Genomic DNA, 115,343 nt, shown 5'->3' with positions numbered 1-115,343 from the left:
TATTCATAACGCTGAATTTATTCGAAAGACCACCGGTAGAATCAAAGGTTGCACGAACTTATAAAACCGTCTGATTTTTTTGCAAGTGTATCAAAACATTGTAATTTTAGCTATATTTCAACGATTTTATAAAAACAAACCTATGTCATTTAACACGAAAGCAGAACTTAATACCCTTATCAATCTAGCTGCCAGCGACAGTAAAATTGAAGAGCGGGAGGCTAAGTTAATACACATGGTTGGCAAAGCTAACGGATTGACTGCCGAAGAGGTTCAGGAAATGATCAATAAACCGAAGCCCATTTCGGACCTTTCTGCAATGACCAACGATGAAAAATTTGAACACCTGTACTACCTCATTCAAATGATGAAAATGGACGGCCAGGTTTTCAGGAGTGAAATTGTTTTTTGTGAAACGATTGCCGAAAAACTCGGCTACAAGAAAGCCGTTGTTGGTGAGCTCTCACAACACATTTACAGTGACCCCTCCATTACCGCTGACCGGGAAATGCTCAGGAAAAAAGCTGAGAAATACATCCGCGACTAATTCAACCAAACCTATAACCCAAAATCCTGGCAACTTCCGCCAGGATTTTTTTATTTCCTTCAGTTTTTCTTTTCGTATACCACCTTGCCTCCAAAAATGGTCATGCTTACCTCTGACTTAAGGATATCCTGCTCTGAACACTGCATAATATCTTTTGATAAGATCACAAAATCAGCAAGTTTACCCTTTTCAATCGAGCCCTTTATTTTCTCCTCAAAAGCACCATACGCAGCATCCAGGGTATAGGAGCGCAACGCCTGCGCACGGGTCATCTTCTCCTCAGGTTCATAACCTCCTTCAGGTTCGCCTTTAAGCGTTTTACGCGATACCGAAGCATAAAAGCTAGGTATGGGGTTGAGGGGTTCCACGGGGGCATCTGTTCCGTTAACAATTATGGCCCCCGACTGCAACAGCGACTGCCACATGTAAGCACCCTCTTTAATCCGCTTTTCACCTAAGCGCTCAATTGCCCAAGGTCTATCGCTTGACATATGAATGGCCTGCATAGCAGGTATTACTCCCAGTTTTCCGAAACGGGGAATATCATTGGGGTGTAGATGTTGTGCGTGTTCAATCCGGAAACGGTGATCTTTTACCGATGGGTTTTCTTTCAACGCTATTTCGTAACGATCAAGGATTTCCTGGTTGGCGCGATCCCCGATAGCATGTGAACAAACCTGAAAACCGGATTTCAATGCCTGGCGGGAGATAACCAGTACAGTATCCATCGGGTATGTAGCCATGCCAAAAAAATCCGGCCGATCTGTATATGGTTCAAGCAACCATGCACCACGTGAACCGAGGGCACCATCGCAGTTGAGTTTGACCGAACGTATGGTTAACAGGTTAGCGGCATCAATTTCCGGACCTTTCCTGAACCACTCATACACCAGATCACGATCCCAGCCGGTTAGCATGGCATATAAACGCACACCAAGCTTGCCTTCCTCCTTGAACTTTTTGAACAAGGTTATATTCTCACGTGTTACACCAGCATCGTGAAAACTGGTGATGCCGTTTCGCCAACATGCTTTCACGGCCAGTTCCAACGCCTGCGCATCCCTACCCTCCTCATCGTCAGGTATAAATCGGGAAATCAAACCCATGGCCCGCTCGTTGAATATGCCTGTTGGATTTCCCCATTCATCACGGATTATTTCACCACCATCTTCCGCTATATCCTGAATAATCTCTTTGGATAATTGGTTAACACCGGCAACCTCCATGGCTTTTGCATTGGCCATGGCAGCATGGCCGCTGGCGTGGCGTAAAAACACCGGGTTGTTTGGCGAAACCTCGCTAAGCTTATGGTGCGTTTGAAATCCTTTGATCATTTTCTCAGGCTTCACATCCCACTTATCCTGGTGCCAGCCTCGGCCCAAAATCCATTGACCGGGTTGCGCCTTCCCGGCAGCCTCCTTCACTTTTTCAATCAGCTCATCATAACTTTTTACATACATCAGGTCCAGGTTCAGTTCATTGTAACCCACGCCCATAAAATGCCCATGGCCTTCTATAAAACCCGGGAACATTGTTTTCCCTTCCAGGTTAACGACTCTGGTGTTCTTTCCAATGTACTTCTGCACATCCTGCTCACTTCCCGCAAATGCAATTTTGTCACCATTAACTGCAACAGCCTCTACTTCGGGTTGCGCTTCATTTACCGTGTATATCTTTCCCCCCAACACCACCATGTCGGCTGGACCTACACCCGATCCGCAGTTACTGACCAACAGCATTGTTAGCATAGCCCAAGTGTACAGCGTTACTTTTTTCATTGCGATTACATTTTCGTGAGCTTAATGTTAAGTATATTTTAATTGAAAACTAAGCCAACTTATCTTTGGGCACCCGTTTAAGGATAAACGGGTTACCAGGCATGCGGGCACGACTCAAAATATTGTTTCTGATTATCCTTTATTGGATGGCATTTTTTTCTGTCGCCCGGCTTCTGTTCCTGGTATACAACTACAACTATAGCGCACAACTTACCGTTAGCGAAATAATCAAAGCCCTTGCTTATGGATTAAAAATGGACCTGAGCACTACGGGATACATTGCCATGCTTTGCGGATTGCTATTAACAACTTCGGTTTTTACTCAAAAACGGTGGATTGCTGGTGCAATGCACAGCGTTACCTTTGGTTTTCTGGTCTTTTCCGGTCTGATAATATTGATTGACCTGGAGTTATACCGGCACTGGGGCTTTCGTATGAACATTACTCCATTTTTTTACATGGGCTCCGAAGCAGCCGGTATGGCCAGCCTGTGGGTAACCATTAAACTGCTGATGATTTTCAGTGCATTGGTATTCATTTTTATCCGGCTGTACTTTAAAACCATTGCCCTCTCACTGGCAGATCTCAGGCCCGGCAAACCCCAGAGTGCACTTGTTATTTTTCTAACAACCGGTCTTTTGTTTTTTCCTATTCGTGGAAGTTTAAGTACGGCCACCATGAATGTTGGCATGGTTTATTTCCATAAAACAAAAATGTTTGCCAATCATGCCGGCATAAATGTGGTGTGGAATTTTTTATACAGCCTGAAAAATGACAATGCCATTAAGTACCCGGAAGATTTTTTTGACAAACAACAAACGGAAGAATATTTTTCAAGGCTCTATCCCAGACAGGATTCAACGTACCATGTACTTACACTAGCTCAGCCGAATATCCTGTTGATAATACTGGAAAGTTTCACCGCAGACGTTATTGAGCCACTCGGAGGAATGCCCGGGGTTGCACCAAGGTTAAACGAACTTTGCCGGGAAGGAATACTATTTGACCAGCTTTATGCCAACGGTGACCGTACCGATAAGGGATTGGTTAGTATTTTAAGTGCCTTTCCAGCCCAACCAAAAGGTTCTATAATCAAGTACCCGCAAAAAACACAACGCCTTCCGTACCTAAGCGTGAAACTGGAAGAACTGGGCTACAAAAACTCATTTGTTTACGGGGGCGATGCTGACTTTGCCAACTACAACTCCTTTTTAACCGCTGGGCGCTATCGTCACATTACATCGGTAGACGATTTTGATGACGATTTATACACAACCAAATGGGGCGTACATGACGAATATGTATTTAAACAAACGTTGCATGAAATAGATACAACGCAATCCACGCCATTTTTTAAAACCGTACTTACGCTAAGCAGCCATGAACCCTTTGATGTGCCCATGGAACCGGTTTTTGAAGGCGCAGATGATGAAGCGCGCTTTTTAAATTCATGCCACTACACCGACAAATGGCTGGGTAACTTTATTGCCAATGCCAAACAAAAACCATGGTGGAAAAATACGCTTATCATCATCACGGCTGACCATGGACATCGGTTTCCTGGAAATAAACGTTATGAAACCAAAGAAAAATTCAGGATACCCATGCTTTGGATAGGCGGAGTTGTTCAAAAAGATACCGTTGTTCATACCATGGGTAATCAATCCGATATTGCCAACACCCTTCTGGCACAACTTGGCAAACCTTCGCCCGATTTTATTTTCAGTAAAAACTTGCTCGGCTCACCTGTAAAAGATTTTGCTGTTTACATTTTCAATGATGGTTATGGCTACCTGGACCATGAGCGGTACATCATTTTTGATAACCCGGGAAAGCAGTACATACGAAAGGAAGGAATTGCACAAGAAGAGGAATTATTTTTCGCAAAAGCTTACCTTCAGAAATTATACAGTGAGTACAACGCTAAAAAATAAAGCCATGAATCGAATCTTCTGCACCGTTACAGTCCTGTTGTTCTCGTTGACATTGAAGGCGCAGGATTTCGGACTCTCATTTTCCTATTTCATTCCAAAAAACGGATACTTCTCTACGCCCATCAGTCCGTTTTCAATTCGTGGTATTGGTTTTAATCTTAACAACTTCATAGCTGTTGAAACGGGGGCATCACTTTACAGAATGTCAGGCTTAAATGTTAAAGACCTTCCCTTCGAAACAAAACACCCATTAGTGGGCCCTAACTTTACGATTTTTATCCCTGCCGAAATTGTTTTTGAGCTAAAAGGGAATGCTGTTCAATTTGACATTAAGGGGGGAGGATTTTTTTTCTATGGCTTTGACCAAAAAATATTGTACGGGAATATGGATCGGGCCATGCGTGAATTTTACGGATTGGAAGTTGTTAATGCCAATTTGCAGTATACCAACAAACCGGGCTTTGGTTACCATGCCGGTGCCGAACTAACGCTTTACGTGAACAGCCAGGTTGGCGTATCGTTAGAATGTAACTACCTGGTGGGGCAGTCTGCTTTTCCACTTACAGGAAACTACACCGGGGGTACAGGAAATACCATAGCCACCACACCGGTTGATTATCCGGATGCCAAAATTGACCTCACAGGCCTTGAGTTTTCAATTGGATTGATATTTAGTTCAGGAGGCGGCCCTGGCCCAAAAAAGAAAAGAAGGCGATAACCTATTCGACAGGTAATCCATTCACACACTTTACAACGCTGCAGTTCGGCCACACTGCCTCCAGGGTTTGACGATACCGCATGGCTTTTTCCCACGATGAAAATTTACCGGTATAAAAAACCGTAAGCCCCATTTCATTTATTTCACTATGCAAACCATGCGGAAATGAACCTGCCTTTTCTAAAATAGAATAGACTTCACCGGTATTCGCAGCTTCAAATACACGAAGGGTATAGGATGTAACCGTATCCGCAGGAATTGTACGCAATTCAACAACTCCCTTGTTATACTGTGTTAAAAGTTTTCTGGAATCATCGATAAATGTTTTAAAGGCGAGTTTTGACGATTCATCTTTAATAAAATTAGTCGGATCACTTTCAAACGTAGCTACCGGTAAAACATAGAATTTCCGTTGTGCATCAGTGGTGCGGTAAACCCATTGCAAGCGGTAATACGCTGTATCGATTACTGTAGTGGACAAATTTGTGTTTATTATTTTTTTTAATTCAACTTGCAACATGGCTCCCCCATCGCGGTAACGCGGCCGCTGACCGGAAACAAAGTTTCCGAGTGAGTAAGCTACTAGTTTATTTTCATCTCCTCGCCACTCCATAGGCTGCAGTACATGCGGGTGTGCACCAATTACCAACTGCGCTCCGTGCGTAAAGCAAAATTCAGCCAACTGCCGCTGTTGTTTGGTGGGCTGGCGTTCATATTCATTGCCCCAATGCATAAAAACAATACTGGCATCGGGTTGAAGTTCGCGGGCACGAGCCAGGTCTTTCTTTATCAGCACAGTATCAATGAGGTTTACAATATTCGGTTTTGATACGGGTATACCATTGGTGCCATAGGTATAGTTGAGAAGTGCCAGCCTGAAACCATTCTTATGGATCAACAATGGATAATCGTTCATCCGCTCTACGGTATCGGCAAACGTTCCGGTGTGCATAAATTGAAGGCTATCCAAAACACGAATTGTTCGCTCAAGTCCTCTTTTCCTGCGGTCAACGCTATGGTTATTGGCTGTTACCAGTACATCAATACCAATCTCTTTTAACGCTACCGCCAGTTCATCAGGAGCGCTGAATTGAGGATAGCCTGTATACGGTTTACCTGCAAGGGTAAGTTCAAGATTGCCTATGGTAAGGTCAACCGATTGAAAGTAAGGTTTAAGGAATTGAAAGCACGCTGCATACTCATGCTTACCGGTTTTTGAATTAAGTGCTGCGTTGATTTGTGTTTCGTGTTGCATAATATCTCCAAGAAACAGCAACGAGATGCGTGCAGTGTCTTGTCCGTTTACAAGCTTAGCGCAACACGCTACCAACAGAAAGAAAAAATATCGTAAAGCCTTTTCTAGCATGGATTAAATCTTTATCACGGTATTGTCAGCAATGGCAAATATCCGGTCCTCCATTTTGGGTTGAATGCGCGAAAGCCCCGTAAACATCCCAAAGGCAGGCAAGTAACCCTGATGTTCGCCAAAGTAATAACAAGGCAGCATAATTCTTTGCTTTCCACGGCCTAATAGCTGTACGCCCGGGTGGATATGACCTGAAATAACATAAACACCAGGTAGCGGTTCGGCCAATGGGAAATGTGAAAACAAAAACCGATCGACCCGTAAACCCTCACCGTGGAGGACTATGTTGCACCGGTTATATTGCTGGTGGGTTAGTACATCATGATTGCCGGTAACCAATTCAAACGAAACGTGGTGAAAAGCCCTTGTAAATTCACCAACCAATTCCCAATCATAATTATAGTGGCTGTGAAAAAGATCACCAATGCATACAACCCGTTGAGGTTTCAGGGTTTGCACCAGATCAATCAATACCTCCCAGTTTTTTTCGTTGGCCTTTACAGGCACAGGGATGCCGGCCTTTCGGAAATGATTAACTTTTCCCAAATGCATATCGGCCAGCAATATCATATTGTGTTTTTTCCACCATACAGCACGCTGTGGAAGAAGTTCAAACGTTTCGTTAAAAATGGTAATGTCCATAACCTATCATGCAAAAATAAAAGCATTAACTTAACCTTTCATTTACCTGATCTATGACACGATTGTTCACACTTATTTTTGTCTTCGTTGCGTGCCCAGCCTTTACGCAGGATTTATCCGAATTCAAAAAATATGAATTTCAAACGGAGCAAGATACACTTCCTTACCGTTTATTGTTTCCGGAAAATGCTGCCCGTGATAAAAAGTATCCATTGGTGATTTTCCTTCATGGCTCAGGTGAGCGCGGAAACGATAATGAGCAAAACCTGAAATACATTACCGAACTTTTTCTAAACGCTGCAAACCGAACTAAGTTCCCTGCTTATGTAGCGGTGCCCCAATGCCCAGTAGGTAAGCGTTGGGCACCGCAAGACTGGTATGGCAAAGTAGAAGAACCAGCCGCATTAGTGATGGCCCTGATTGATTCGCTGGTCAAACATGAACCGATTGATGCTTCACGGATTTACCTCATGGGCTTATCCATGGGTGGGTTTGGCACCTGGTACCTGGTTACCCGTTTCCCGGATACATTTGCTGCGGCCGTCCCCATTTGCGGGGGAGGTGACTGGAACCAGGCCCAAAAGATCAGCCACATACCGTTTTGGGTTTTTCATGGACAAAAAGATGAAATCGTATTGCCCGAACAAAGCCGCACCATGGTTGCTGCGTTGAAAAAGGCTGGTGCAAAACCGCGCTATACCGAGTACAAAAAAGTTGGCCACGATAGCTGGGTGCCAGCCTTTAAAGAACCCCAATTGCTCCCCTGGCTTTTTAGCAAATCCACTACAACTAAATGAGCAACCCAGCCAAATAATTAAGGTGCTTGGAGTATACCGCCCTAATAAAATATTTAACATTGCCGTAATATTGGAGAATGTTTTTCAGGACAACTTTACCCCCTTACAACCGTGGCTAAACACCCCATGCTTAAACCTGAAGCGACACTAAAAAGAAGGAAGAATGTCAGTGACGTTCCATACCTTAACCTTCTGGAGTGGGCCACTAAAGAGCGTACCTTTCTTATTTTTATCGGGTTGGCCTTTCTTGTTGCCGCATTTGCCACTTTCAATGGCAAAACAGCTATGTGGTTTGGTTTTTTGTTTGCGGCCTACGCAGCGGTAGCTAACGATAGCATACAATCTTTAGGTACTTTCATAGAAAGTAACAAGGATAAAAAGTGGTATATCCTCTGGCTTTTCACCGGGTTAATCCTGCTGGCCACGCTTACCTTCAGCTTTGTTTACTTTAAGGGCGATGTAACCTACCAACGCTTACTGGACAGTGAGGGCAATACGAAATATCCGTTTGACGAACAATTCTCCTACTTCCAGATAATTGCCCCGGTAGTGCTGCTAATACTCACCCGCCTGCGCATGCCGGTTTCTACTACGTTTCTATTGCTCAGTGTTTTCAGTGCCGATACCAGCGGCATTACTTCAGTAGTTTGGAAAAGTGTTTCGGGTTACATACTTGCATTTGTCGTATCGTTCCTGATCTGGTACCTGGGTTTTGATTATATCCGTAAAAATTTCAAAAAGCGAAAAGCCCATTTCGGATGGACCATTACCCAATGGGTGGTGAGCGGTTCGCTGTGGTCGGTCTGGCTGATGCAGGATGGCGCCAACATTGCCGTGTTTTTACCCCGACAGTTGGAACTTTGGCAGTTCATAATTTTTGTTGGAACTATATTTTTTGGCTTAGGTGTCCTGTTCTATTTGCGGGGCGATAAAATACAGGAAGTGGTTAGCGAAAAAGTTCGTATTTCGGATGTTCGCGCAGCCACCCTCATCGATTTTACCTATGTACTGCTACTGATCTATAAGCTGTTTGTAAGTACCATACCCATGAGTACAACATGGGTGTTTTTAGGTACGATTGGCGGGCGCGAGATGGCCGTTAGCTTAGCGCGTAAGAAGAAAGGTTTTAAACATAAAAATAAAGCATTAAAAGTTATTGGGCGTGACTTCCTTTACGCCACCATAGGATTGATTATTTCGGTAGCCCTTGCCTCAGGCGCAAATCCAACCATCCGAAATAACATCATTGAATATTTCCGTAACCTGTTTTAGTCACGAATCAGCAAAACAGGTACTTCAACTTGCGTGGCAATTAAGCTTGTTGATGGCGTACTGAACAGTTTATCAAGCAAGCCCGGGTTACGGTTAATTGTACAGAGCAGGTCGATATTGTTGGTGTTTACACATTTCACCATGCTTTTCACCACGTCATCATCTTGTGGGTTTAATACCTTTGCCTCCATAGCGTAAACAGTATTAAACTTATTCACCCATTCTGCAATATCTTTATCGCTTGAATACCCTCCCCGTATGTTCAATACGGATAATCCTTGTGCGCTTTTCTTAATTACCTCGATAAATGGCTCAAACTCGCGAAGGTTGAACGACTTCATATCCGTTGCCAACACGGCCCGGTTAGGGATTTTTGGGTTATGCGACCGTGGAACAACCAGGATTGGCACCTTGGTGCTTTGGGTTAGGCTTGTCAATAAACTTTCTCTTCCGGGTTGCCGGTCCGTATTTCGGCCAAGCACAATAAGCGTAGGTTTAAGCTTTTCAATTTGCTTCAATAAACATTCTTTTACGTCACCCTCTTCTATTATTTCCTCTACATCAATTCCTTCCAGCGAAATAATTTCATGTAGGGATTTCATTTTTTCCTGAACACGCTTGCTTAACCGATGAGCACCCCAGCCCGAAGTCGGGTTTGCCGATCCAGGTATTTCAGGGGGATTAACAACGTGGCCAAGCACAACTTTTCCTTCGGCATGACTGGCCAGCATAATCGCATATTGAAGTGTAAGCTCCCCATTTTTAGGACAACTCTAAATTAGGAAATTTATTCATTGTTATTGTTGTAACCGGTTGTGGGTTTGTGGGAAACTCGTTTCGAGTTTCCCATAAATCCACGGCCAGCATGTCCGCAGGACTGCGCCCTTCGAGCGCATCATGTGGACGGTCATAGTTGTAATCATTCATCCACTCATCAGCTAGGATTCTTACCTGGATAAGGGATTCAAATAAGTACGCATCGAGAACATCTCTTCGGAAGCTTCCATTGAAACGCTCGATGTATGCATTCTGTGAAGGCTTGCCCGGTTGAATAAACTGAAGCTGGATGTTGCGTTCTTCGCACCATAGGCCGAGTTTGCTTGAGATGAATTCGGGGCCATTATCAACCCTGATTCGCTGTGGTTTTCCTCTCCATTGAATGACTTGTTCAAGTACCCGTATCACTCGCTCAGCCCGTAGCGAAGTATCAACTTCAATAGCAAGGGCCTCACGGTTAAAGTCGTCCAGCAAGTTGAGTACTCTGAACTTGCGACCCGATAGAAGGGAATCACTCATAAAGTCCATCGACCAGCTTGCATTGATGTGGCTAACAGCCTCCAGGGGCTGAAGAACGCGTGCTGGTAATCTCCTTTTTCCTTTTCGTTTCATATTCAACTTCAATAATTTATACACCCGATGGATGCGTTTGTGGTTCCACAACAATCCTTCTTTCCTTATCCTGAAATACATTTTCCAAAATCCTTCGGTAGGCCGTTTCTCAGCTAAGTTCTGGAGTTTATCAATCACCGCATGATCGTCCGTCTTACTTCGATAGTAGTAAACCGAACGTGAGAGATCCATCACTTCACAGGCCCGACCGAGGCTGACTTGAAAAGTCGTTCTCAGATAATCTACACGGGTTCGCTTCTCAGCGGGCCTTAGAACTTTTTTCCCAAAACGTCTTTGAGCATCTTGTTGTCCAGCGCCAGGTCACCATACATCTGCTTGAGCTTCCGATTTTCTTCCTCAAGCTCCTTAACGCGCTTAAGTTCGTTCATCTCCATACCTCCGTACTTAGCCTTCCAATTATAAATAGTGGCTTTGGACACTCCGTGCGAACGGGCAATGTCCTGGATGTTTTTGCCAGCATCAAACTCCTTGAGAATAGTGAAAATCTGGGCTTCGGTAAATCGTGTTCTTTTCATTTTTAACAGTTTAAAGTTAGACCTTTTGTCTAATTCAAAACTGTCCTATTTTCGGGGGAGCTTACAGAAGTGCATTATACGAACACTCCGAAAAATCAACAGGAATAAAATAGGTAACTTTTTTCATAGCGGAAATCAGTGACTGTCCAACTCGAATTCTTTTACCATTTCTTTACCATGGCCACCGTTTTTTGCTACAGGCTTATGAATATTAGTAATTACTTCAACATTAATGTTCTTGGATTTTGCCTGGCTCTTGAAGTCTTCAATAATTTCCATCACATCATAGTCAATATGCACGGAGCGGCTCATATCGATAGTTACTTTTGTGCCCTCCTTAACACGGCTCAATTCCTTTCTTATGCTTCCCTTATTCAGGAAAACCACTTCCTCGGCCAACGTCATTCTTATTTCATCTCCATCATCAGTTTTTCTTTTATGGATAAAATGCGAATTCTTATAGCTGTTTCTAAGGATGATAATCACGGCCACTACCATACCAATTCCAATGCCCTTCAATAAATCGGTAAATACCACACCTAAAACAGTAGCGATGAATGGAAGAAACTGGCTCCATCCTAACCGGGCCACATCTTTAAAAACAGACGGCTTAGCCAGTTTATAGCCCACCACCAGCAACACGGCTGCCAATACCGATAATGGTATCAGGTTGAGTATACGCGGAATGGCCACAACACATAGCAAAAGCAAAAAACCGTGCATAATGGCCGACATTTTTGTTTTACCACCCGATTGAATGTTGGCCGAACTACGGAGAATAACCTGCGTCACAGGCAGCCCTCCAATGAGGCCTGAAATCATATTACCGCTGCCTTGTGCAATTAATTCACGGTTTGTGTTTGTTGTGCGTTTGTAAGGATCCAACTTATCGGTAGCTTCAACAGAAAGCAACGATTCAATACTGGCCACAACAGCAAGGGTGAATGCAACCACCCACACCTCTTGATTAACCACTGCTGAAAAGTCAGGCAATGAAAACTGTCCTAAAAAACTTTTAATATTGGTGGCCACCGGTACAGAAACCAGGTGATCATTACTTAATGACCATGCCGGCAGAAATGCCTGAGTGATCGACTGATAAAGAATACCAACCACTACAGCTACCAACGGGCCCGGAACAAGTTTAAAAAACTGGTGCCTCTTTGTCAGGTACAAATCCCACAACAGGATAATGGAAAGACTAATGGTGCTGATCAATATTGCCGCAGGCGTTACGGCATCTGCCATATAAAGCAACTCTGAAAATGTATTGTGGCCATCGGTTTGTTCAAAAGCAAAATCGCCTTCGTAGTCTGCATCGTAGCCAAACGCATGCGGTATTTGTTTAAGGATGATAATAATACCGATAGCTGTTAGCATACCCTTAATGACGGAGGTTGGAAAGTAGTAGCCGATGATACCAGCCCGCGCAAAACCTAAACCAATTTGGATAAGGCCGGCCAGTACCACCGCTACCAGGAATACCTCGAAAGAGCCAAGTTGTTGAATAGCCGTTAAAACAATTACAGTTAGTCCGGCAGCCGGGCCGCTAACACCCAATTGCGAATTGCTGATGGAGGCAACCACAATACCACCAACAACACCAGCAATTACCCCGGCAAAAAGTGGCGCCCCACTGGCCAAGGCAATGCCCAGGCATAATGGTAAAGCCACAAAAAAAACTACCAGGCTTGCCGGAAAATCATAACGCAGTGACGAAAAAAGTCCCCTCCTGTCATAACCATTTAAATTCATCGTCTATAAAATTTTTGTACCCTGTAAGGTCGCAGAAATTCATTAAGCTAAGATTAGAATGACATTAAAATCAGATTAAAATCCAATTAGATATGCATATAGTCCGGGTGTAATGCAAGGCTATTTATCTGTAGATGAGCACTTTAATGATCACCAATTGGAGATCGTAACCTTTAGGATTTTTGAATTACCGGCAGAACGATCCGAACAACAGTGCCCTTATTCAATTCAGACTCAACCTCGAATCTACCGCTGTGCAGTTCAATGATTTTTACCGTGAGCGGAATACCGATACCTGTTCCCCGTATTTTGCGCACATTCTCAGCCCGGAAAAACGGCTGCCTTATTTTAGGTATGTCAGCAGGGGCAATACCAACACCTTGATCGCGAACAGAAATAATTACATGATCATCCTGGTATAAAATATCTACCGTAACGGGGGCATTGCCCGAAAATTTACTGGCATTGTCCAAAATATTTATGAATGCCGTTTGCAACAAGTTCATGTTGCCGCTTAAGCCCAGGTTTACCAAATCGGCATGAATGTCAAAGTTGAACCGAACCTGGTTTTCTGGGTTCAGTAAATCAAATTTCTTTTTTGATTCCAGTAACAACCTGGAGAGCGGAATGATCTCAAGTTTAAAGTCGGCTGCATTATAGCTTACTGTTGAAAGTTGCAGCAGGTTATTGACCAACAGGTTCAACCGGTCGGCTTCAGATTGAATGGTTTTCAGTGACTCCTGATACTCCTGTACCGGCCGGTCCTTATCCAGGGCAAGGTCTGCTTCCCCAATTATTACCGTAAGCGGATTACGGATTTCATGGGATGCATTGGCCACAAACAATTTCTGCGAATGGAACGCTTCATCCAACCGGTCGAGCAAACGGTTAAATGCCAGGGCCAACTGTCCGATCTCATCTTCGGGATTGAACACACGTAACCGCTCGTGCAGGTTGCTTACACTAATGGTATTGGCCTTTTTTATTTTGGCCGAAATAGGTGCCAATATCCTGTTCGACAGGTAATAGCTTGTGAGTATCATAATCACAACCCCAATAATGAGTCCGGTAATCAAAATCGTTCGTAAGTTTTTTAATACATTAATCCCAACCAGGTCAACCGCAACAATCAGCACGGCATAACTCCCGCCTGAAAGTTGGAATATGCGCCCCGCGCCTTGCCGGTTTTCATTGGAATAATACGCAACTCCTTCACTTTCTAATTGATCAATGAATTCTTGTGGGTAGGGATATCTCAATGAGTCACGCCAACCTGCTTTTACCTGAACAACTTCCTCGGTTTCTTCCGGAAGTATATTCAAAAACTGTTCGCGTATGAGTTCATACGATTCTTCCGTAAAGCTTTCGCGTTCCAGGAACATTTTTTCGGTAATATCAACACGCTTCATCAGGCGTATGTTAAATTCCTTTTGCCGGTATTGTGCTGAGAAATAGTAAACGGAAATACCAAACGCCAGCAGCACCAATGAAGATGTGATGCCAAAAAATATCGAAAACCTATGCCTGATTTTCACGGTCTGCGTCTTTAATCGTATAGCCCATGCCTACAATGGTTTTGATGAGGGGTGGTGAAAATTCATGGTCGATTTTTTTTCTTAGGTAGTTAATATAAACGTCCACCACGTTTGTACCCAGATCGTGGTTAATATCCCACACATTCTCGAGGATATCCGTACGGGAAACAACCCTGTTTTTGTTAAGCAACAGGTATTCCAACAACCGGAATTCACGTGCTGTAAGGTCAATTAGTTTGCCCGCGCGAAAAACTTCTTTGGCATCTGAATCAAGTTTCAAGTCGCTAACCGAAAGGATTTTATTCACCACGGTTTTCCTACGGACCAGGGCCTGCACACGGGCCATTAACTCCTTAAACTTGAAAGGCTTGGTCAGGTAATCATCGGCACCAATGGTCAGTCCATCCACAATATCATCGGTAGTGCCCAATGCGGTTAGCATCAATACGGGAGTTTGGTTGCCGTGTTCATTGCGCAGTTTCTTGCAAACTTCAAGGCCATTCATGCCGGGCATTACAATATCCAGGATAATAACATCATAAGTATCGCTTAGCGCCATGGTTAAACCGGTAGCACCATCAAATGCCTGTGCAACCTGGTAGCCATTTTCTTCTAATCCTTTTCGGATAAAAGAGGCTACATATTGTTCGTCCTCAACAAGTAAAATTTTCAAAGGCAGTTTTTTTACTGCTCAAGTTACGAAATTGAAAATAGATAAAACCGCGTTAACTCAACTATTGGCGGCCAAGTTGATAGGATATACCGGTCTTGAACCATCGGCCCGGCATGGTAACCAGGTTGGTTTCACGATAGGTAACATCAAAAATATTGGTCACATCAACAAAGGCTCCCCACTGCTTCCTCTCCCATGACAAGCGCGAATCCACCAGCGAATAATCGTCCATGGTAACGCGGTCGCAGAATCGGTACTGAACCGTGTGTTTTATTTGGGGGCCATAGTTCAGCACGAAAGAGGCAATAACCTGGTGCCTTAGGTTTTCGAGCGCATAGCGAGAGAAAGAACCATCATCAACTTTATCGGCATTTATTTTTGTGTATGCTAAATCCAGTTTATTAATTAAACGCAATTGGCGCGCAGGGCGAATTGTAAAGTTTATATCCCAGCCATTCATGTTTACACCAATCAGGTTATCGGGGCGCCACGGATCAGTTTCAGCTTCCTTTGTCCAATCGATTATGCGTTTGCCTTGTCGCTCAAAGTATGATACCTGCCCACTAAGCCAGTGAAGTTCAATAAATTTTAAGCCGGCCTCATAGCTAAATGCATACTCGGGTTTTAAATCCGGATTGCCCATATTCACCGGATCGGAATAATATAGATCAGTATAGGTTGGCACCCGGTAAGTATATCCAAAATTACCATATGCTTTTACGTGCCGGTTAAGCAGAAAGCCTGCATCGACACCGGGAAAAATATTGGAACCAAAATCAGAATAATAGTTGTACTGCACCCCGGGTGTTATGTCGAAACGGCCAGCCTCAAAGCGATGCTCGGCAAACACGGTCAATACTGAACGTTCACGGTCACCCAGGTTATTACTGCTCAGGCTCAGGTGGTTGGCATCAATGCCTAATCCTGTACTACCCGCTTTGCTTTTAATTACTGCATTTGCTTCATAACCAACTGTACTGTTTACATGAAGGTTGCGATATAATGAAGGATTGCTGCGCACAAAAATGTACTCATCCTCATTCCTCCGCCAATATAGGCGGTGGTTAAGCGAAACATTTTCGCGTGGTTGGGTTTGCAATGAAACGGCCATCAGGCTGGTTTGTACCGACTCAAACTGATCCTGAAAAGCCGGGCTGGCATAAAAACCGTTGGCGCCAAAGCTCCGGTCGCTAAGGCCTGCCAAAACATTCCAACTGCCCAGGGTATTGCTCCAAGAGCCCTGGTAAAAGTAATTGGCGATCACATAGTCGGTATTGTATTTATACCCATCGGAAAAATCGCGGCTTGTTGAAAAGTAATGTGATACACCGTTGCTTTTTAATGAAGCTCCCAACCGAAAGCCGCCCAGTCCGAAATCGCCTGCAGTCGCTTGAATCTTGATAAAGTTTTCTTCAGGGTTTTTAGTAACAATGTTAATGGCACCGGCAAATGCATTTTGGCCGAACACTCGGGCGGCAGGCCCTTTTAAAATTTCAATTCGCTCTACGTTGTCAATATCCACCGGCAGGTTAAGGGAATGGTGGCCGGTTTGCGGATCGCTGATTTTTATGCCGTTTACTAGAATCAAAACCTGGTCGAACGTACTGCCCCGGATGCCGGCATCAGCCTGCACACCGTGCGCCCCCCGTTGCCGGATGTCAACCCCGGCCACATAATGCAACACATCGCTTACACTAAGGGAAGGCGTCTGGCGGATATCGTTTGCGGTTACAATAAAAACGTTGGCCGATGTTTCATTGAAACCGGTTTGAATACGGTTTGCCCGGATAGGTACTTCATCCAACACACGTACACTATCTTGTACCTGAAAGCCATGGGAAAGGGATGGGAAAACAATGAGTATACAAAGCCAATAACGCATATGGGGTAACGATTAAATCAGCGCGAATATAATGTAATGTGGTAGTTTGCAAAGCCTGTGGCCGTATTGATACTAACCCTATACATTTGTTGGTACTATGCATTGCCCGTTATGTAACCAAGCCCAAAACCACGTGCCTGTAGCAGAAGCTGACAAGCGGACTTATTTTCGTTGTACCCATTGCCACATGGTTTTTACAAAACAATATCCCACCGAAACGGAAGAACGAGAACGTTACCGCTTCCACAACAACACGATTGAAAACCATGGCTATGTTACCTTTCTTTACCAGGCCATTACACCTGCTTTGCCTTACCTAAAAGGCCAACAACACGGACTTGATTATGGGTGCGGCCCTGAACCTGTATTATCAAAATTATTGGAGCAAAACCATTCGCTTTACTGCAAAAACTATGACCCGTTATTTTTTCGGGAACTGCCCAGTGGAAAATTTGATTTTATTTTTAGTACCGAATGCTTTGAACATTTCCACAACCCGGCCAAAGAAATAGTACACATCAAAAAGCTGCTTGAACCAGGTGGCGTGCTGGTGGTGATGACAGCCCTATGGAACGAAACCCTGAACCTCTCAACCTGGCACTACCTTAGGGATATAACCCATGTTTGTGTTTTCCATTCCACAACCTTTGATTATGTATGTCAACAGTTTGGTTTTGTTCAGCTTTACAATGACAGCCGAAGGGTTGTTATCCTCAGAAGTATTTGAGTGAGTGCGTCCGGTACTTTCTTTCAGCTCAGCAGAAATAAAAAAATCAACGGAAAAATTATTCCCACCAATGCTAACTTCCAGCCCCTACGCCTGAAACTGTTTTCACCCTTCACAATAAACATCCCGGTGCCGGCAATCACGAGCATGGCCACACCAAAAACATCGGAATAGTATATCCACCACTTGCTGGTATCCACATGCAGAATAGTCATCTGCCCCAGCACGGGGGTAATCCTATAATGAACAATAGACCCTGCCCCTGTAGTAATGTCCACATCCACATCGCGATTAACATAAGAGATGCGTAAGTTATTTCCATTGAGGGTAAACCTGCGCAGGTTATCTGCAATGTTTTGTTGCTGCGTGAACGAAGCAATGAAGGAATCGTTAACAGAATCCTTGTGAACTGGAGCTATGGTAATTTCCTTGATTTCTGCTTTGTACCTTCTGGGGTGCCAAGCCTGGCGATGGTTTAGAAATATTCCAGAAAAAGAAAAGGCAATGATCAGGCCCAGGTAGAAGTATGCAATATCGCGGTGCGTGTTGCGGGCAGTAAGTTTCATGGGGTTGGAGATTTAAAGGGGCGAAAGTAGATCAAAAAAGATTAATCCAACGAAGTCAACTCAAGCTTTCTGAACTCCACCTCGGATCCTTCGGCCTGCAAGGCAATCTGTCCTTTACTGGCGGTGCAATTTGTACCGTGGTTTACCAAATCCCCATTCACCCACACTTTTATTTCATTTCCCGTGCACTCAATGATCATGGTGTTCCACTCGCCTAGCGGGCGCTCCGATCCATCGGTTAGGTTAACTATGCGCCTTGCCTTTCCTTCTATAATGCCCCAAGTCTCCTTTGGGCCGCGCCTGGCTTCCATATCCGGCACGGTGATATCCTCCACAATAACCCAAAAATCACCAGCGTTCTCGTGCATCATCTGCACTTCTACAGACTGCGGAAACATGCTGTACAATGCGCGTGGTTTTGAAACATGCACCAGCACACCGCAATTACCAGGCTCTCCTGAAAAACGGTATTCAACTTCCAACCTGTAATTTTCAAACACACTATCAGTGATCAAATGCCCACGGGGTTCGCCTAAGCTTACCAACATGCCCTCACGTACAACAAACGGAGATTGGATATCACTGGTGTCCATAGCCGGAACATCAACGTGCCAGCCGGTAAGATCTGTGCCGTTGAAAAGCTGAATGGTCTTGTTGTTGCCTTCTTTGGTCGGCTGACAAGCGAAAACTAAAAGCATCACTACCGCAGTAGCAAATGACTTAGTAAATAAGTTATTACTCATGTTGTTGAACGTATATGACTATTGGAATTAACAGATTATAAAAATAATAAATCTGTTGGCAAATGGAAGGAGATCTCTAATTCCACCAACTCAGTGGCAGTGTTAACTCGCCAATGTTATTAATCACCAGGTCGGGCTTAAAGGCATAGTTGTTAAGGTCTTCCTTCTTTGAAATACCTGATAATACAAGAATGGTTTTGTAACCCATCTGTACGCCTCCGCGGATATCGGTTTCCATAGTATCACCGATCACGGTAGTATTCGCAGTCTCCAATCCAATAAACTTGCGCGCAGACCGCATCATTACCGGGCTGGGCTTGCCGGTAACAAAGGCTTTTTTCCCTGTGGCTTCTTCTATCATGGCGGCCGTAGCCGCTATGCCCAAATTGTTCCAGCCCTTTTGTTTAGGTGAGGGGTCGCGGTTGGTGGCAATCAGTTTTGCGCCTTCCAGTATCATATCCACCGCACGTTGCACCATCTCGAGGGTGAAATTTCTTCCCTCACCCAGCACCACAAAGTCAGGTTCGGTATCTACCATCACCAAACCCTGATCATGCAAACTGGATAACAATCCACCCTCACCCAATACATACACAGTTCCTTTTGGCGCCTGACTTGCAATAAATGAGGCCGTGGCCATAGCGCTGGTATAGATGTGCTTTTCAGATACTACAATACCGAGGCGTTTCAGTTTGCGAACCACTTCCAGGCTGGTACGCTGACTGTTGTTGGTCATAAAGGCAAAAGGTATATCTTGTTTGACCAGATTGTTGATAAACGTATCGGCACCCGGCAACAATTTATCTCCACCATAGATCACACCATCCATGTCGATTAAAAGTCCTTTCATACACTACTTTCTAATATGATGTAAGGTAATTAATTATTGTAAGGAGTGGTGAATAGAATCACTAGCAAAATTGGAATTGCCAGAAAGGCCTCTCTGGAAGATCAATTCAATCGATTGAGAAGCGGTAGCTTAACCAAAAAGTAAAATAAAATTATCCATCCTTTCGGGTCAACTTCTTCTGAGATGGTGCACGGTTAAAAAGGAAACGATCAAAAACGGGATGGTTGAGAATAATATCCGATAGTTAAATCCGATTATCCCGATCACAAACATAAAAATCAATAACACGCCAATGCCAGCCATACCGGTATAGGTCAATACTTTACCCGGACGCTTTTGAAATAACGTAATGAGTAGTAGTGCTTGCCCCACTAAGGGAAGTATAGTAAATGGATGGGCTGCAGAAACCGGATCTGAAAATAACTTTGAAATCACTTCGACCTCAGCCTGAAATAAAAAAACCGAGTTGTCTTTACCCCATTCCAGGTAACCGAAAAGGGAGGTGAGTATGAGCAGGCCATTGAGTATTTTGCCTTTCATAATTTGCTGGGCATTCAGGTTAGTGCCTTATACTTCTTTTGTATATCCCGGATGGTCTCCTTCATCAGCTTTGTTAACTTCTGCTCATCAATATCTGAAAGCTTATTAATGTAAATACAGGCCTTTCCCATTTTGTATTTGCCCAAGTCTGTTAATAGATGTTCGTGTTCCTTTAGCCCGGTGAATACATACAGTGAAATAGCCGCCTTTCTGGGTGAGAATCCGATCAGCGGAGCTTCACCCTCATGTCCACTCTCATATTTGTAATGATACTTTCCAAATCCAATAATACTTGGCCCCCACATTTTTGGTCTATGGCCGGAGATGTTTTGCATCAATTTTAACAACTCCAGGCTATCCTTTTTCTTTTGCTCGGTGTTGGTAAATTCATGAATAAAGTCAATGACATTTATAGTTGTTTCGGTGGTTTTGTTGGTGGCCATTTCTTTAACGTTTAACTGCTCTTCATACCGAATGTACTCAATAATCTATTCTTTATAAGCTACCGACATCTTTTGGATCCTGTCCTTCAACTGCTCACTGGTTAACTTATCACGGCTCAGCCTATCCACCATGATGGGGAAAGCAAATGGTGTGGGTTTATCGGGTTGGGTGATGATTATTTTCTGATGATTGATCCGGTCGAGGGCTTTGCGCAACCGTGCTTCTTCCAGCTGAAAATCCATTACCTCTTCATAGGCTTGCCGGAATAATAAATTATGAGCTTCATACTCGTGAAACACTTCAAAGAAAAGTTGGGAGGAAGATTGCAGGTGGCGGTCTTTTATCGGTTTACCCGGATAACCTTTAAACACCAATCCGGCAATGGCGGCAATATCGCGGAATTTTCTGCGCGCCATTTCCGTGGAATTGATGCTGGCCTGAATGTCCTTCATCAATTCTTCGGTACCCAGCACGTTGGTTTCCACGGCTTCTTCAATCGGAATTTCCTGGTCGCTTAAAAGTTCAAAACCATAATCGTTCATGGCAATAGAAAAGGTGATGGGCTTGATCTTCGCGATGCGAAACGCCACTAATGCGGCCATGCCTTCATGCACGGCCCGACCTTCAAACGGATACATCACCACATGATGCCCTTCACCAGTTTCAAAATACTCAATAAGAAAATCACGTTTGCCCGGCAGGTGTGATCGTGATTTTTGTAAATCAAACAAAGGTTTTAAAAACATTAGCTCTTCATCGTGTTCGTTTCCTTCCACTACTTCGTTAAGCTTATTACGAATGAGTTCACTCAGTTGCGAGGACAGCGGCATCCTTCCACCCTGCCACGAAGGAACCAATCCCGATTTGCGCTTGCTCTTGCGCACCTGCGCTTCCATGTCTTTGATGCGCACCAGTTCAAGCACCTGGCCGGCAAACCAAAACGTATCCCCCGGATTTAACCGCGAGATAAAATACTCTTCAATGGTGCCAAGGTATTTTCCGGTAACATACTTTACATGAAGTGATGTGTCGCCCACAATGGTGCCAATGGAGAGCCGGTGGCGTTGGGCAATCCTTCGGTCTTCTACTTTGTAGCGTCCATCCTTTTCAATAATCACTTTGCGGTATTCATCATAAGCCTGCAACGAGTCGCCACCGGTGGTAATAAAGTTGAGCATCCACTCCCACTCTTCATCACTGATACTGCTATAACTAAAAGTCGATCGTATCTCTTTTAAAATTTCATCGGGATAAAAACCATCCGACACAGCCAGAGTAACCAAATATTGCATCAGCACATCAAACGAGCGAATGTAGGGAATGCGCTCTTCCACAATTCCTTTGTCGATTGCTTCGCGCAACGCAGCGGCTTCCATCAACTCCAATGAATGTGTAGGAACAAAATAAATCCGGCTCACTGCACCCGGCTGGTGACCGCTTCTTCCAGCACGCTGCAGGAAACGAGCAACACCTTTCGGACTGCCCACTTGTATTACCCTTTCCACCGGACGGAAGTCAACCCCCAAATCCAAACTGGAAGTGCACACCACAGCTTTTAACTTACCATCGTACAACTGATCTTCCACCCAGTTGCGCATTTCCTTACTGATGGACCCGTGATGCATGGCGATAAGCCCGGAAAGCTCAGGCGCTTTGTCCAGCATTTTCTGATACCAAATCTCCGCGAAGGAACGTGTGTTGGTGAAGATGAGTGTGCTGGTGCTGCCCTTTACAATTTCTATCACCTTGTTAAGTAATTGAATACCCAGGTGCCCGGCCCAGGGCATGGTTTCTACGGAGTCGGGCAAAACAGAAATGACTTCAACCCGCTTTTTGATGTCCGCCCGAATATAGCCCCCCTTGCTCCCCCCAATTGCAAGGGGGGAATTAGCGTGAGGGATTAATATCTCCAGGGCCTGCTCCATATTGCCGATGGTTGCTGAAATGCCCCATACCTTTAATGATGGTGATATCGTTCGTAAACGGGAAAGTGCCAGCTCTACCTGCACCCCACGTTTAGAGCCCATCAACTCGTGCCACTCATCAGCTACTACTACTTTTAAATCTTTAAAAAAATCAACGTAGTTTTTTTGAGCCAGCAGCAGGTGCAGACTTTCTGGCGTGATGATGAGAAACTCCGGAGGTTTTGATTTCTGTCGCTCGCGTTCCTTACCCGAAGTATCGCCCGAGCGTACCGCTACTTTCCATTTCATGCCCAATCCCGCTATGGCACGGGTAGCTGACAGTTCAATTTCCTTTGCCAACGCACGAATGGGTGTTATCCAAACGGCCTGCAATCCATTTTCCCCTTTTGTTTGGTGTGGATGCTTCGTCAGGAACTCAAGCAGTATGGGCACCAAAAGCGAATAGGTTTTACCACTACCGGTTGGTGCATTTACTAACCCGCTTTTACCTCTTAAATAAGCTTGCCAGGCCTCATACTGAAATGAAAATGGCTTCCAGCCTTGTTGGCTGAACCAAAAATCGGCCGGTGCAAATTGAGACGGGGTCATTTCCGCAAAGAAAGACAATCCGTAACCCTTAAAAAACGAGCCGTGCTAAACATTATACTCATTTGTGTGTTTACCTTTGAAATTGAACTACATGGGCCAATACTCTATTAAAGAACTCGAAAAGCTTTCTGGCATAAAAGCCCATACCATACGCATTTGGGAAAAACGGCACCATATTGTTGAGCCGCAGCGTACCGGTACCAACATCAGGCTCTACTCCGATGATGACTTGAAGAAGATCATCAATGTATCGCTACTCAATACCAACGGTATTAAAATCTCCCACATTGCCGACATGACCACGGACGAAATAAACGGCAAAATCCTGGAGTTAAGTGAACAAAAATCCGATACTGTAATTTTCATCGATCAACTTATTGTTGCCATGGTTGATCTGGATGAGGAAAAATTCGAAAAGCTTTTGTCGGGATTTATTTTACGATTTGGTTTTGAGCGCACCGTTACCGAAATCATTTACCCCTTTATGGAAAAGATAGGGGTGCTTTGGCAAACCGAAAACGTAACGCCTGCCCAAGAGCATTTTATTTCACACTTAATCCGGCAAAAATTAATTGTTGCCTTGGATGGGCTGCCGCTAACCCCAACCATTCCCAAACGGGTATTGCTTTATTTGCCCGAAAATGAATGGCACGAGTTGGGGCTTTTATTCTATCATTATGTTGTTCGCAAAGCTGGCTTTAAAACCATTTACCTTGGCCAAAGCGTTCCGTTTAAAGACATACTTAGTGTTACAGAAACGCACCAACCCGACATCATAATCACCAGCATCATTAGTTCACCCTTCGGAACAAAGGTGGAAGAATACCTCAGACAACTGGCTACTGCTTTCCCAGGCAAGAAAGTTCTCGTTTCTGGGTATCAAACCAGGCATTTAGAAAGAAATAATTTCAAAAACATTGAAATCTTCCGAAACGTGCTGGATCTCAAGCAATTGCTATCTATCTCCTGAAGTAATAATGTTTAATATTTTATAATATTAGTTAAACATTTTTATATGAATTAGCGTATATATCTTGTTTTTGTTCAACTTTTACTTAAATTTGTTAAACAAACAGCAAGAGCCATGACAGCACTAGAATTCGATTACCAGATTGCCAGCCTACGCCCCACATTAAAATCGTTCACCCGCAGGTTCACAAACGATAAAGAAGAGTCGCACGACCTGGTGCAGGACACCATTCTCAAGGCGCTCACGTACCGCACCAAGTTTCGTGAAAACACTAACCTGAAAGGATGGCTGTTCACCATCATGCGTAACACGTTCATTAATAACTACCGGAAAAATCAGCGTGCCAGAACATCGCATGATGATACAAAAGAGTTGTACTTCCTGAACGTAGAAGACACACACACCTTCAACTCTCCGGGCTCAAACTTCGAGTATAAAGACATCTGGAACAAGGTTAACAGTTTACGCGATGAATTGCTTGTTCCGTTTAAGATGCACACCTCCGGTTACAAGTACCATGAGATTGCCGATCACCTTAACATACCGATTGGTACCGTGAAGAATCGGATTTTTCATGCGCGTAAAGAAATTCAAAACAAGTTGGCCGGATATTGATTATCTTGAGTAGTTGGAATAAAGATTTGTCCGGTAAAAACACATGAAAAAAGTTGCTGTCATAGGTTCAGGTTTTGCCGGATTATCCTCTGCGTGTCATCTTGCCAAAGCCGGTTACTCAGTAACAGTTTTTGAAAAAAACAGTACCCCGGGCGGGCGCGCCAGGAAATTTGAAGCCCAGGGATTTACTTTTGATATGGGACCCAGTTGGTACTGGATGCCCGATGTATTTGAAAAGTTCTTTGCGTCCTTCGGCAAAAAACCTTCCGACTATTATACCCTAGAAAGGTTGGATCCATCCTATCGGATTTATTATTCGGCCGAGGAACAACTCGATATTCCTTCCGGCATTGATGCACTTTGCAAGATGTTCGACCGGCTTGAACCCGGCAGCAGTAAAAACCTCTTGAAATTCCTGGAGGAAGGAAAATACAAATATGAAATCGGGATAAATGAACTGGTCTATAAGCCTGGTCTGTCACTTTTAGAATTGGCCGATCCCAAATTAATGACCGGAGTTTTTAAACTCCATGTCTTTCAATCCATATCCACATACGTCAGAAAATATTTTAAAGAAAAGAAGTTAATCCAGTTACTGGAGTTCCCCGTATTGTTTCTGGGAGCAACCCCTGAAAAAACTCCCGCGCTATACAGCTTAATGAACTATGCGGATATGGCCTTAGGTACCTGGTATCCGCAAGGTGGCATGCATAAAATTATTGAAGGCATGGTACAACTGGCTACTGAGCTTGGGGTAACATTTGAATTCAACAGTGCTGTTCAACAATTGGAATTAAATGCTGTGAAGGCAAAAGGTGTAATGGTTAATAACCAATTAAGACCATTCGACTACATTATTGCCGGTGCGGATTATCATCACGTAGAACAAACCCTGATCCCGGAATCCTTCAGACGTTACGATGCCTCATATTGGGATAACAGAGTAATGGCACCTTCAAGTCTTATCTTCTACCTGGGGCTCAACAAAAAACTTGATGGTGTACTTCATCACACCTTATTCTTCGATCAGGATTTCGGCAAACATTCAGAAGAGATTTACGAAAATCCGCAGTGGCCCAGCAGTCCTCAGTTTTATATCAGTTGTCCATCCAAAACAGATGCGACCGTTGCACCTGCCGGTCATGAAAATGTTTTCATTCTTATACCGGTAGCACCGGGCCTTAAAGATGATGATACTACACGCGAGCACTACTTTAACATGGTGATGGATCGGTTTGAGAAAATGACCGGACAATCCATTCGCGACAGTATTGTATTTAAGCGTAGCTATGCCCATAATGATTTTATGGCTGATTATAATTCCTTTAAAGGAAATGCCTATGGATTAGCCAACACCTTGCTCCAAACGGCAAATCTTAAACCCAGCATCGTAAACAAAAAAATAAATAACCTGTTTTATACAGGACAATTAACCGTTCCGGGCCCGGGTGTGCCACCCTCCCTGATTTCAGGACAAGTGGTGGCTGGAGAGTTGATTAAACGGGATAAAAAAGTATAAACCTTTAGTATTGAGTAACTTTACCACGGGATGAAAGAACTTTACGACAAAGTCGCTATTCGATGCAGCCGGTTAACCACCCGGGCTTACAGTACCTCTTTTTCGCTTGGTATACTCTGCTTGAAGAAAGAATTACGCGATCCCATTTATGCTATATATGGGTTTGTAAGATTTGCTGATGAGATTGTAGACACCTTTCACGAATACAATAAGCAGGAACTGTTCATTCGCTTTAAAGAAGAAACCTATAAAGCCATTGAAGAAGGTATCAGCCTGAATCCCATCCTTCACAGTTTTCAGGAAACGGTACGAAAATATTCCATCGATCGTTCATCCATCGATTTGTTTTTGCGCAGCATGGAAATGGACCTGAGCTTAAAAACCTACGACCAACAGGGCTTGAAGGAATACATTCTGGGTTCGGCTGAGGTAGTGGGGTTAATGTGTTTGCGTGTTTTTGTAAAAGGTGATCAAGAACAATACAAAAAACTCAAACCCATGGCTATGAGCCTGGGCTCTGCATTTCAAAAAATAAATTTCCTCCGCGACCTGAATGCCGACTACCTGCATATGGGGCGTACCTATTTTCCAGGATTAGATTTTGATAAATTTGATGATGCCAAAAAAACTGAAATTGAAGAAAGCATCAAGATAGATTTTGAAGAAGGCTTAAAAGGCATTAAGCTCCTGCCCCGCTCCTCTCGCTTCGGGGTGTATGTGGCCTACGTTTATTATACAGCCCTTTTCAATAAAATAAAAAACACCCCCTGCGAGCGTGTATTGGAGAGCAGGATACGCATTCGTAACCGGCACAAGGCAAGGCTACTGGCTTATTCGTATGTTAAGCATCAACTGAATCTGATCTGATGGAAGAGTACGTTATTTTGGTTGACGAGCATGACAATGAATTGGGTGCCATGGAAAAAATGGAAGCCCATATAAAAGGTGTTTTACATCGTGCTTTTTCTGTACTCGTATTCAACACGAAAGGTGAAATGCTGATTCAAAGAAGGGCCGATTGTAAATACCACAGCGCAGGTTTATGGACGAATACGTGTTGCAGTCATCCCCGGGCTGGCGAGGAGATTGAAGAAGCAGCCCAACGCAGGCTCAGGGAAGAAATGGGCCTTAATCTTCAACCTGAAAAAGCCTATTCCTTTATTTATAGAATTGAACTGGATGGCGGACTGATAGAGAATGAGTTGGATCATGTGTTAATCGCCACATACGATGGCGAGCCCGTGCTTAACCCTGAAGAAGCACAAGACTGGAAGTATATCAGTCTTTCTGCGTTAAAAGCCCGAATGAAATCCCATCCGCAAGAATTCACGCATTGGTTCAAACTGATTGTCAATCACCCTGAACTGAATGCGCTGGTAACAGCCTTGCCATTTTGAACATCCACACGGTCTGCTTGTTATAATTCAAATTGAAGTACCCATGTTCTCCTTTTTAAAAAAAGATCCTATCAGTAATCTAGAAAATAAGCGTAAAAAATTACTGGAAGAGGCGATGCACATTCAACGCTCAGGCGACCTGAAATTATACGCGGTTAAGATGGAAGCTATTGATAAACTGGAAAAGGAAATTGAAGCGCTTCGTAAATGATGCCGGTATTCAGGCTGTTGATGCAAATACTTGCCTTTTCTGGATGCGCAGGGATTTGCGGCTTCACGACAATGCCGGTCTATACCATGCCTTAAAAGAAAACAGCTCCATACTGCCTGTTTTTATTTTTGATACTACCATCCTTTATAAACTGGATGATGAAGTCGATGCACGGGTGGAGTTTATTCATCAATCGCTTCACCTGATCAAGGAAGAACTGGAGGCAATCGGTTCTTCCCTGCTGGTGCTTCATGGTATACCCGAAGAAATTTTTAAGTCACTCAAACCCAAATCGGTTTACACCAACAACGATTACGAGCCCTATGCCCGCCATCGTGATGATGGCGTGAAGAAAATCCTCGGGTTAAAGAACATCGAATTTAAAACATTCAAAGACCAGGTTATCTTCGAAAAAGCTGAAATCATTAAAGATGATGGCAAGCCTTATACAGTCTATACACCATACAGTAAAAAATGGAAGGCCACATTAAAGCCAGAACACTACCGCAGCTATAAAAACGAAGACTATTTTGATCATTTTAAAAAAATCAAAACGCTTCCGTTCCCGACACTTAAAGACATTGGATTTAAGCCATCCGGGCTGACTTTTCCGGAACGAAAAATCCGGCAAAGCATCATTGAGAAATACCACCTGCAGCGTGATTTGCCTGCTATTGAAAGTACCTCACGCCTGAGTGTTCATCTTCGATTTGGTACCATAAGCATTCGCAAACTGGTTCAGGTAGCCCTGAAGAAAAATGAAAAATGGTTAAATGAATTGATCTGGCGCGATTTCTACCATATGATACTATGGCACTTTCCAACTGTTGAAAAAGCATTTAAGCCGGCCTATGATAGAATTGAGTGGCGCAACAATCCTGAAGAATTTAAAGCCTGGTGTGAGGGCAAAACGGGTTACCCCATTGTTGATGCCGGCATGCGTGAACTTAACGCCACAGGTTTTATGCACAACCGTGTACGCATGATTGTAGCCAGCTTTCTCACTAAACATTTACTGATCGACTGGCGATGGGGGGAAGCGTACTTTGCCAAAAAACTTCTCGACTTTGATTTGGCAGCCAACAATGGCGGCTGGCAATGGGCTGCGGGCTCAGGCTGTGATGCTGCGCCTTACTTTCGCGTTTTCAACCCTTACATCCAGACAGAAAAATTCGATCCGGAAAACAAGTATATCAAAAAATGGGTACCGGAATTTGGCACAAAGGATTATCCTAAACCGATAGTAGAGCATGCCTTCGCACGCGATCGGGTATTAACCGTATACAAAGAGGCGCTTAACACATAGTTCATGCGAGGAGTAAAAAAATATGACCTGCCGGAAAAAATTTGTGTTGTGTGCAACCGTCCTTTTACCTGGCGCAAAAAATGGGAGAAGGTATGGAGTGAAGTAAAATACTGCAGTGACCGTTGCCGGAATTCAAAAACCCCAACAAAATACTGAATCTGAGCCATCGCGCATAACCTTACAGCGTCTGGCGTGTTTGATCTATCATGGATGTTTCCTTGATTTTCCCCCATCAATTGTTTAAAACAAATCCTGCCCTGAAAAAAGGATGGAACGCCATACTTATTGAAGAAGATCTGTTCTTTACGCACTATCCGTTTCATAAACAAAAGCTGGTTCTTCAACGGGCCTCCATGAAAAGCTATGAAAAGCAGTTGGAGAAGAAGGGTATCAACATCTCGTACATCGAAAACGAAAAAGGAAAAACACTTTTAAAGTTATTCAACAAACTGAGCAAAACAGGTGTCACCTCTATTCACTACACCGATACCGTTGATTACTTATTGGAGCGCAGGTTAAAACGTTTCGCAGGGAAGTGCGGAATAAAATTGATTCAATACCCCTCTCCTAACTTTATTTGCTCCGAAGATTTTATTCATACCTTCTTTAGCAAAAAGAAACGCTACTTTCAAACCGATTTTTACATTGAATTAAGAAAACAAAACAACACTTTAATTGATAAAGGTACTCCCGAAGGTGGATCATGGACCTACGATGTATTGAATCGAAAGCGATTACCATCGGCTATATCAATCCCTGCCCGACATAAGTTACTCGAAAATTCATTTGTTGTTGAAGCCAAAAACTATGTCCAAAAGAATTTTTCTGAACACTATGGATCAGTTGAGGATTTCAACTACCCCATAAACTTTGAGCAAGCCGAGCAAACGCTCGATAAATTTATTGCTGATTACTTTAGCCAGTTCGGTGATTACCAGGATGCCATCGATAAAGAAGACTCCTTTCTCTTCCATTCTGTGTTGACCCCCAGTTTGAATATTGGTTTACTTCAGCCTGAAGACATTTTAGATAAGGCAATAAAAGCTTACACCAGAAAAGGAATTCCGCTTAATTCGGTTGAAGGATTTGTCCGACAAATATTAGGTTGGCGGGAATTCATCCGGTCAGTCTACATCCGTGAAGGCGTTCGTGAACGAACCACCAACTACTTTAACCATCATCGAAAAATTCCAACATCATTCTACACCGGTACAACGGGCATTGAGCCGGTTGATGCTGTAATTAAGCGCATACTTAAAACCGGGTATGCCAATCACATTGAGCGATTAATGATTCTAGGAAATTTTATGTTACTCTGCGGATTTCACCCGGATGATATTTATAAATGGTTTATGGAACTGTTTATCGATGCTTACGACTGGGTTATGGTACCCAATGTATATGGCATGAGTCAATTTGCGGATGGCGGGTTGATGGCCACCAAACCTTACATCAGCGGATCAAATTACATCCTGAAGATGAGTCATTATAAAAAAGGAGAATGGTGCAACGTATGGGATGGTCTATACTGGAAATTTATTGATACCCATAAAGAATTATTCGCTAAAAACCCAAGGATGAGCATGATGGTAAAGCTTTTGGAAAAAATGGATTCATCCAAGCGAAAAAAACTTTTCCATGCGGCCGACAACTTTCTTAAATCAGTATAGTGAAAAGCCTTCGCAAAAAACCCTGGAACCGCGTAGATCAACCCGTGTACAGCATCGCGAGCAAGGCCGGTGATCAGGCGAATATGAACATCTGTTCGTATGTTACACCTGTATCGATGAAACCCAAGCGGTTTATCGTTGCCCTCTACAAAAATACCTTAACACTGGAACTGGTCAGAAAAAACCCTGAATTCATATTGCAATATCTGACCCGCGATCAACACCGATTAATTAATCTGTTAGGGAAAAAGTCTGGTCACGCTATAGATAAAATTTCGCGATTGAAAAACCAGGTAACAGTTTACAACGATTTTGTAGTCTTAAAAGATTGCCTGGCGTATGCTCACCTGAAGGCCGTGGCCTGGCTGGATGGAGGAGACCATTGGTGTACCCTCTGCGATGTTGTTGCTTATAAAAATATACAGGAAGCCGTACCGTTAACGCTTAATTACCTTCGGGATAAAAAAATTATTTCAACATGATTACGCCCGCAAAATCTCTGGAGGAATTAAACAACGACATTGACCGGCTCGATCTGGTGGCGTATGGTCAAACCCGAAACTACCTCGATGGTGCTGTCAGCAAGCTATCGCCTTACATTAGTCGTGGTTTTATTACACTACCCTACCTGAAAGACCGGATACTATCACGTATTTCCTTACCCGATGCCAAATCATTTATTTATGAATTATGCTGGCGGGAATATTTTCAACGCATCTGGTTTGCGCAGGGCGATAAAATATTCACCGACTTTAAGAATAAACAAACACCTATTGCGCATTACCTCTTGCCAAAGGCACTGGTGGAAGCAACCACAGGAATTCACGTAATCGATGAGCAGCTTAAATCACTTTATTCTTCCGGCTATATGCATAACCATGCGCGCATGTACATCGCATCGTTGGCGTGTAATATAGCTAGGGCACATTGGTTGGTCCCTTCACGCTGGTTATATTATCATTTATTGGATGGCGATCTGGCCAGCAATGCGCTTAGCTGGCAGTGGGTGGCTGGTACATTCAGCTCAAAAAAATATTACTTTGACCAAAACAACGTGAATACCTACAGCCGGACGGAACAGCAGCATACCTTCATGGATTTTTCATACGAAGAAATAATGCAAATGAACACCCCAGCTGCTTTACAAGAAACAGCTGAACTTACACTTAAAACTATCCTGCCAAAACCGACATCCGTATCGCTTGATTATACAAAACCACTTTTCCTGTACACTTCGTATACCCTCGATCCACAGTGGCGCACCCATACAAATGCTAACCGGCTACTAGTGCTTGAACCCTCTCATTTTAATTCATTTCCTGTATCGGATAACGTTTTAAACTTTATCCTTTCCTTGAAAGAAAAAACAAATGACCTTCAGGTTTATGTTGGCGAAGTGACCAACCTGCCCGGCTTAGAGGGATTTCCGGAAATTATCAGTAAACAGCACCCGACAACCCAACACTTTCCTGGTCATAAAGATGAGCCAGCGTGGATGTTTCCGGAAGTTCCGGAGCCTCGCGGATCCTTCACAGGGTTTTGGAAAGGTTGTGAAAAAGTATTGATAAGGAGCACACCCCTATGAAATCGTTAACCATCTTACTTACCGGGTCAACCGGTTATATCGGCAGGCGTTTACTGCCTGTATTGCTCGAACAAGGGCATCATATCATTTGCCTCGTTCGCGATAAGCGCAGGTTCGATTTCGAAGATTTTTCGGAAGAGCATCAGCAACATCTAACGGTAGTGGAAGCTGACCTGAATAATCCGGATACGTTAAAGCAGCTGCCCAAAGAGATTGACCTGGCCTACTACCTTGTTCATTCCATGAGTACGTCCGAAGATTTTCTGGCACTCGAACAGAAATCAGCGGAAACATTTGTGGGCTACATCAACCAAACCACAGCCAAACAAATTATTTACCTCAGCGGAATTGTAAACGATCCCTCTCTCTCTAAACACCTGAGCTCCAGAAAAAATGTAGAAGATATTTTAAGTCAGTCGACTGCCCGTTTAACCGTATTGCGTGCTGCGATTATTATTGGTTCCGGAAGTGCCTCATTCGAAATCATCCGCGACCTGGTGGAGAAGCTACCAGTAATGATTGCACCCAAGTGGTTGAAAAGTCGTTGCCAGCCGATTGGTATTCGCAATGTTATTGAGTACCTGATTGGTGTGATTTTAAAAGAAGAAACATTCGGACAGTCATTTGATATTGGCGGACCAGACATAGTTACCTACAAAGAAATGCTGATGGGCTATGCGCGTGTACGCGGATTGAAACGTTGGATCATTCCGGTGCCGGTGTTATCACCGCAGCTCTCTTCCCACTGGCTTTATTTTGTTACATCAACATCCTTCACGCTGGCCAAAAGCCTCGTGAGTAGTTTGAAAAATGAAGTTATCTGTTCCGACAATCGCATCCAGGCAATTGTTCCTGTAAAATTGCTTAACTACGAAGAAACGTTACGCTTAACACTCGATCGCATTCAGCAACGGCTGGTCATTTCAAGTTGGAAAGATGCGGTACCTACCGATGCCATCGATCAAAACTTTCTGAACTACATTGAAGTACCCACTTTCGGTTGCTTTAGTGATAAGCGAACCATAACGTTTAACCGGCCTAAAGAAGAGGTTATAGAGAACATCTGGAAAATCGGAGGAGATCAGGGGTGGTATTATGGTAACTGGATGTGGGGCATACGCGGATTTGTTGATAAACTTTTTGGAGGCGTGGGGTTAAGGCGGGGACGAAGAAATGCCACCGATTTAAAAGCTGGTGATGCCCTTGACTTTTGGCGGGTATTGCTGACCGATAAGAAAAACGGAAGGCTACTGCTCTATGCCGAAATGAAATTGCCCGGAGAAGCCTGGCTGGAGTTCAAAATTCAGGAAAATACTTTAGTTCAAACGGCAACATTTCGACCGCTCGGCCTTTGGGGACGCATTTACTGGTACGCTGTTCTTCCCTTTCATGGCCTTATTTTTCCCGGCATGATCAGAAACATTGTACGGGTTTAGGTGTTCCTGTAGTGATGAAAATTTACAATCTGAAACGAACTCAGTTTTTACCCATTTCTTTACAAGAGGCATGGGATTTCTTTTCCAGCCCGGCCAACCTTTCCAAAATCACCCCGGACCACATGGGTTTTAAGATCCTGTACATGTCGGGCGGACCCAAAATGTATCCCGGTCAGGTAATCCGATACATTGTTTACGGCCTGCCCGGAATACCCATGAACTGGATGACTGAAATCACCCATGTTCAGGAGCCTTATTATTTTGTAGATGAGCAGCGTTTCGGTCCGTATGCTCTGTGGCATCACCAGCATCATTTTAAGGAAGTTGATGGCGGAGTGGAAATGACGGATGAGGTTAATTACGCCATACCACTTGGTCTCTTGGGCCGACTGGCCAATTGGTTATTTGTAGGGCGCGAGGTAAATCGTATTTTTGAGCACCGTTATCAGGTATTAGAGAAATATTTTAACGATACGCTAGCAGAGCCGGCATGAGTGTTTCATTAATTATTATTTGTTCCCTTATTGTCATTGCCACTTTTTTGTTCTGGGAGTTTGTGGCATGGTTCACCCATAAATACATCATGCATGGTGTATTGTGGATTTGGCACAAATCACATCACACGGTACATGATCATGCTCTTGAAAAAAATGATTGGTTTGCCGTAGTGTTCAGTTTACCATCCATTGCTTTATTCTGGTATTCATCAACTACCTCAAACCCGTATCTGTTTTCCGTGGCGTTGGGCATTTTATGTTACGGAATATTTTACCTCATCTTTCACGATATTATTGTTCATCAACGTATACGCTGGCGCCCGGCCAAGCGCAGCAAATACTTGCAACGGATGATCAATGCACACTACGTTCACCATGCCAAACACACCAAAGAAGGTTGCGAAGCTTTTGGATTTCTTTATGCTCCGAAAAAATACGAGCCTAAAAAATTTGTATTAAAAACAGAAAGGCAAGAAACCCAATAAAGGTGTTCAACGAGCGCTACCTCTATTTGTCGTTAGATTTGCTTTCTATAAGCTTACCATTTATTTATAGCTTCTATTCTCACGCACCTTTTTATAAAAAATGGAAACATCTGTGGATTGCTATTCTGATTCCGGCTCTGTTTTTTATTGTGTGGGATGAGTGGTTTACACAAATGGGAGTTTGGGGATTTAACCCACGGTATCTTACCGGAATCTATATTGGAAGTTTACCGCTGGAAGAAGTTCTGTTCTTTATTTGCATTCCCTATGCCTGTGTGTTCACCTACCATGCATTGAACTACCTGATAAAGAAAGATTACTTCGGACCGTATCAAACAAAAATAACCTGGATACTGGTGGCCGCTTTAGTTATTCTTGGAGCTATCCATTACGACAAATGGTATACAGCCGTGACCTTTTTTCTGTTGGCAGCCTATCTGATCATACTGACCGTTTTCATTAAGCCCGATTATCTCGGACGCTTTTATTTTGCCTACTTGTTTATACTTATACCTTTCTTTATCGTGAACGGAATACTAACCGGTAGTTTTATTGAAGAACAGGTTGTATGGTATAACCCAGCTGAACAGATTGATTTTCGCATGGGTACAATTCCGTTTGAAGATACCTTTTACGGCATGCTGTTGATACTGATGAATGTTTCGATTTTAGAATACCTGCAAAAAAGAAAAATCCCAAAGGCATAGCCTGTGGGATTCAAAATTTTAAGTTTCTTTTAGGGTTATCCAATAACCTCAACTTCCTTGGCTTTCTTTTCCTTTTTGGATTTTATACCGTTGATGGATTTTGAAGCCTCTTTCGCTGCCTTAGCTGCTTTCTTTTCTGCCTTAAGGGCCTTCTTTTTCGCTTCCTTAGTATCTTTTACCACGGCTGAGGCAAGTTTTTTAGAGGATTTGCTGATCAACTTTTTAACCTTCTTGGAAGGTTGGGGGTCTTCAACGGTTACCACTTCATTAAGGGTACCCGCAAACTTATTCTTCAAATCCTTTTTCAATGCTTTCGTCTTGTTCATAAAAATTATCGATTGTGCTTTGAAGGTAGCGAATGTTGCCAACAGGTTAACCGTCTTAACAATAATTTAATATTGGAATTGGTAAACCATTCATAATAAATAGGTTACGATTCTCAATACTAATGTTGCTATTCGTACCGCAATGATGTGGCTGCATTGGCATGGGCGGCCTTTAGGGCCTGGAAACCGATGGTTAGAGAAGCCACAACAAACGCTATAAAACCAGCCAGCACAAATACCAAAACGTTCAGGTCAATCCGGTAAGCGAAACCGGCCAGCCACTGCCCCATAAAATACCAGGCCGGAACAACAGCCAGTACAAAAGAAATGGCAACCAGCACCATAAACTCTTTTGATAACGTAAGCACCAAACGCGAAACCGAAGCACCCATGGCCTTGCGGATACCGATTTCTTTAGTGCGCTGTTCAGTAAGAAAAGCAGCCAGGGCAAACAATCCCAAACAAGCTATGAATATGGCCAGGGAAGAGAACACGGTAAACAGATCGCGCATGCGCATCTCTGCCCTGAAAAGTGCATCAAAATCCTGATCGAGAAAACTGTATTCCAAAGGAATACCCGGTGCAAATTCTTTCCAAAGTGTTTCAATTTTTGCTGTTGCCTCTGCCGGGCTTCCTTCATACCGAACCATTAGTTGACGGGAGATGTCGGTTAGTTGAATTACCAATGGGCGCACATGGCTTTTTAAAGATTCATAGTTAAAATCTTCAATAACGCCAATCACTTTTATCTGTTTTGGCTTATCACCGGTGAAATCGAGGATCTCCGAACCAATAGCATTGTCCAAAGTCCAACCCAACTCACGAACGGCCGATTCATTTATGAGGCAAGCCGATGAATCCGAAGCCAGGTCGCGTGAAAAAAACCTGCCGTCTTTTATCGTGAATCGCATTACCTCCTGATGATCCCAATCGGCAAAATACGAAGCAAGCAAACGATCTTGTTCGGAGCCGGCTATCCTGAATACATTTATATTATTTATTCCCGGAAAAAGATTGTTGGTGTACGATGAGGCTGTAATACCTGAAAGTTGATCCAACCTGTCTTTAAATGCTTTACGGGACTCACCGATGTTACGCAAATTTTGTATAGTGATCACCCGGTTTTTGTCAATGCCCAGGTTTCGCTCCTGCATAAAATCAAGTTGTTGAAAAACCACCAGTGTTGCAGCGATTAAAAAAATGGAAACACTAAACTGCACAACTACCAATAAACTGCGAACCCCCTTGGTTTTCATGCCTGATCGCAACTTACCTTTTAAAACTTCTACCGGATTGAAGGAGGTAAGATAAAGTGCCGGGTAACTGCCCGCCAGTAAACCCACAACAACCATCAAGGCCAACGCCATCAGAAAAAAATCAGCTCCCAAAAAGGATGCAAAAGTCAAGGACTTACCCGCCAAGGTATTGAAAGAGGGCAACAGCAGCCAGGCCAGTGCACAGGCAAGTGCCATGGCAATAAAACTATACACAAACGATTCAGCTAAAAACTGACCGATTAATTGATTACGGACAGAACCTAATGTTTTACGCAAGCCCACTTCCTTGGCCCTTCCGGCCGAACGTGCGGTGGATAAATTCATAAAATTGATGCACGCGATAATTAAAATAAACAAACCAACAGCAGCAAAAATGTACACATACTTCATATCTCCGGCAGGTTCCGGGTCACCTTCCAATTTGCTGCGTAAATGTGTATCAACCAGAGGGTACACAAAGTAACTATACTCACCACCCTGCGCTTTGAATTGATCATACGTGAGACCGAGTTGCTCAATTTCAGGTCCTACATGCTTGATAACTATCTCTTCCAACCGGGTATCGACCGTTGCAGGATTGGTGTTCTGATCGAGCATTACATAGGTGAACATTGAGTTCCCTGTCCATCCTTTATAAATCTGATTTTCCACCGTGCTCAACGACAGCAGTGCACTAAACTGAAAATGGGAGTTTAGAGGAGCCCCTTTAGCTACACCGGTTACTTTAAATGATTTTTTATCCGGCCCGATGGTGAGCATCTTGCCAAGGGCACTTTCATTGTTAAAATATTTCTTTGCCAAGTCTTCGGTTAGCACGACCGAATTTGGCTCGGTAAGCGTAGAATTGACATCACCCTCCAGCAGTTCAAAACTAAAGAAGGAAAAAAAATTCGAATCAACATAAAATATCTTCTTCTCACTAAAGGATTTATCCTCGTAACTAAACACAACCGTGTTCGATGCCGGCCATATCCTGATGAAGTCTGTAATGCCTGGAATTTCTTCTTTCATGGTGGAGCCAACAGGATAGCAGGATGCACTCACATTAAATTCCTGCCCGGCCATTTTACCCCTTAAACCAACACGATATATCTGACTGGCTTGCTTATGAAACTGATCAAAACTCAGTTCATCCTTTACGTAAATGAAAATAAACAAACAAGCGGTTACGCCTACAGTAAGGCCTGCAATGTTAATAGCCGAAAAGAATTTATACTTACGGATATTACGGATGGCAATGGTGAAATAATTACGAAGCATATTCGATTAAGGTTAATGATGGGTTGATAGTCAGATGCACGATAAAAGTGATTGGTTGCTTCCTCATTCATTCTTCAAATTTTCAACCGGATTAATAAAGGCTGCCTGCAATGTTTGCGAGCCGATGGTAATACCACCAAATAGCAAGAGCACAAACACGCTTAAGGCGATCGTAAGCAAATCCACGGAAACATGAAAAGCAAAATTTTGTAACCAAAGGTTGTTGATAAAATAGGCTACCGGTATGGCCAACGCCATCGCCAACAATAATATAGACAGATAACCCTTGGAGAGAATAAGTACCAACGATTGATTACTGCTACCCAATACTTTTCGCAAAGCAATTTCCTTCTTACGCGTTTCAACCGTATACGTAGCCATACCCAATAAGCCCAGGCAGGAAATAACAATTGCCAAGAAGGTTATAAAACCCAAAACCTTCACAAGTGTACCAAACACAATGTCATACAATGAATTCATTTCCTCGTCAAAAGCCCTGATGTCGGATTTCAATTCCGGGTAAAGTGAAGCCCAAACTTTCTCTACCTTTTCCTTTGCCTGAAGATAGTTTCCGGTATAACCAACCTGAAGAATACTGTACTCTGCCGGATTGAACATCAACGCCAATGGACCAAGTTTTTCTGCGAACATTTCATGATTATAATCTTTAACCACGCCAATAATCTGTTTTTCGGTTGAGTCGGGCTGGTTGATAATAACTTGCCCCAATGCCTCGTAATTAGAACCATAATGAAAAGCCCGCACAGCTTCCTCATTGATTACAATAAAATTCCTGTTCGATTCGCCTGCCTGCCCATCATAAAACCTTCCGGCAACCAGCTCAATATCCATATTGTGCAGATAGTCTTCATCTACTGAAAAATAATTCATGGTTAGCCAATCACTATCCGTTAACTGCTTTTTAAAACCGTGACCATACACGATGCCGGCTGCCGGTATGTGCGAAGCGGCTGATACAGTTAACACTTCAGGATATTTGAGCAATTCATGCTTAACCCTGTCCTTATCGGCCTCACCTGTGCGTACAATTATTTTATCTTTTGAGTCAAAGCCATTGTCGATATTTACAAAAAGTTGCAATTGATTAAACAGCACAATAACGCTGATGATAAAAATCATGGAGAAGGTAAACTGAACTACTAACAGTGCCTTACGCAACCCCATTTTTGACATGAGTCGCGTATTACCAAGGTTCTTTAATACCTGTATGGGTTGAAAGCCGGATAGTACACCGGCAGGAAATAACCCAGCCAGTACACCAACAACAATTGCAAACAACAAGAAGACTATGTAAACAAAATAATTTCCTTCAAGGTCCCACCGCAGGGCACGGGCAAAGGCCAGGTCGAGCATGTGCGGTTTTATGAACATAAGAATACCGAACGCCATTACCAAAGCAAACAAGGCAACCACTACAGATTCGTTGACAAACTGAATAAAAATCTGCCACCGTGCTGCGCCTGTTACTTTGCGAACACCAATTTCCCGTGCACGACCGAGTGAGCGAGCAATGGAAAGATTGGTGAAATTGAAGCATGAAGTAAGGAGTACAATGCCAGCCAGGCCCATCAAAAAGTAAATGATCATCCAGGGCATAAAAGGACCGATGGGGTTGTTAAGCATTTCGCCCGGTGTAATGCTCATTAAAGGCTGGGTACTGAATTTAACAGGTTGAGTATCAGCATTTGGTAGTTCAGTAAAATGATCAACATAAATTTTATCGAGGGCGAGTTGAATATCGTGAGGGGTTTTGCCCCTTTCAAGCACAACATACACCCAACCCATGGTGAAATTGTACCAGTTATCCAGGTCCTTACCTAATTTACCCTCTGCAACCAGGCCTGGCACGGTACTGATGCTGGCAAATGCCTCTACAGCAATATGCGATTTGTTACCATTATCCTTAAGTACACCGGTAACTGTATAAATTCCCAGCTCACCAACTTTAAAACTTTGACCTAACGGATTTTCTTCCTTAAATAATTTCTCTGCAGCCTTTTTTGTAAGCACCACCGAATAAGGATTGACCAGGGCCGATTTTGAATCACCGTACAATAATTCATACTTGAATACTTCAAGCATCTCGGCATCGACAAAATAACCGCTGATAGGAACATTGACATCAAAGCTAGGCTCCAACTCCAGCCAGTTGTTGCCAAAGCCACGCATAATACGAACGGCCTTTTCAACACCCGTGAAATTATTCAACAACTCATCCCTTACCGGTAAGGTTGCCGTTGCATATGGGTTGCCTATCTCCAGCTTATTGTTTTTATCAACCATACGGGTAGTGATCCGGTAAATCCTATCCCGATCAGGATTGTAACGGTCGTACATCATCTGGTCGGCCACCAGCATCATAATCGCCATGCATATCGACATCGCCACGGCCAAACCAAAAATGTTGATGAAGGAGAATATCCTGTGTTTAAGAATATTTCGAATAGCAATAGTGAAGTAGTTTTTAAGCATACCAAAGCAGGTTAAGAGAATTACAAAAAGTTACGAACAGGTGCAGGAAGGTATGACTTAGACGTACACACTGACTATAGGTTACAGGTTCAATGCCTGAAACTTAAAGTTTATTGGCATTTTCATTACTCATCCCGCAACACATTCACCGGGTTCATGCGTGCCGTGTTATAGGTTTTCAACGCCACCGTTAAGGCCGAAGCGGACAAAACAATCAACGAGGAAACCAACATAGCTGTAACTGTAGCCTTCTGGTAAAACTTCCAGATGCTGCCCATGAGCATATCGGACATCCAGAAACCACCGGCTGCGCCCAACACGCAGGCAACCAACAATATGATAGCAAACTCCGTATTGATAACCCGGGAGATATTGGAGACAGAGGCCCCTAAAACTTTGCGCACCCCAATCTCTTTCATCTTTTTAATAATATTGAGCGAGACCAGTGTAAACAAACCCGTAATGGAAAGAAGCACGGCTACTAAACCCAGAAAAATGAACATCTTAACAATATTTGTATTTACGGTAATGGCTTCCACATTTGAATCGGACATGTAGCGACTGCCAAATTTTCGGTAAGGAAAAACTTCTTTCCATTTGGCTTCCATGTATTCGTTTACAGATACAATCTTATCGGCAGGCGCACTGACCAGCAAGTGCTTGTACTTTTCAGGCCCACTGGTGCGAATCATCAAGGGCTCCAATTCGCGCCATAAGCCGTTGGTATAAACATCTTTTACAACACCAATTACATAGAACTTTACGGTATCCATCCAAACAATTTCTTTCCCGATGGGCTTATCCCAACCAAACTTTGAAGCAAGACGTTGTGTAATAATTACTGACTCTTTACGATCGGTTTCAGAATCGACCATAAAGTCCCTGCCTTCAACAAGGGTAAGACCTGCAGTTTTCAGATACCCATCGCCCACATTAATGATATCCACTTCAATCTCTGTTCCTTCATGTTTGATTGGATCGTTGTAATAGTTGGAAAAAAAATGATGTTCAGATCCTGAAATAGAAATCACATCGGGATTTTGCGTCATAACATTCCGCAGAGCATTGTATTCTGCCTCGCTGTTCACCCAGGTAAACAGTACTTCCTTTTGGTTAAAGCCAAGATCGAACTCACGTTGGTACTGCGCATTTTCTGTAAATGCGATACTGCAAACAATACCTATGAGTGATATAGCAAACTGAAGCGATAATAAAATGCGTGTGAAGTAATTAGTTCCGCCAAATTTCAATTTTCCTTTCAGGATGGATGTCGGCTGAAACTTACTGATGTAAAAAGCAGGGTAACTCCCGGCCAGTAAACCGGTAAAGAAAAGTATGCCGATCATGACAAAAAGAAAATCGGGTTTGCCGAAATAATCGGTTGTAAGCTTCATGTAAGGCCATAGCGAATTGAAAGCAGGTATCAATAGCCATTCGGCAATCGCCATCCCAAGCATCAGGGAAACAAAACAAACCAACATGGTTTCACCAATAAACTGAAACACCAGTTGGCCGCGCATACTGCCCATAACTTTACGAATACCAATCTCCTTAAGCCTGCGTGATGAAATTGCTATTGAAGTATTGGTGAGGTTGAAACATGCAATAAGTAAAACAAAAATGGCCATAACGGCACACCCAATAACGGCAGCAATTGGTGATGCCTCGCGTGTCCAGGTTCCCGGTCTTTCGGCATAGGTATCCCTAACGGCCATGCCTACAAAAGGATCCAGCTTATAACTTTTTATAATAAAGTCTTCACGAATCTTATTGTTATTTTCAACAAAAGGCAATAATTGAGCTTCAATTGAAGCTATTCGAGCAGGATTATCGAGCTGCAAAAACAGCGTATTACGGAAACGCCAGCTCTGACCTTGCTCCAATTCGGGCGCTGCATCCCAGTAATTTTCATATAAGGCAAAAGCCTCATCATTGAAACTTGAATTGGTTGGAGGTAGTTTAAATACTGCACCAACTTCAAATTCACGCAACTTACCTTCCTGCAGTATATGGGTAACAGGCCTGCCCAGCACATCGGTTGAGTTAAACAACCTCAGCGCCAGTTCATCGCTTATAACAAGGTTGGTTTTCCCTTGTATTGCCGATGGAGAACCTTTAATGAACTCAAAAGTAAAGAGGGAGAAAAATTCAGGATCAACATAAGATATGCTTGACCCGAAAATCTCATCATCAATTCTTAAGTCGGCATACGAATTGGAATACCTTGTACTGGCGGTTATATCCTTACTATTCTGGCGAACAATCTCGCCAAGAGGAACGGGTACGATGCCATATTCAGTAGTCATTCCTTGAAAATCCCGGACCATGTTTACCCGATAAATTTCATGTGTGTTCTTGTGATGATCATCAAAACTGGCATTGAAATCGTAATTGTACCAGGCCGTAATACAGCAGGCAATAGCAATGGCCATTCCCACTATATTGATGAAGATATAAACTTTGCTCTTCATCATACTGCGAAAGGTAATCAGTAAATAGTTTTTTAACATGAACGAAAGGGTTGGTTACTGCTTAAGACTTCAAATTATAACAACAGGTTGCACCTTACCCAATAAAAATGCCAACTATATTTTTAACGGATCAGTAAAGACAGGCGTGTTTTAATTGAAGATATTGTTCAAATATGAACAGCAAACTGTTCACATTTACACTTATGCACAAACAAAAAACCCTGACACTATCGCCAGGGTTTCTTGCTTTAAGCAGTACAGCTTTAAATGTGGAATTGCTCCTTAATATTTTCTGTTACTACCTTACCATCGAACAAGTTTACAATGCGGTGCGCATAGTTGGCATCGTAAGGTGAGTGCGTAACCATAATAATGGTTGTGCCCTCTTCATTCAGTTGAGAAAGAAGCTTCATCACTTCTTCACCATTGGCTGAATCCAGGTTACCGGTAGGTTCATCGGCCAGTATTACTTTGGGTTTGGCAACAATGGCACGCGAAATAGCCACACGTTGTTGCTGACCACCAGAAAGTTGCTGCGGGAAGTGGTTTCTGCGGTGCATGATGTTCATGCGCTCCAACACTTCCTCAACCCGTTGCTTGCGCTCGGTAGAAGGTACTTTCATGTATAGCAAAGGAAGTTCAACGTTTTCGAACACGGTAAGCTCGTCAATCAGGTTAAAGCTTTGAAACACAAAACCGATTGAACCCTTACGCAATTGGGCACGCTGGCGCTCGGAATATTTTGATACCTCGTGTTCGCCAAAATGGTACTCACCATTTGATGGGTTATCAAGCAAACCAAGAATGTTAAGCAAAGTTGATTTTCCGCAACCGGAAGGTCCCATGATGGCTACAAATTCACCATCTTTAATCTCCAGGTTAATATTGTTTAGTGCAGTTGTTTCTACTTCTTCAGTAGTGTACACCTTTTCAAGGTTTTTTAGTTTTATCATGGTTATGGCAATTTTCGATTTAAGGATGTTTTATATAAGGAATTGGTTTTACGTTTCTAATACTCTTTATTTATCTAAAAGGTTACATTTTGATTCAAGGTTCAAGGTTCAAAGTTCAAGATTAATTTCGTTTGTATCTAACCCATTCTGAATTTTGAATATTGAACTTTGAATTAATTTAAGACCAGCACTTCATTATTACCAAAATTCTCATACGATGAGGTTATTACCCTATCGCCAGGCTTAAGCCCCTCCAGTACTTCAAAATGCTCGGTATTCTTTCTGCCCAGTCTGACGCTCCTTTTCACAGCCCGGTTACCGTCAGCATCCAAAACATACACCCAATTTCCTCCTGTATCTTTATAAAAACCGCCAACCGGAAGTAATAATTCTTCTGAAGATTGGCCCAACTCAATGCGTAACCGTAACGACAACCCCCTGCGAATACCCGAAGGTGTTTCGCCTGTAAAATTCATGTCGACCGGAAAGCGTCCGTTCAGCACATTGGGGTATACATAGGTAATCACAAGCCCATAATCTTTGCCGGCATAATTGGTTGTGGCACGCAGGCCTTCGGAAATTCTCGGCAAATAAATCTCGTCAATCTCTACGCGTACTTTATAACTTCCCACCACATCTACCTGCCCCAAACGCTGGCCCGGGTTTACACTTTGCCCAACATCTAACTGGGGGCGTGTAAGCTGCCCTTCAATGGGTGCTTTCACCACCAGGTTATCCAGTATTTTACCAACGTTTTCAAGGCTTTGTAAAAGTTTTCGCTCACTTTGATCCAGTTGCACAATCTGCCTTAGCCTGTCAAGCGAATCCAACTTGTACGCCTGGTAGGTTATTTCTTTGCGCTTCAGGTTTGCGAAATAGTCGGCCTCGGTGCGTTCAAAATCCTGTTTTGAAATCAGCTTTTTCTCAAACAACTGCTTTTGTCGTTCATACTGGGGTTTCAATGTAGCCAGGGCATTGTCAATGGTTATCAAACTTTCCTGCTGGCGCAAGGCATTTTGGGTAATTTGCAAACGGGTTTCGCGTATACGGTTAATACTTTGCGTCAGGTTTGATTCCTGGTCAAGGACGCTGATCTCACGGTTAAGGTTGCTTAATTCCAAAACAATGTCACCAGGCTTTAACATGGCACCGCTTTCGGCCACCACGCGTTTTATGGTTCCCCCTTCTACAGCATCCAGGTAAACCGTGCGGCTTGGTTCAACTGTTCCGGTTTGTGGAATGAACTCCTGAAATACTCCTCGGCTTACGGTGGCTATAGTGATTTTTTCCCTTTCAACTTTCAAGCGCGAACGCCTGTCGGCAAACAATACCTGGTAGGCCACAAATACTACGAAAATGCCAATACCGCCTACGGTAGCTACGCGCTTAAAGGTCCAATTCTTCTTTTTTAACTGTCGATCCATTAACTAAAAATTAAAAAGTGGTTGCTCGACATCCCGGATGCCAACAAGCGTGCCAACAGGCTTTTACTGCAATGGAACTCAATTTAAACGGTCAAAACCAGGTTATCTCGTCCAAATGTGAACGTAACCGTCCGGTTACGGACATAAATTTTAGTACTTTTAAAACCCAATGCCCGTTTTTTGTTGTGTAAGCCACGATGCTGGCTTTCGGTACCAACTTTGCCACTAACAGCCCGTTTACGGACATAACCGATCGACTATGGAACAGAAGCAAGGAAAGATTTTAATCGTAGATGATAACGAAGACCTCTTAAAAGCAGCTAAGATGTTTTTAAAGCGCCACTTCATACAAGTAGACATAGAGAAAAACCCGGAGGCGATTCCTTCCTTGATGAACCATGAAGATTACGATGTTATCCTGCTGGACATGAATTTTACCAAAGATGTAAGCAGCGGCAGCGAGGGTTATTATTGGTTGGAGAAAATACTCGAGATCGATCCATCGGCCGTGGTCGTGCTTATAACAGCCTATGGCGATGTGCAAATGGCTGTGAAAGCAATTAAAGCCGGTGCCACTGATTTTGTACTTAAGCCCTGGGAGAATGAAAAACTGTTGGCAACACTTTACTCGTCCATGCGCTTGCGCGAATCGCGCGACCAGGTAGAGACGCTGAAAATAAAAAACCAGGAAATCAATAAAGAACTAAACAACCGGTTCAGTGAAATCATCGGCCAAAGCCAGGCCATGCAGCGGATTTTCCAAACGATTGACCGCGTGGCCGTGACCGATGCCAATGTTTTGATTTTAGGTGAAAACGGCACAGGCAAAGAGTTGATCGCCCGCGCCATTCACCGCAACTCATCGCGTGCACGCGAAAACTTTGTAAGCGTGGATTTAGGTTCCATTACGGAAACACTTTTTGAAAGCGAGTTATTTGGCCATAAAAAGGGTTCGTTTACTGATGCCAAAGAGGATAGGCCGGGACGTTTTGAGTTAGCCAACGGAGGCACACTTTTTTTAGATGAGATCGGAAACCTTTCCATGCCCTTGCAGGCAAAACTACTTACCGTGCTACAAAACCGAAGGGTAAGCCGTGTAGGGGCAAATAAAGAAACACCCATTGACATACGGTTGATTTGCGCCACCAATATGCCCTTGTATGAAATGGTAAAAGAAAACCGGTTCAGGCAAGACTTGCTATACCGCATCAACACTATCGAAATAGAGATACCTCCCCTACGCGAAAGGCTTGAAGATATACCCTTGCTGGCAAACCATTTTGTAAAACACTATGCCGAAAAATACAGCAAGAGTGTAAGCAAAATAAGCGATGCAGCTGCCGTGCGCATGCACAAACATCCGTGGCCGGGTAACATCCGTGAGTTGCAGCATGCCATTGAACGGGCAATAATACTTAGTAATAACCCCGTATTACAACCCGAGGATTTTAACCTGACGGCTTCCGCAGCAAAAGAAGATGGGCAACTAAGCCTGGAACAATACAACCTCGAAGATGTGGAGAAGTTGTTGATCAGGAAAGTTTTGAAGAAACACAATGGTAACATCACGCAAGCTGCTTCGGAGTTGGGCTTAACGCGCTCCTCACTGTACAGAAGATTAGAAAAACATGGTCTTTAAAAATTTATCAATGAGTCAATTTGAAGGTTTGAACATGACTACATTAAGGTTAATAACCCACTTTCAAATTTTCAAATTAGCATGCTAAGCGACTTCCGGTCACGTGTATTTTTTCGTGTTCTCCTAATCGGCTTATCGATTGCCCTGTTCATTTACATGCTCGGCAACGATAATATGTTGTTTGCCGCAATACTAACCTGCCTTATCATCGTTCTTCAACTAGCCGAACTTTTTCGCTTCGTAAGCCAAACCAACCGAAAACTGACCCGCTTTCTTGAATCGGTAAAATACTCCGATTTCATTTCGGGTTTCACGGCCGATCATAAACTTGGAAAAAGCTTTAAGGACCTGAACATTGCCTTTAATGAAGTGCTGGAGGCATTCCGAAAAGCACGTTCAGAAAAAGAAGAACACTGGCAATACCTCAATACTGTTGTGCAGCAGGTTCGCACGGGTATTTTATCCTATGATGCCGAAGGGAATATTCAATTGATTAATACCAACGCCCGAAAGTTCATGAATGTGCAGGCGATAAACAGCATCCACGAATTGAACGAGAGGAACCATAAACTTTACCAGGCGATTGTAGAAACAGAGGCCGGCAAAAGCAACCTGTATAAAGGAAACAACGAACTCTATTTAACCATACAGGCAACTGAACTTCGCATACGTGGCAACGATGTTCGCCTGATAACCTTGCAGAACATCCAACCTGAATTGCAAAAGCAGGAACTGGAAGCCTGGCAAAACCTTACGCGTGTACTACGGCACGAGATCATGAACTCCATAACACCTATTTCATCGCTTACATCAACCCTAAAGGATGTGTTGCGCTATGATTTACAAGAACGTGATGGACATTACGAACTAAAAGCCGAAGGCGCAACCGATTTAAAAGAAGGATTGGAAACCATTGAAAACCGGAGTAAAGGATTGATCAAATTTATTGATGCCTACCGCGAATACACTTCACTGCCGAAACCAAAATTGAAATCCATACGATTGAAAGACTTGATCGAGAAGGTGGCTACGCTGATGAAGCCGGATATCAAAAAACATAATATCCAATTCACATACTCCTGTTCATCTGATTACCTGACCATTCAGGCCGATGAAGAGATGATAGAACAAGTGTTGATTAACCTTTTAAAGAATGCTGTTGAAGCCCTATCGGAAACCGAAAAGCCAACCCTTGAATTGCGTGGCGAATACGATGAAAGCTCTGTTAAAATTCTGGTGATCGATAATGGTGCTGGCATTATAAAGGAAGCTATCGATAAAATTTTTGTTCCTTTTTACACAACTAAAAAAACCGGCTCGGGTATTGGCCTGAGTTTATCGCGGCAAATCATGCAAATGCACAACGGCTCCATTAATGTTGAATCTGCCCCGGATGTAATGACGGTGTTTACGCTCAGGTTTTAACCCAAAAACTCATCCCACTCATTTCCATGGTGGTCGGATAATTCGCGTAAAAAAAGTGAGTAAGTAGGCTTGTGTGGTTTTTTGTGTAGCGGCATACCAGCCTCCTCGGGGGTATAGTCGCCTTTCTTTGCGTTACATCTTTTACAGGCAGTCACCAGGTTTACCCAGGTGTGCTGCCCGCCTTTTGAACTTGGAATAATGTGATCTAATGTGAGGTCCTTTCGTGTACCGCAATACTGGCACTCGAAGTTATCGCGTTTAAAAATATTTTGTCGGGTAAGTGCCACACCCTTGTAAGGGGCGCGTACATACCGGTTAAGCCGGATTACCGATGGCATAGGAAAACTCTGGCTAACCGAATGCAATTTATGCCCATTTGCCGGACGTATCATTTCGCTTTTGTTCAGGTATACCAGCAAAAAAGCGCGCTGAACGGAGCAAACCATCAATGGGCTGTAATCCTGATTTAATACCAAAACCCTGCTATTCATGCAGGTAAGTTAAGGGCTATCGGCTTAGTATGCAAGATGCACCACAGCACCTCACGGTAAAACTACTCAGCCATTACCCTTCTTATCGATACCAATGTATGGGTATAGACTTTTGTGTCGAGGTTTAATATGCCTTCTTCGTTTACGTAATCCAACCGCACTTTACCAGAGGCATGGAGAATTTTCTCCCGATCAATCAACAATCCAACATGCTGATCGCGAGTGGAGTTAGCGGTAAAAAACATAAGGTCGCCAGGTAAAGCATTGGCCAGGCTTTCAACGGCTTTGCCCTGTCGCATTTGCTCATCAATGCTACGCCCCAGACGGTAGCCATTTATTTTAAAAGCCATTTGTACCAACCCCGGGGCATCAATTCCAAAGGGGCTTTTGCCGCCCCATTGATACGGTGCATTCAGGTATTTCAGCGCAATGGTTCGTAAAAAATCAACCTCGCGTTTTACACCGAGACTTTTAGAGTCGCCATTAAACGCAAACTGTTCTTCCATCCTGAATAATTCCGAACCTGATATAGGAATGATGCTGCCAAGTAAAATAGGTAACGGACTTTTATTGTAAAGTATGCTTGACGTTAAATCGGTTGAAATTTTAAAATCTGCTCGGTTAATGTAATCGTAATAGTCGCGTGTAATGGCATGATGTTGATGCACATTGATCCACCCTTCGCATTGATCGTAGTACATGTGTATGCGAAGCCAGTTGCGGTCTTTGCTTATTTCATGTATTTCGTAGTGGTCGCCAAACAACAACTGGCTTACCTGCTCCGATTTATCGGAAGGTTCAGCGCGCATGGGCACCAGGCTTAACCGGCTAACCCCAAAATCAATTTGTTCGTTACTCACCATTTAAAATTTAATACGACTAAGTTCCCGCTTGACATCACGTTCTTTTATGCTGTCGCGCTTATCATGAATTTTCTTTCCACGCGCCAGGGCAATTTCCAATTTAGCAAATCCACGATCGTTGATAAAGAGGCGTACGGGTACCAGGGTAAGCCCCCTCTCCTCCACCTTTCCCTCAAGTTTTTTAAGCTCCGACCGTTTTAACAGCAATTTTCGTTCGCGTGCCGCTTCATGGTTATAGTGTGTGCCCTGGGCATATGGAGTTATGGTAACTGCCTTTACAAACAACTCGCCATTATTAAAGTAACAATAGCCATCCTGCAGGTTCACTTTACCTTCCTTTATGGATTTTATCTCAGTGCCCTTTAATACAAGCCCGGCAATATACTTGTCCAACAGTTCGTACTCAAAGCCTGCCCGTTTGTTGCGGATGTTAATATCGTTTGAAAATCGTTTGGCCACGGTTTACTTTTTGGATAGCAACTGATTTAATTTTTCGCGCTTTAAAATCTTTTGCCCGGTTTTTCCAACAGCAATTACACGATTACCCACCCTGGCAATATACGAGCATATTAGTTCATGGCCAGTTATATTTTCAACGGCTGCTTCAATGTTCACTGTTTCACCCACAAAGGCCGGTGCCTTATGCTCAATGCTCAAAAATGTCCCGATCCCTTCCTCATCATCATCGCGCATTTCCAGCACAAACTGCCGGGTTGACCATTCAATGTCGCGTGCCAGCGCAAAAGTCGAGCACACCGGATGAACGATTTCGCCATGAAAGGCGGCTACATCGTTTGGGGTAACGGTGTGCGTATAGGTTTTTGTGTCGCCTGATTTAAAAATATCTCTCATAATTTACAACAACATTCTGGCCAGGGGTGCAACATCCAACGTGCTAAACTCATCGCGTAAAAATTTATAATGGGCAGCCATGGCAATCATTGCTGCATTGTCGGTGCAATATTCAAAAGCCGGAATAAATACATTCCAATTTCTACTTGCGGCTTGGGCCAGCAATGTTTTTCGCAAGGCACTGTTAGCCGACACGCCACCGGCTATGGCGATCTCCCGTATCCCGGTTTTATGGCTGGCCATAATCAGCTTTTCCAGCAACATACCGACCAAATGATGTTGGATGCTGGCACAGAGGTCGGGCAAATTATTCTCTACAAAAGAGGGATTCTCCTTTTTGGCATCACGGATAAAATACAGGAAGGATGTTTTTATACCGCTAAAAGAAAAATCAAGGTCGGGCATTATTGTTTTTGAAAATGTAAACGCTAGTTCATTACCCGATTGTGCATACCGATCGATCAATGGCCCGCCCGGATATGGAAGTCCCATAATTTTGGCAGCCTTATCGAAGGCTTCACCCACGGCATCGTCCTGGGTTTCACCGATCACCTCCATATCCAAAAAATCGTTAACCCGGATAATTTGTGTATGCCCGCCACTAATGGTAAGGCACAGAAAAGGAAAGGTTGGCTTTGGGTCATCAATAAAATGCGATAACACATGTGCCTGCATGTGGTTTACTTCAATCAGCGGTTTGTTTAAGGCAAGGGCTAACCCCTTGGCAAAAGAAACACCAACCAACAATGAACCCATTAAGCCCGGCCCACGTGTAAACGCAATGGCATCCAGTTCGGTCATTGCAACATCTGCAGCAGTAAGTGATTCCTGTACAACGGCAACGATATTACGTTGGTGCGCGCGCGAAGCTAACTCAGGTACAACACCGCCATATTTGTGGTGCACCGCCTGTGAGGCAATAATATTATTGAGTACCTTGCCGTTTCTAATTACAGCGGCAGATGTTTCATCGCACGATGATTCAATAGCAAGTATGACGGGACCCATGGGTTGAAACATGAACCTGCAAGTTATCAAAATTCGTGTATTGTTCTGGCTTAAAAGCATTATGCTTTATAGCTTATACGGCATACTGCTTCTTACCATAACAGGCTTTTTCATCATTCAAATACCGGCTGTGCAAAGCCGGATAACCAAACGGTACCTGAAATCATTCTCCGAGTCGACCGGTTTTAGCACTACCATAAAGCGAATGGAACTGCATTGGTTTGACCGCCTTTACCTGGAAGAAGTATCGATAGTTGATCCGGAAAACAACACCATGATTGGCGTAAAAAAACTGTTGATCAATTACCGGTTTTCAGATTTGCTAAAAGGTGGCAACATAAGCCTGGATGCTGTGATGGTGGAAGGTGCTGATGTGAACCTCATTAAAATTACAGACTCCGATTCGACACGCGACCTTAACATTAACATCTTTGTTGACCGGATCAATAAAATGTCGGGATCCTCGGGCGGAGGGGGCAGCACCCTGATCAACATTGGGGAAGCCTTGCTTCGTAATAGTCATTTTACTTACAACACCGATAGCGATAGTTTAAGCAGTGGCTTCGATCCGAACCACTTTTCAGTTAATATACCCGACATGGAACTTCAACGTTTCCTCATTCAGGGCGACACCATACAATTCAACCTTCGCAGCCTCACCGCAAAAGAAGATCGGTTAGATTTTTCTATCCATCAGTTTTCAACATTCTTTCGCATTTCGCAACAATCGCTGGAGTTTATCGGGCTTAAAGCCAATGTGGGGCAAAGCATTCTATCCGACACCATTATTTTCCGCTACGGAAGCCAACAAGACCTTGGCGACTTTGTAAGCAAAGTTAACATACACGCAAACTTTTCGAACACGATTATTCACCCGAATGACCTGGGCTTCTTTGCCCCCCTGCCCTCCGAACTGGTGGCACCCATTTCTGTGAATGGGGCATTTAACGGAAGGATTAATCGGTTCAGGTTAACCAACATGCATGTGCAGGTGGGTGAAACAAACCTGCAGGGTGCCCTTGAAATGGATGGGCTTCCCGACATCAATGAAACGTTTATTCTATTAAACCTCCGCGAATCACAACTCAACTTTAACGACCTCGCCTTTTTGTTCAGCGACAAATTAACGGCAAGGCTTAAACCGCTTGGCGTTTTGAATTTTCGAGGGCAGTTTTTGGGTTACCCTACCGACTTTGTAGCCAACGGAAACTTTGTTAGTTCCATTGGCAGCATTGCATCCGATATAAACCTTAAGATTAATGAAGAATCAATCGATCAAACCCGGTATGCCGGTAAACTTTCGCTCACCAATTTTAACCTTGGTCAATACCTTGGCGATACCCTGAATTTTCAAAAAGTTACAGTTAATGGAAAAATCAGCGGAAAAGGTTTAACCCAGGAAACCGCAGACTTCACCCTGGACGGAACAATACAATCCTTTGGGATAAGGAACTACAACTACACGAACATCACCACAAAAGCACGCTTTGCTTCGCAGTTCTTTAATGGACAATTAAAGATAAACGACCCTAACCTTGAGTTTAATGCCGAAGGATCGGTTGATTTACGAAACAACCGGAATGAAATAAAAATAACCGGTGCGCTGGATACAGCCTACCTGCATAACCTAAACCTCAGCCCCAAGGAGCTGTTCCTGCGGGCCGACCTGAATATTGATTTGAAAGGACTTGCCATTGACAGCTTGCTTGGAAAACTAAAACTTGAGAACTTCTTTATCCGCTACGATAGCCAGTCATTAAAATTACCCGACATTTCTTTCCAGGCCGATAAACTAAAGAACACGCGTAAGCTAAAATTAGAATCCACCCTGATAGATGCCGAAGTAACTGGCGATTTTTTCCTTACGGCCATGATCACTGACATGGGTAACCTTGTTAAAGAATTCAGGCTGAATGTTGAGAATAAACCAGAAGCCACCCTGGCTTATTACAAACAAAAGAAGAAAAGCCCGGGCAGGTATGCTGCAGATTTTGAGTTTAAAATAAAAAACATAGCCCCGATAATGGACCTTTTGGATATTGACCTTTCCATTAGTAAAAATACGTTTATCGATGGCCGGTACGCGAGTGGATCAACTTCCTCTATCCAGGCTTTTACGCTTATTGATTCCATACGCTATGGCCAGAATAATTTTTACAAAACAGAGTTTGAAATAAACGCCTCAAAAGTTGCTGATAGTACAAAGGCCTTGGCCATGGTCTTCCTCCATTCGCCCACCCAGGAAATTGGCCGGATAAAAACCAAAAACCTGTACAGCGAAATTATTTGGGACAGGAACCACGTTGATGTTGAGTTGAGCATCGCCCAACAGGAAACAACCAATCGGATTGATATTAACAGCATTGTTGATTTTAAAGACAGCACTTACATAAGACTGCTTCCGTCCACCATAAGTGTACTTGATAAAAGATGGACCATATTGCCTGAAAACTCAGTTGCCATTATGGGCAAAGAGTGGGCCTTCAAAAACCTGGGAATCATGCAACTCGACCAGTCCATCAGCGTCAATGGGAACCTGTCTGCCGATTCGTTAAAGAGTTTACTGTTCAACGTTAAAAATTTCGACCTTACCAACATCAACCCCCTCATCCTTCGAAAACTGAGCGGAAGGTTGGATGCTGAAGTTACCCTTACCAACTTTTATGGCTTGCAGAATATCCAGAATACCCTTTTTATCAATGACTTGAAAGTTGATGACTTTTTGGTGGGCAGCATTACCGGAAACAACATATGGGATCCCCTGGGGGGAAAATTTAATCTTGAATTTTTAATTGACCGGTTGGAAACCAGGATAGTCAACTGCAAAGGACATTACAATCCATCGGACAACCAGAGCCCGTTGAACATTACCGCCAATTTTAACAAAGCCAACCTCAAAATTTTTGAACCCTTCATCGATGATCTGTTCAGCCAATTCCAGGGAACCCTAAGCGGTAACTACCGTGTTACCGGGGCACTTGATGAACCCATATTAAACGGAGAAGGAAGGCTTGAGAACGGAGCAATGATGATTAACTACCTGAACACGGTATACCAGTTCACGGGCATTCTTGGCTTTTCCCGAAATTCAATTTACTTCAAAGACATAGACCTTACGGATATTAACCGAAACAGAGGTAAATTAAGCGGGGCCATAACGCATACCAACTTTGCCAACATGCAAATTGCCATGAACGGCCAGTTCGATGATTTTCAGGTGCTGAATACATCGGCCAAGGATAACGATCTGTTTTATGGCCAGGCGTATGCTTCCGGTCGGGTGGCATTTACAGGGCCCCTGGATAACCTAACCATATCGGCCACAGCCACCACGCGCAAAAACACGCGTGTTTACATTCCGCTTACAAGCGGAACTTCTGTTGAGCAAAAAGAATATATCAACTTTGTAAGCTTTAAAGATTCAACGTATCTCGCTTCACAACAAACTGAAGCCGGAAAGAAAGTAAAACTTACCGGAGTTACCATTGACTTTAACCTGGACGTTACACCCGATGCATATTGCGAGATAATTTTCGACCTGAAAGCCGGTGATATTATCCGCGGCCGCGGAAATGGAAAAATCAAATTACAACTGGATACCAAGGGCGAGTTTAATATGTTCGGCCCATTTGAGTTTACCGAAGGATGGTACAACTTCACATTGTATGACATCATCAATAAAGAATTCCGCATACAGCCCGGCAGCTCCATAGCCTGGTATGGCGATCCATACCAGGGCACCTTAAAGATTGATGCCAGTTACAATCAATTAGCATCACTGGCCCCTATTCTGGCCGATCAATCGTTGGCGGCCATGCCGCAGGTAAGGCGTAAATACCCTGTGCAGGTGGTGCTCAAACTTGAGGGGCCTATGCTGTCACCTCAAATCAATTTTGATATTGTTGGTAAGGACTTACCAAAATCAATTCCCGTTGAAGGAAGGCCGCCCGTATCGCTGGACATAGAATTTATAGCCTTTAAAAGCAGGCTTGATGAACAGGAATTGAAACGCCAGGTTTTTAGTTTGATAGTGCTGCGCAGGTTTTCACCTCCCGAATCTTTCAATACCAGCGGATCGTTGGTGAACAGCGTTAGTGAGTTGTTCTCTAATCAGCTTAGTTCATGGCTAAGCCAGGTAGATGAAAATCTTGAAATTGATGTGGACCTGGGCAGCATGGATCAGGAAGCATTCAATGCCTTTCAATTGCGTATGTCTTACACGTTTATGAACGGAAGGCTTCGCGTTACCCGCGATGGTACTTTGGGTAACCAGGCACAACCTACCGGAGGTGTGGATAACCGAAACGATTTGGCCATGGCCATTGGCGACTGGACTGTTGACTACCTGCTCTCAGCCGATGGAAAATTTAAGGTAAAAATGTACAGCCGCACCAATGTAAACCCGTTGGTAAACACACTAAATGCCCAAAATGCCATTACCACGGGGGTAAGCCTTATGCATACCCAAAGTTTTAATGAATTAAAAGACCTGTTGAAGTCCAACCGCGATAAGAACAGGAGGCCGGTGCCCGAATATCCGGATCAGAACGATGAGGCATTAAAAGAAGAAGATGATGGTGGTTAAGACTGTATGGTTGTTAGTTTTGTTCGCTTCACTAAATGTTTGTGCACAACCATCGGATACGCTTTCAACAACTGATAAAAAGAAACTCAGGTCGCTTGTAATCATCTCCGGCACTGGGTACACCGCAACCCTTATCGGGTTAAACGAATTGTGGTACAAGGATTCCCCACGTCAATCATTTTCATTCTTCAACGACAACAATCAATGGAAACAACTGGATAAGGCCGGTCATTTTTTTTCGGCCTTCCACTTAAGTGCCGGTACATCGAAAAGCCTGCAAGGGTGCGGTGTCAATAAAATTAAATCCGACTTATGGGGATCGGTTACTGGCTTTCTCATTCTTTTACCCATTGAGATATTCGATGGCTTCTCTGCCGATTATGGTGCCTCAACAGGCGATCTGTTTGCCAACGCGGCCGGGGCAAGCTTCTTCTTAGGCCAGAATAAACTATGGAATGAGGTGCGCATTCACCCCAAGTATTCATTTCAACGAACAAGCTATCCGGCACTAAGGCCCGACAACATATTAGGCAATAGCCTGGTTACCGAAATTTTCAAAGATTACAACGGGCAAACCTATTGGCTATCCATCGACATAGATAAGTTTATGAAGTTTCCGAAATGGCTTAACCTGGCGGTAGGTTATGGGGCAGAGGGTATGGTGTATGCAACAAACCACGAAAATACGGCAGCGGGATACCATGCTACACGCCAGTTCTACCTGGGGCTCGATTTTGACGTATCACACCTTAAATCACGTTCAAAAGTAGTTAACACAATTTTATTTATGGTTAATATGGTTAAGCTACCGGCCCCCGCACTTAGATTCTCCGGCTCTTCGATAACTTTTCGCCCCTTAGGCCTTCAATAAAAAAATTAAAGGCAGTTCTCTTAATGGATTATGCTTTTTTTTAACTTCCGAACCTAAACCTTTCGAATTTATGAAACTCTCCGCTGTTATTAAACAATATGCCGATCACATCGGTGGTACGTTTACCGATTACGATGAATCAAAATGCATTATCGTTGTGCCGTTAAAAGACGATCGCTTTCAAACAGTTTTGGCCGTAACGGAAAAAAGTAAGGTCTCCGGAAAATTACGGGCTGTGTTCAGTTCAAAAGTAAGTGATTCCATAGCAGGGGTTGACCTGGTGGAATTACTAAAACAAAGTGCTGCCTTCGATTACAGTAAATTTATTATTGACGAAAATCACCTTAAAATTGAAGCATCATGCCTGGCCGATGCCGTTAGCGAAGATGAAGTTAAATTTATGATTCAGGAAGTCGCCCAACTGGCCGACCAATATGAATTTAAACTCACCGGAAAAGATATTCACTAGAACTCATCTTCGCCCGATTTGGTTACCTTTGCGCATGCAGGTTGTCTTATCGTCTTGATGGCAAACATCAGGAAGGAAAGTCCGGGCAACTTCAGGAATCGTACCCCGGGAAAACCGGGGGTGCTGACGGTAAACGCCAGTAACAGAAAGTGCCACAGAAACAAGTAGCCTTGACGGGCTTCCGTCACGGTGATAGTGAAAAGGCGGGGTAAGAGCCCACCGTACCAAAGGTAACTTTGGTAGCCAGGCAAACCTTACGAGTTGAAAGATCAAATAGGCCCCGATCAGAAACCTGATTCGATCCTGACCATCCGTCAGGATATCGGGGTGGGTAGATCGATTGATCCTGACGATATCGTCAGGGCTAGATAAATGATAAGAACCGGATGGGAAACCTTCCGGATACAGAACCCGGCTTACAGACCTGCATTTTTTAATTAAACCTTCTGTCGCTTTAATGCGTGGAAGGTTTTTGTTTTATTTAAGTTCAATTTATTTAATCATGGGGAAAATACTGGTAGTGGATGACATGGCGGCCATCCGGACTTCGTTACGCGAAATTTTAGAAGAGGAAAAGCACGAAGTTGAAGAAGCGAAAGATGGTGAAGAAGCCTTGAAAAAATTGCAACACGATCATTTTGATGTTGCCTTCTGCGACATAAAAATGCCGAAGCTGGATGGCATAGAACTACTTGAGCGGGTAAAAAAAGAAGGCATCCCAACACCCTTCATTATGATCTCCGCACACGGCACTAAAGAAACTGCTTTGGAAAGCATCAAGCGTGGGGCTTACTTCTTTATCCAAAAGCCCTTTGAAAGCATTGAAACCATTCTCATTCACCTGCGCAACGTACTGGAACGAAATTCACTCAAAGAAGAAAACCGTACCTTGAAGAAAAAAATCGGGAAAGGCTCTGAAATGGTTGGTGAGTCGCCTGCTATCCTTCAGGTTAAAGAAATGATCGACAAGGTAGCGCCCACCGATGCGCGCGTGTTGATTACCGGACCCAATGGAAGCGGTAAAGAACTGGTGGCACGGCAACTTCATGAAAAAAGCAAACGGAGCGAAAGCATTCTGGTGGAAGTAAACTGTGCGGCTATCCCTTCCGAACTCATTGAAAGTGAGTTGTTCGGGCATGAGAAAGGATCATTTACATCGGCCGTTAAACAACGCATCGGCAAATTTGAACAGGCTGAAAGCGGCACGCTTTTCCTGGACGAAATAGGTGATATGAGTCTATCAGCCCAGGCGAAAGTGCTGCGGGCTTTGCAGGAAAATAAGATAACCCGCGTGGGTGGCGAAAAAGAGATAACCGTTAATGTGCGGGTGATTGCGGCAACCAATAAAGACCTGAAAAAAGAAATCGCTGAGGGACGATTCCGGGAGGACTTGTATCATCGATTGAGTGTTATAGTTATAAAAGTACCCTCGCTAAGCGACCGAACAGAAGACATACCCGCATTGGCCAATAAATTCCTGACCGACATAGCCGAGGAACAAGGAAACAAGGTTAAAAGAATTGACCAGAAAGCATTAAACATGCTACAGGCACACGGATGGACCGGAAATATCAGGGAATTAAGGAACGTAATTGAGCGGCTTATCATCATGTCAGCCGATACAATTACTGAGGAGGATGTAAAGAAATACCTCTAAATATTAGATTTTTTGCTCAGCAACGCTTTTTTTGACAGGCTCTTTAGCTTTGCTGTAAGTAGGACAAGTGTACTGGCTACAAGCAGAAATAAATCCGGCTAAAAGAAGGAAAATGATAAGTTTTTTCATTCGAAGTGGCGTTTAGTAATGTCAAAAATAAAACAGTTTCGTAAGAAAACAAATCCAGCGCTTTTTTTATGCCGTTTGGCGATAAAAACCAACTACTCGACCATCAGGTTGCAGCCGCGAATATCAGTATTATCCAAACGCCCCTGCACCTCAAATCCATTCGAAATAAGTTGGCCAGCATCCTCTGTTTCAATAAAACTTAACGTATCAACGTTGGCCAAATCAACAATGTTTAAACCGCCAGGTTTTCCATCCTTTACCCAGGTAAATGGATCGCCAACCTCCCGTACCATCACCTTCATCCAGGGGGGGGTAAAAAAAGTTGAACCTCCCCTTGTATAAGCCTGCGAAAAAAGTTCAGTCATGCCATACTCTGAATAGATAGCGGAAACCTTAAAAGCCTGTTTTAACATCGTATGCAATTCGAGGCGGGTCACTTCCCTCCTTCTGCCCTTCATGCCCCCGGTTTCAAATACCAGGCACATGCTTAAATCGGGTGGGCCACTTTCTGCCAAATCAAGTAACGCAAAACTTACTCCCCAAACAACGATTTTCTTTGACTCATCCTTCTTCGCCTTTTCAATATCGGCTTTGAGTTTGTCTAAATCTGACAAATAAAAACCTGAAAACGGAGAGCCACTTTGCTTGATAAAGTAATCCATCATGGCCACCAGCGAAGAATTATTTCGCTCCAGGTATGAGGGCAGCAAAGCAAAGAAATGATAGCCTGTTAGTGACCCAAAAAAAAATTCAAAACACCTGGCAGCATGGTGTAAATAAAATGACAAGTTCTTTACTTCATGTTTACTGGTTACCTGGCCAGTGGTGGCGCTGCTTTCAAATAGGGTTTGACTTTCCCAGTTTCCGGTTTTAATGGTGTTGCTTTTAAAAAAAGAAATGGGTAGAAACGGGATCGAATTTATAGATTCGATTTTGGCATGATCGACTTTCAAATGGTGCAGGTAGTTGCGATAAACCGGGTTGTTTTCTGCCTGGTAATGAAAGAATTGCAACGCAATAACATCAAAGTTTGTTGCGTTTACAGTATAAAGGTTAAGGTTTAAACTTTTAATATTTTCCAAGCGTTGTGTATCTTGTCAGGCATAAAAGTACAGCATGAAGGCGATTAAGGGATTGGTTTTATTTTGTTTTTTGGCGGTAACCGTTAGTTCATGCTTTGACCCGCCAGAATTTGGCATTGCCCCAAAAATCAGTTTTAATAAAATTGAATTTAAAGTTACCCCCGATCCATCCGATGCCGATTCACTTATCTTATACATCGACTTCAGGGATGGAAACGGTGACATGGGCTTGAGCACTGACTTTAGGGACGACCCCTATCACGAACGTAATTTTTATTTTGAGGATGAAGCCAACAACAAGATTAAAGCAGTTGGCACCGTGATTCAAGCGGTAAACAGACCACCCTTGCCAAGCACGATCCCGATGATTATAACCCCACCCACGGGTAAGCTTGTAACACACCGCACGCGTAACAAACCAGGGTTTGGCTCACTTCCCCCTTTTAGTGCAGCCAACCTCGAATGTCGGGATTACACTACCTCATACCTGCTTATAGCCCCCCCTGCAGCAAATGCCATTGATGCCTCCTATAACATTACTGATACCTTACGGGATAATGTGGGCAACAGATACTATGTGGTGAAGGACACGGTTTATTTCAAACGAAATCCAAATTACTATAATATATCTGTACGGTTTTTTCAGAGCTCCGGTGGGCCTTTTACTGAATTCTCTTGGGAAGATCAGCTTTGCACAACTTTAAATGGAAGATTCCCTGTACTTTCTGACAAATCAGGCCCGTTGGAAGGCACATTGCGTTATGCTATGACTTCAACTGGGTTTACACCTTTATTTAGTATAAGAACTCTTAAACTTGATATTATCGTTAAAGATAGGGCGCTTAACAAAGACTCTATTCGAACCCCCGAATTTACGCTCCAGCAGATTAGGGTTAATTGAAATCAGTAAATAGAGGGGAAACGATCGGGATAAGTATCCTGCATCATTTCATAAACCCTATCGAACACTTCCTCGGTATTTGGCTTTGAAAAGTAATCACCATCGGAAGCATATGCCGGCCGATGTTCCTTCCCAGTAATTGTTAATGGCTTTGCATCCAAGTAGTGGTAGGCATTTTGTTCTTCCAACACTTTTTGAAGCATATAGGCACTGGCACCACCGGGTACATCCTCATCTGCAAAAACTACCCGATTGGTTTTTTTGATAGATTCAACAATGGTGTGATGAAGATCAAACGGAAGTAAGGTTTGTACATCTATTACCTCGCAGGAAATACCAACTCCTCCCAACATCTCAGCGGCCTCCAGCACAATGCGGCACATAGAACCGTATGTGACGATGGTTACATCACTCCCTTCCCGCAAAATTTCAGGAACACCCAGGGGCACCGTAAACTCCCCAATATTTTCTGGCAATGACTCCTTAAGCCTGTAACCATTTAAACATTCAATTACCACGGCAGGGTCATCAGCCTTTAACAGTGTATTATAAAACCCGGCTGCCTGCGTCATGTTGCGCGGAACCAATAAGTAGATACCCCGCAAACTGTTCAATATCATTCCTATGGGTGAACCGGCATGCCAAACCCCTTCTAACCGGTGGCCGCGTGTACGGATAATCAAAGGTGCTTTTTGTCCGCCTTTGGTACGATACTGCAGACACGCCAAGTCATCAGTAAGGGTAGCCAGCGCATAAACAAAGTAATCGAGGTATTGGATTTCGGCAATCGGTCGCAGGCCCCGCAAAGCAGCCCCGATGCCTTGCCCGATGATGGTGCACTCGCGAATTCCTGTATCGGTAACACGCAAGTCACCATGCTTTTGCTGAAGGCCGGCAAAACCCTGGTTTACATCACCGATTTTGCCAACATCTTCGCCTAAGGCAAACACACGTGGGTCGCGTGTTAAAGCGGCATCAAAGCATGCTTGTAAAACTTCCCGCCCGTCAACCCGTGGGGCATCTTCGCGAAATACGGGTTTTACTTCCTCCACTTTTAAGGCCGAAAAATCGGATTGACTGTAGAGGTGTGAACTGTAACGATCCTCAACATCAACCTTAAGGTCCTTTAGCCATTGCTGCAGGTTTTGCTTGGCGTCACTTTCTTTGCCACGAAGCAAAATCAAAACTTTTTTAGCGGCTTTCACCAGGTCAAGCCTTCCGGGGTTTATTGCCTTAACAAGTTCGCCTTTGATCTCGGCAACGTCCTTTTCATGAGATAACGATTCCAGTATTTCAACCAAAGTCGCATGATCCTTCAGGATGTCGTTTGTGAAGGCTTTCCAGGCTTTTTCCCTGGCTTTCTTTGCACTTTCCTTGGCTTCCTTTTCAAGGATGTCAATTTCTTCCGGGAGCACCAACACCTCATTTTCAATCCACCTGCGCATTTGCTTAATGCAGTCGAACTCAGCTTCCCAGGCCAATCGCTCCTTTGTTTTGTACCGCTCGTGCGAACCTGAAGTTGAATGTCCCTGGGGTTGAGTCACTTCCTCCACATGCACCAGTACAGGAACATGTTCGTAACGGCAAATCTTCTCGGCCCTTTCATATGCTGCCAGCAATGCAGGGTAATCCCAGCCCTTAACGGTAATGATCTCAAATCCGGGATTTTGATTATCACGGGCAAAACCCGCCAACGCTTTGGAAATACTTTTTTTTGTGGTGTGATATTCTTGAGGAACAGAAATCCCGTAATCATCGTCCCATACCGACATTAACATGGGCACTTGCAATACCCCGGCTGCATTTATAGCCTCGAAGAACATCCCTTCAGAAGTGGAAGCATTGCCAATGGTCCCAAATGCTATCTCGTTCCCGTTGGTTGAAAGGTTTGAGTATGGTTTTAGTGCAGGGTTGTTCCTGAATAACTTTGAAGCATAGGCCATACCTAATAACCGTGGCATTTGGCCCGCGGTAGGTGATATGTCGGCACTACTATTTTTAAGTTCTGTTAAGTTCTTAAGATTCCCATTTTCATCCAGCATGCGGGTGGCAAAGTGGCCGTTCATCAACCGGCCTGCCGATGCCGGATCAGCTTCAACATCGGTATGGGCATAAAGCTGTGCAAAGTATTGCTGGGTGGTTAACTCACCAATGGCAAACATAAAGGTTTGATCACGGTAATAGCCCGAGCGGAAATCACCAGCCCGGAAAACCTTGGCCATGGCGATTTGGGCAACCTCTTTACCATCGCCAAAAATGCCAAACTTGGCTTTGCCCATAAACACTTCTTTACGGCCAATTAAACTCGCTTCGCGGCTCTCGCATGCCAGCCGGTAATCGGCTAAAATTTCCTTTACCCTGGCTTGCGAATACTTTACCCTCGATTCCTTTACTGTGCTCACAAATACCTATTTAAGATGGAATTCCCAATGCTTTGGACGATGCCCAAAAATAGCCAATCGGGGTACAAATGACAACCCGACTTGACCCATCAACACGTTGACTATTGCAAATAGCCGATTATCTTTGCAGCCTGTTAAAACGATTGCAACTATGACCATTGGTGTTCCAAAAGAGATAAAAAACAACGAAAACCGGGTAGCGTTAACACCTGCAGGAACGCAGGAATTGGTTAAACGCGGCCATACGGTTTACATTGAAACAAATGCCGGTTCAGGCAGCGGTTTTAGTGATGAAGATTACGTAAAAGCCGGTGGCAAACTGCTTAAAACTGCGGCTGAGGTTTTCGCTACGGCCGAAATGATCATTAAAGTTAAGGAGCCCATTGAGCAAGAGTATAAACTGATCAAAAAAGACCAGCTTGTTTTCACCTATTTCCACTTTGCTTCGTACGAACCGCTTACCAAAGCGATGATCGATAGCGGTGCGGTTTGTTTAGCTTACGAAACCGTTGAACGCATTGATGGAAGCTTGCCCCTGCTTATCCCCATGTCGGAAGTAGCGGGCCGGATGTCGATACAGGAAGGTGCCAAGTACCTGGAGAAACCACTTAAAGGTCGTGGAATATTGTTAGGCGGTGTACCCGGGGTTAAACCAGCCAAAGTTTTGATTTTAGGTGGCGGTGTTGTTGGAACCAATGCCGCAAAAATTGCTGCCGGTATGGGCGCTGACGTTACTATTGCTGATGTAAACCTTAATCGCCTCCGTTACCTGGATGATGTAATGCCGAAAAACGTACATACCGTGGTATCGAATGAATATACCATACGCGAAATGGTACAGGATCACGACCTGATTGTAGGTGCCGTGCTTATACCCGGTGCCAAAGCTCCCAAACTGGTTACCCGCGATATGCTAAAAACCATGCGCCCCGGTACCGTATTGGTTGATGTGGCTGTTGATCAGGGAGGTTGTATTGAAACCTGTACACCCACAACGCATGAGGATCCAACTTACATCATTGACGATGTTGTTCACTATTGTGTGGCCAATATGCCGGGTGCTGTACCGTATACCTCAACCCTTGCACTTACCAACGCAACGCTTCCCTATGCCATCCGTCTTGCCAACCAGGGCTGGAAAAAAGCTTGCCAGGAAAGCACGGAACTGCGAAACGGGTTGAATGTTATGTTTGGTGAAGTGGTTTACAAAGGTGTTTCTGATGCCTTTAATCTGCCTTACACTGACGTAAAGAAATTCCTCTAAGCCGGAAATTCCGGTAGTTCCGGAAGAGACTTTATTTCGCTGGCCATCTCAAAGCAGAGATGACGCAATCCGTTTGTAATAACTACGTACGAAGCTTTAAGCGTAAAATTATAAGCAGATACTTGTAGTGCAACTTGTGTGTCTATTTCTATTTCGGGTGCTTTGCACTCAATAACCATCCAGGGTTTTCCAGTCCTGTTAAATATTACAATATCGCTGCGCTTGGAAAGTTGATTGTAGCGCAGTCCACCTTCAATTTTTATCAAAGCCTTAGGATACAAAAGCTCATGGGTAAGGTAGTTTATAAAATGTTGCCTGACCCACTCTTCGGGTGTCAGCACTACAAACTTTTTCCGGATCCCGTCAAAAATCCATACTTTTCCATCAGCTTTTTTTAGCTTGTAGTTAAACGTAGGAAGGTTGAGTTTTACCATAGCATAAAGTAACGAAGATATGAAGACCAAACAGGAAATTGTAGAGAATTGGTTGCCGCGCTACACCGGTCAGCCGCTGGATAAATTTGGCGAATACATTTTGCTAACCAATTTTGATAACTACGTTAAAATGTTTGCCGAGTGGCATAACGTGCCAATTGTTGGCCTGGATAAACCCATGCGCAATGCTACAGCCGAGGGCATAACCATTATAAACTTTGGTATGGGTAGTCCCAATGCCGCCACGGTAATGGATTGCCTGAGTGCCATAAAACCTAAAGCAGCCCTTTTTCTTGGAAAGTGTGGTGGGCTTAAAAAGAAAAACGATATCGGGGATTTAATCCTGCCCATTGCGGCTATACGGGGCGAGGGTACCTCTACCGATTACTTCCCTCCCGAAGTTCCTGCGCTTCCTTCGTTTGCCCTTCAAAAAGCTATTTCAACAACTATTCGTGACTACAACCAGGATTATTGGACGGGCACAGTATACACAACCAACCGCAGGGTTTGGGAATGGGATGAAGATTTTAAAACCTACCTGAGGAAAATTCGGGCACAGGCCATTGACATGGAAACGGCAACTATTTTTTCAACTGCATTTTATAACAAAATACCAGCTGGGGCCTTATTGCTGGTTTCCGATCAGCCTATGGTGCCCGAAGGTGTTAAGACTGATGTCAGCGATCATGTGGTTACCACCAACTTCGTTAACCAACATTTAAAAATCGGGATCGACTCTTTGCGTCAACTCATCAATAACGGCATGACAGTTAAGCACCTCCGCTATTAAGTTGTAGGTGCTGATACATCGCGGGCTTTGATCCGGCTCAGTACAATAAGCCCAATGATAAAATACAGGGCCAATGCCAATGCACTGTTGCGCATACTGCCGGTTATGTGGTTAATCAATCCGTACGAAAATGTTCCTAACACTATAGAAAGATTGTAGGTAACATCATAAAAGCTAAAGTACGATGCGTGATCGATTGTGTTTTCAGGTATAAGTTTGGAATAGGTAGCCCGCGACAAGGACTGGATCCCCCCCATGATCATGCCCACCACGGCAGCCAGAACATAAAACTGTATTTCGTTTGCTATCACATAAGCCGCCAGGCAAACTATCACCCAAATAACAATCATAATAGCCAACGCGGCTTTGTTTCCCCGTGCTTTTGATACCCGTGCAAATAGCCACGCTCCCAATGAAGCCACTAACTGGATGAGCAATATGGTGGCGATAAGTTTTCCGGTATCCAGGTGAAGTACATCGGTACCGAATAACGTGGCCAGGTACATAACTGTTTGCACACCCATGTTGTAAAAGAAAAACGAAGTCAGGAAACGTTTCATATCGGGTGATTCCTTCAAACTCTGCCATACCTTCACCACTTCGTAATATCCTTTTGTCCAGATTTTACTACCTGGATTTTTTCCGTGTGGATTTTCAGGCAGCACCGCAAACGTAATCATCGAGAAACCCATCCACCAGGTACCCACCAAAAGAAAAGAGAACCGGGTTGCAAAACCCTCTGTACTAAAACCAAAAGCTGCATAATTCAAAATCAGGACCATGCAGATAACCATAAGGATAACGCTGCCATAATAACCCATCGAAAAGCCTTTGGCACTTACCATATCGTACCGGTCTTCTGTAACGATTTCGGGTAAAAAAGCATTGTAAAACACAAGGCTTCCGGAAAACCCAATACTCGCCATAATGGAACAGAAAATCCCCCATTCCAATGTATTGATGTCCTTAAAAAAGTATAATCCCATACACGACAGGCTACCAATTGCGACAAATACTTTCATGAAAAATTTCTTGCGCCCGGTATAATCTGCAACACCCGATAATAAAGGCAGCATGGCAGCCACTACCAGAAAGGAAAACGAAAGCGCATAAGAATACAATACCGAATTTTTAATGGTAAACCCAAAAAACCTGACATTATCACCATCACCTGAAACCGCTACTGCCTTATAATAAATCGGGAAGATGGATGAGGTTATTACCAGTGAATAAACAGAATTTGCCCAATCGTACATGTACCAGGCGCGTACTGTTTTTGGATTGTTCAACTCAATGGTCATAATGCTTCAGTATACGGGTAAGGTAATAAAAAACCCCATTCTTTTGCGGAACGGGGTTTTTCAACTATGAAAAAACAAGATTAATTATCGGTGCGTCTTTGTAAAGTAGAATAGAGGAGCAACCGTGCATTGGCTTTTCGCAATTCCGTTTCCACGTCAGCAATGATGCCTCGCTTTGCATCAACATCTACTTTCATCGAAACGGTCATTTGGTCACGTTCAAATTCCTGAAGCTTGGCTTTTTCTTGGTTTACCCATTGAATAACATCTTTAGGTTCGATAAAAACATCATTCACCTGTATTTTAGGTTCCTTGCCCCACTCTTCTGTCTTCTTAGGCTCACCTATGTACATATATGCTACCAATGATTTACGCGCAAGCTTTTTTAGTTGTGTAGCTTCCGGAAGTTGTTGCTTAACGTTAATGTTAGTTTCGCGCATTTGCGTAGTAACCATGAAAAAGAAAAGCAACATGAACACTACATCGGGCATTGAGGATGTAGGGATATCCTGCTTTACGTTAGCCTTTTTCTTAAACTTCGACATATTATTTCCCTCCAGCTTTAGTAGGTTCAGCAATTGATAAATTCATGGGGATCTCCACTGTCCCGTCCGGCCTTCGTCCGCGGCCAATATCGTACAACCTTTTATTTTCCGGATTAGCCAAGTCAGATGAAAGGTCAAGCCATTTTTTCACGGATACTTCAGCACGGTCTGCATAAATCTGGTAATAAGCAGCCTGAGCAGCATCCAATATTTCAATGAACTTCTTATGGCTGGTACCGCGGTCGGTCTTATACGAAACGATCGCTTTTTCAGGGTTATCGGATGAATTTGGGTCAGCGCCATAATTCAGCACAAATTCCTTTATCATGTCGCGCAGTTCATTTGGTGTTCCATAAAAGGGGTTACCCTCTACCAAAACGTTATCGAACGAATTAACCTGGATCTTAAACAAATTCCGCTCTTGGATCTTTATATCCATGTCGGGGGGAAGTGCTTCCGGTGGCGGGGGCAGCTGTATAGCAAGACCACGATCATTGGCAACTGTTGTGGTCACAAGAAAGAATACCAACAACAAAAAGGCAATGTCGGCCATAGAAGCATTCGGTATATCGGGTGTTGCTCTTGGCATTACTTAATTGCTTTATTGATTTCAGAATAAATCAGGCCTAGCACTGCTATGGCAGATGTTAAATAAAACATAATCAAACCGGCACCCACTAATTTCGAAACGTTTGGTGTGATACCCTTGGCTGCGTGATCTGCAGAAACCTCTGAACCCGCAAGTGCATAGGAAATACCAAAAAGCACAACCATTCCAACAATAGCGAATAATGCCTTCTTTAAATCCCCTGGGGATTTAAGAACGTTTACCAAAGGAAGCACTATGGCCGACAGCAATGCAATGGCAAACAATGCATAGCCTGTGTAAAGTCCTGCATCAACAGAAACTATGGCCAGAATAACCAGCACAATGGCAACCGCAATCAATAAAAAACCTTTCATCTCAATTACTTTTGGGTAACCAATTTGTGTTTCACAAGAATATCAACAAGGGTAATGGAGGCATCTTCCATGCCGTTAACCAAAGAATCAATTTTAGATACAAGGTAGTTGTAGAAAACCTGAAGCACCATACCTACAATAAGACCACCCACAGTTGTGGTCAAGGCCACTTTCATACCACCGGCAACAATGTTGGGGGAAATATCACCGGCCGCCTCAATGTCCGAGAAGGCTTGCACCATCCCTACCACCGTTCCGAAGAAACCGAGCATAGGGCCAAGTGCGATAAACAAAGAAATCCAGATAAGGCCCTTTTCAAGCTTACCCATTTCTACGCCACCATATGACACAATTGACTTTTCAACCATATCGATTCCTTCTGAATAGCGTAATAATCCTTGCGTGAAGATGGACGCTACCGGGCCGCGTGTGTTGCGCGTTACATCAAGGGCAGCATTAACTCCACCTTTAGCAAGTGCATCTTCAATCTGTCCCAGGAGTTTGGTGTTATTGGATGTAGCCAGGTTAAGCGTAATAATTCTTTCAATGGAGAAAGCCAGACCTAGTATCAAACAGATCAATACAGGGGTCATGAACTTTACATCACCATCAATAAATTTTTGCTTCAAAATCTGGTGCATTGACTCACTCTCTGCTGCCGGCTCAGGTGTAGAGGCTTCGGTGCGTGGTTGAGGCTGCGGTTGTTCAGCCGCTGCAGAATCAGATTGGGCAAAAGTAGAGGTCGCCAGTACCCCTAAGAACATAAGAATAGCGAGTTGTTTTTTCATAGTTTCAGGTTTATTAGACTATTGGAAAGGCCAAAATTAAACGTTTTGTCGATTTATCGATATTTTTTAAAAAAATTTTATGCTGGCGGCTAAAACTTCTATCGATTTAGGTGATTAATGGTTTTTGCCAAATAAAGTCACATTTTAACCTCTCCTAAACTTATCAATCTAACTAATTGAAAACCACCTTAAACTAAGCAAATACCGGTTGATGTGGCTTTACTTTTTACGAGATTTTAAGGGGATAGAACTTCAGCGCATCGGCTGAATTTTGTTTGGCTTAGCGGAGAGAGAGGTCTCCGAATGTTGAAAATCCATGTAATTTAAAGCAATGAAATAGGCCTATTTTGGCCTTTTTTTGTTTCTTTTTGTTTGCTATTGTTTCAAAAAGTAGTAACATTTGTAGTAACAAAATAGTAACACCATGAAAACCGAGTTCAAAATCACTTACTTTTTTTGGAAGGCACGCAAGGATAAATCCGGTAAAATCCCTGTTTACATCCGCTCGAAACAGAACTCAGATAAACAGTACTCATATTACACCGGTGTGAAGCTTTTAAAGGCTGAATGGAACCCTAAGAAGAAACAGCCGACAAATAAGCCAGCTAGGTTATTGGAACTTGAAAAGAAGCTTCAGGCCACCTATAAAGACCTTATGCAGCAAGGTCATGCACCTACATTGGAAAACATACTTACACACTTAAACGATCCTAAGAAGCCACAGAGCAAAAAACTACTGGATTGGTGCAATGACTACCTAAGTGCAGACAAGTATTCACCCGGACAAAAAAAAGCCGTTGCAACGCTTAAGGAGAATATACTGGGCTTTCAGCCCTCGCTAACCTTTGACCGGTTAAATACCCATGTCCTCGATGACTTTGCCGACTGGATGACCAATAGAGGTGTTGCCAACAATTCACAATATAAACGCATTAGGGCGCTCGTAAACGTGGCCAAACATGCACGGGTAAATATTACCGACCTATCAGGTTATGAACTCCCCTACAGCACCTCAAACGCTAATAAGGTGCGCTTAGAATGGCCTGAAGTGAAAGCAGTAATGAACACTAAGCCCATTACCGAAATTGAAGCCGTGGCAAAGGATGTATTCTTGTTGGCCTGTTTTAGTGGCTTAAGGATTTCAGACCTGCAGACACTTGGAAAGGGTAAAATTAAGGGCTTCTATTATGAGCGATTACAGACTAAAACCAAAAAACCTGTTTACACCACACTACACAAGTACAACGAAGAACTTTTCCACAAGTACTTTAAAGGCATACCCTATTCACGGCAAAACCTTTCCAGCGCACTTAAACCATTATTAGAGCGTGCCGGACTGGATGAGGAGGTGACGGTATTACGACAAGTCGGGCACAATGTGGTGGAGGAAACAAAAAGAAAGTTTGATGAAATCGCCTTCCATTCAGGGCGGAGGTTTTACGCTAGGTTACTGAATGACCTGGGCTTGGGTAATGAGATCGCACGGGATGAACTGGGACACTCGCCTAAGAGCGTGACCGAACACTATGCCGGAAGCCCTAACCATAAGTTAAGGGTGCAACGGGTTCGGCAAGCTATGGAGAAGCTTGAAAAAACAATGAAGGAAATGGGATTAATGAAAGTAGCATGAAAAAGTATTCCCCCCGTTTCAAAGATGAAGAAGAATTAAGAAGGTTTTATAATGGATATAAGGCCAAAAAATTACCCCCCATAACGAATGAAATTTTCGTTTGCATTGACCATATTCTGACGGTCTGTGAGGGAGTTTCTCAAAGAGCACAAACGCCCGAAGAAGAAAAAGAACTTCGAAGGTTAAAAATGTACCTTACACAAAACAAAATTGGAAAGATTACATTTCATGGCCGAAAAACTTTCAGTGTTGACCATGAGGTCTTACTAATATCTATATCCAAACACATTTTGGATTTATTGAAAAGGATAGATAATCCTAAAACTCCCGGAGCTCCTTTCTCTCGACTATTTAATATAATTGGATTAGCACATGATAGTATTGAAGAATTAAAGGAGTTAGGGGTACCTGACTTGTTTATAGTCGATTTAATTTCATGGATTCGTAATGATGAAATTTCTCTTTATGCTTATAAGAAATCCAGACAACGTTTTGTAAAATCAAAATACAACGACTGAAGTAAGGGGGACACAATACCAACCAACTTCGCTCATATTGTGTCCTTTACCCCCATGTTCCCTTATGTTTCTTTTGCGTTAAGATTTAACGCAAAGAAATATGTCATTAGAAGAAAACATTCGCAAAATCGTAGCGGAAGAAATTCAAAAAGCAGGCAAGCAGTCTGATCTTGTCCCGCTCGCTGAGTTCTGCAAAGAAAAAAATCTTTCACGTGTTACCGTTTGGCGTGCTGAGAAGCAAGGCAAAATGAAGCTAACACGCATCGGCAAAAAAGTATTTGTATCCCCTCAACAGTTTATAAATGCATGAAAACTCCAGGTTTATGGATGCGGAGATTTATATCTCCGAATAATGGCCTTTTTTTGCCTATTGAGTGCATTACGTTACTATTTATGTTACTACTAAAGCAAAAATAAAAAACCCGGAAAGTTTGGCCGTCCGGGTCTTTAATGAAAAATACAAACATGGAAGATTTGCGCAACAAAGATAGAAAAAAATGGGATGAATATAAATCAAGTGGTCTGCATGTTTTCCCTGTTAGCATGCCTGACAAACGGCCAACCGTAAAAAGTTGGAAGGCCTTACCTGATAATATTATTTTTAATGGCAGCGCTGCAATTGCTTGTGGTGAACTTTCGGGAAACATTGAGGTACTCGATTTTGATACTAAGAACACAACACGCGATTTATTAACAGAATATTTTGATGAGGGTGGTGATGTTCTTAATACCATCTATAAAAAGTTAGTCGTGCAGACTACTATTAGTGGTGGATTTCATTTCATCTACCGTTGTGAGGTCATTGAAGGAAATCAAAAAATAGCCGTTTCTAGCGATGGAAAAAAGGCGCTAATAGAAACCCGTGGCGAAGGGGGTTATTTTGTTACAGCGCCCACAGAGGGCTATAAAATCATTCAGGGTGATATTATTAACATCCCATACATCACACAGGAAGAACGTGAAATTTTAATTACAACGGCCAGAAGATTAAACGAATACTTTCCTAAAGTTAACCCACCAAAAAATAAGGTTTATACCGATGGGCTTACTCCCTGGGATGACTTCGATCAACGTGGAGATGTGCCTGCATTGTTACAAGCGCACGATTGGCAGTTTATTAAATCGGTTGGTGATAATGATCACTATTGTAGGCCGGGTAAGAAGGGCGCAACCTCTGCTACATGGAATGAATCACTAAGGCTATTCTATTGCTTCACATCCTCCACAGTATTTGAGCCATCAAAAGCTTATGCACCCAGCGCGCTTTACTCCTATCTGGAATGTAATGGTGATTTTTCAGAAGCAGCCCGCAAGCTTCGCGCATTGGGGTATGGTGCGATGGTGGAGGAAAAACCAACTACAAAAGCGAAATGCGTTGAAATCAAAAATCTATTTCGGCTAACAAAACCAACATCAATGGAACGACCAAAAAAGCTATTCGGACCACTATGGGCAGAGGGTGAAAATGCCTTTTTCTTTGCTGAAGATGGTGCCGGTAAATCAATTTTAGCGGTTCAAATCGGGTGTGCTATTGCAACCGGGCAATCAATACAGGGCTTTCAGAATGAGGTACCAAAACAACCCGTTACGTTATTCGATACCGAGTTAAGCGATTACCAGTTTAACACGCGCTACCCAGAAGGTTTACCCGAGAACTTTAAGCGCTTCACCTTCAATGAAGATGCACAAAAATTACTTATTGATTCAACGGTAGAGTTTGTAGTTGATCAGATTGAAAACGCTGCAAATCATATCGGGTCAAAGATCATTATACTGGACAATCTTTCAGCACTGGCTTCAATGGTTGATTTAGTAACAACCAAAGAAGCGGTAAAGCTCATGGGCTTACTCAATGAATTAAAAAAGAAGGGATTTTCTGTTTTGATTATTGACCACTCACGGAAGCCATTGAAAGAGGGTGATTTTAAAGTAATCAGTAAACACGATTTACAAGGTTCTAAAATGAAAACAAATCTTGTCGATAGTGTTTTTTCAATCGGCAAGTCAGCCCAGGGAGATGCTATCCGGTATATCAAAGGCTTAAAAATCAGAAGTTTTGAAATGGCCTATACAAAGGGATCCGTTGCAACGGTTGAGATAAAAGTCAACCCATTACGATTGGAGTTTTTAGGCGTTGATCCTGAATGGCAGCATGTGAAGGATCGCACCTCCGAAATGATGAAGATGGCAGCAGAGGGAAAGACACAGGCCGAGATCGCCCAGACATTCAATGTTAGCCAACAGGCTATATCAAAGATTCTAAATACTGGGTTGTGAAGGTTGTATTAGTTGTAGGTTGTATTAGTTGTATTTGGTTGTATTTACAACCTCTTACAACCATTTACAACTGCACAACCATACGCGCGCGAGACAACTAAAATGGTAAAGATGAACCCCATAATGAACCCTACAAAGAAGGATAATATTCGGAGAGCTTTGTCTCCGACAATACCTATAATATCAATTGTATGAGCCATTTAGTTACTATTAACGTTACTATTTTTTTTATCTTTACCCTGATTTCGGAGCCGCCAGAGGGCACTCCCGAAATTGACAAGCCGCGTAAGCACTTGCCTACCTATACGCACCCAAGTATCAGCAAGCCGTCAGGGGGCACTTGCACGAAAAAGGCACCGCGTCAATGCCTGCATTCATGCAGGACACAAAATTATTTTTTCAACAAACATTTTTTCAAATGAAAACAGCAATTGAAGCTATAAACGAGCTTGGCGATACAGTGTCCGAACGTTTAAAAGTCATTGACGAATTACAAGAGGAAATCCGATCACTAAAAGACGGTGCATTTACGGTAACTGGTAGAAAATCTTTTGGCAATGTAGCCATAGAGAAACTAAAAGAAGTCGGACTTAATGCTCAGTTAGGAAAGAACGAACGAAAGCGTATTGTCCTGAAAGATGCCGGAACGTTTACCACCGGCAATGTTACACCAGTTGGTTCTAACGCAATACCATTTTCGCTATCAGACGCTGAACGTGGACTAACAAGAGTACAGCGCAGGCGCTTGTACCTTATGGATGTTGCCAACGTTTCACGCACCGATAAAATGTACGTGCAATGGGCAGAGCAACAAAACTTAGAGGGTTCAGTTGGTCCGACCGTTCAAGGAACCCGTAAAAATCAAGTTGACTTCGATTGGGTGGAGAAGAGCCAGAAGGTAGAAAAGCTAACCGCGTTCATCAAGACTTCACGCGAAGCACTCGATGACCTGGATGGCCTACAAAACGAAATTGGTGTTGACCTTCGTGAGCGGGTATTACAAAAAACAGAAGACGATCTGCTCTATGGTGATGGTGTTAGCCCTAACATACTTGGTGTTATGAGCGCAGCCGTTCCCTTTAGCGCTTCAGGTTTTACCGGTAGCATTGATTCACCTACCCGGCACGATGTTGTCCGTGTGGGCATTGCTCAAATTGCAAAGGCTAATTTTCAGCCTAACGCAATAATGATTAACCCGGTGGATGCCGCGCTCATGGACTTAACAAAGTCAACTGCAGACGAACACTATTTAACACCTTCGTTCGTTTCGGCAAACGGTGAATTGATTAGTGGCGTTCGGGTAATTGAATCAAACGGCATAGATGTCGGTGATTTTCTGATAGGCGACTTTTCAAAATTCAACGTTCGTATTCGTTCCGAATTCGGAATAGAAATCGGGTATGAAGATGACGACTTCACCAAAAACCTTGTTACGATTCTTGGCGAAATCAGATTGGCGTCTTATGTGAAACAAAACCACTCAGGCGCTTTTATGGCAGGCGCTTTTACAACCGCATTGGCAGCATTAGCAGCATCTTAATTTAAAACAATATGGAAACGAAAAAACCGATTTACTTTTTCAGGCACGAACCAAATGGTAAGGTAACCTACTGGATGGACGGAGGCAGTTTTAAAACAACTGTTAGCGCTGATTCATTCGCTACGATCAGGGAACATGATACTATCCGTTTTTGGGTAGAACATAAACCTGATGACATAGGCCACAGCTTTGAAACTGAAACCGGTTTTCGTTTCCAATTGCTAAAGGGTAAACCATAAAGTATGGGAGTTATGGAAAGAGAAAGTAACGGAAGGTTTGCACCTGGGCACAATGGATTTAAACCCAAAGGTTCAGGAAATAAAATTCAGGGAGTAGCCCGGCAAAAGTTAGGCTTATTCCTTGAAAGTCATATTGAGCAATTACCGGAAATATTCAAGAAACTTTCCAATAAGGAAAAAGCCCGGTTGATAATGGATGTAGTGCAATATTTTCTGCCAAAGCAGCGAGAGATTACACACGATTTAGCCGATGTATTAACCGTTGATTATTCCTTACTCGATGGTGAAACTTTAGATAAGGTTTTAAACGCTACACACAATGGATGAGGGATATTTAGAAATAAGTATAAAGGTTTTTGAACACCTCCCAGATGGGATGGTTAAGGTGTCGGATGTAAGATCAGAAGTTGATTTTCCGGTTCATTATCTGACCACAGAGCAATTTGAGAAGCTTAGGGCTATTAGCCCAGGTTATACGATGTTTTTTGAAAAAGCGGAGGCCTATGAAGTAATGACATAGCACACACTTCTTTGATGGCTCTTTGGGGGCAAGGCTTTCAAACGAGTCATGTAAAATCGCATCAAAAGGATTTGGAGATGTAAAAGCCGGGCTTAAAGTTCACCCGGCTTTTTTTATATTTGCCTATCACATCAAAGCGGATGGTGGTGGTACCGCAAAAAAATGGCCTTAAAAAGAAAGCCCTCCATTACGAGGGCTTTTTTATTTTGTATACCGCTATGAAAACTGTTTCATTCTTTAAAAAATAGTAACATAAGTAGTAACAAAATGCCTCAAATTGGCTTTATATGGCCATAAAGCGGAGAGAGAGGGATTCGAACCCTCGATACCGTTTCCGGTATACACACTTTCCAGGCGTGCTCCTTCAACCACTCGGACACCTCTCCGGTTGAAATGGGACGCAAATAAATCAAGAAAATATACCCTTTCCAAGCCGAAAGGTCAGGATGAAAGTTCACCTACCAGGTTTTGCTCAACCAATAACCTGGCTTTCTCAATTTCATAATTGCCCAGTAAAACCATTAATTTGGTTAATGCAGCTTCGGTAGTCATGTCGGCACCGCTTAACACGCCAGCCTTCATTAATTCTTTGCTGGTTTCATACTTACCTTGCACCACCATGCCCCCCGGGCACTGCGAAACATTAACGATGATTATACCCCTGTTTATAGCGTGCTTTAACATTTCAATTAACCAGGTAGTAGTTGGGGCATTACCAGCGCCAAATGTTTCAAGGATCACCGCCTTCAGCATGGTATTGTTAAAAACTGATTGCACAACCCGTTCAGAAATACCCGGGAACAATTTCAAAATTGCAATGGATGGATCCAGTTGAGTGTGAAGCACAAGTTCTCGCCCATGCACTTGCCTTATGGCACCGTAGTTATAATCAATTTTTACACCTGCTTTTGCCAACGCTGGGTAGTTGCCTGAATCAAACGCATCAAACTGCATGCTCTCCACTTTCTTCGACCGGTTGCCGCGCAGCAATTCATAATCAAAGTAAATACAGACTTCAGGAACAATAGCTTTACCATCCTTTCGGGCAGCTGCAATCTCCAAAGCTGTTATAAGGTTTTCGCGGGCATCGGAACGCGGGTCAATAATCGGCAGTTGTGCACCGGTTAGGATTACCGGTTTGCTTAAACCCTCCAACATAAAGCTTAGTGCCGATGCGGTGTAAGCCATCGTATCGGTCCCATGCAAAATTACAAAGCCATCATGCGCAGCATAATTATCGCGGATAACTTCGGCCAATACTTTCCAATGCTCAGGGCTTACATTAGACGAGTCAATGGGTTTTTCAAATGAAAAAACCGTAAAGGCCAGGCCAAGATTGCGGATGGTGGGCAAGTGTTCTACAATAGAAGAAAAATCAAATGGAATTAATGCACCGCTAGCATCGTGTGTCATGCCAAATGTTCCACCCGTGTAAATAATCAGCACACGGGCACGTACCGTTTCGGGCGATTGCGCACCACTGACCTGTATTTGCTTAACTTTCATTCACTTTAAATAGTACAGATGCGTTACCAGACGTTACCTGTTGAACCTCTTCCAAAGATATGTTTTTTAACTGAGCCACCTTTGCCGCCACTAACGGCAGGTAGGAAGGTTCGTTGCGTTTACCCCGATGCGGAACGGGGGCGAGGTATGGACTGTCTGTTTCAAGGAGCATTTTTTCCATCGGTAATTCCGGGATCACTCTATCCATCCCGGCATTCTTAAAAGTGGCCACCCCGCCTATTCCTAAATAAAATCCGAGATCTATAATTTGCCGGGCCTGTTCTTCAGTGCCTGTGAAACAATGAAACACACCAGTCAATTTTTCATCTTTAAGTTCCCCAACCAATGCAATGGTTTGGTCCACGCTATTGCGGCTGTGAATTACTATAGGCAATTGATAATCTTTCGCCCATTTTACCTGAATGCGGAAAGCCTCCTTTTGTTGTTCCCAAAATGTTTTATCCCAATATAAATCAGTGCCTATTTCACCGAGGGCCAGGAATTTTCGTTTCGAAAGCCAATGCTCGACCTGGTAAAGTTCCTTTTCAAAATCCTTTTTGACCGAGCATGGATGCAAACCCATCATAGACAGACAGGTTCCACCCGTTTTCAATTCTACCTCCAGCATCCTGTCTATGGAAGTATGATCAATATTGGGCATCAGTATTTTTTTTACCCCTGCTGTTCCTGCACGTGCAAGCATGGCTGCCCGATCGGCATCAAACGCTTCCAGATAAATATGGGCGTGGGTGTCGATGTAAAAGTCCATTCTCCTTAATCAATGGTCACTGGTCGTTGGTCGTTAGTTGATAGTAAATCGGTCAGGTGTTTTTTAAGTAAGGAATCATCGAACGGATATTCCGTAAAGCCTTTAAAATTTTCTGATTGTTTCAACGCATCACTCAATAAAAAATCCTTTTGCTCCATACTAAAAGCAATACCCTCTTGTTTAAACTTTTTGGCCAGATATTCTTGTTCGGTTTGACCCGGTGTAGGTACAAAAATAGCTTTCTTAGCCAATCTCGCTAAATCCATAACTGTGCTGTAGCCCGATCGTGACAGTACAATTTCTGCCTGCGCCATTTCATAACTCAATTCCTCAGCGGTAAGGTGATCTGCCACCTCCACATTCTTCGACACCTGAATTTTGTTGCTATCTACAACCCCGCGCACAATCAAACCACGAAGGCCTGAGGCCACCAGTTGGCGAGTAACCAATTCTTCAAAATTACTGCGCTGCGGTTCCGGCCCCGATAGCAAAGCCAGTATGTTGTACTTCCTTTCTGTGGTCTCAACTTTTTCCAACCGCGATAAAGGACCAATGAAACAAGTTTGTCTATCGAATGTTGCTGAAAGCTTCCCGCTTAGTACTGAACCGGGAAAATCGGGTACCCATGTAACGGTGAATTTTTTAATAAAGCGTGCAGTAACAGCATTCGCCAGCAAGCCAAGCCATTTCCACCGTGATGGTGCCAAAAGGTTAACCTGATGGGTTATAAATACAGAAGTAACCTCAGGAGAATAGCAACCATACCGATTGTCGGAAATAATAAGCTCGATCTTATTCTCTTTAACAAGTTGCTCAACCTGTCTGTGTTCCTCCATCACGGTTCGCATAAATTTCCCGCCCTGCAGCAAAAGTTTAAACATCATGGAACCCGATGAAGGATAAACCGGGTTATATCCAGGAAGTTCAAAAGCTTTAAATGATGGAAAAGTGAGCTTCAACAATTTCAATGATGGCCCTGCCCCGGCAAGAAATACTTCGCACTGCAACTCCTGCAAAATTCGAATTACAGGTATGCATCGCGTGGCATGCCCGAGCCCCCAGTCCAGCGGTGCAACCAGTACTCGCTTTCTGTTCATTGTGGGATAACATTAAAGGAATATCCCCTATCGGTAAAGTGCGCAATAAAGCGTGGCAGGGCATAGCGCATATTCTTCTCAGCCTTCAAACTATCATGAAAAACGATAACCGATCCAGGCCTAGTGGCTTTGATGGAATTTTTCAGGCAAGCCTCGGGTGTTATTGATTCGGTGTAATCGAAAGACAGCACATCCCACATAATAATTTTGTACGCTGATAATGCCTTGATTTGTGAACGGGTTATCCTGCCATAAGGTGGACGAAACAAGATCACATTCTTCATTTCATTACCGCTATGCGGCAAATCCATTGCTGCATCACACAAAAAGGCATTCTTAACATATTCTGATTTGGGCGTATGCCAGCCATTGAGATGATTGAATGTATGATTGCCTACCGCGTGACCCTCATGTAAAATTCTTTTAAATACATCGGGATGTTTCTGCACATTATCCCCGATACAAAAAAAAGTTGCATTAGCCTTGTGTTCCTTTAATACATCCAAGGCAAATTCAGTCGGGCCGGGTACGGGGCCATCATCTAAAGTAAGAAAAAGCTCTTTTTGTTTTGTTGGTATTCGCCAGACCAGGTTCGGGTAAAGCCAAGGCAAAAAAAATGGTGTGCGATGGATAAACATAGCGCATTATCCTACACGGCACGATACCATGGTAATATCATCGTGGTATCCGTTATCACCTTTAAAGGTATCAAGTTCAATAATAATGTCGTCATGAATGGTACGCATATCTTTCATCCGCGTAGTATCCTGATGAAAATATTTCATTAATCGCTCCATGCCAAACTCTTCACCCTTCTCATTAATGGTTTCGATCAAACCATCGGTATAACAAAATAACCTGAACTGTTCGAGGTCGGTTATAAACCCTTCATTGAGGAATGGCAACGGATGCATGGCGCCCAGTACGGTTGAACCCTCTTCCAATAACTTGATGCCATTTTTGCGATCGCATAAAATAGGTGGATTGTGACCGGAATTGATGTAAACCAATGTTTTCAGGCTAATGTCATAAATGCACGCAAAAAAGGTTATGAATTTTTCACCTTTTGCATTCTCCAATACCTGGTAATTGAGGGCTTCAACAATATCGCGCAAGTTTGGCGTTTGTCGCAGCAAAGTTCGAAGGGATGCCTGAAAGTTTGACATCATTAAGGCCGCAGGAACACCCTTGCCGCTGACATCGGCAATGCAAAGAAGAAATTGGTTTTTGTTAATGGGGATATAGTCATAATAATCCCCCCCAATAACATCATGCGGCAGGTAGCTCGCTTCCACGTTAAGGAATTCCGTGTTCGGCAACTTTTCCGGGAAGAGAAATTGCTGCACATCGCTGGCAATTTCAAGTTCTTTCCGAAAGGCTTCCTGCTCCAATTGTTTACGGGCCAGTTTCTTGTTTTCGATGGCCACAATAATAATGTTGCTTAACGCCTGTATAAACTTAAGGCTGTCGTCACTGTAATTTCCGTCATGCTGATGATCGCCCAGAAAAACCAAGGCCAGGGTTTTATCCTTATGGGCTACGGGCACAACAATATCAAAAATGCTGAAGGGCGTATCTTCAAAGTCGCGCAACGTACAAATGGAACGAACCTCTTTAAAACAATCGGGCAACTTTACCTTTTGAAACGACTGTTCCGAGCCAAAATTTACTTTGCAATTCCACACATCATCCAGCACATAAAGGGCCAGCTTTTTTATCTTGAGGTTTGATCGTAACGTGAAGTTGTAAATCTTGTATAGAAAATCTTCGGGTACATTATTATTGATGGCCTGGGTAACTTCGAGCAATGCATTAAGCTCCAGTTCCTTTATTTCATATCGGTTCTTTAGAGAGGTTTCGGACATAGATGGCCTAAAGTTACTGCTAAAAATTATTGTTGAGTCAAATTAAATCCTTCTTCCTCTCCAATCCGCACGTAAGAAATTGGCCGTCAGGGCAAAGAAAATAACATACAGGGGATAAACGACCTGAAGCGTAAAAAATGATGCGGTGTTAAAGGAAACCCTAAGAAATTTAAGTACCCTGAAAAGGAACACTCCCTCAGCAATTGCTTTAACGGTAAGCAACAGCATAACATCCTGCCAGGCCACGGTGCCAACAAAACCCAGCACCACCAACCCTACTACCGAAACATGAAATGAGAAAATAAACAAAGCCAACAAAGCCGAAACACCAACACCGTGCGCCCACCACTTACCGGCCCAACGAACTCGTTGGTTAAAAAACTCAGGCCAGGTAGCTAACGGACTTGCATCTACAACTCCTGAAGTAGTTGCATTAAACCGGATTCCGTTCGGGTAGCGCCTGAATATCTTTCGCAGAAGAAATTCATCATCACCGGAAGGTATTTGTTCATTACCGGAATATCCATCCACCTCAAAAAAAGCACTCTTACGATAGGCCAGATTTGCTCCATTGCACATCGTTGGCGTCCCCCAACCCAGTGTCGCTGCCCCGGTACCGATCAGGGATGCAAACTCCATCATTTGAAGTTTCTCAAAAACACTTGTTACAGGATATAGTCTGACCGCCCCCACCAATAATTGTGCTGATTCGGTGAACTGGCTGGCCACGGATGCAAGCCAGGTGGGGCTGACACGGCAATCACCATCGGTAGTCAGAATGATTTCACCACTTGCCTGATTCACCCCTTCTGTTATGGCCGCCTTTTTACCTGCTTTACCAGACGGTAAATTGATTACTTGAAACCGCCTGTCAGGATATTGCTTCGCCCATTCATCAACAACCTCAACGGTTTCATCTTCAGAATGATCATTAACAACCCAGACTTCAACCTTATCCGATGGGTACTCTTGCCGGGCAATATCATCCAATAGATTTTGAATTTGATCCGCTTCATTTCTAACAGCAATCACTATTGAAATAAGTGGTGTAGAGGTAATCGTTGCTGTTGACCGGGTTGCTATTCTCCAGCCTTCCAACAGAAAGATCATGAGGATTAGGTAAAGGAGAAACAGAATCAGAATGATCGTGATCATACCCTGCAAGTTGTAATTTTTATAAGCATATACCAATGATTGAAATCTATCTGGTATTGATCTATCTTGTGCCCGTGGCAAAAACTTTGCGTGAAAAAATAATCCTTGGCCTCGATCCCGGCACAACCATTACCGGCTACGGAATTATATGTGTTACCGGCAGTAAAGTTAAGCTTGTTCAGTTTGGTGTTATCCAGTTAGGCAAAACAGGTGAGCACGCTATCAAACTCAAAAAAATATTCGACAAGGTGATACACCTGATTGAAGAATTCCATCCCGATGAAATGGCCCTTGAAGCGCCCTTCTTCGGAAAAAATGTACAGTCCATGCTAAAGCTGGGCCGCGCGCAGGGCGTGGCTATGTCCGCAGCGCTTTCGCGCGAAATCCCTATAGTAGAGTATGCGCCTAAAAAAGTAAAACAGTCCGTAACCGGTAATGGCAATGCCTCAAAGGAGCAGGTTGCCCGCATGCTGATGCAGGTTTTTCAGATTAAAGAAGTACCCAAGCTACTCGATGCAACCGATGCATTGGCCGTGGCGCTTTGCCATCACTTTCAAAAAGGACAGGTGAACACAAAAACAAAATCATGGGAAGGATTTGCGAAGGAAAACCCTGATCGAATCAGAAAGTAAATAACTTGGCACGTACTTTCGTCATAAGAGAATGAAACTCCAGGAAAAAATCATTAAAAAATCAGCTGACCTGTTTCAGGCCTATGTTTATCCGTTGTTAAACAAGAAAAGAAATGTAAAGTGCCCGTGTTGTGGCTGGACAGGCCCCGGTTTTTTGCATCATGGTTTGGAAAAAAGGCCCAACTCACGGTGCCCCAAGTGCGACTCGCTGGAACGCTTCAGGTTATATTATCTCTACTTAAAAAAAACGTTGCCTGCCAACAAACCCATACGCGTTTTACACTTTGCCCCCGAAAAAATCATTAGCAAGGTTTTTAAGTCATACCCCAATGTGGATTACCTGAGCGTAGATATCAATCCGGCCAAAGCCATGCAACAGGAAGATATTACCAATTTATCTTTTGCCGATCATTCCTTCGACCTTGTATTCTGTTCACATGTTTTGGAACACATACCTGATGACCGGAAAGCAATGCGGGAAATCAAGCGGGTACTAAAACCCGATGGCCTGGCCCTTCTGCTCGTACCGATAATGGATAGTTACAAAGGAAAAAAGATTGAAAAAACGTATGAAGACTTTAGCATAACCGATCCGAAACAGCGCGAAATGGCTTTTGGTCAGCATGACCATGTACGCATTTATGCACGCGACTTTAAAGAACGACTGGAAGAAGCAGGCTTTAATGTTACGATTGATAAATTTGTTGAATCGCTTTCACCACAAAATGTTGAACGCTATGCTTTAATGCCCAAAAACTCATTTGCCAACGAAACCGATGGTTGGATTTATTGCTGCAGGCGCTCGTAGATACCCAACAACACATTGCTTTCGTTCTCCCAGTTATACTTTTCAACAATTAATTTCTTTCCGCGCATGCCCATGGCGGCCGCTTCGTTTTTATTTTCCAACAACCAGCAAATTGCATTCGCAATTTCCTGGGTATTCAGCGGATCAACCAGTACACCACAGTTTGCTTCTTTCACGAATGCAGCACTTTCACCATACTTTGATGCGATAACCGGCAAGCCGGCAGCCATGTATTCAAATAGTTTAACCGGGTAATTGGTTTTATAGCGCTCGACCGGTCGGGGAATGATAATGCCTATTTTCGATTGATACAGTTCATCTACCAACATTTTGTAGTTGACCCAACCGAGATACGTTGCGTCATAAGTAGCAAAGAGTTCTTCTTTAAGCGTAACCGGGGCAAACTTTCCACCAAGTTTAAATACTACCGAAATTTTCTCCTTGGCTAACCTGTAGCCTTCCAGCATTTCGGCCAAACCGCGCACCCGGCTTAACAAGCCCACGTATACCATTACATTTTCTCGGTCGGAATACGGAACAACGACATCACGAACGAAAGCGTGTGCCATTGGAAAATTACAAACAAGATAAGTTTTCTTCTTCGGGTAATAGCGGGCGATAACCGGCTCAGCCACGATGATCGCATTAAAAAACCATCCGCAAATTTTTTCCAACAAATAGTAAAACCCTTTGTAGGGTAATTTTATCCAACCGGGTATCCAATGCTGATACGCTATTTGCCGTGGCGTATCCTCATGTGCATCATAAATAACTTTTCGCCCCGTAAAGCGCAACACCAACCCCACCAGCAATAATTCGGAATCATGGATATGGTAAATCGCGTTACGTGAGTGTGAACATGCCTTTCGCAAAATATGCCAGGGGCATTTAATCAATTGCTCCCACCCTTTTCGGGGTAATGGCACCGCCTCTATTTTAACACCTTGAACTTCTTCATCATGGGTATGCGGCACAATAATCGTTACCTCCCATTCGGCTTTTAGTAATGACAATGCCTCTTTATGAAAAATACGTGTATCAAACGGTTTGTGGACCGCATTGGCAAGCATAACAGAATGGCGAGAAGCACGCATAACAAAATTAATACACCGATTAATTTTTTGGATTGCCGCAAAATAGGTGAGATTATTGCCAAATAAAAACCATCGGATGACAACCGCAGAACGTGCAAGTTTACTGGCTGCTTCACCATACTACATCAGGCTTAATTATTTTTATCCAAAAACCGAACCCTTTAAGTATCTGCACTTCCGCCTGCTCCGACCTTTCTTAAAACTTTACAATAAACGGTTGCTGAAGAAATGGAAAAACGCAACCATTCCCTGGATGACCCCTGCAGCCATTGACATACTTGATGCAGTACTTACAAAAGACATGAGAGGTTTTGAGTTCGGAAGCGGAAGGAGCACTTTATTTATTGCACCACGTGTGAAAGAACTGGTGAGCCTGGAGCATGATCAACAATGGTTTGTACACATTGAAGCTGAACTGAAAAATAAGAAGTTGAATAATGTGCATTATGTACATATCCTTCCGGCAAACGACCCATCAAAAAAGACTGGCTATCCAAAAAATAATTATGCTAATTATTTGATGCCGCCCACACCAGCCACGTGTTATACCGCTTACTACTCCTACATCGATCAATACCCCGATGCTTCGTTCGATTTTATTATTGTAGACGGTCGCGCAAGGGTTGAGTGTGCGCAACATGCCATCCCTAAACTGAAACCAGGCGGCATGCTTATACTCGACAATGCCGAACGGGTGCGTTACCGGGCAATTCATGAACAACTCAAGGATTGGAAAAAAGTATTTACGACTTCCGGTATTACCGATACAGTCTTTTGGTTTAAGTCATAAATATTTACTTTTTCAGGTTATAATCGAAAAAAGTTATAACTTTAACCGATTATGATCAACAGAAAGCTGGAAAATGTGGTTAAATCCCGTTTGGGTACTGGAAAAGCAGTGATCGTTATTGGCCCACGCCAAGTCGGTAAAACCACTCTGCTCAAACGCATTTCAGGGAATTTTTCAGATAAGGCTTTGTTCATTAACTGCGATGAGCCCGATATGCGGTCTTTACTTTTTGAAAAGACTTCCTCAGAACTTAAGGCATTGATTGGCAACCACAAATTGGTCATAATTGATGAAGCTCAACGGGTTAAAAATATTGGTTTAAGCCTCAAGCTTATTATCGATCAACTTAAATCAGTACAGTTAATCGTTTCGGGTTCATCGGCATTGGAACTTGCTAATGAAATCAACGAGCCACTAACGGGCAGGAAATGGGAATTTATTATGTACCCGGTTTCTATGGAAGAATTGATCGACCACACTTCGTTTATCGAACAAAACAGGTTACTGGCTACACGCTTGGTTTACGGGATGTACCCGGATGTAATCAACAACCCTGGTTCTGAAAAAGAAATACTTAAAAATCTTACGGATAGTTACTTATATAAAGATTTATTTTCATTTAAAGATGTAAGAAAACCAGAAGTGATTGAAAAAATCCTTCAGGCGCTGAGTCTTCAAGTTGGTTCAGAAGTAAGCTACAATGAAATAGCAGATCTCGTCAGGTCTGATCCTCAGACGGTAACAAAGTATATTGATCTGCTGGAAAAGACTATGGTTGTTTATCGCCTTCCATCCTTCAGCAGAAACCTTCGAAATGAACTAAAGAAAAGTCGAAAAATTTATTTCTATGATAATGGAGTTCGAAATGCCATTATCGCCAATTTCCAACCGCTGGAACTAAGAAAAGACGCTGGGGCACTATGGGAAAATTTCATATTAACTGAACGGTTAAAGTACACAACCTATGCATCCATCTGGTCGAACAGGTTCTTTTGGAGAACCAAGCAGCAACAGGAAATAGACTATATCGAAGAACGGGATGGTAAACTCTACACCTTTGAATTTAAATGGGGAGCCGTTAAGAAAGAGAGGGCTCCGTTAACTTTTACCAAAGCGTATCCGGAAAGCGAACATCAGGTAATATCACCACAAAATTATCAACACTTCATTTCGTAATGGGCATTGTTATCCGGCAAAGTATTTACACCTCCATTATCTCCTATGCCGGAGTAGTGATCGGTTACATTAACCTGTTGTATCTCTATCCAAAATTTCTGGATATTGAACAAATAGGTCTGTTACGCACGATTCAAGATGCAGCCATCTTATTTGTTCCATTTGCCCAAATGGGATTGGCACAAAGCATCACCCGTTTTTACCCGCATTTTAATAAAAGTGAAGGGGGCACATCATCATTCATTACGATGATCCTTTCTTTATCCCTTATTGGATTTGGGATTTTCTGGATCATTTTCACGCTTGCCGAATCACATATACTATCCTTTTTCAATGATCAAGCCACGCTGCTTGCTCCCTACCTGCACCTGGTGCTATGGTTAACATTTCTCATGCTGGTTGCCACACTCCTGGAAACTTATTCGCGATCGTTGTTAAAAGTTGCATTTCCTAATTTACTGCGCGAAGTGGTAGTGCGGTTGTTACAGGCCATACTGGTGAGCTTATACTTTACAAAGGTTATCAGTTTCCATAATTTCTTAATCGCCAATGTGGCCATTTATGGTGTGGTGCTTTTCATTCTGGTTATCAACCTCAGCATTGCCGGCCAACTCAAAATTCACTTCGACTTTTCTTTTCTCCAATCAAAACGGTTACGGGAAATACTTCAATTCAGTGCATTAAGTTTTGTCGGTACCAGCAGCATGGTCATCATCGGCAAGGTTGATAGCCTGATGGTAGCCGGTTTGTTGGGCTTTAGCGCCAACGCTATTTATACCACTGCGTTTTACATGGCTACGGTTATTGAAATACCTAAGCGCGCCATTTTACAAACCACCATGCCGCTTATCGCGGAAGCGTTTGAGAAAAATGATCTGAAAGAAATTGATAATCTGTATAAAAAAGTATCGATGAACCAACTGATTATTGGAGCCTTATTGTTGATTGGAGTGTGGGCCAACATCCAGAATATTTTTGCTTTGGTGCCAAAGGGCGAAATCTTTGAAGCGGGGGCTTATGTTGTTTTACTGGTTGGCCTCGGCAAACTCATCGATATGTTTTTTGGTCCCAGCAGTGAGATCATTGTGCTCTCAAAATATTACGCTTTTAACATTGTGGTGGTGTTGGTGCTGGCCATTACGGTAATTGCGCTTAACCTTATTCTTATCCCAATATATGGAATGACAGGCGCGGCCATTGGTTCGGCCATTGCGTTGTTCCTTTTTAATGGTGTGAAATTTCTTTTCATCTGGTGGAAGTTCAAACTTCAACCATTCACCGTATCAACATTAAAAGTGTTAGGTATTAGCGTTCTTGCCTTTGGCCTGAACCTTGTACTACCACAACTTCAAAATGTATTTCTCGATATTTTTTACCGTTCTGCATTGATCACTTTATTTTTTGGATCGTTAACGCTTATCTCCAAAAGTTCTCCTGAGGTGAATAAACTTGTTGCAAAAGCCCTTAATCTGATCGGTAGTAAATAGAATTGAGCAAGGAAATTGGCTACCTTTAGTATCCATAACTTCTCAGCCAATGCACAGTCGCAGAAAATTTATTAAACACGTACTTGCCACAAGCGCGGGCATGTATGCCAGTCGGTATGCTTTTGCCAACATCATCATCCCACAAACAAAAGCCAAGTTAGGTGTTGCGTTGGTTGGTCTAGGCTATTACAGCACCGATTTACTGGCACCCGCATTACAACTCACCCAACACTGCGAACTAAAAGGTATTGTTACAGGTACGCCTGAAAAGGCTGAGCAATGGAAGAAAAAGTATAACCTTGCTGATAAGAATATTTATAACTATCAGAATTTTGAAAGCCTTGCCAACAATCAGGATATCGACATCATCTATGTAGTGCTGCCGCCTTCCATGCATGCCGAATATACTATTCGGGCGGCTCGTATCGGCAAACACGTTTGGTGTGAAAAACCCATGGCCATGACGGTTACCGAATGCCAGCAGATGATTGATGCCTGCAAGCAGAACAAAGTAAAACTAAGTATCGGCTACCGCATGCAGCACGAGCCCAACACACAACAAATTATTAAGTACCGGAAAAATTTAACCTATGGCAAAGTACTGAAAGCCGATGCAGCCGCAGGTTATTTTGACGGAAGGACCAACCACTGGAAGCAAATAAAAAAAATGGGCGGTGGGGCAACATACGATATGGGCGTATACCCGATAAATGCAATCCGGTATAGCACCGGGCTGGAGCCCATAGCCGTTACCGCCAACCAATCAACCGAACGGCCACACATTTACACCGAAGTTGATGAAACCATGGTGTTCGACCTGGAATTTCCAGGAAGTGTGATCGCGCATGGCGAAACCAGTCTTGGGAAAAATATAAACAACCTGTTAGTAACTTGCGAAAAGGGGTGGTACAAGCTCTCTCCGTTTCAATCGTATAGTGACATTAACGGTGTAACCAGCGATGGTAAAAAATTAAACGCTAGCATACCAAACCAACAGGCCAAACAAATGGATGATGATGCCCTTGCGATTAAACAAGGTAAGGCCATGTTGGTTCCAGGAGAAGAAGGGTTAAAAGATATCCGCGTGGTTGAGGCTATCTACAAATCCGTAGCAGAGAAGAAAAGGGTTATTATTTGATTCATTAACATCTGATACTTAAATGCTTTGGTGTTTAGTGGCTATCCTTTCGCCACAAAAGCACTAAAACACGAATGATATTCTACCTTGAATAAAACAAACATGTTGCCCTCGCCTGTAATCCTTAGAACAAACAGATTATGGTTAAGGGAATTAGTAACAGATGATGCACCCTTTATTGTTGAACTGGTAAATGCACCCGGGTGGCTGAAATTTATTGGTGACCGGAACATCCGATCGGTAGATCAGGCAAAGACCTATCTGGAAGAAGGCCCCATTAAAAGCTATCGTGAAAACGGGTTTGGACTTTGGGGTGTGAGTCTTAAAGAATCAGATACTTTGATCGGCATGTGCGGATTGCTTAAAAGAGATGCACTTGAGCATCCGGACATCGGCTACGCCTTTCTGCCAGCCTATACGGGTAAGGGCTATGCAGTAGAAATAGCACAGGCCACAATGGATTATGCGAAAACCAAGTTGAACATAACAGCACTCTGTGCCATTACCCATCCGGAAAATGTTGCCTCTATAAAATTACTTGGAAAGCTTGGAATGCACTTCAAGGAAAAGTTGAGTTTTAAAGAGGGTGAAGATTCACTGCTCTTCAGCCATGAATAATTTCACTTTAAATATGAAACTAACCTCTCCGTAATCACCTTCCGCGAATAAGCCGATACATTTCTTTTCGTAACAATTGGGTTGGGATTGGATTTCCATTCCATAAAATATTTCAGCAACGATGCTTTTATTCCCGTCACATCATTACTTTCTGCCATAACACCCGTGCCGGCTTGTTGTAAAACAGTAGCCGCATCGCCTACAACAGGCCCAATGCCCAGCACCGGTACACCGGTGGCGATGTATTCAAACAACTTACCCGGAAAAAAGCCGTGCGGATCGCGGTACCCCGTAAGGATTAATAACAACAATGAGGTGCTTCCATAACACTCCATTACTTTTTGGTGCGATACATTTCCCGTAAAGTGAACATGGTTATGAAGTGAGGTGTGATCGTGTACATAGTCCTTAAAGGGTTGATAGACTTCCCCGACAAATTCAACCAGCGCGTGATCTCTGAATTCAGTATGCTCATCCAACAATTGTTGAAAAGCCTCCATAAAGGGAACCGGATCGCGCTGTTCGTTAACAATACCGATGTGTCGGATGGTAAACTTATTTGGTCTGCTGTAATTTATGTTGATAAAATCATCTTCATCAAAACCATTGGTAAGCAATACAGCCGGTCTGCCAGAAAGTGCTTCAAAGCGCTTGATGTAATATGGCGTTACCGACACTACCACATCTGCGGTAGACAAAACTTTTTGCTCCAGTTTTCTGTGCCTTTGCATGGCTAACTTACCCACGCCAAGTTTTTCCCAAAGTCCCCACTCCGTCCACGGGTCGCGAAAATCGGCTATCCAATGTAAAGCAGGATTTTTACTCTTCAACCGCAAGCCAATCAGGTGCATGCTGTGTGGCGGGCCGGTAGTAATAATGGTGGTGATCTTTCGCTCCATGAGAAAGTCGTGCAAAAATTTGACCGATGGCCGGATCCAAAAAATCCGTGGATCGGGAATGAACAGGTTCGCGCGAATCCATCCGCTTAAGCGCTGAAAAAAAGTTTTTTTGCTTGGCGCTATGGAATCAACAGGTACACGCTGTTTAGTTCCTCCCGAAACATGCGAACTTAACCAATTAAAAATTTTGTAAGGCTCCCAGATGGGTAGCTTGATCACTTCCGCTTCGGCAGGAACATCGTTGAGGAGTGATTCATCCTTTATATCAAACGAAGGGTTTTCGGGCGTAAATACATAGGGCTGCCAACCATACGAAGGCAGGTATTTGACAAATTTAAGCCAGCGCTGTACACCACTGCCACCACTGGGAGGCCAGTAATAAGTAATGATTAAAACGCGTCTATCCGGCATGCTTCAATATTAACCAATAAGGATTACTTGTTAACCACATCAACAATCAATTCCCATTGATTGGGTTTAACCCAGGTGATTTCCGTATCGCGCTTAAACCATGTGAACTGCCGCTTGGCATACCTGCGGGTGTTGCGCTTCAATAAGCGTACTGCTTCTTCCCGATCGTATTGTCCATCCAGGAAATCAAATATCTCCTTATACCCTACCGTTTGCAACGCCTGGTGGTGACGGTACGGGTACATAGCTTTTGCTTCTTCAAATAATCCTTTTGCAATCATTTCATCCATACGGGCATCAATGCGTTTGTACAGAAGTTCCCGGTCAAGCTCCAATCCAATTTTAATCACCTGAAAAGGAAGTTGCTGCTTTTGTTTTGTCTGAAATGATGAAATGGATTTACCGGTAGCCATCACCACCTCCAGCGCACGCATCAGGCGGGCGGGATTTTGCTGATCCACTTTTTGCCAATAGGCAGGGTCAAGTTCCTGAAGATTCGTTTGCAACCACTCCAATCCTTCTGTTTCATAGTGTGCAATAATTTCATCGCGGATGTTATCCGGCACTTCCGGAATATCATCAAAACCTTCGAGCAGTGCTTTTATATAAAGCCCTGAGCCACCACAAACCACCAGGTAATCATGTCTTTCAAAAAGTTTATAAATGAAGGTCAAGGCATCACCGGCATAACGGGCAGCGTCATATTCTTCGGTGATAGCGTGTGAGTTTATAAAATGATGCTTTACCCGGCTCAATTCTTCCGCATTAGGCTTTGCTGTTCCAATAATGAGTTCTTTAAAAAATTGCCGTGAATCAGCCGATATAATTTCCGTTTTGAAATGCTCAGCCACCTTTATAGCCACCTCGGTTTTCCCAACTGCAGTGGGGCCAACAATAACAAGCAGTCTTTTGTGCGTTAAATCCACGGTCAAAATTACAAAGGCTGAACTATGAATTATGAATTTTGACTATTGAATTAAGTTGCCAATATGATTTATCTTCGCCCCATCGAAAACAACCACTATGATTAAATATACTGTTCCTTTTTTAACCAAGCTGGAGGATTTGATTGCCGAGTCGGACTATACGCTTCGCTATGAAAAAGGCAATTTCAAATCAGGATACTGCCTGCTGCGCGAGCAGAAAATCATCATCGTCAATAAGTTCTACACCACCGAAGGGAAAATCAATGCCCTGCTGGACATCCTGAAGACGTTGGAACTGGACACCACCCGCTTTACCGAGAAAAGCCTGAAGTTGTACGAAGAAATCACCCAAACCGAAGTTAAGGCTTGAAGATCACATTCCTGGGAACCGGAACCTCACAAGGTGTACCTGTAATTGGTTGCTCCTGCGCGGTTTGCAATTCACTGGATTTTCGGGATAAACGATTACGCACTTCCATCCATCTGGATGTGGAAGGCACAAGCCTGGTAATTGATACTGGTCCGGATTTCCGGCAACAAATGCTTCGCGAAGGCATAACCCGGCTGGATGGGGTATTATTCACCCATGCCCACCGCGATCACACAGCCGGGCTGGATGATGTACGGGCCTTTAATTTCCTGCAGCAGCAAAGCATGCCGCTGTACGGAACAGAAGAAACCCTGGGCCAGGTGAAAAGTGACTTTGCTTACATCTTCGGCCCAAAGAATTACCCGGGCTTACCCCAGGTAACGTTGCATACCATTACGGCTGAAACTTTTCAAGTTCAGAACATTAACATTACACCACTACCGGTTTTACACCTAAGGCTTCCGGTTTATGGATTCAGGATCGGGAATTTCAGTTACATCACCGATGCCAAAACTATCCCGGATGAAACATTCAACCACCTGGTGGGAACCGATATACTGGTATTGAATGCATTGCAACGAGAGTATCATATCTCGCACTTTAACCTGGACGAAGCCTTGGCCATGGTGGAGAAAATCAAACCTAAGACTACCTACTTTACGCACATCAGTCATAAACTGGGTTTACACGCCAGTATTGAAAAAGAGTTGCCCGACAATGTTCACTTGGCTTTTGATGGCTTACGGTTAAGTTTGTAAGAACATTACTATCGCTTCTAATCATTCGAAGCGCCTGAGTTTACGATGCACAATAACTTTTATTTTTTACGGCAGCTTTCCGCTGAACTTGGCAACAAACTCAAGGACAGTGTGGTGTCTGAATGTTTCAGTCAGAATAAAGATGAGTTGATCATTCGGTTTGAAACCCGCGCAAAGCCCTTCTTTATCAAAGCCAGCCTGCTCGCTGATTTCTGTTGCCTCTCCTTTCCAACCGATTTTAACCGCGCCCGAAAAAACAGCGTTGACTTATTCAGTGAGTTGATCGGGCAAAGAGTTATCGGCATGCAACAATACGATAACGAACGTTGCTTTTCATTGGAGTTCAGTGATCATTATAATCTCCTCTTTAAGTTACATGGAAACCGGGCCAACCTTATTTTGTTTCTCAACGATGAAGCGATAAATCCGTTTAGAAACCATCTTACTGCTGATCAGGAGATTGATTTGAACACACTGAATAAGCATATCGACTTCAGTAAGGAAGCATTTTTGAAAAATCCGGACAGACTAAAGCAACACTATTTTACCTTTGGTAAGGTTGTTTGGCAGCACCTAGATCAACAAAACTTCAATACCTTATCTGCAGATGAGCAATGGCATCAACTACAGGATTTACGCCAACAACTCGATAAACCAACGTACTACATTACCAAGTTTCACGATCAACTGGTGCTTTCATTATTAGAGGTTGGTCAGGTTCAAAAACAGTTTACTAATCCACTTGAAGCCCTGCACGAATTCTTTACACAGCATTCTATCCTTCACGGCTTTGAACACGAAAAACAGCAGGTGCTTACCAAACTTAGGACACAGTTAAAAAACGGTGAAGCCTATTTAACAAAAACATCTGCTAAGCTAAAAGAAATAGAGGCCGATGACCATTATAAAATCTGGGCCGATTTATTAATGGCCAATCTCCATACTGTAAAGATGGGAATGGATAAAATTGTCCTTCCGGATTTTCACCATGAAAACAAACCCATTGAAATAAAACTAAAGAAGGAGCTCAATGCTCAGAAAAATGCTGAAGTATTTTACCGCAAATCCAGGAATCACCATATCGAGGTTCAGAAATTAAAAGAAGCCCTTGCAAAAAAGGAAGCTGAATGCACAACCTTGCGTCAGTATACGGAGGAAATAGCACAGGCTGAAAGTCTGAAAGAATTACGAAAATTCATGGACTCTTCCGGGTTGACAGCAGTAGCGGTGAAAAAGCAAGTGCCACTACCCTATCACGAAACCGAGTATAATGGCTTTAAAATTTGGGTGGGAAAAAATGCCAAACAAAATGATGAATTGACGTTGCATTTTACCTATAAAGAAGATTTGTGGCTACACGCCAAAGATGTTCCGGGTTCGCACGTAGTCATTAAGTTTCAGGCAGGTAAAAAATTCCCTAAAGATGTTGTGGAACGAGCAGCTCAGTTGGCAGCCTTCAACTCCAAACGAAAAACTGATTCACTTTGCCCGGTTATTTATACACCTAAAAAATTCGTGCGTAAACGAAAAGGCGATCTGCCCGGCAGCGTAGTAGTAGAGAAAGAAAAAGTGATTCTGGTAGAGCCCCGGCCGTAAGGCCCTTTTCCCTATTGCCTATGCTTTAGTTTGATAATAGTCATTTCATTTACTGACGAGTGTCAGTTGAAGCCCCCCTATAATTGTGGATTTTTATAGTGCACAACAAACCTAAAAAGATTGTTATGAAACGAATATTGATCCCCACCGATTTTTCGCCTTGTGCAAAAAATGCGTTGAAGATTGGTGCAGCTATAGCAGCAGCAACCAAAGCTGAAGTACTTCTTATGCATGTGCTGTATACCACGCTGGGGCTGGAGAAAATACCAGCCCGGTTGGCGGATTATCCCGAAGTAAAATCGGCTGTTACCAAAGGTAAAAACGCGCTTAAACGTGAACAGGAAAATCAAGCGCTAAAAAATATCGCGGTCACAACGGCTATTGAAGTAGGCACCGCTTCACAGGTTATCCTATTCACAGCTAAAAAATGGAAAGCTGATTTAATCATCATGGGCTCACATGGCGCACAGGAAACCAACCATCCCTTTGTCGGATCAAACGCTCAAAAAGTACTCCGCGGTGCCGAGGTTCCCGTTTTGTGTGTTCAAAAAGACCACGCGTTGAAAAATCTTAAAAAGATAACTTTTGCCTCAAACTTCGAACCGGGTAGTGAAAAATCTTCTGTTAAATTGCTTGAGGTTGCAAAAGCCCTCAACGCTTCTGTACAACTGCTGTATGTGAATACACCGTTAAATTTTAAAGACTCCCGGTACATTAATGAACGTTTCGATTGGTTTGAGAAAAATACGGCCAAGTTGAAATATACCCGTGCCATTCATTGCGATTATGATGTGCACAAGGGAATTGCCAATTACCTTGGTGATTCCAAAGATGGTATGGCAAGCCTCGTTACCCGAACGCGCCAGGGGCTGCCCTCCTATACGCTTGGTGTTGCCGAAAGCGTGGCCTACCACAGCCCGGTGCCGGTACTGAGTGTGAACTATTCGAAATAAAAAGTTAGTCAGTGGTCATTAGTCATTAGAAAAATACAGACTACTGACCCATGACTAATGACTACTTAACGATATTGATCTTCAACGTGTTTGTTCGGAGCCGTTCCTGAATGGGCATACTGGCCAGGGTAATAAAAATGTCTCCGCTTTGTAAATGGCCTTCCTTTTTGAGGGTGGCTTCTACATCGGCAATTGTTTCATCGGTGGTGGTAACTTTATCGTACAGGTAACCGCGTGCACCCCAAACCAGGTTAATTGTGTTGATAAGTGATTTATTTGCAGTAAACACAAATATATTCGTGTTTGGCCTGTAAGATGATGACCGCAGCGCTGTATAGCCAGAGGAGGTCATGCCCACTATAGCCTTTGCGCCAACATCTTTGGCCAACTTACAGGCTGCCAATACCAGGCTGTCATTTATATAAATTGGTGACTTTGGGTCAACGTCCCTGAACCGGTAATACAAATGTTCATTTTTTTCAACGGAAGCAATGGTGCGCACCATGCTGCGAACAACCTCCAAAGGGTATTTACCCGCAGCCGTTTCGGCAGAAAGCATCACCGCATCCGCACCATCCAGTACGGCATTGGCCACATCGTTGGTTTCTGCACGTGTTGGTCGGGGGTTTTCAATCATGCTTTCCATCATCTGCGTAGCCACAATTACCGGTTTGGAAGCTGCATTGCATTTTTCAATCAACATTTTCTGTACCATAGGCACTTCCTCTAACCAGATTTCCACACCTAAATCGCCACGCGCTACCATTACCGCGTCTGTGGCCGCAATAATTTCATCAATGTTGCTCAGTGCTTCAGGCTTCTCAATTTTGGCGACAATACGCGTGGTGGATTGATGCTTTTCAATAATGCCCCGAAGGATTTTTATATCCTGGGCCTTGCGGACAAAAGAAAGTGCAATCCAGTCGAGGTTATTTTTTAAGCCAAACTCCAGGTCTTTTAAATCTTTTTCTGTAAGTGAGGGTGCAGAAACTTTCGTGAATGGCAGGTTTATTCCTTTTCGGGATTTAAGCGGGCCACCATAAATAACTTCTGTTACAACATCAATATCACGAACTTCCCGAACCTTTAATTCAATCTTTCCATCATCAATAAGTATGGCATCTCCGGCTTTTACATCTTTTGGCAACTGTTGATAAGAAGTGCTGGCAATTTCGTTATTGCCAATGAGTTGCCGGGTAGTGATAATGAATTCCTGACCACGCACTAGTTCAACATCGGGGCCCACTTCCTGCACCCTTATTTTAGGGCCTTGTAAATCCAACAACAAGGCAACCGTTGAGCCCAACTCTGCATTGATTTCCCGTACTGTATCAATAACCTTTTGATGATCCTCGTGATTGCCGTGTGAAAAGTTTAACCGAAAAACATCCACACCTTCTTTTACCAAAGCACGAAGCATTTCTTTTGAGTTGGAGGCTGGTCCAACAGTAGCAACAATTTTCGTTTTGTTATAGGAAATCATTTCCATTTTCATGTGGGGTTGTGTAGCAAGCCGTAGTTAAAAAATAAAATTACTTTTTGATTTCAGCGATGCCATGGGAATTGGTGTGATTAACTCAATAGATTGAATTTGCTTTATTCCTTGTAGCACCATAGTTGAAAACTCAGGTTCTTCTGAGGCCGTCAAAATTATAAAATCAAAACGAGGAAATTCAGGCACTAAGAAATACTTTCCGGCTTCGTAATCGACAGGCTTGTTTTTGAACAGTTTCAATCGATTGATACGGGTATCGTAGGCATAAAAAGAGTAGAACTTTTCCGGCTCATTTTTATACCCAACCGCCAAATCGGGCTGGCGCACCAGGTGCACCCCCAGCTTCTTGTTTATTTCCCAGGCCAGTTTGTACCCTTTGGAAGTAGAAATGATGCCGGCCAGTTGGAAGTCGTAATCGTACTCAATTATGAGCTTGCTTTTCTTCATTTTCAGATCAATTGAACGGCATTTTGACCCAACCTGACAAGATTAAAAAAGTTTGACAATATTGCCGTAAATATCTTTCTTTGCACAGATTTTTAAATCCTAAAACTGTAAAAACATGTCTGAAATCGCACAAAAAGTAAAACAGATTATCATCGATAAACTCGGTGTGGAAGAATCTGAAGTTACTCCTGAAGCAAGCTTTACCAATGACCTTGGTGCTGACTCACTGGATACCGTAGAACTTATCATGGAGTTCGAAAAAGAATTTAACATTTCTATTCCAGACGATCAGGCCGAAAATATCTCAACTGTTGGCCAGGCTATATCGTACCTGGAGCAGAACGTTAAGAAGTAATCTGACAAGCGCTTTTTACTCATTTCACCTCTTCTCTTATGACTTTAAAACGAGTAGTAGTCACCGGGCTTGGTGCACTTACACCAATCGGCAACACCCTCCGCGAGTATTGGGACGGGCTGAAAGCCGGTAAAAGTGGAGCCGCACCGATAACACGTTTTGATGCTACCCTGTTTAAAACCAAGTTTGCCTGCGAATTAAAAAATTTCGACATCGGCAATTTCATGGACCGCAAAGAGGCCCGAAAAATGGATCCCTTTGCGCAATATGCCATGGTGGTGGCAGACGAGGCCATAAAAGATTCAAACCTTCCGTTGTCTGAGTTAGACCCCAACCGTGCAGGTGTAATTTGGGGGTCAGGCATCGGAGGGTTACTTACTTTTCAGGAAGAGGTAAAATCTTTTGCCAAAGGCGATGGCACACCACGTTTTAATCCATTCTTTATCCCTAAAATGATACCCGACCTCAGTGCGGGCCACATTTCCATCAAATACGGTTTTCGTGGACCTAACTTTGTGACGGTTTCAGCCTGCGCTTCTTCCACTAACGCCATTTATGACGCCTTTACCTACATACGCCTTGGTAAGGCTGATGTGATTGTATCCGGTGGATCAGAGGCTGCCGTTTGCGAAGCTGGTGTCGGGGGTTTTAATGCCATGAAAGCCCTCTCAGAAAGAAATGATTCACCTGAAACAGCCTCACGCCCATACGACAAAGACCGGGATGGTTTCGTTTTGGGCGAAGGTGCAGGGGCACTCATCCTGGAAGAGTATGAACATGCCAAAAAAAGGGGTGCAAAAATTTATGCCGAAGTGATTGGCGGTGGGCTTTCAGCCGATGCTTATCACATAACAGCCCCGCATCCGGAAGGTGCAGGCATTACCAAGGTAATGGATAATGCACTTGAAGATGCCGGCATTAAACCCGAAGTAGTTGATTATGTAAATACACACGGCACATCAACACCGCTTGGCGACATTGGCGAAATACGGGCCATTGAAAAAGTATTTGGAGAACATGTGTATTCCATGAACATCAGCTCCACAAAATCAATGACCGGCCACTTGTTAGGTGCAGCCGGTGCCATTGAAGCCATTGCCTGCTTAATGGCCATTGTTGAGGGAGTTGTGCCTCCTACCATAAATAACCATACCCGCGATGAAGGCCTTAGCGAACGGTTAAACCTTACGCTGAACAAGGCCCAACAACGTCAGGTAAACATTGCCATCAGCAATACATTCGGCTTTGGCGGCCACAACGCTTCCATAGTTCTTAAGAAAGTCTGATCCCTGCGTATCGATCGTTTAAATCCCTTTGATTACCTTAGGGAATAATTTTATTGGTCAGGTCGCGTGTGGCGCTTACTTAAAATAACCAGCAAAAAATCACCATCCGATAAAAAGCTTATCAGCGCTATTCACTCCATCGCTGGTTTTACCCCTAAAAACCTTGAATTATATCGGTTGGCAACACGCCATAGTTCTATCCTCAAAGAGAATGGCAACGGGTTTAAAGAAAATAATGAGCGGCTTGAATACCTGGGCGATGCCGTGCTAGGCGCGGCTGTAGCCGATTTTCTTTTTAAGAAATTTCCATACAAAAGCGAAGGATTTTTAACGGAAATGCGCTCGCGCATTGTGAACCGTGAATCGCTTAACTTATTGGCCCGGAAAATTGGCATTGGCACCATTGTGCAGTACGATCAGAAGAACGCCCAACTGCAGCAGGTTATCTTAGGCAATACACTGGAAGCAATTGTTGGTGCGATCTACCTGGATAAGGGGTATTCATCAACGAAAAAATTTGTGATTAAAAAGCTTATCTCACCAAACTATGATCTTGACGAGCTTGTTAGTACACAAACGAATTTCAAAAGCCGGGTTATTGAATGGAGCCAACGCGAGGGTAAAGAAGTACGCTTTGAAATTGTTGACATCAAAAAGGGAAAAGTGCATAAAGAATTTATCGCCAACGTTTTTGTCAATAACGAAGTGACGGGCATAGGTTATGGAAACAGTAAAAAGAAAGCCGAGCAAGATGCCGCCCTCAAAACTTGCGAGAAACTAAATATACTATCAGAACTATCCCTACGTAATCAATAATTATTACCAGACTATTTCGTGAGCATCAGAGTAGCAGGCGCAACACTTAATCAAACCCCGTTCGACTGGAAGAACAATACCGGCAACATATTGGTGGCCATACAGGAAGCCCAAAAGAAGGGAGCAAAAATTTTATGCCTGCCCGAGTTATGCATAACAGGTTACGGTTGTGAAGATACTTTTTTAAGCGAGTGGCTTTCGGCTAAGGCATTTGAAGAACTGCTGACCATAAAGGAACATTGTACCGATATTACCGTAAACATTGGGTTACCCATTCGCATAGAGGGCATCACCTATAATGGATCGTGCGTTATCGGCAACAAGAAAATACTTGGTATTACACTAAAGCAAAATCTTCCGAAAGACGGTGTTCACTATGAGCCACGTTGGTTTACCCCATGGCCATCCGGAAAAGTAGTTACACTTTACCGCAATAACGAGATCATACCGGCTGGCGATTTGGTTTATGAAACAGAAGGGATCCGTTTTGGTATTGAAATTTGTGAAGACGGATGGAGCAAAGAAAGAAGACCCGGGTACCAATTTAAAGAGCGTGGCATTGACTTAATTTTAAACCCAAGTGCCAGCCACTTTGCTCTGGGAAAAAGCCTGAACCGTGAGCAAGAGGTTACGCTTGAAGGCTCCCAACTTTTTGATTGCGTTTATATTTTTTGCAACCTGCTGGGCAATGAAGCCGGCCGGATGATTTACGATGGCGACATCCTTATTGCACAGAAAGGAAAATTACTGGCACAAAACAAAAGACTTTCCTTTAAACCGGTAAATATTATTACTTGCCTGGTCGACTTTGAAGATACATCCAAAACTGAACAGTTTCCATTGATGGATGTAAAGGAAAGAAATGAAGAACTCACAAAAGCTGTAGCCTTAGCACTGTTTGATTACCTTCGAAAAAGTAAATCAAAAGGTTTTGTGCTTTCATTAAGTGGCGGGGCCGACTCGGCCACGTGTGCTGCCCTGGTAGCCGAAATGGTTCGAAGGGGTAGTGGTGAATTAGGGTGGGAAAGATTTTGCTCCCTAACTGGGCTAGATTACCTAACCGATCAAAAGCAAGCTGTTGGTGCGTTGTTAACCTGTGCCTATCAATCTACCAACAACTCATCTTCAGATACCTTTGAAGCAGCACGTGAACTGGCCATATCAATCGGGGCCAAATTCTATAATTGGAGCATCCAACCTGAAGTTGATTCTTACACTGCTAAAATTGAAGATGCTTTAAACCGGTCATTGGATTGGGCAACCGATGATATTGCCTTACAGAACATTCAGGCCCGCGCACGCTCGCCCATAATATGGATGCTGGCGAATATTACGAACAGCATTTTGCTTACCACATCAAACCGGAGCGAAGGAGATGTTGGATACGCCACCATGGATGGCGATACCAGTGGAAGCCTGGCCCCTATTTCAGGCATAAGTAAACCGACTATTTTAGAGTGGTTGCGTTGGGCAGAAACCGAGTTAGGTTATACAGGCCTTCAATTGATCAATAAGCTTAAACCAACGGCTGAACTGCGGCCGTTGGAAAACCATCAAACCGATGAAGAAGACCTGATGCCTTACACCGTACTTGCTGAAATTGAAATGCACGCCATACGTGACCGCAAGTCACCCGCAGAAGTATACCGGGCTATGAGAGATGGGTTCAACGATCAGTATCTATTAAAGGGGCATATCAAAAAATTTTTCCGGTTATGGACCGCTAACCAATGGAAGCGTGAACGTTTTGCCCCATCCTTTCACCTTGATGAACTTAATGTTGACCCGCGTACATGGTGCAGGTTTCCCATCCTCTCCTCAGGATTTAAATCCGAACTTGAGGCATTGGACAACCTTTAACCTTTAATCCAACCTTCACAGTATAATCTTGAACATTAGACCATAATCCGTATATATTTGCGCCCATGAATTTACTGAGCTACATTATCTGGAACGGCAGTCCTGAGATTTTCTCCATTGGCCCTGTAACATTACGCTGGTACGGTTTGCTTTTTGCGCTTGGTTTTTTGCTGAGCCAGCAAATCCTTTATTACATCTATAAAAAAGAGGGCAAACCCGAAAAAGATGTTGATACCCTTACCATATACATGGTTATTGCCACCATTATTGGCGCACGCCTGGGGCATGTATTGTTTTATGAACCCGAGCGTTATTTCGCCAATCCAATCGATATACTAAAAATCTGGGAAGGTGGGTTAGCCAGTCATGGTGCTGCAGTCGGGATTCTTTTTGCTTTGTGGTTGTACGCACGCAAGAAAAAGCCCGGTCAATCCTACTTGCAGGTTCTTGATCGCATTGTTATCCTGGTTGCACTAACCGGTGCATTGATACGCCTGGGAAACTTTTTCAATTCGGAGATTATCGGAAAGCAAACCCACACCAATTACGGAGTGGTTTTTACAAGAAGCATCACTGAGAACCTACAGCGTGAACCTGAAATTGAAAAAGTAAGCTATGTAAACGTACACGCTAAAGACTACAAATACATTTATAAACCAATGAAGATATTGGTTGAGTTTAAAAAATCTTTTCAAGATGAAGAACAACTGCACAGGTATATCAATGGTAGGCTGCAAAACAGATTACTGTATACCAGCTCCATCCGAGAACACCTCAGTATTGACGAATATCCCGATTACGGACTTGCCAAATTAGATGATGGACGATACGCAGCCGTTATAAGGGTACATGCCGTGCCCCGACACCCGGCACAGCTATACGAGGCAATCTCGTGTCTATTACTATTTGCGTTCTTATTTTGGGTCTGGTACAGAAAAAAGGAAAAACTCAGACCCGGGCTTATCTTTGGCTTATTTATGATAATCTTATGGTCACTTCGCTTTGTTTACGAGTATCTGAAAGAGGTCCAGGTTGATTCTGAGATTGATTTAATTAATTCATACGGCATAAACTACGGACAACTTTACAGTATACCCCTGGTAATAGTAGGTATTATTGTGTTGGTGTTTTCTTTCAAGCAAAGTTCAAAAGATACTGCTATAAACGAAAAAAATAGTTGATCCGGTGCACCCTTTTAACGAAAACATTTCTCGCTGTACTCGGAGCCACGCTCTTATCCGTATCAGCATCAGGGAAATTATTTGTTGACCCAACTGAGATTGCACCCGACACCATAAAAAAAAACGGGCGTAACCGCGATAAGGAAATCCACGATAGTACAGGTTATTACCTTTCCATTAACCGCGTTTTCGTACTGGGCAATAAGCGCACGCGTGAGGCGATAATACTGCGCGAATTAACCCTTAAACCGGGCGATTCTATTTACAGCCAGGAACTGCCCAAAGTGCTCGAAAGGGATGAGAAAAAACTGTTTAACCTACACTTGTTCAATGCCGTTGAAATACGCCTTTTAGAAGTATACCCGGGCATAGCCGATTTACTGGTTGAAGTTAATGAGCGCTGGTACACCTTTCCCGTGCCCATTTTTCAACTCTCCGACCGAAACTTCAACGAATGGTGGGAAAACTATAATCACGACTTTAAACGGGTAAACTATGGTTTAAAGCTTTATCAGTACAATATGCGCGGAAGGAATGAAACGTTGACTTTTACAGCCCAATTTGGATATGTCCGAAGGTTTGAATTGTTGTACCGGATTCCCTACATCGACAAACGGCAAAAGCAAGGGCTCATCTTTCAAACTGATTTTATTGATGCCAAGAATGTTCCTTACCGTACCGAAGATCATAAACTGGTCTTCCTTGAAACCGACAAGGTACTGCGCAATACCCGAGGTGTTGGCTTAACGTACACCTACAGAAATTCATTTTACAACCATCACCGGTTGGGCTACGTATTCCGCAAAACGACCATCACCGATTCCCTTTACTTACGCAATCCAAATTACCTGGGCATTGAAAACCGTGTGCAGCAATTTGATTTATTGAGCTACGAATTCATTTCCGACCACCGGGATGTTATTGCCTACCCGCTAAATGGCTATCATTTGCTTTTCCATCTTCAAAAAGTAGGTTTTGCCTTGAGCAATGATCTTGAAAAACTTGATGCATGGGTAAGCTATGCACGCTACATCGACCTGAAGAAAAATTTCTTCTTCTCCAATTTCACTTTTGCGTACTGGAGCAACAAAACCGACATCCCTTATTATAACTATGGCGTAATGGGCTACAACCGGATTTTTGTTAGGGGATATGAAGTAAATGTTATTGAGGGGCCTTGGTATTTCCTAAACAAAACAACACTAAAAAAGCGGGTCTTCTCCCGCATTTACAGCATGCCCGGCACAAGCCTTAAGCAATTTAAGTATATACCCTTAGCAGTATACCTGAAAACGTATGGCGATATAGGTTATACGGAAAACTATCCGGCATACTTAGAAGCCACACCCAGGCAAAATACTTCACTCTCCAACCGGTTCATTGCAGGTACTGGCCTTGGCGTGGATATCGTAACCTCATACGATGCCGTTTTACGTTTTGAGTACACCCTTAACTCACAAGGAAGCACAGGGCTCTATTTTCATATTAAAAAGGAATTTTAACGGCCTAGTATTTCCATTTCCGCTTTCGGCCCTTTCGTATCATACCGAAACCACACCCCTACTCTGTAATGCTTCTTTAAGAGTACATCCACTCACCCGATTTTTTACCGTCATGCATTTCGCCCTTCGCACGAAGTTGACAGTTCGAAGAATATTTCCTGGATGCTATTTGAGCACAAACGCATACCGTTAAAAAGGTAATACAACACTCAAACCGGTGCGTTGTGTTGACATATCGCTTTCCATTCACTAAATTAAGCACATTAGCCGGTGCATGAAACCCCTACTCCTTTCCATTACGCTGCTATATTTCAGCAGCACATATTCACAAAGTGTTTCAACACTTATGGGTGCACGGGCCAATGGTATGGGCTACAACTCGGCTGCATTATTCGATACCTGGAGTCTCTTCAACAATGTGGCCGGTTTGACAAAAACAGAACATCCTACTGCCGCATTTTCGTATGACCTAAGACCTTTGTTGCCGGGGGCAAACCGCACCGCTGCCACGTGTACATGGCCGGTGAAGTTTGGTGTAATTGGTGGCGGGGTATTTCGATTTGGGGATGATCTGTACAGTGAAAGTTTACTTTCGGCAGGATTTAGTAACCAACTTGGACTGGCCGCACTTGGACTAAAAATAAATTATATCCAATACAGGGCAGAAGGCTTCGGCACGAAAGGCATATTTACAATAAATTTTGGTGGCATTGCTGAACTTACCCCTGCACTGGCAGTAGGCGCTTACATTACCAATATAAACCAACCGAAACTTTCAATAGACGATGACCGGGTACCCACATTACTTACTGCAGGCTTATCGTTTAAGCCAAACGATAAAGTAATAATAGCCACCGAACTGGAGAAAGATCTTGATTATGCCACCAACTGGAAAACAGGAATGGAATACGTATTCCATAAAAAATTCTGCGCACGTACAGGTTTTAACCTTCAACCGCAGGCAGCTTTTTTCGGGTTAGGGTTTAAAACAAGCAAATTCAATCTGGATTATGCGATCCAGCACAGCGAACACTTAAGCTTGAGCCACCAGGCTTCGGTCGGGTACACATTTAATAAAAAATGAATTGGAGATTTATCATACCCCTATGCATGCCTTTGCTTTCCGTGGCACAAGAATATCCACGAAAGGATGTTAACCTGGAACGCCTGGTTGATGAGCTCTTCGGTTTTCAGGACCAGGATTTAAACTATGAAGACCTGTATGAAAACCTTGCCTTATTACTGGCAAACCCCTTAAACCTGAACAAGGCAACAGCTGAAGAACTTCGTTTTGTAAATATTTTATCAGAAGAGCAACTACAAAACCTCCTTTCATACCGAAACGAAAATGGACCATTTCTTTCGGTTTATGAATTGCAGGCAATACCCGGTATTGATTTACCCACGATCTACAGGATTATACCCTTTGTTGCAGTATATGATCCTGCAACAACCCTCAATGCTTCGCTTTGGCAACGAATGCTGAAGGAAGGAAATACGTATTTAATCGCTCGCTTCGAACGCACACTTGAAACCAGGCGTGGTTTCACCGATGCAGCTACTGAGCCACAACGTTTCCTTGGCGATGCAAATAAAATCTATATGCGGTTCCGATCCAGTCGTGCAGGAGATTATAGTATTGGCTTTACCGTTGAGAAAGATGCCGGTGAACAGGTTTTATGGACTCCGAATCAAAAACAATTCGGCTTCGATTACAATTCGTTTCATGCACAGGTTATGAACAAGGGAAAAATAAAAAACCTTATTGTTGGCGACTACCAGGCACAGTTTGCACAAGGGCTTTTATTGGGAAGCAATTTTGGTTTTGGAAAAGGGGCCGAAACGATCACCACCATCAGGCGAAGCAATCTTGGTTTTCTTCCCTATACTTCCATTAACGAAACAGGGTATTTGCGTGGCACTGCTGTTACTTACGAAGCTTCAAAGAATATTCTCGTATCGGGCTTTTATTCTAATACCTGGCGTGACGCCACTATCTTAAGCGATACTATAGAAGGCGTAATGGCTTCCGCTTTTCAAACCACCGGGCTACACCGGAATATAGCAGAACTAAATCGAAGAAAAACCATCCAGGAACAGCAACTTGGGTTTATCCTGAACTATCAAAACAAAAAAGTGGATGCAGGATTGATCTATCATGGCCTGTCCTATCATCTTCCGGTAAATAGAAATTCCCAACCTTACAATCAATTTTCCTTCTCAGGTTCAATACTTCAAAACCTGGGAGGTTTTTTAAACTACACCGTGAATAACTTTACCTTTTTCAGCGAAGCTGGTAAAACTATTTCCGGTGGCGTAGGTCTATCGGCAGGTTTGCTGGGTAGTGTAACAAACCAACTCGACATCTCCCTTCACTACCGAAACTACCAGCGCAACTTCCATAGTTTTTATTCGAATGCCTTTGCCGAAGGGTCTATGCCTCAAAATGAACGTGGACTATATTGGGGCTGGCGATACCGGTGGAACAGGAAATACAACATGACTGGTTACATGGATATTTTCCGCTTTCCGTGGCTCCGCTACAGAAGCTATTCACCTTCCACTGGATATGAATATTTACTGCGGTTTAATTACCATCCCTCACGCAACATCCATTTGTTTGTGCAATTACGCGAAGAATCAAAAGACAGGAACAGAAGTGGCAGCGACAACAACTTATACTTAACCGACACGGGCATTAAACGCAACTACTGGCTAAATGCCGATTACCGGATCAATCAGGTCCTTAGCCTTAAAACACGTGCACAATTCAGTTCGTACTCCATTAATCAGGTTACCACGTATGGAATGATTGTCCTGCAGGACATTAGCATAAATTTTAATAAGCTATCGCTAACAATGCGTTACGCATTGTTTGATTCGGATGATTTTGATAACCGCCAATATGTATTTGAACGCGATGTTTGGCTTGCCTTTTCAATGCCGGCCTTTTCGGGCACGGGTATTCGAAACTACGCCCTGCTACAGTACGATTTTACAAAACGTTTTACCCTTTGGATCCGTTACGCTCACATTCGCTACACCGATCGGCAAACAATTGGCAGCGGGGCAGACCGTATTGATGGCAATATCCGCAATGATATTAAATTGCAATGCAGGATAAGGCTATAAAACAACCCTTTACAAATCCGTAACGATTATTGTATGCATGCCGTAAAGCAAATAACCCCTGAAGTGCTGCTGATGCTTTGTATTGGTGGAATAATCTTTATCCTGATTTTTCAGGCGATATTTCGCAAAAAACGCTGATAACCACCTGATTTCATCGTTAAACAACTTCCGTAACTGTGAATTATCGGCTAATTTGAGACTTTAAAAGTAACGTATAATCCATTGTGTAAACCAACTATCAACCTATGAAACGGACGTCAGCACTTTTATTGGCCTTATCGATAAGTTTAAGTTCGATCGGGCAGGTAACCAAAAAAGCCCTGGAGCTTCCTGAGTTTAAGGCTATTTACAACAACTCCAACTACACCGTTTACCTGAAACAAACCAACAAACAAGAAGTGAACGTTGAAGCACTCACGGAAATTTATGAACTCACCAACATTTTTGTTGAGAATGGCATATTAATGGTTAACGTAGAACGCAAACCAGAAAATACCAACAAAAGCATTTGGGCTAAGATTGACGATATAAAAGTAAACCCCACCATGAAGCTTTATGTAAGCGTGAAAAATGTTGGTGAACTGCAGGTTAACGGTGCCGGCAAAATTATTTCCGAAAATTCGCTGGCCGCACCCAGCCTTAACCTTTCTATTGGTGGTTCCGGTAGCATGGACCTGGATATTAAAGGTGATGTCGTAAAAGCTGAAGTAAGTGGGGCAGGTAAAATGGGCATTAAAGGTTATGCTTCAACATTAGAGGGTGTGGTGAGCGGCAGCGGGGCAATAAATGCCTTTAATTGCCCTTTGGAAAAAGCTACCATTAAAGTAAGCGGAAGCGGTTTGGCAGAGCTAAACGTTACCGACACTATTGTGGCAACCGTTGTGGGCAGTGGCTCAGTAAAACACAAGGGGAATACTAAAAACGCCACGAAGAAGGTTTATGGTTCAGGGTCGGTTGACCGGGCGTATTGATATTTGATCTTACTTGAATTTTGCAGGGTTGCTTACCTGCTTACCCTGCAAAATTAATCCCCGTCTTTACTTTTAATATCCAGTTTGCAGAAGTTATCCATGCCCAAGTGCATGAGGGCATCACCGGCATTCACAACAGGGATATTATTGAGCCCGATCACGTATGCTTTTTCAGGCGCAACTACCTTTTCTTTGAACAAACCAAACGGATCGGTAATGGTACCTACCCATTCGCCTTTATTAACCAATTGACCGCTTTGCACATTGGCATGAAATAACCCGGCATGTTTGGCCCTTACCCAGGTTGAACTCCAGATAATCCGATTTTCTTCCTTGGGATCAGGTGCCCAATCAATCATTTTTAAATGATGCATCAGACGCAGAGTGCCGGCAATACCTTCTTCAATAGCTTGCTGATCAAACCGAAGTGACTCACCACCTTCATACACAATAATATTCTTACCTTTTTTGGAAGCCTCCTTGCGCAACGAGCTTGGGCGAAAAGGGGCATCTAATGTAAAGGGGGCATGAAATGCATTGGCAAGCGCCATGTTTTTATCGTTGTTGAGTACCGCCCGAACCTGCGGATAGTTCGTTCGCATCGCACCCCCGGTATGGAAATCCACACCGTAATCGATAAACGGTATAACATCGTGTGTTACATGATAGGCCACCCGGCTCGCCAACGACCCGTTTCTGCTTCCCGGGAAAGAACGGTTAACGTCCTTGCCATCGGGCACATCGCGTGAGAAATTAAGAAACCCATACACATTGATGATGGGCATGCACACCAACGTACCACGTTTTGGTTGGTGCAATCCTCCATCCAGTATCCTTCGCACAATTTCCAACCCGTTTATTTCATCACCATGCATGCCGGCCATAAGGGCAAGTACCGGTCCATCTTCCATGCCGCGCGAAACATACATGGGCGTATCAATAAGTGTTTGAGAAGGTAGCTTCGCGATGTTGATTTTTATTTCCTTAAACTCCCCCGCCCGTATTTCATGGCCGGCAATATGAACTACTCTCATCGCTATGGTTTAAGGCTAAGCATTGATTTTATCTTTCTGGATTTTCTTTTTGGCCGCATGCTTCTCCAGGTATTGAATAATTTTTCCACCAATATCCACTTTAGTAGCACCCTCTATGCCTTCCAACCCCGGTGATGAATTCACCTCAATAATAAGCGGGCCGCGCTTGGAAGGAAGCATGTCCACACCTGCTATCCCTAACCCCATTTTCTTAGCGGCTGTAATTGCAGCTGCCTTTTCGGCCCGGGTTAGTTTTACTACTGTTGCCTTTCCGCCCCGGTGAAGATTGGAACGAAACTCCCCATCGCGCGTGGCTTCACGCTTCATGGCACCTACTACTTCACCATCCACCACAAAGGCCCTTATGTCGGTTCCTCGTGCTTCTTTGATAAACTCCTGCACAATAATACGGGCATGTAAGCCATGGAAAGCTTCGATAACCGACTGTGCAGCTTTTTTATTTTCTGCAAGAACAACACCAAGGCCCTGGGTGCCTTCCAATAGTTTAATAACCACTGGTGCCCCTCCCACAGCTTCAATTATTCCTTCCGTATCGCGCGAATAATCCATGAAAATTGTTTTTGGCAGCCCAAGGCCTGCGCGTGAAAGTATTTGTAAACTCCTCAGTTTATCGCGTGAGCGAATAAGCGCCTGTGACTCAATGGCGGTAAATACTTTCATCATTTCAAACTGGCGAACCACAGCCGCCCCATAAAAAGTTACCGAAGCACCAATACGTGGAATCACCGCATCAAAATAGTCGAGTCGTTTTCCCTGGTATAGTACTACTGGGTTTTTCTTTTCAATAAAGAGCACACATTTCATGTGATCGATAATTTCCACATGGTGGCCTCGCTTCTCTCCGGCCTCTTTTATACGCCTGGTGGAGTACAATTTTGCATCACGGGAAAGAATGGCAATATTCATAATTACTAAGGCCGGTTACTTTTTACTGTGGATTACCCTTTTCTTTTTATGCCGGTAAGATAGATTTTTTTTTGTGACATCAATGTAAAAACGGTTACGCAAAATTTTACGGCCCAGCAGGATAGGAAACCGTAAAGCATCTCGATCGCTCAATGAAAATTCGGTAACAATTTCTTCATCAAAAATTTTTACAGTAGTGGTGATAATATAGCGATGTTCCGCCACCCCAAATGAGTTTTTTATTTCACGCTGATCAAACTCGCTGAACCTGAAAACCATACCGGTAAATTCCGGGTGTTCATCATCCAGCAACACAAACTCAAGCACACCCTTCACTACTTCGGCACGCGAGCAATGCAAGCTGCTGGTGTATGCACCAGTATCAATTTTTGCATGGATATTGAACAACCCTAAACCCGGGAGGTCAACCCGGTCGGAACGGCCCAAAACATTCATAAACATCAGCTATGGTTCATGAAACTACAGGTTTGAAAGCAATAAAAAAAGCCCCGCGAACACAGGGCTTTCAAATCAACTTTATTTTGAATTAATATTTCAAGGGTATCTTAACCAAAGTGTTTTCCCATGCCAGTATCATTACAGCTGTGGCATCTTTGCCATCGAACATAATGGTGAAGTTCTCAACTTCCGAATCCGTTTTTCCGGCAGGCACTTTGATGCGGGCAACGTCTTTGCTTTCATCATATGCATAGGCGCCCCAGGTATCCAACTTTGAATTAAAGATTATTGTCCACTCACTCTTATCAGGAATAGTATAAAGCGAGTACGTTCCGGCTTTAAGTTTTTTATCCCCAAAGGTTACATCTTTATATAGTTTAATTTCGGTGGTTTCGTTAGCACCCGTTCGCCATACCTGGCCATACGGTTCGGTGCCGCCCAACATGGTGCGTCCCTTTTTTGCCGGACGACTATAAACAACTTTAGCAACAGGGTCAGCATTTCGGCCATCGGGACGGAAGTAGACGATATCAGCCGGGCTCGGATCAAGACCAGGAAACTTTTGAGCGATGGCCTGATCATCAAACGCAAACAGAATCAATGCTACTAAGGCAAATAATTTCAACTTTTTCATGATGTTAAGATTTGGTTAATACGTTCATGGATTAGAAAAAATGCCCCGGAATATCCGGGGCACTTTCAAATTTGACCTGTAAACTAATGGTAGAACGCTATTTAAGCAAATAAGGTTTTACCGGTGGGCTAACTTACAAAAAATTCCCGTTGTTCTATCTTCCGAAAGGATTTATTGCCGATAAAGCCCGCTTGCCGCCACCCATCTTATTCATGGTCTTCATCATTTTGCGCATGTCACCAAACTGTTTGAGCAGTTGATTAACCTGCTGCACCGATGTGCCGCTGCCTTTTGCAATCCTGTTTTTACGGCTTCCGTTTATAATATCCGGGTTGGCCCGTTCTTCCAGGGTCATAGACCGGATTATTGACTCGATTGGCTTAAAGGCATTGTCATCAATATCTACGCCTTTCATGGCTTTACCTACGCCCGGTATCATGCCCAACAGGTCTTTCATGTTGCCCATCTTCTTGATCTGCTCCAGTTGGGTTAGAAAATCGCTTAAGTCGAATTGGTTTTTTCGGAGTTTTGCATTTAACCGCCTGGCTTCCTCTTCATCAAAGGTGCTCTGCGCCTTTTCAACCAAGGAAACAACATCGCCCATACCCAAAATTCTCCCGGCCATACGATCGGGATAGAAGCGGTCAAGGGCTTCCATTTTTTCGCCCGTGCTGATAAACTTGATGGGCTTTTCAACAACCCTGCGGATAGATAAGGCCGCACCACCGCGGGAGTCACCATCCAATTTCGTAAGTACTACTCCATCAAAATTCAAACGGTCGTTAAAAGCTTTGGCCGTATTGACTGCATCCTGGCCGGTCATGGAGTCAACCACAAATAAGGTCTCTGAAGGATTGAGCGCATCCTTCAGCCGGGCAATCTCATTCATCATCTCTTCATCAATCGCCAGGCGACCGGCTGTATCGACTATAACAATGCGGTGATTGTTTTTCGTAGCATGTTCAAGGGCAGCTTTGGCAATTTTTACCGCATCTTTATTTTCCGGTTCGGCATACACTTCAACACCAATCTGTTCACCCAGTACTTTCAACTGATTAATAGCCGCAGGGCGGTAAATATCGCAGGCCGTTAATAAAACCTGGCGCCCTTGACGCTTCAGGTAGTTGGCAAGTTTCCCTGAAAAGGTTGTTTTACCGGAACCCTGCAAACCGGCAATTAAAATTATGGATGGGTTTCCCGAAAGGTTTATATCCACACTTTCACTGCCCATCAGGGCGGTGAGTTCATCGTTAGTGATTTTCACCAGCAACTGACCGGGCGAAATGGCCGTGAGAACATTCTGTCCCAAAGCCTTTTCTTTAATTTCGTCTGTTACTTCCTTGGCTACTTTATAATTTACATCGGCATCAATCAACGCCTTGCGAATTTCCTTAATGGTACCGGCAACGTTAATCTCGGTAATCCTGCCCTGGCCTTTCAGTGTTTGAAAAGCTTTTTCCAGCTTTATACTTAAACTATCGAACATAAATTGAACTATTAAATGCGTTTTTGAATAAACGAACGACAAAGTTAACCGCTATTTCATAATGCAGAAAACCACGGCAAATTAAGCCTTAGCTCCTTCAATTTCCTATCTTTAAACTCGCAGAAAAGTATCTAATTCACTTATGCAGCTTACGGCAGAAAACATATTGCTTCTCGGATCCATTCTGTTGTTTCTGAGCATCCTGGCCAGTAAAACGTCCTATCGGTTAGGTGTTCCGGCACTCATTATGTTCTTGCTAATGGGTATGTTGGCCGGATCGGACGGGCCAGGTAAAATCAGCTTTAATGATCCCAAACTGGCCCAGTTTATAGGTGTCATTGCCTTAAACTTCATTCTTTTCTCCGGAGGTCTCGATACCAAGTGGGAAAGTGTTAAACCTGTGCTGTTCAAAGGAATAGTGTTATCAACAGCGGGTGTGTTTATTACAGCCATTACGCTAGGCCTTTTTGCCCATTACATTATGGGTTTTACTATACTGGAAGGCATGCTGCTAGGCGCGATTGTTTCTTCTACCGATGCTGCAGCTGTGTTTTCCATTTTGCGAGGTAAAAATATTGGCTTAAAAAGAAACATTGGCCCGACACTGGAACTGGAGAGTGGCAGTAACGATCCGATGGCCTACTTTCTTACGGTAAGCTTACTTATGGTTTATGAACATAAAGATGAGAGCCTGGTAACGCTCATTCCGTTTTTTATC

The 115,343-nt window shown here is 43.4% G+C and carries 109 protein-coding genes, 1 tRNA gene, 1 other RNA gene and 1 pseudogene (2 of these 112 running past the window's edge); 60 read left to right on the top strand and 52 right to left on the bottom strand.

Going from position 1 to position 115,343, the window contains the following annotated elements; translation table 11 throughout:
- Window positions 1-7, bottom strand: the 5' portion of a protein-coding gene (locus tag KIT51_08155; protein ID UYN88203.1) for a DUF2807 domain-containing protein. 677 nt of this gene lie to the left of the window's left edge; the window shows 7 of its 684 coding nt (coding positions 1-7); the start codon lies at window positions 5-7; its stop codon lies beyond the left edge, outside the window.
- Window positions 8-142: 135 nt separating this feature from the next.
- On the opposite strand from KIT51_08155, the gene KIT51_08150 reads away from it, so the two are divergent.
- Window positions 143-547: a TerB family tellurite resistance protein gene (locus tag KIT51_08150; protein ID UYN88202.1), complete on the top strand. Its 405-nt coding sequence runs from the start codon at window positions 143-145 to the stop codon at window positions 545-547.
- Between the two features lie 59 nt (window positions 548-606).
- On the opposite strand, the gene KIT51_08145 is transcribed toward KIT51_08150, so the two are convergent.
- On the bottom strand, window positions 607-2,325 hold the full coding sequence (locus KIT51_08145) for an amidohydrolase (GenBank protein UYN88201.1): 1,719 nt from the start codon (window positions 2,323-2,325) through the stop codon (window positions 607-609).
- A 101-nt stretch (window positions 2,326-2,426) separates the two neighbouring features.
- Between KIT51_08145 and KIT51_08140 the strand changes: the two genes are divergently transcribed.
- Window positions 2,427-4,259: a sulfatase-like hydrolase/transferase gene (locus KIT51_08140; GenBank protein UYN88200.1), complete on the top strand. Its 1,833-nt coding sequence runs from the start codon at window positions 2,427-2,429 to the stop codon at window positions 4,257-4,259.
- Between the two features lie 4 nt (window positions 4,260-4,263).
- Window positions 4,264-4,977: a hypothetical protein gene (locus tag KIT51_08135; GenBank protein UYN88199.1), complete on the top strand. Its 714-nt coding sequence runs from the start codon at window positions 4,264-4,266 to the stop codon at window positions 4,975-4,977.
- 1 nt (window position 4,978) lies between these two features.
- On the opposite strand, the gene KIT51_08130 is transcribed toward KIT51_08135, so the two are convergent.
- Window positions 4,979-6,343 carry a CapA family protein gene (locus KIT51_08130; protein ID UYN88198.1) on the bottom strand — a complete coding sequence of 455 codons (1,365 nt, stop codon included), beginning with the start codon at window positions 6,341-6,343 and terminating at the stop codon, window positions 4,979-4,981.
- Window positions 6,344-6,346: 3 nt separating this feature from the next.
- A complete protein-coding gene (gene pdeM, locus KIT51_08125) occupies window positions 6,347-6,985 on the bottom strand; it encodes a ligase-associated DNA damage response endonuclease PdeM (GenBank protein ID UYN88197.1) in 639 nt (212 codons plus the stop codon).
- A 53-nt stretch (window positions 6,986-7,038) separates the two neighbouring features.
- Here pdeM and KIT51_08120 point away from each other — a divergent pair, with 53 nt between their 5' ends.
- Together KIT51_08120 and KIT51_08115 are read left to right on the top strand one after the other, a co-directional pair.
- Window positions 7,039-7,782 carry a prolyl oligopeptidase family serine peptidase gene (locus tag KIT51_08120; protein UYN88196.1) on the top strand — a complete coding sequence of 248 codons (744 nt, stop codon included), beginning with the start codon at window positions 7,039-7,041 and terminating at the stop codon, window positions 7,780-7,782.
- A 126-nt stretch (window positions 7,783-7,908) separates the two neighbouring features.
- Window positions 7,909-9,054 (top strand): hypothetical protein, encoded by a 1,146-nt coding sequence (locus KIT51_08115; protein ID UYN88195.1) that lies wholly within the window; start codon window positions 7,909-7,911, stop codon window positions 9,052-9,054.
- Here KIT51_08115 and KIT51_08110 read toward each other — a convergent pair.
- The 6 genes and pseudogenes from KIT51_08110 to KIT51_08085 all read right to left on the bottom strand — a co-directional run bounded on the left by KIT51_08110 (window position 9,051) and on the right by KIT51_08085 (window position 16,824).
- On the bottom strand, window positions 9,051-9,785 hold the full coding sequence (locus KIT51_08110) for a universal stress protein (protein ID UYN88194.1): 735 nt from the start codon (window positions 9,783-9,785) through the stop codon (window positions 9,051-9,053). The genes KIT51_08115 and KIT51_08110 overlap by 4 nt on opposite strands.
- Window positions 9,786-9,915: 130 nt before the next feature.
- A pseudogene (locus KIT51_08105) lies at window positions 9,916-10,979 on the bottom strand (IS3 family transposase).
- A 135-nt stretch (window positions 10,980-11,114) separates the two neighbouring features.
- Window positions 11,115-12,734: a SulP family inorganic anion transporter gene (locus tag KIT51_08100; protein ID UYN88193.1), complete on the bottom strand. Its 1,620-nt coding sequence runs from the start codon at window positions 12,732-12,734 to the stop codon at window positions 11,115-11,117.
- A 173-nt stretch (window positions 12,735-12,907) separates the two neighbouring features.
- A complete protein-coding gene (locus KIT51_08095; GenBank protein ID UYN88192.1) occupies window positions 12,908-14,269 on the bottom strand; it encodes a HAMP domain-containing histidine kinase in 1,362 nt (453 codons plus the stop codon).
- Window positions 14,253-14,942, bottom strand: a complete 690-nt coding sequence (locus KIT51_08090; protein UYN88191.1) for a response regulator transcription factor — start codon at window positions 14,940-14,942, stop codon at window positions 14,253-14,255. The genes KIT51_08095 and KIT51_08090 overlap by 17 nt, the downstream gene beginning before the upstream one ends.
- Before the next feature lie 61 nt (window positions 14,943-15,003).
- Entirely contained in the window at window positions 15,004-16,824 is a 1,821-nt protein-coding gene (locus tag KIT51_08085) for a TonB-dependent receptor (GenBank protein UYN88190.1), read from the bottom strand.
- 187 nt (window positions 16,825-17,011) lie between these two features.
- Here KIT51_08085 and KIT51_08080 point away from each other — a divergent pair, with 187 nt between their 5' ends.
- Window positions 17,012-17,551: a class I SAM-dependent methyltransferase gene (locus KIT51_08080; GenBank protein UYN88189.1), complete on the top strand. Its 540-nt coding sequence runs from the start codon at window positions 17,012-17,014 to the stop codon at window positions 17,549-17,551.
- 23 nt (window positions 17,552-17,574) lie between these two features.
- On the opposite strand, the gene KIT51_08075 is transcribed toward KIT51_08080, so the two are convergent.
- From KIT51_08075 to KIT51_08050, 6 genes are all read right to left on the bottom strand, one after another.
- Window positions 17,575-18,117 (bottom strand): PepSY-associated TM helix domain-containing protein, encoded by a 543-nt coding sequence (locus KIT51_08075; GenBank protein ID UYN88188.1) that lies wholly within the window; start codon window positions 18,115-18,117, stop codon window positions 17,575-17,577.
- 41 nt (window positions 18,118-18,158) lie between these two features.
- Window positions 18,159-18,860: a DUF1080 domain-containing protein gene (locus KIT51_08070; GenBank protein UYN88187.1), complete on the bottom strand. Its 702-nt coding sequence runs from the start codon at window positions 18,858-18,860 to the stop codon at window positions 18,159-18,161.
- A 76-nt stretch (window positions 18,861-18,936) separates the two neighbouring features.
- The gene (locus KIT51_08065) at window positions 18,937-19,710 is read right to left on the bottom strand and encodes an HAD-IIA family hydrolase (protein UYN88186.1); all 774 of its coding nucleotides are present in this window, start codon (window positions 19,708-19,710) and stop codon (window positions 18,937-18,939) included.
- Between the two features lie 168 nt (window positions 19,711-19,878).
- Entirely contained in the window at window positions 19,879-20,250 is a 372-nt protein-coding gene (locus KIT51_08060) for a hypothetical protein (protein UYN88185.1), read from the bottom strand.
- A gap of 14 nt (window positions 20,251-20,264) precedes the next feature.
- Complete coding sequence (locus KIT51_08055; GenBank protein UYN88184.1) at window positions 20,265-20,693, bottom strand: DUF1801 domain-containing protein; 429 nt, start codon at window positions 20,691-20,693, stop codon at window positions 20,265-20,267.
- A gap of 45 nt (window positions 20,694-20,738) precedes the next feature.
- Entirely contained in the window at window positions 20,739-23,207 is a 2,469-nt protein-coding gene (locus KIT51_08050; protein ID UYN88183.1) for a ligase-associated DNA damage response DEXH box helicase, read from the bottom strand.
- A 91-nt stretch (window positions 23,208-23,298) separates the two neighbouring features.
- Here KIT51_08050 and KIT51_08045 point away from each other — a divergent pair, with 91 nt between their 5' ends.
- From KIT51_08045 to KIT51_07975, 15 genes are all read left to right on the top strand, one after another.
- Complete coding sequence (locus KIT51_08045) at window positions 23,299-24,177, top strand: MerR family transcriptional regulator (protein UYN88533.1); 879 nt, start codon at window positions 23,299-23,301, stop codon at window positions 24,175-24,177.
- A gap of 114 nt (window positions 24,178-24,291) precedes the next feature.
- Window positions 24,292-24,792 (top strand): RNA polymerase sigma factor, encoded by a 501-nt coding sequence (locus KIT51_08040; protein ID UYN88182.1) that lies wholly within the window; start codon window positions 24,292-24,294, stop codon window positions 24,790-24,792.
- Window positions 24,793-24,835: 43 nt separating this feature from the next.
- Window positions 24,836-26,311, top strand: a complete 1,476-nt coding sequence (gene crtI / locus KIT51_08035; GenBank protein ID UYN88181.1) for a phytoene desaturase — start codon at window positions 24,836-24,838, stop codon at window positions 26,309-26,311.
- A gap of 30 nt (window positions 26,312-26,341) precedes the next feature.
- Window positions 26,342-27,178: a phytoene/squalene synthase family protein gene (locus KIT51_08030; GenBank protein ID UYN88180.1), complete on the top strand. Its 837-nt coding sequence runs from the start codon at window positions 26,342-26,344 to the stop codon at window positions 27,176-27,178.
- Window positions 27,178-27,708 carry an isopentenyl-diphosphate Delta-isomerase gene (idi, locus tag KIT51_08025; protein ID UYN88179.1) on the top strand — a complete coding sequence of 177 codons (531 nt, stop codon included), beginning with the start codon at window positions 27,178-27,180 and terminating at the stop codon, window positions 27,706-27,708. Before KIT51_08030 ends, idi begins: the two co-directional genes overlap by 1 nt.
- Before the next feature lie 43 nt (window positions 27,709-27,751).
- Window positions 27,752-27,919 carry a Lacal_2735 family protein gene (locus tag KIT51_08020; protein UYN88178.1) on the top strand — a complete coding sequence of 56 codons (168 nt, stop codon included), beginning with the start codon at window positions 27,752-27,754 and terminating at the stop codon, window positions 27,917-27,919.
- 43 nt (window positions 27,920-27,962) lie between these two features.
- Window positions 27,963-29,225, top strand: a complete 1,263-nt coding sequence (locus KIT51_08015; protein UYN88532.1) for a deoxyribodipyrimidine photo-lyase — start codon at window positions 27,963-27,965, stop codon at window positions 29,223-29,225.
- A 3-nt stretch (window positions 29,226-29,228) separates the two neighbouring features.
- Entirely contained in the window at window positions 29,229-29,381 is a 153-nt protein-coding gene (locus KIT51_08010; protein UYN88177.1) for a DUF2256 domain-containing protein, read from the top strand.
- Window positions 29,382-29,431: 50 nt separating this feature from the next.
- Window positions 29,432-30,895 (top strand): cryptochrome/photolyase family protein, encoded by a 1,464-nt coding sequence (locus KIT51_08005; GenBank protein ID UYN88176.1) that lies wholly within the window; start codon window positions 29,432-29,434, stop codon window positions 30,893-30,895.
- Window positions 30,895-31,377, top strand: a complete 483-nt coding sequence (locus tag KIT51_08000) for a flavin reductase family protein (GenBank protein UYN88175.1) — start codon at window positions 30,895-30,897, stop codon at window positions 31,375-31,377. The genes KIT51_08005 and KIT51_08000 overlap by 1 nt, the downstream gene beginning before the upstream one ends.
- A complete protein-coding gene (locus KIT51_07995) occupies window positions 31,374-32,480 on the top strand; it encodes a deoxyribodipyrimidine photolyase (GenBank protein UYN88174.1) in 1,107 nt (368 codons plus the stop codon). Before KIT51_08000 ends, KIT51_07995 begins: the two co-directional genes overlap by 4 nt.
- Window positions 32,477-33,916, top strand: a complete 1,440-nt coding sequence (locus tag KIT51_07990) for an SDR family oxidoreductase (GenBank protein UYN88173.1) — start codon at window positions 32,477-32,479, stop codon at window positions 33,914-33,916. Before KIT51_07995 ends, KIT51_07990 begins: the two co-directional genes overlap by 4 nt.
- 14 nt (window positions 33,917-33,930) lie before the next feature.
- Window positions 33,931-34,410, top strand: a complete 480-nt coding sequence (locus KIT51_07985) for an SRPBCC family protein (protein UYN88172.1) — start codon at window positions 33,931-33,933, stop codon at window positions 34,408-34,410.
- Complete coding sequence (locus KIT51_07980) at window positions 34,407-34,898, top strand: sterol desaturase family protein (protein UYN88171.1); 492 nt, start codon at window positions 34,407-34,409, stop codon at window positions 34,896-34,898. Before KIT51_07985 ends, KIT51_07980 begins: the two co-directional genes overlap by 4 nt.
- Window positions 34,899-34,900: 2 nt before the next feature.
- Entirely contained in the window at window positions 34,901-35,605 is a 705-nt protein-coding gene (locus KIT51_07975; protein ID UYN88170.1) for a lycopene cyclase domain-containing protein, read from the top strand.
- A 35-nt stretch (window positions 35,606-35,640) separates the two neighbouring features.
- On the opposite strand, the gene KIT51_07970 is transcribed toward KIT51_07975, so the two are convergent.
- From KIT51_07970 to KIT51_07945, 6 genes are all read right to left on the bottom strand, one after another.
- Entirely contained in the window at window positions 35,641-35,931 is a 291-nt protein-coding gene (locus KIT51_07970; GenBank protein UYN88169.1) for a hypothetical protein, read from the bottom strand.
- A 128-nt stretch (window positions 35,932-36,059) separates the two neighbouring features.
- Window positions 36,060-38,468: an ABC transporter permease gene (locus tag KIT51_07965; protein UYN88168.1), complete on the bottom strand. Its 2,409-nt coding sequence runs from the start codon at window positions 38,466-38,468 to the stop codon at window positions 36,060-36,062.
- Between the two features lie 63 nt (window positions 38,469-38,531).
- On the bottom strand, window positions 38,532-40,961 hold the full coding sequence (locus tag KIT51_07960; GenBank protein ID UYN88167.1) for an ABC transporter permease: 2,430 nt from the start codon (window positions 40,959-40,961) through the stop codon (window positions 38,532-38,534).
- Window positions 40,962-41,086: 125 nt separating this feature from the next.
- Window positions 41,087-43,471: an ABC transporter permease gene (locus KIT51_07955; protein ID UYN88166.1), complete on the bottom strand. Its 2,385-nt coding sequence runs from the start codon at window positions 43,469-43,471 to the stop codon at window positions 41,087-41,089.
- A gap of 224 nt (window positions 43,472-43,695) precedes the next feature.
- Entirely contained in the window at window positions 43,696-44,385 is a 690-nt protein-coding gene (locus tag KIT51_07950; GenBank protein UYN88165.1) for an ABC transporter ATP-binding protein, read from the bottom strand.
- A 173-nt stretch (window positions 44,386-44,558) separates the two neighbouring features.
- Complete coding sequence (locus tag KIT51_07945) at window positions 44,559-45,809, bottom strand: efflux RND transporter periplasmic adaptor subunit (protein UYN88164.1); 1,251 nt, start codon at window positions 45,807-45,809, stop codon at window positions 44,559-44,561.
- 259 nt (window positions 45,810-46,068) lie between these two features.
- Here KIT51_07945 and KIT51_07940 point away from each other — a divergent pair, with 259 nt between their 5' ends.
- Window positions 46,069-47,448: a sigma-54-dependent Fis family transcriptional regulator gene (locus tag KIT51_07940; protein UYN88163.1), complete on the top strand. Its 1,380-nt coding sequence runs from the start codon at window positions 46,069-46,071 to the stop codon at window positions 47,446-47,448.
- A gap of 81 nt (window positions 47,449-47,529) precedes the next feature.
- Window positions 47,530-48,873, top strand: coding sequence for a GHKL domain-containing protein (locus KIT51_07935; protein UYN88162.1), 1,344 nt, complete (start codon window positions 47,530-47,532; stop codon window positions 48,871-48,873).
- On the opposite strand, the gene KIT51_07930 is transcribed toward KIT51_07935, so the two are convergent.
- The 5 genes from KIT51_07930 to tsaD form a co-directional block, all read right to left on the bottom strand.
- The gene (locus tag KIT51_07930) at window positions 48,870-49,364 is read right to left on the bottom strand and encodes an HNH endonuclease (protein ID UYN88161.1); all 495 of its coding nucleotides are present in this window, start codon (window positions 49,362-49,364) and stop codon (window positions 48,870-48,872) included. The two genes, KIT51_07935 and KIT51_07930, sit on opposite strands and share 4 nt — an antisense overlap.
- A 62-nt stretch (window positions 49,365-49,426) precedes the next feature.
- Window positions 49,427-50,227, bottom strand: a complete 801-nt coding sequence (locus tag KIT51_07925; GenBank protein UYN88160.1) for a C40 family peptidase — start codon at window positions 50,225-50,227, stop codon at window positions 49,427-49,429.
- A complete protein-coding gene (smpB, locus tag KIT51_07920; GenBank protein ID UYN88159.1) occupies window positions 50,228-50,686 on the bottom strand; it encodes an SsrA-binding protein SmpB in 459 nt (152 codons plus the stop codon).
- 3 nt (window positions 50,687-50,689) lie between these two features.
- Entirely contained in the window at window positions 50,690-51,079 is a 390-nt protein-coding gene (locus KIT51_07915; GenBank protein ID UYN88158.1) for a hypothetical protein, read from the bottom strand.
- A gap of 3 nt (window positions 51,080-51,082) precedes the next feature.
- A complete protein-coding gene (tsaD, locus tag KIT51_07910; GenBank protein UYN88157.1) occupies window positions 51,083-52,087 on the bottom strand; it encodes a tRNA (adenosine(37)-N6)-threonylcarbamoyltransferase complex transferase subunit TsaD in 1,005 nt (334 codons plus the stop codon).
- A 10-nt stretch (window positions 52,088-52,097) separates the two neighbouring features.
- Between tsaD and KIT51_07905 the strand changes: the two genes are divergently transcribed.
- From KIT51_07905 to KIT51_07885, 5 genes are all read left to right on the top strand, one after another.
- Window positions 52,098-56,672 carry a translocation/assembly module TamB domain-containing protein gene (locus tag KIT51_07905; protein UYN88156.1) on the top strand — a complete coding sequence of 1,525 codons (4,575 nt, stop codon included), beginning with the start codon at window positions 52,098-52,100 and terminating at the stop codon, window positions 56,670-56,672.
- On the top strand, window positions 56,659-57,543 hold the full coding sequence (locus KIT51_07900) for a DUF2279 domain-containing protein (protein ID UYN88155.1): 885 nt from the start codon (window positions 56,659-56,661) through the stop codon (window positions 57,541-57,543). Before KIT51_07905 ends, KIT51_07900 begins: the two co-directional genes overlap by 14 nt.
- A gap of 70 nt (window positions 57,544-57,613) precedes the next feature.
- The gene (locus KIT51_07895) at window positions 57,614-58,012 is read left to right on the top strand and encodes a hypothetical protein (protein ID UYN88154.1); all 399 of its coding nucleotides are present in this window, start codon (window positions 57,614-57,616) and stop codon (window positions 58,010-58,012) included.
- Between the two features lie 33 nt (window positions 58,013-58,045).
- An RNA gene (gene rnpB, locus KIT51_07890) (RNase P RNA component class A) lies at window positions 58,046-58,447 on the top strand.
- Between the two features lie 67 nt (window positions 58,448-58,514).
- Entirely contained in the window at window positions 58,515-59,669 is a 1,155-nt protein-coding gene (locus KIT51_07885; GenBank protein ID UYN88153.1) for a sigma-54-dependent Fis family transcriptional regulator, read from the top strand.
- Between the two features lie 221 nt (window positions 59,670-59,890).
- Here KIT51_07885 and KIT51_07880 read toward each other — a convergent pair whose 3' ends face one another.
- A complete protein-coding gene (locus KIT51_07880) occupies window positions 59,891-60,880 on the bottom strand; it encodes an acyl transferase (GenBank protein UYN88152.1) in 990 nt (329 codons plus the stop codon).
- Window positions 60,881-60,914: 34 nt separating this feature from the next.
- Between KIT51_07880 and KIT51_07875 the strand changes: the two genes are divergently transcribed.
- Window positions 60,915-61,781 carry a hypothetical protein gene (locus KIT51_07875; GenBank protein UYN88151.1) on the top strand — a complete coding sequence of 289 codons (867 nt, stop codon included), beginning with the start codon at window positions 60,915-60,917 and terminating at the stop codon, window positions 61,779-61,781.
- Window positions 61,782-61,783: 2 nt separating this feature from the next.
- Here KIT51_07875 and KIT51_07870 read toward each other — a convergent pair whose 3' ends face one another.
- Entirely contained in the window at window positions 61,784-64,060 is a 2,277-nt protein-coding gene (locus KIT51_07870; GenBank protein UYN88531.1) for a transketolase, read from the bottom strand.
- Window positions 64,061-64,334: 274 nt separating this feature from the next.
- Here KIT51_07870 and ald point away from each other — a divergent pair, with 274 nt between their 5' ends.
- On the top strand, window positions 64,335-65,447 hold the full coding sequence (ald, locus tag KIT51_07865; GenBank protein UYN88150.1) for an alanine dehydrogenase: 1,113 nt from the start codon (window positions 64,335-64,337) through the stop codon (window positions 65,445-65,447).
- Here the strand turns inward: ald and KIT51_07860 are convergent.
- Window positions 65,444-65,881 (bottom strand): type I restriction enzyme HsdR N-terminal domain-containing protein, encoded by a 438-nt coding sequence (locus tag KIT51_07860; protein UYN88149.1) that lies wholly within the window; start codon window positions 65,879-65,881, stop codon window positions 65,444-65,446. The two genes, ald and KIT51_07860, sit on opposite strands and share 4 nt — an antisense overlap.
- Window positions 65,882-65,900: 19 nt before the next feature.
- Between KIT51_07860 and KIT51_07855 the strand changes: the two genes are divergently transcribed.
- Complete coding sequence (locus KIT51_07855; protein ID UYN88148.1) at window positions 65,901-66,671, top strand: AMP nucleosidase; 771 nt, start codon at window positions 65,901-65,903, stop codon at window positions 66,669-66,671.
- On the opposite strand, the gene KIT51_07850 is transcribed toward KIT51_07855, so the two are convergent.
- The 5 genes from KIT51_07850 to KIT51_07830 all read right to left on the bottom strand — a co-directional run bounded on the left by KIT51_07850 (window position 66,668) and on the right by KIT51_07830 (window position 70,268).
- Window positions 66,668-67,972 carry an MFS transporter gene (locus KIT51_07850; protein ID UYN88147.1) on the bottom strand — a complete coding sequence of 435 codons (1,305 nt, stop codon included), beginning with the start codon at window positions 67,970-67,972 and terminating at the stop codon, window positions 66,668-66,670. The two genes, KIT51_07855 and KIT51_07850, sit on opposite strands and share 4 nt — an antisense overlap.
- Window positions 67,973-68,052: 80 nt before the next feature.
- Window positions 68,053-68,517: a biopolymer transporter ExbD gene (locus KIT51_07845; protein ID UYN88146.1), complete on the bottom strand. Its 465-nt coding sequence runs from the start codon at window positions 68,515-68,517 to the stop codon at window positions 68,053-68,055.
- A 1-nt stretch (window position 68,518) separates the two neighbouring features.
- Window positions 68,519-69,106 carry a biopolymer transporter ExbD gene (locus KIT51_07840; protein UYN88145.1) on the bottom strand — a complete coding sequence of 196 codons (588 nt, stop codon included), beginning with the start codon at window positions 69,104-69,106 and terminating at the stop codon, window positions 68,519-68,521.
- Window positions 69,106-69,480: a hypothetical protein gene (locus tag KIT51_07835; protein UYN88144.1), complete on the bottom strand. Its 375-nt coding sequence runs from the start codon at window positions 69,478-69,480 to the stop codon at window positions 69,106-69,108. The genes KIT51_07840 and KIT51_07835 overlap by 1 nt, the downstream gene beginning before the upstream one ends.
- Window positions 69,481-69,485: 5 nt before the next feature.
- Window positions 69,486-70,268, bottom strand: coding sequence for a MotA/TolQ/ExbB proton channel family protein (locus KIT51_07830; GenBank protein ID UYN88143.1), 783 nt, complete (start codon window positions 70,266-70,268; stop codon window positions 69,486-69,488).
- Window positions 70,269-70,692: 424 nt separating this feature from the next.
- Here KIT51_07830 and KIT51_07825 point away from each other — a divergent pair, with 424 nt between their 5' ends.
- The 8 genes from KIT51_07825 (at window position 70,693) to KIT51_07790 (ending at window position 76,992) form a co-directional block, all read left to right on the top strand.
- Window positions 70,693-71,898 (top strand): phage integrase SAM-like domain-containing protein, encoded by a 1,206-nt coding sequence (locus tag KIT51_07825; protein UYN88142.1) that lies wholly within the window; start codon window positions 70,693-70,695, stop codon window positions 71,896-71,898.
- The gene (locus KIT51_07820) at window positions 71,895-72,416 is read left to right on the top strand and encodes a hypothetical protein (GenBank protein ID UYN88141.1); all 522 of its coding nucleotides are present in this window, start codon (window positions 71,895-71,897) and stop codon (window positions 72,414-72,416) included. Before KIT51_07825 ends, KIT51_07820 begins: the two co-directional genes overlap by 4 nt.
- 100 nt (window positions 72,417-72,516) lie before the next feature.
- Entirely contained in the window at window positions 72,517-72,726 is a 210-nt protein-coding gene (locus KIT51_07815) for a hypothetical protein (GenBank protein ID UYN88140.1), read from the top strand.
- A gap of 140 nt (window positions 72,727-72,866) precedes the next feature.
- Window positions 72,867-74,693, top strand: a complete 1,827-nt coding sequence (locus KIT51_07810; protein UYN88139.1) for an AAA family ATPase — start codon at window positions 72,867-72,869, stop codon at window positions 74,691-74,693.
- A 418-nt stretch (window positions 74,694-75,111) separates the two neighbouring features.
- Window positions 75,112-76,233: a phage major capsid protein gene (locus tag KIT51_07805; protein UYN88138.1), complete on the top strand. Its 1,122-nt coding sequence runs from the start codon at window positions 75,112-75,114 to the stop codon at window positions 76,231-76,233.
- 11 nt (window positions 76,234-76,244) lie between these two features.
- The gene (locus tag KIT51_07800) at window positions 76,245-76,472 is read left to right on the top strand and encodes a hypothetical protein (GenBank protein ID UYN88137.1); all 228 of its coding nucleotides are present in this window, start codon (window positions 76,245-76,247) and stop codon (window positions 76,470-76,472) included.
- 12 nt (window positions 76,473-76,484) lie between these two features.
- Window positions 76,485-76,799, top strand: coding sequence for a hypothetical protein (locus KIT51_07795; protein UYN88136.1), 315 nt, complete (start codon window positions 76,485-76,487; stop codon window positions 76,797-76,799).
- A complete protein-coding gene (locus KIT51_07790; protein UYN88135.1) occupies window positions 76,792-76,992 on the top strand; it encodes a hypothetical protein in 201 nt (66 codons plus the stop codon). Before KIT51_07795 ends, KIT51_07790 begins: the two co-directional genes overlap by 8 nt.
- Before the next feature lie 299 nt (window positions 76,993-77,291).
- On the opposite strand, the gene KIT51_07785 is transcribed toward KIT51_07790, so the two are convergent.
- The 7 genes from KIT51_07785 to KIT51_07755 form a co-directional block, all read right to left on the bottom strand.
- A tRNA-Ser gene (locus tag KIT51_07785) sits at window positions 77,292-77,378 on the bottom strand.
- Between the two features lie 55 nt (window positions 77,379-77,433).
- On the bottom strand, window positions 77,434-78,498 hold the full coding sequence (locus tag KIT51_07780; GenBank protein ID UYN88134.1) for an asparaginase: 1,065 nt from the start codon (window positions 78,496-78,498) through the stop codon (window positions 77,434-77,436).
- Window positions 78,488-79,267 (bottom strand): TatD family hydrolase, encoded by a 780-nt coding sequence (locus tag KIT51_07775; GenBank protein ID UYN88133.1) that lies wholly within the window; start codon window positions 79,265-79,267, stop codon window positions 78,488-78,490. Before KIT51_07775 ends, KIT51_07780 begins: the two co-directional genes overlap by 11 nt.
- A gap of 5 nt (window positions 79,268-79,272) precedes the next feature.
- A complete protein-coding gene (locus KIT51_07770; GenBank protein UYN88132.1) occupies window positions 79,273-80,364 on the bottom strand; it encodes a hypothetical protein in 1,092 nt (363 codons plus the stop codon).
- The gene (locus KIT51_07765) at window positions 80,361-81,002 is read right to left on the bottom strand and encodes a polysaccharide deacetylase family protein (protein UYN88131.1); all 642 of its coding nucleotides are present in this window, start codon (window positions 81,000-81,002) and stop codon (window positions 80,361-80,363) included. The genes KIT51_07770 and KIT51_07765 overlap by 4 nt, the downstream gene beginning before the upstream one ends.
- Before the next feature lie 6 nt (window positions 81,003-81,008).
- Window positions 81,009-82,229 carry a PP2C family protein-serine/threonine phosphatase gene (locus KIT51_07760; protein UYN88130.1) on the bottom strand — a complete coding sequence of 407 codons (1,221 nt, stop codon included), beginning with the start codon at window positions 82,227-82,229 and terminating at the stop codon, window positions 81,009-81,011.
- A gap of 42 nt (window positions 82,230-82,271) precedes the next feature.
- Window positions 82,272-83,384: a glycosyltransferase gene (locus tag KIT51_07755; protein UYN88129.1), complete on the bottom strand. Its 1,113-nt coding sequence runs from the start codon at window positions 83,382-83,384 to the stop codon at window positions 82,272-82,274.
- A gap of 35 nt (window positions 83,385-83,419) precedes the next feature.
- Between KIT51_07755 and ruvC the strand changes: the two genes are divergently transcribed.
- Complete coding sequence (ruvC, locus tag KIT51_07750) at window positions 83,420-84,016, top strand: crossover junction endodeoxyribonuclease RuvC (GenBank protein ID UYN88128.1); 597 nt, start codon at window positions 83,420-83,422, stop codon at window positions 84,014-84,016.
- A 31-nt stretch (window positions 84,017-84,047) separates the two neighbouring features.
- Entirely contained in the window at window positions 84,048-84,824 is a 777-nt protein-coding gene (locus KIT51_07745; protein ID UYN88127.1) for a methyltransferase domain-containing protein, read from the top strand.
- On the opposite strand, the gene KIT51_07740 is transcribed toward KIT51_07745, so the two are convergent.
- Window positions 84,803-85,918, bottom strand: a complete 1,116-nt coding sequence (locus KIT51_07740; GenBank protein UYN88126.1) for a glycosyltransferase family 4 protein — start codon at window positions 85,916-85,918, stop codon at window positions 84,803-84,805. The two genes, KIT51_07745 and KIT51_07740, sit on opposite strands and share 22 nt — an antisense overlap.
- A 76-nt stretch (window positions 85,919-85,994) precedes the next feature.
- Between KIT51_07740 and KIT51_07735 the strand changes: the two genes are divergently transcribed.
- The 5 genes from KIT51_07735 (at window position 85,995) to KIT51_07715 (ending at window position 91,127) form a co-directional block, all read left to right on the top strand.
- Window positions 85,995-86,708, top strand: coding sequence for a hypothetical protein (locus KIT51_07735; protein UYN88125.1), 714 nt, complete (start codon window positions 85,995-85,997; stop codon window positions 86,706-86,708).
- Between the two features lie 51 nt (window positions 86,709-86,759).
- Window positions 86,760-87,884 (top strand): ATP-binding protein, encoded by a 1,125-nt coding sequence (locus KIT51_07730; GenBank protein ID UYN88124.1) that lies wholly within the window; start codon window positions 86,760-86,762, stop codon window positions 87,882-87,884.
- On the top strand, window positions 87,884-89,371 hold the full coding sequence (locus tag KIT51_07725) for an oligosaccharide flippase family protein (GenBank protein ID UYN88123.1): 1,488 nt from the start codon (window positions 87,884-87,886) through the stop codon (window positions 89,369-89,371). Before KIT51_07730 ends, KIT51_07725 begins: the two co-directional genes overlap by 1 nt.
- A 49-nt stretch (window positions 89,372-89,420) precedes the next feature.
- A complete protein-coding gene (locus KIT51_07720) occupies window positions 89,421-90,509 on the top strand; it encodes a Gfo/Idh/MocA family oxidoreductase (GenBank protein ID UYN88122.1) in 1,089 nt (362 codons plus the stop codon).
- Between the two features lie 120 nt (window positions 90,510-90,629).
- Window positions 90,630-91,127, top strand: a complete 498-nt coding sequence (locus KIT51_07715; protein ID UYN88530.1) for a GNAT family N-acetyltransferase — start codon at window positions 90,630-90,632, stop codon at window positions 91,125-91,127.
- 2 nt (window positions 91,128-91,129) lie between these two features.
- On the opposite strand, the gene KIT51_07710 is transcribed toward KIT51_07715, so the two are convergent.
- Window positions 91,130-92,437 carry a glycosyltransferase gene (locus tag KIT51_07710; protein UYN88121.1) on the bottom strand — a complete coding sequence of 436 codons (1,308 nt, stop codon included), beginning with the start codon at window positions 92,435-92,437 and terminating at the stop codon, window positions 91,130-91,132.
- A 23-nt stretch (window positions 92,438-92,460) separates the two neighbouring features.
- Entirely contained in the window at window positions 92,461-93,363 is a 903-nt protein-coding gene (gene miaA, locus KIT51_07705) for a tRNA (adenosine(37)-N6)-dimethylallyltransferase MiaA (protein ID UYN88120.1), read from the bottom strand.
- A gap of 97 nt (window positions 93,364-93,460) precedes the next feature.
- Here miaA and KIT51_07700 point away from each other — a divergent pair, with 97 nt between their 5' ends.
- From KIT51_07700 to KIT51_07685, 4 genes are all read left to right on the top strand, one after another.
- Window positions 93,461-93,733 (top strand): hypothetical protein, encoded by a 273-nt coding sequence (locus KIT51_07700; GenBank protein UYN88119.1) that lies wholly within the window; start codon window positions 93,461-93,463, stop codon window positions 93,731-93,733.
- On the top strand, window positions 93,730-94,491 hold the full coding sequence (locus KIT51_07695; GenBank protein UYN88118.1) for an MBL fold metallo-hydrolase: 762 nt from the start codon (window positions 93,730-93,732) through the stop codon (window positions 94,489-94,491). Before KIT51_07700 ends, KIT51_07695 begins: the two co-directional genes overlap by 4 nt.
- 45 nt (window positions 94,492-94,536) lie before the next feature.
- On the top strand, window positions 94,537-96,087 hold the full coding sequence (locus KIT51_07690) for a DUF814 domain-containing protein (GenBank protein UYN88117.1): 1,551 nt from the start codon (window positions 94,537-94,539) through the stop codon (window positions 96,085-96,087).
- A gap of 125 nt (window positions 96,088-96,212) precedes the next feature.
- Entirely contained in the window at window positions 96,213-97,040 is an 828-nt protein-coding gene (locus tag KIT51_07685) for a universal stress protein (GenBank protein UYN88116.1), read from the top strand.
- 61 nt (window positions 97,041-97,101) lie between these two features.
- On the opposite strand, the gene pyk is transcribed toward KIT51_07685, so the two are convergent.
- On the bottom strand, window positions 97,102-98,529 hold the full coding sequence (gene pyk, locus KIT51_07680) for a pyruvate kinase (GenBank protein ID UYN88529.1): 1,428 nt from the start codon (window positions 98,527-98,529) through the stop codon (window positions 97,102-97,104).
- Window positions 98,530-98,559: 30 nt separating this feature from the next.
- Window positions 98,560-98,982 (bottom strand): IPExxxVDY family protein, encoded by a 423-nt coding sequence (locus tag KIT51_07675; GenBank protein ID UYN88115.1) that lies wholly within the window; start codon window positions 98,980-98,982, stop codon window positions 98,560-98,562.
- A 115-nt stretch (window positions 98,983-99,097) separates the two neighbouring features.
- Here KIT51_07675 and KIT51_07670 point away from each other — a divergent pair, with 115 nt between their 5' ends.
- The 9 genes from KIT51_07670 to KIT51_07630 all read left to right on the top strand — a co-directional run bounded on the left by KIT51_07670 (window position 99,098) and on the right by KIT51_07630 (window position 110,085).
- Complete coding sequence (locus tag KIT51_07670; GenBank protein UYN88114.1) at window positions 99,098-99,337, top strand: acyl carrier protein; 240 nt, start codon at window positions 99,098-99,100, stop codon at window positions 99,335-99,337.
- 38 nt (window positions 99,338-99,375) lie between these two features.
- On the top strand, window positions 99,376-100,623 hold the full coding sequence (gene fabF / locus KIT51_07665; protein ID UYN88113.1) for a beta-ketoacyl-ACP synthase II: 1,248 nt from the start codon (window positions 99,376-99,378) through the stop codon (window positions 100,621-100,623).
- A 66-nt stretch (window positions 100,624-100,689) separates the two neighbouring features.
- Entirely contained in the window at window positions 100,690-101,439 is a 750-nt protein-coding gene (rnc, locus tag KIT51_07660; GenBank protein ID UYN88112.1) for a ribonuclease III, read from the top strand.
- Between the two features lie 18 nt (window positions 101,440-101,457).
- Window positions 101,458-103,299 (top strand): NAD(+) synthase, encoded by a 1,842-nt coding sequence (gene nadE, locus KIT51_07655; protein ID UYN88111.1) that lies wholly within the window; start codon window positions 101,458-101,460, stop codon window positions 103,297-103,299.
- 65 nt (window positions 103,300-103,364) lie between these two features.
- Entirely contained in the window at window positions 103,365-104,480 is a 1,116-nt protein-coding gene (gene lgt / locus KIT51_07650; GenBank protein ID UYN88110.1) for a prolipoprotein diacylglyceryl transferase, read from the top strand.
- On the top strand, window positions 104,477-105,982 hold the full coding sequence (locus KIT51_07645; protein ID UYN88109.1) for a hypothetical protein: 1,506 nt from the start codon (window positions 104,477-104,479) through the stop codon (window positions 105,980-105,982). The genes lgt and KIT51_07645 overlap by 4 nt, the downstream gene beginning before the upstream one ends.
- A 274-nt stretch (window positions 105,983-106,256) precedes the next feature.
- Window positions 106,257-107,066: a hypothetical protein gene (locus KIT51_07640; GenBank protein ID UYN88108.1), complete on the top strand. Its 810-nt coding sequence runs from the start codon at window positions 106,257-106,259 to the stop codon at window positions 107,064-107,066.
- A 26-nt stretch (window positions 107,067-107,092) separates the two neighbouring features.
- Window positions 107,093-109,114, top strand: coding sequence for a helix-hairpin-helix domain-containing protein (locus tag KIT51_07635; GenBank protein UYN88107.1), 2,022 nt, complete (start codon window positions 107,093-107,095; stop codon window positions 109,112-109,114).
- Window positions 109,115-109,359: 245 nt separating this feature from the next.
- On the top strand, window positions 109,360-110,085 hold the full coding sequence (locus KIT51_07630; protein UYN88106.1) for a DUF2807 domain-containing protein: 726 nt from the start codon (window positions 109,360-109,362) through the stop codon (window positions 110,083-110,085).
- A 53-nt stretch (window positions 110,086-110,138) separates the two neighbouring features.
- Here KIT51_07630 and KIT51_07625 read toward each other — a convergent pair whose 3' ends face one another.
- The 5 genes from KIT51_07625 to ffh form a co-directional block, all read right to left on the bottom strand.
- Window positions 110,139-111,119: a succinylglutamate desuccinylase/aspartoacylase family protein gene (locus tag KIT51_07625; GenBank protein ID UYN88105.1), complete on the bottom strand. Its 981-nt coding sequence runs from the start codon at window positions 111,117-111,119 to the stop codon at window positions 110,139-110,141.
- A 15-nt stretch (window positions 111,120-111,134) separates the two neighbouring features.
- Window positions 111,135-112,046 (bottom strand): 30S ribosomal protein S6--L-glutamate ligase, encoded by a 912-nt coding sequence (gene rimK / locus KIT51_07620; GenBank protein UYN88104.1) that lies wholly within the window; start codon window positions 112,044-112,046, stop codon window positions 111,135-111,137.
- 15 nt (window positions 112,047-112,061) lie between these two features.
- Window positions 112,062-112,508, bottom strand: a complete 447-nt coding sequence (locus KIT51_07615) for a RimK/LysX family protein (GenBank protein ID UYN88103.1) — start codon at window positions 112,506-112,508, stop codon at window positions 112,062-112,064.
- A gap of 85 nt (window positions 112,509-112,593) precedes the next feature.
- On the bottom strand, window positions 112,594-113,139 hold the full coding sequence (locus tag KIT51_07610) for a DUF2911 domain-containing protein (protein UYN88102.1): 546 nt from the start codon (window positions 113,137-113,139) through the stop codon (window positions 112,594-112,596).
- Window positions 113,140-113,293: 154 nt separating this feature from the next.
- Window positions 113,294-114,625: a signal recognition particle protein gene (gene ffh / locus KIT51_07605; GenBank protein ID UYN88101.1), complete on the bottom strand. Its 1,332-nt coding sequence runs from the start codon at window positions 114,623-114,625 to the stop codon at window positions 113,294-113,296.
- A 142-nt stretch (window positions 114,626-114,767) separates the two neighbouring features.
- On the opposite strand from ffh, the gene KIT51_07600 reads away from it, so the two are divergent.
- On the top strand, window positions 114,768-115,343 hold the start of the coding sequence (locus tag KIT51_07600; GenBank protein ID UYN88100.1) for a potassium/proton antiporter. The gene runs 894 nt beyond the window's last position; 576 of the gene's 1,470 nt are visible here — the first part of the coding sequence; the start codon lies at window positions 114,768-114,770; the stop codon falls past the right edge of the window.

The organism is Cyclobacteriaceae bacterium (assembly GCA_025808415.1).
GTDB lineage: Bacteria > Bacteroidota > Bacteroidia > Cytophagales > Cyclobacteriaceae > UBA2336.
This window is presented reverse-complemented; position numbering and strand designations above follow the sequence as displayed.

Coding starts and splice junctions, on each gene's coding strand:
- KIT51_08150 (UYN88202.1), top strand. CDS start 143: ATGTCATTTAACACGAAAGCAGAACTTAATACCCTTATCAATCTAGCT.
- KIT51_08145 (UYN88201.1), bottom strand. CDS start 2,325: ATGAAAAAAGTAACGCTGTACACTTGGGCTATGCTAACAATGCTGTTG.
- KIT51_08140 (UYN88200.1), top strand. CDS start 2,427: ATGCGGGCACGACTCAAAATATTGTTTCTGATTATCCTTTATTGGATG.
- KIT51_08135 (UYN88199.1), top strand. CDS start 4,264: ATGAATCGAATCTTCTGCACCGTTACAGTCCTGTTGTTCTCGTTGACA.
- KIT51_08130 (UYN88198.1), bottom strand. CDS start 6,343: ATGCTAGAAAAGGCTTTACGATATTTTTTCTTTCTGTTGGTAGCGTGT.
- pdeM (UYN88197.1), bottom strand. CDS start 6,985: ATGGACATTACCATTTTTAACGAAACGTTTGAACTTCTTCCACAGCGT.
- KIT51_08120 (UYN88196.1), top strand. CDS start 7,039: ATGACACGATTGTTCACACTTATTTTTGTCTTCGTTGCGTGCCCAGCC.
- KIT51_08115 (UYN88195.1), top strand. CDS start 7,909: ATGCTTAAACCTGAAGCGACACTAAAAAGAAGGAAGAATGTCAGTGAC.
- KIT51_08110 (UYN88194.1), bottom strand. CDS start 9,785: ATGCTGGCCAGTCATGCCGAAGGAAAAGTTGTGCTTGGCCACGTTGTT.
- KIT51_08100 (UYN88193.1), bottom strand. CDS start 12,734: ATGAATTTAAATGGTTATGACAGGAGGGGACTTTTTTCGTCACTGCGT.
- KIT51_08085 (UYN88190.1), bottom strand. CDS start 16,824: ATGCGTTATTGGCTTTGTATACTCATTGTTTTCCCATCCCTTTCCCAT.
- KIT51_08080 (UYN88189.1), top strand. CDS start 17,012: ATGGTTTTTACAAAACAATATCCCACCGAAACGGAAGAACGAGAACGT.
- KIT51_08075 (UYN88188.1), bottom strand. CDS start 18,117: ATGAAACTTACTGCCCGCAACACGCACCGCGATATTGCATACTTCTAC.
- KIT51_08070 (UYN88187.1), bottom strand. CDS start 18,860: ATGAGTAATAACTTATTTACTAAGTCATTTGCTACTGCGGTAGTGATG.
- KIT51_08065 (UYN88186.1), bottom strand. CDS start 19,710: ATGAAAGGACTTTTAATCGACATGGATGGTGTGATCTATGGTGGAGAT.
- KIT51_08060 (UYN88185.1), bottom strand. CDS start 20,250: ATGAAAGGCAAAATACTCAATGGCCTGCTCATACTCACCTCCCTTTTC.
- KIT51_08055 (UYN88184.1), bottom strand. CDS start 20,693: ATGGCCACCAACAAAACCACCGAAACAACTATAAATGTCATTGACTTT.
- KIT51_08050 (UYN88183.1), bottom strand. CDS start 23,207: ATGACCCCGTCTCAATTTGCACCGGCCGATTTTTGGTTCAGCCAACAA.
- KIT51_08045 (UYN88533.1), top strand. CDS start 23,299: ATGGGCCAATACTCTATTAAAGAACTCGAAAAGCTTTCTGGCATAAAA.
- KIT51_08040 (UYN88182.1), top strand. CDS start 24,292: ATGACAGCACTAGAATTCGATTACCAGATTGCCAGCCTACGCCCCACA.
- crtI (UYN88181.1), top strand. CDS start 24,836: ATGAAAAAAGTTGCTGTCATAGGTTCAGGTTTTGCCGGATTATCCTCT.
- KIT51_08030 (UYN88180.1), top strand. CDS start 26,342: ATGAAAGAACTTTACGACAAAGTCGCTATTCGATGCAGCCGGTTAACC.
- idi (UYN88179.1), top strand. CDS start 27,178: ATGGAAGAGTACGTTATTTTGGTTGACGAGCATGACAATGAATTGGGT.
- KIT51_08020 (UYN88178.1), top strand. CDS start 27,752: ATGTTCTCCTTTTTAAAAAAAGATCCTATCAGTAATCTAGAAAATAAG.
- KIT51_08015 (UYN88532.1), top strand. CDS start 27,963: ATGCGCAGGGATTTGCGGCTTCACGACAATGCCGGTCTATACCATGCC.
- KIT51_08010 (UYN88177.1), top strand. CDS start 29,229: ATGCGAGGAGTAAAAAAATATGACCTGCCGGAAAAAATTTGTGTTGTG.
- KIT51_08005 (UYN88176.1), top strand. CDS start 29,432: ATGGATGTTTCCTTGATTTTCCCCCATCAATTGTTTAAAACAAATCCT.
- KIT51_07995 (UYN88174.1), top strand. CDS start 31,374: ATGATTACGCCCGCAAAATCTCTGGAGGAATTAAACAACGACATTGAC.
- KIT51_07990 (UYN88173.1), top strand. CDS start 32,477: ATGAAATCGTTAACCATCTTACTTACCGGGTCAACCGGTTATATCGGC.
- KIT51_07985 (UYN88172.1), top strand. CDS start 33,931: ATGAAAATTTACAATCTGAAACGAACTCAGTTTTTACCCATTTCTTTA.
- KIT51_07980 (UYN88171.1), top strand. CDS start 34,407: ATGAGTGTTTCATTAATTATTATTTGTTCCCTTATTGTCATTGCCACT.
- KIT51_07970 (UYN88169.1), bottom strand. CDS start 35,931: ATGAACAAGACGAAAGCATTGAAAAAGGATTTGAAGAATAAGTTTGCG.
- KIT51_07965 (UYN88168.1), bottom strand. CDS start 38,468: ATGCTTCGTAATTATTTCACCATTGCCATCCGTAATATCCGTAAGTAT.
- KIT51_07960 (UYN88167.1), bottom strand. CDS start 40,961: ATGCTTAAAAACTACTTCACTATTGCTATTCGAAATATTCTTAAACAC.
- KIT51_07955 (UYN88166.1), bottom strand. CDS start 43,471: ATGTTAAAAAACTATTTACTGATTACCTTTCGCAGTATGATGAAGAGC.
- KIT51_07950 (UYN88165.1), bottom strand. CDS start 44,385: ATGATAAAACTAAAAAACCTTGAAAAGGTGTACACTACTGAAGAAGTA.
- KIT51_07945 (UYN88164.1), bottom strand. CDS start 45,809: ATGGATCGACAGTTAAAAAAGAAGAATTGGACCTTTAAGCGCGTAGCT.
- KIT51_07940 (UYN88163.1), top strand. CDS start 46,069: ATGGAACAGAAGCAAGGAAAGATTTTAATCGTAGATGATAACGAAGAC.
- KIT51_07935 (UYN88162.1), top strand. CDS start 47,530: ATGCTAAGCGACTTCCGGTCACGTGTATTTTTTCGTGTTCTCCTAATC.
- KIT51_07930 (UYN88161.1), bottom strand. CDS start 49,364: ATGAATAGCAGGGTTTTGGTATTAAATCAGGATTACAGCCCATTGATG.
- KIT51_07925 (UYN88160.1), bottom strand. CDS start 50,227: ATGGTGAGTAACGAACAAATTGATTTTGGGGTTAGCCGGTTAAGCCTG.
- KIT51_07915 (UYN88158.1), bottom strand. CDS start 51,079: ATGAGAGATATTTTTAAATCAGGCGACACAAAAACCTATACGCACACC.
- tsaD (UYN88157.1), bottom strand. CDS start 52,087: ATGGGTCCCGTCATACTTGCTATTGAATCATCGTGCGATGAAACATCT.
- KIT51_07905 (UYN88156.1), top strand. CDS start 52,098: ATGAACCTGCAAGTTATCAAAATTCGTGTATTGTTCTGGCTTAAAAGC.
- KIT51_07900 (UYN88155.1), top strand. CDS start 56,659: ATGATGGTGGTTAAGACTGTATGGTTGTTAGTTTTGTTCGCTTCACTA.
- KIT51_07895 (UYN88154.1), top strand. CDS start 57,614: ATGAAACTCTCCGCTGTTATTAAACAATATGCCGATCACATCGGTGGT.
- KIT51_07885 (UYN88153.1), top strand. CDS start 58,515: ATGGGGAAAATACTGGTAGTGGATGACATGGCGGCCATCCGGACTTCG.
- KIT51_07875 (UYN88151.1), top strand. CDS start 60,915: ATGAAGGCGATTAAGGGATTGGTTTTATTTTGTTTTTTGGCGGTAACC.
- KIT51_07870 (UYN88531.1), bottom strand. CDS start 64,060: ATGGGCAAAGCCAAGTTTGGCATTTTTGGCGATGGTAAAGAGGTTGCC.
- ald (UYN88150.1), top strand. CDS start 64,335: ATGACCATTGGTGTTCCAAAAGAGATAAAAAACAACGAAAACCGGGTA.
- KIT51_07860 (UYN88149.1), bottom strand. CDS start 65,881: ATGGTAAAACTCAACCTTCCTACGTTTAACTACAAGCTAAAAAAAGCT.
- KIT51_07855 (UYN88148.1), top strand. CDS start 65,901: ATGAAGACCAAACAGGAAATTGTAGAGAATTGGTTGCCGCGCTACACC.
- KIT51_07850 (UYN88147.1), bottom strand. CDS start 67,972: ATGACCATTGAGTTGAACAATCCAAAAACAGTACGCGCCTGGTACATG.
- KIT51_07845 (UYN88146.1), bottom strand. CDS start 68,517: ATGTCGAAGTTTAAGAAAAAGGCTAACGTAAAGCAGGATATCCCTACA.
- KIT51_07840 (UYN88145.1), bottom strand. CDS start 69,106: ATGCCAAGAGCAACACCCGATATACCGAATGCTTCTATGGCCGACATT.
- KIT51_07835 (UYN88144.1), bottom strand. CDS start 69,480: ATGAAAGGTTTTTTATTGATTGCGGTTGCCATTGTGCTGGTTATTCTG.
- KIT51_07830 (UYN88143.1), bottom strand. CDS start 70,268: ATGAAAAAACAACTCGCTATTCTTATGTTCTTAGGGGTACTGGCGACC.
- KIT51_07825 (UYN88142.1), top strand. CDS start 70,693: ATGAAAACCGAGTTCAAAATCACTTACTTTTTTTGGAAGGCACGCAAG.
- KIT51_07820 (UYN88141.1), top strand. CDS start 71,895: ATGAAAAAGTATTCCCCCCGTTTCAAAGATGAAGAAGAATTAAGAAGG.
- KIT51_07815 (UYN88140.1), top strand. CDS start 72,517: ATGTCATTAGAAGAAAACATTCGCAAAATCGTAGCGGAAGAAATTCAA.
- KIT51_07810 (UYN88139.1), top strand. CDS start 72,867: ATGAAAAATACAAACATGGAAGATTTGCGCAACAAAGATAGAAAAAAA.
- KIT51_07805 (UYN88138.1), top strand. CDS start 75,112: ATGAAAACAGCAATTGAAGCTATAAACGAGCTTGGCGATACAGTGTCC.
- KIT51_07800 (UYN88137.1), top strand. CDS start 76,245: ATGGAAACGAAAAAACCGATTTACTTTTTCAGGCACGAACCAAATGGT.
- KIT51_07795 (UYN88136.1), top strand. CDS start 76,485: ATGGAAAGAGAAAGTAACGGAAGGTTTGCACCTGGGCACAATGGATTT.
- KIT51_07790 (UYN88135.1), top strand. CDS start 76,792: ATGGATGAGGGATATTTAGAAATAAGTATAAAGGTTTTTGAACACCTC.
- KIT51_07780 (UYN88134.1), bottom strand. CDS start 78,498: ATGAAAGTTAAGCAAATACAGGTCAGTGGTGCGCAATCGCCCGAAACG.
- KIT51_07775 (UYN88133.1), bottom strand. CDS start 79,267: ATGGACTTTTACATCGACACCCACGCCCATATTTATCTGGAAGCGTTT.
- KIT51_07770 (UYN88132.1), bottom strand. CDS start 80,364: ATGAACAGAAAGCGAGTACTGGTTGCACCGCTGGACTGGGGGCTCGGG.
- KIT51_07765 (UYN88131.1), bottom strand. CDS start 81,002: ATGTTTATCCATCGCACACCATTTTTTTTGCCTTGGCTTTACCCGAAC.
- KIT51_07760 (UYN88130.1), bottom strand. CDS start 82,229: ATGTCCGAAACCTCTCTAAAGAACCGATATGAAATAAAGGAACTGGAG.
- KIT51_07755 (UYN88129.1), bottom strand. CDS start 83,384: ATGATCACGATCATTCTGATTCTGTTTCTCCTTTACCTAATCCTCATG.
- ruvC (UYN88128.1), top strand. CDS start 83,420: ATGATTGAAATCTATCTGGTATTGATCTATCTTGTGCCCGTGGCAAAA.
- KIT51_07745 (UYN88127.1), top strand. CDS start 84,048: ATGAAACTCCAGGAAAAAATCATTAAAAAATCAGCTGACCTGTTTCAG.
- KIT51_07740 (UYN88126.1), bottom strand. CDS start 85,918: ATGCGTGCTTCTCGCCATTCTGTTATGCTTGCCAATGCGGTCCACAAA.
- KIT51_07735 (UYN88125.1), top strand. CDS start 85,995: ATGACAACCGCAGAACGTGCAAGTTTACTGGCTGCTTCACCATACTAC.
- KIT51_07730 (UYN88124.1), top strand. CDS start 86,760: ATGATCAACAGAAAGCTGGAAAATGTGGTTAAATCCCGTTTGGGTACT.
- KIT51_07725 (UYN88123.1), top strand. CDS start 87,884: ATGGGCATTGTTATCCGGCAAAGTATTTACACCTCCATTATCTCCTAT.
- KIT51_07720 (UYN88122.1), top strand. CDS start 89,421: ATGCACAGTCGCAGAAAATTTATTAAACACGTACTTGCCACAAGCGCG.
- KIT51_07710 (UYN88121.1), bottom strand. CDS start 92,437: ATGCCGGATAGACGCGTTTTAATCATTACTTATTACTGGCCTCCCAGT.
- KIT51_07700 (UYN88119.1), top strand. CDS start 93,461: ATGATTAAATATACTGTTCCTTTTTTAACCAAGCTGGAGGATTTGATT.
- KIT51_07690 (UYN88117.1), top strand. CDS start 94,537: ATGCACAATAACTTTTATTTTTTACGGCAGCTTTCCGCTGAACTTGGC.
- KIT51_07685 (UYN88116.1), top strand. CDS start 96,213: ATGAAACGAATATTGATCCCCACCGATTTTTCGCCTTGTGCAAAAAAT.
- pyk (UYN88529.1), bottom strand. CDS start 98,529: ATGGAAATGATTTCCTATAACAAAACGAAAATTGTTGCTACTGTTGGA.
- KIT51_07675 (UYN88115.1), bottom strand. CDS start 98,982: ATGAAGAAAAGCAAGCTCATAATTGAGTACGATTACGACTTCCAACTG.
- KIT51_07670 (UYN88114.1), top strand. CDS start 99,098: ATGTCTGAAATCGCACAAAAAGTAAAACAGATTATCATCGATAAACTC.
- fabF (UYN88113.1), top strand. CDS start 99,376: ATGACTTTAAAACGAGTAGTAGTCACCGGGCTTGGTGCACTTACACCA.
- lgt (UYN88110.1), top strand. CDS start 103,365: ATGAATTTACTGAGCTACATTATCTGGAACGGCAGTCCTGAGATTTTC.
- KIT51_07640 (UYN88108.1), top strand. CDS start 106,257: ATGAAACCCCTACTCCTTTCCATTACGCTGCTATATTTCAGCAGCACA.
- KIT51_07635 (UYN88107.1), top strand. CDS start 107,093: ATGCCTTTGCTTTCCGTGGCACAAGAATATCCACGAAAGGATGTTAAC.
- KIT51_07630 (UYN88106.1), top strand. CDS start 109,360: ATGAAACGGACGTCAGCACTTTTATTGGCCTTATCGATAAGTTTAAGT.
- KIT51_07625 (UYN88105.1), bottom strand. CDS start 111,119: ATGAGAGTAGTTCATATTGCCGGCCATGAAATACGGGCGGGGGAGTTT.
- rimK (UYN88104.1), bottom strand. CDS start 112,046: ATGAATATTGCCATTCTTTCCCGTGATGCAAAATTGTACTCCACCAGG.
- KIT51_07615 (UYN88103.1), bottom strand. CDS start 112,508: ATGTTTATGAATGTTTTGGGCCGTTCCGACCGGGTTGACCTCCCGGGT.
- KIT51_07610 (UYN88102.1), bottom strand. CDS start 113,139: ATGAAAAAGTTGAAATTATTTGCCTTAGTAGCATTGATTCTGTTTGCG.
- ffh (UYN88101.1), bottom strand. CDS start 114,625: ATGTTCGATAGTTTAAGTATAAAGCTGGAAAAAGCTTTTCAAACACTG.